The following is a 115,343-nucleotide window of genomic DNA, read 5'->3' on the forward strand; positions in this document are numbered from 1 at the left end:
TGAACCAGTTGTTGAGCCTGAACCAGTTGTTGAGCCTGAACCAGTTGTTGAGCCTGAACCAGTTGTTGAGCCTGAACCAGTTGTTGAGCCTGAACCAGTTGTTGAGCCTGAACCAGTTGTTGAGCCTAGCGCAAATGATTCTCAGTTAATAGCACACCCTGATGAAGATCCACGCACATTGCTGCGTTGTCCACCTCAAGAACTGACAGGCGAGTGGAATCCAGAAAAGTGGGACTACTGGTTGCAAACTGCTCGTGAAAGCGAGGTATTAGCTCAAGATGAGCTAGCACTAGCACGACAAGGCACAATGACTGGACAATGCAATGGTAAAGCCACGTTTTTGACCAGTGTTGATAGTAAGCATTTGCAGGTCACTTTTCAGCAATTGGCAGCTAAGCTACAACAGCAATTTACGCAAGCTGACATTGACTTGAAAATTGATAGTAGTATCATGCAGACCGAAGATAAAACCCCAGAGCGCCGACAGAAAAAACGTTTAGAGCAAGCGAAAACCGTTGCTGAAACCAAATTACTAAAAACACCAGTAATGCAGTATTTAACTGAACGCGGTGAGGGGAAAATGGGCAAAGTACAGCTGTATTGAGATTTTAGAGCAGTGTTTGCTCAAAATATCTAAAAGTATATTTATATATTGAACGTAGTTTTATATTAAATATCAAGGTGATAGCAATATATCACCTTGATATTTTTGTTTTTATTACGGGTCAAAATATATTTATCAAACAAGAGAGAACCATTTGATAACGATAAGATGAATGCAAAGTCGTTATAATGGTTAAGTTATATTAAAAACTGAAATGACGTTTAGGTGAGAATATGTTGGATAATTTACGCGGTATGGCTGTGTTCGCCAGTGTGGTCGGACATGGCTCTTTTAGTGGCTCAGCACGTGAGCTAGGTATTACAACCAGTGCAGTCAGTCAGCAAATTCGTTCGCTAGAGAACGAGCTTGGCGTGGTATTGCTACATCGCTCAACTCGTAAGCTAAGCTTAACAGAAGCTGGCGAGAGCTTTTATGAAGCGGCAAAAGATGTCGTCAGTGCAGCGGAGCAAGGGCGTATCAAAGTCAATCAATTGCGTGATGAGCTAGCAGGTAGCTTGCGTGTATCGACCACCCCTGAGCTTGGTGTTAATCACATACTGCCAGCACTCTCTACGTGGATGGCGGCACATGATGATTTAAGTGTCACTTATCTAGCTGACAATCATTATATTGATATGATTGACGAGCGTATAGATATTGCGATTCGCATGAGTCCATCGATTAATGATTCTAGTCTGAGCAGTCATCCATTGACTGATGTGCGCCAACTATTGGTTGCCTCACCTCAGTATTTGCGTCAGCACAGTAAGCTAAATACGCCTAAAGACTTGGCTGAGCATCAATTAATCTGTATTGAAATCATGAAAGATGCCAATCAGATCGATATGATTCAGACTGAAACTGGCAAAAAAACGCGTGTCAAAATGAACTCACGTATCTATACCAACAACGTATTCATGGCAACGACGTTGGCTAAAGAAGGTCACGGGTTGGTTAGAATGCTAGAGATGGACGTCAAAAAAGAGCTTGAGAGTGGAGAGTTGGTAGAAGTGTTGACTGGCTATCAGTTACCAAGCTTTGTGCTATATGCGGTCACTTTAAATCGCGACCAACAGCCAGCTAAAATCACTCGTTGTCTAGAAGTATTGAAAAAGTACTTCCATGCGAATTAAGTGTTGTTCTCACTACGCACGAAACGTTTTTAGTAAGCAGTAAGCAGTAAGCAGTAAGCCTATAGATAATGAATCATCTATAGGCTTTTTTGTTGTCTATTATTAACGTTGAAGCATGCTTTAAAATGATGGCTTTAGTAGATTGATTAAACGCTCAGCGACTTGTGTGCTTTCATCACGGCTCATGTTAAGCGGCGGTAGCAAACGTACAACATGACCACCCGTCACATTAATAATCAGCTTTTGCTCATCACGGGCACGATCTACCAGTTGGCTACAATCCATATCTTCAGGTAGCGCGATACCAATCATCATACCTGCACCGCGACTACTAACGCCATGTTGGCCAAATGTATCAACGATACTTTCTCTAATGAATAAACCCTCAGTCACTGCGTTTTCCATGATATTACTATTTGCTAGCACGTCGTATACGCTATGTACTACGCGGCTGGCCAATGGCGTACCACCATAAGTAGACCCATGGCTACCAGCACCAAACAGACCATTGGCACGGCCGCGTACCATGCACGCACCGACTGGGAAGCCATTACCTAGACCTTTGGCTGTCGTCAACACATCAGGACGAGCATTGCTGTGTTGATAAGCAAAGTATTTACCCGTACGGCCATTACCTGTTTGCACTTCATCTAGCATAAATAGCCAGTTATGAGCGTCACATTCCGCTTGCAGCTCTTCAAGATAATTGAATCCATTAGCTGCAGTATTCAGGCCACCTTCGCCTTGGATCGGCTCTACAAAGATAGCGCAGATATCATCATGTTCTTGGGCCGCTTGTTTGACAGCTTCGATATCGCCAAATGGCACACGAATAAAGTCTTCATCTAATGTATAAAACCCTTCACGTGCTTTTGGATTTGCAGTAGCTGACAAAGATAATAACGTACGACCATGGAACGATTGCTCCATTACGATAACTTTTGGACGTTTAAAACCTTGCTTGTAGGCATATAAACGTGCCAGCTTTAATGCAGCTTCATTGGCTTCGGCACCGCTATTGGCAAAAAACACACTGTCCATTTGGGCGGCGGTACATAGTATCTCTCCAGCACGCTCTTGCCAATCAATGCCGAACAAGTTGCTCGTATGGATTAACGTACCTGCTTGCTGCTGAATCGCGTCAGTGACTTGTGGATGACAGTGACCTAAGCCGCATACCGCGATACCAGTCAAGGCATCTAAGTAAGGCGTGTCATCTTTGGTATAGAGCCAACTGCCTGCACCGCGTGTAAAGCTGATTGGTTGACGATTATAAGTGGGCATCAGGTAAGTAGCAGACATGTAAAGCATCCTTGATATAATAATTGAATAAGAGTGTGGGTTATAGCTCGTCAGAAAAAGGCGTGGTTTCTGCAGGTAAGGTGTAGTCTTCGTTTGCCCAGGCACCTAAGTCGATCAGCTTGCAGCGACTGCTACAAAACGGCTTGTATTTATTGTCTTGCCAGGCCGTCTGAGTGCTGCAGCGTGGACAAGGGTAGGTCTTTGGGGGCGTATTTGCAGTAGAGTCAGTCATAAGAAAAGAGCAATGTCCTAAATGTTGTTATTATCGGTTGCATACGGCACAAGTATAAAACGCATCCGTCATTTAAATTACAACGAAACGAGGCGTACTTGCTGTCGCTGTATTACTATTCAATTGGATTGACTATATAATAGCATGGGGCCGAATAATGACAAAAGACAAATGCTTTAAGGATAGTAGATGACCGATAATATTGATCTCACGCATCAGCAAGAGCGTGCCTTTCAACCACAAAAACTGTCAGCACCGCGTGACTTTATTATTCCAAATATAATTAACGACAATAAAAGTGAAAAACCGTTGATGCTAGAGATTGGGGCAGGGAAGGGTAAGCATGCACTTAGCTTTGCCGCACAAAATTCTGATAAGCATCTAATAGCCATTGAACGCACGCGTAATAAATTTGAAGCATTCTCAAAATTGGCCACTCTACAAAATCTATCAAACCTAGACGCGATTCATGCGGATGCGATTGCATGGACAGTGCATGCAATCAAACCAAATAGCTTGGCTAAAATCTTCATTCTTTATCCTAATCCTGAACAGCACAATCCAAATCAGCAATGGCTGAATATGCCTTTTTTTGAGTTTTTATTATCACGCTTGCAGGTGGGCGGAGAAGTGATATTAGTCACTAATATCGAATCCTATATGGACAATGCAGAACACCAAGCAACTAAAGTGTGGTGTCTACCATCAACACGTTCTCGAGTACCATCGACCAGTCAGCGCACTCATTTCGAAGTGAAATATCTTGCCCGACAAGAAGTATGTTGGGAGCTAAGTATTCGTAAGCCGAAGTGGTATAAAACAAGATTTGACGATTGGCAGGTAAGTGCTATGAGCGAAAAATAATAGCCTAAGTAAGTATAGGACTTATATCAGGGATGTACAGTAAAGGTAATGATATTAAATATAAAATAGCCTAAGCGGTTAAAATTAAAATAATAAAAAGCCGTCACTAAAGAACGGCTAAAAATTTGCAAATTTTATAAATAAGGTTTTACAAGACTGTTAGAGTTGGTATGCGCATCTAAAACAGTCAAAAAGGTATATGCACCGATAAACTTACGGCTGATAAACATAAATTCTTTTGGTGGTAGATTAAATTCAAAAGATTGCATTGCACGTGTGGCCGTAGTGGATAGGCGTGAATGTAGCTTACTATTTGCCCAAATATAACGATTCTGTTCATCTAAACATTCGCTAGGGATATTGGTATTTTTCTCAGGATCACTAAAAGGCTCGGTAGCAAGCAAAAATAACGAGGCAATATCCGAACGTACTTTATTACTCATGCTATCGAAAAAGTCATATCCTTTCATAGCAATGCTCATTGCTTGCTGATCATGGCGATATCCCGCGCGTAGTAGACCACGAGCAATCGTTAATAAGTTACCATCAAACTGACGAATCGCTCCAAAATCTAGCAAAACCAATCTATCGATATCTTCTTCGTTTTCGCTCACACGCACTAAATAATTACCAAAGTTGGGATCTGTCTGCATTTCACCCCATACAAAAATCTCTTGCATCATGATTTCTATGGCCGCTTGACCAATGGCATTTCGGCGTTCATGAGGTAATAGTTGCAATGCTTCCGAGACCACAGTGATACCTGGCTCGTATGACATACATAGCAGGCGTTTTTTAGAATAAGTGCGATTAATCTTAGGCACGATATAGCGAGGATCATCGATTAAACGCTCGTAAAAACGTTCTGTCGTAGCCGCTTCCGCTTCATAATCGACTTCGTGATGGAGTAGGTCACGTATTTCCTCAAACCAAGCATCGAGTGCGCGTGTTTGGGGAACGATATTACTTACTTTTAACAATCGTTTGAACAAGGCAAGATCAGAGTTGATAGCGTCTGCCACACCCGGATACTGAATTTTTAACACAACTTGTTCGCCAGTGGCGAGTACGGTCGCACGGTGAACTTGAGCAAGAGAAGCAGTTCCGATGGGGACAGGATCAACGTCTAGCTCGTTTAGTTTGTTGCCCAGTAACTGGCGTAATGTTTGTTCAATCGTCGGCCAAGTCAATGTCGCTGTGTCATCATTGAGAGTTTGCAAAGCGCGCGTGATCTCTGGCGGCAGTATGTGCTCACCATAAATCGCTAGCATTTGACCAATCTTGACGACCGAACCTTTCAATTTGCCTAGCTCTGATGCCAGATAATTTGCCTGAGTTTCCATAAACGCTTGATTGCGTGCAGTACGAGCTTCTTTATTTAAGAACATACCAGACACGCTATTACCCGCCCAACGACGACCAATATTCAAAGAAGTTTTTGCAATCGACATACGACGATCAAACCCTGAGGTTTTTAGGCTGTCGATTGATTGCTTGTTGCTAAAAGGTTTAGACGTATCATTTGCCATAAGTATAATCATTCATCCAATTGGTATTGATTTGCGGGTTCGAAACCTACAATACAAGGGAGACGTGATGCACAGGTACAAAATTGTATCATATAAAGCGCGTTGGTTTTATGAGCCTGAGCTGGCCATTGATAGTTACTTTGTAAGCCAATATCTAGCGGTAACTATTAATAAATAGGTGCTTACTAATTTGAGTATGATTAATAAATGTTTAGAATTTTCTAGCAAGTCTACTGACTATTAAAATTTAGAAAAATCTATTTATAGCCAATAGATTAGTATTAAAAAGATACTAAAAAATAAGACCTAGCATGATGCTAGGTCAAATAATGATATGGAGCTATAAAATACAGAAGCACTATTAATCAAACATATTGAGCGAAACCTTCGCATTCTCTAAAATATTGCCCAAGACGTTACTCAATATGTCTTTTAGTATGCCTTAGCTGCTAAGCATTTTCGCGAGTGATGGCATGATGACCAATATCACGGCGGTACTGAGCACCATCAAAACTGATAGCAGCGGTGACTGCTAATGCTGCTTGCTGAGCATCAGAAATGCTATCTGCTAACGCAGTTACACATAATACACGCCCGCCGTTTGTAACGACTTCTTTATCATTATCGTTAGAAAGTGCCGTACCAGCATGGAAAACTTTAACAGCATTGTCGTTATTAGGATCTAGCTCTGGCAAGCCAGCAATCACATCACCCTTAGACGAAGTTTCAGGGTAGCCTTTTGATGCGACAACGATACCTAGAGCAGGGCGCGCATCCCATTTTGCTTCACTAGGTAATTGACCTGCCAAGCCTTGTGCGACCAAATCGACCATTGATGACTGTAAACGCATTAAGATAGGCTGCGTTTCTGGATCACCAAAGCGGCAGTTAAATTCGATGACATACGGATCGCCTGCCTTATCAATCATGAGACCAGCGTATAAGAATCCAGTATAAGGATGGCCTGCGTTTTTCATGGCATCGACTACTGGTTGTATCACTTGCTGCATGACTTTGGTATGAACATCGCTGGTAACAACTGGAGCAGGGGAGTAGGCACCCATGCCGCCAGTGTTTGGACCGGTATCGCCTTCAAAAGCACGTTTGTGATCTTGGCTGGTTGCCATTGGTAAGATGTTATCACCATCAATCATGCAGATAAAGCTGGCTTCTTCACCCTGTAAAAACTGCTCGATAACCACGCGGCTGCCAGCATCACCAAACTTATTGTCCGCTAACATATCGTCGATAGCTTCATGTGCTTGTTCGATCGTTTCAGCAACGATGACGCCTTTACCTGCAGCGAGGCCGTCTGCTTTGATAACGATAGGCGCGCCTTGCTCATCGACATAGGCTTTTGCAGCGACTGCGTCGGTAAAACCTTGATAAGCAGCGGTTGGGATATTGTTTTGCTCCATGAACTCTTTAGCAAAAGTTTTTGAGCCTTCTAACTGTGCACAGTATGCTGTTGGGCCCCATGCTTTGATACCTGCTTCTCGACAAGCATCAACAATACCCGTAACCAGAGGCGCTTCTGGACCAACAATTACCATGTCGATATCATTATTTTGACAAAACGCGATAACAGCACTATGCTCGCCTGCGTCAGCGTCGGTAGACTCTAGCGTAACGTTTTGGCATTTAGGCTCAAGGGCGGTGCCAGCATTACCAGGAGCGATGTAGACATTTTTTACATTGTCATCTTTTGCACATTGCCATGCCAATGCGTGTTCGCGACCACCTGAGCCAACCACCAAAATATTCATCATACCTTTTGCCCTTAGCATTAAAGTTAATAGTGAGCGAGTCGTACGCTCTTAAATATGTTGGCATATTCTAACAAAAAAACGCCTTCAATTACCATGAGTATCCGCCTGCCAGCACCGAATCATCCATATCGATGTCTAAAAATGCATTGTCTCATTAGTAAAGGTTATCGACACATCGCTGATTCATGAAATGATGTTGTACACTTTAGCTCGCGCCTTATGTGCGTTACACTTCACTATATTGGTAGTATTAAATTCTGATGGCTACATATTAATAAAAAATAAGAGCAAAAAAGGAGAAAATTTCTAACTGTTATAAAAATAAAATAAGTCGCGTGAATGGAAATACTGCACCGTTGCACCAATGATGAATATGCAGTAACAGTAGTCAATCTAAATCGATAAACTTAAATAAATAAATGTTAAACCAAATCTATAAAAAAAGGACGCAGGAAATGCCAAACTCCCTCAGTATCGCAAAAGAGCGCATTAGCCAGATAAGCGATATTGCTACCAGTTATGTACAAAAAGACAAATCGCTATTTGATCATTTTATTCATAGCTATTATCAGCCGCTGCATCAAGAAACTGCAGAGGCGATTAGTAATGCTGACTTGGCGGGCATGGCGCTACATCACTTTACACTACTCAAAGCTTACGACGGCAGCAAGCCGCAGCTGACAGTACTAAACCCAGCAGCAGAAGAGCAGCACTTTCACAGCTCGCACACTGTCATTCAAATCGCAGCTTATGATAGACCATTCTTAGTTGATACGATTTTAATGAGCCTAGAAGCTGAAGGTATCGATGTTCATCGTACTTACAACATCATTATCAGTGTTGAGCGTGATGACAATGGTGATATTACGCATATCGAAGGCGCACATGAAAGTGCCACCTCACATATGTCATTGATTCATTGTGAAATTGCTTACCAAGACAACGAAGGCTTGGAAGCGCTGCAACAGATGCTGATGTCAAAAATTGACACGCTTGATACAGTCGTTGGTGACTGGAAACAGATGCGTGCCCAGTTGAATGACATCAAAACTGAGCTTTCAACTAAGCCGCTACCAGAAGTATTCTACTCACAACAAGAAATCCAAGCATTTTTAGATTGGATCTTAGACGATCACTTTATATTCTTAGGATATCGTGAATACCGCTTAGAAGGTGGTCAGTCTATCGAAGTGACTTCTGAGCCGACCGATTTGGATTTATTCGCAATAGGTAACAGTGGCCTTGGTCTATTACGTGGTTCTGAAAAAGACAAGCTATCGGAAAGCTTTAGCCAATTGCCTAGAGGCTTAAAGCAATTATTGACTGAGCCGCGCGTGTTGATGCTGTCTAAATCAAGCCGTGTATCACCTGTGCATCGTTCAGTATATATGGACTTTTTGGGCATTCATAAGTTCGATGACAACGGTAATCTAATTGGTGAATACCGCTTTATCGGTTTGCTTACGTCACAAGCCTATCAGCTGACTGTACAGCAAATACCGCTATTGCGCGAAAAAGCCAATAAAATCATGGCGATGGCAGACTTGCCACGTGACGGTCACGCTCATCATAAGATGATGCATGTGATTAACACTTTACCACGTGATGATTTGTTCCAAGCCAGCGTCGAAGAGCTATACCCAATTGTTTCGGGCATTACTCAACTACAAGACAAGAAGAGCTTACGTCTATTTAGCCGTATTGACCATTATCAGCGTTTTGTTTCGTGCTTGGTCTATATCCCGCGTGATAAGTTCAACACCGAGCTACGTATCAAAGTACAAAACGTCTTAAAAGACGCCTATAACGGTATGTCTTCAGGGTTTACTACTGAATTCAATGAATCTGCGCATGCTCGTGTACACGTTCACGTACGTACCGTGCCTGGTCAAGTAAATGACGTCAATATCGCCACACTTGAAGCCAAATTATCAGCACTCATGCAATCATGGGATGATAATTATCAAAAGATGCTACTCGACAATGTGGGTGAGCAACAAGCCAACGCTTTAAATCGTCGCTTCTTAAACTATATCCCTGCTGCCTACCAAGAGCGTTTCGATGCTCGTACTGCAGTCGAAGATACGAAGCGTTTGGCGGGACTGACCGCAGAGCAACCAATGCTTTGGCATTTATACCAGTCGACAGGCGATGCACGTAACCAGCTCCATCTAAAACTGTACGGTCGCGAGCAGCCGGTTATCTTGTCAAAAGTACTACCAATACTTGAAAACTTTGGTGTATCAGTTATTTCAGCACAGACTTATGAGTTTGACTTGCCAGAGCAACCTATCTGGATGCAAGAGTATGAGTTGACCCTAGAGCATGTCGATACGGTCAATATGCAAGTCGTGCGTGGTCAGTTCGAAGACAGCCTCAAGCAAATCTGGGCAGGTCGCGTTGAAAGCGATTCATTCAATGAATTGGTACTAACGACCAAGCTCGATACTTATGATGTCGTCGTATTGCGTGCATTGTCTCGCTACATGCTGCAAGCACGTGCGCCATTCTCGAGTGCTTATATTCAGCAAACTGTGGTCAAAAACAGTGATATCAGTGTCGCGTTAGGTAGTTTGTTTGATGCACGTATGAATCCTAAGTATAGCGAAGAAGATCGCCAAGAGAAGGCTGCTACCATTCAAGAGCAAATCACAGCGGCGCTAGCAGATGTCGATAGTCTAGACGAAGATCGTATCTTGCGCTGGTACTTAGATTTGATCAATGCGATGGTGCGTACCAACTTCTATCAAGTCGATAGTGATGGTCAACGTAAAGATCGTCTGTCATTTAAGTTCTTGGCAGCAGACATTCCAAACTTGCCTAAACCAAAGCCAATGTTTGAGATATTTGTGTATTCACCACGCGTCGAAGCTGTACATTTACGTGGCGGCAAAGTCGCTCGTGGTGGTCTGCGCTGGTCAGATCGTATGGAAGATTTCCGTACTGAAGTACTTGGCCTTGTCAAAGCACAAATGGTCAAAAACGCAGTAATCGTCCCTGTGGGCTCTAAAGGCGGATTTATTGTAAAAACCAAGAGCATGGCTGATGGTCGTGAGGCATTCCAAGCAGAAGGTATCGCTTGTTATCAGACATTCTTACGTGGCATGCTTGATGTCACAGACAATATTGTAGATGGCAACATCGTCCCGCCAGCCAATACGGTACGCCATGATGAAGACGATCCGTACTTGGTTGTTGCGGCAGACAAAGGTACAGCTACCTTCTCTGATATAGCCAATGCGCTAGCAGCAGAGTACAACTTCTGGCTAGATGATGCCTTTGCATCAGGTGGCTCAGTAGGTTATGACCATAAAGCAATGGGTATCACAGCTCGCGGTGGTTGGGAGTCGGTCAAACGCCACTTCCGTATGCGCGGTATGGACATCCAAAATCGTGATGACTTTACGGTTGTTGGTATTGGTGACATGAGTGGGGATGTTTTCGGTAATGGCATGCTGCTATCAAAACATACTAAACTAGTTGCTGCCTTTAACCATTTGCATATCTTTATTGATCCTAATCCAGATACGGCGGCCTCATACGCTGAGCGTGCACACTTATTTGAGTTACCACGCTCATCATGGGCAGATTATGAAGCATCATTGATCAGTCAAGGTGGTGGTATATTCTCACGCCAAGACAAAACCATCGCTATCAGCCCTGAGATGAAATCGCTCTTCGATATCAGTGAAGACAGCCTTGCACCGAATGATTTGATCAGTGCGTTACTACGAGCACCTGTCGATCTTATCTGGAATGGTGGTATCGGTACTTATGTCAAAAGTGCAAACGAAACGCATGCTGATGTGGGCGACCGTGCGAATGATTCGCTGCGTATCGATGGTAATGAGCTACGCGCAGCTGTTGTTGGTGAAGGTGGTAACTTAGGTCTAACCCAGCAAGGTCGTATCGAGTACGCTCAAACGGGCGGCCGTATCTATACAGATGCAATCGACAACTCAGGCGGTGTTAACTGCTCGGATCATGAAGTCAATATCAAAATCCTACTTGGCAAAGTGGTCGAGCAAGGCGACATGACTCTCAAGCAACGTAATGAGCTGCTTGAGAGTATGACTGACACCGTAGCAGAACTGGTACTGCGTCAAAACTACTTGCAACCACAAGCGATTGAGCTGAGCCATATCCGCGCAGCAGCCAACTTGAGCGATCATCAACGCTTTATTCAGATGCTAGAGAGTGAAGGGCGTCTGGATCGTGCGATTGAGTATCTACCATCAGATGAAGAAATTGCGAAGCGCCAAAAAGCGGATACTGGTCTGACCAATCCTGAGCTGGCAGTGGTCTTAGCTTATGGCAAGATGTGGGTTTATGACAATCTATTATTGTCTGATTTACCAGATGATCCGTACTTTATCAATGAGCTACGTAAGTACTTCCCAGATGAACTTGCTTCACGCTTCTTTGATGAGATGACTGAGCACCGTTTGCATCGCGAGATTATCAGTACTTACTTGACCAACAGTGTGGTCAACCGTTTAGGTATTGAAGCGCTATTCCGTCTCTTTGAGGAAACCGATCAATCACTAGCCACTATCGTACGTGGTTATGCGATTAGCCGTGATGTATTCAACGTATCGCGCGCTTGGAAAGCACTTGAAGCCCTAGACAATCAAGTTGAGGCGACGTTACTGCTGAACCTTGAGCTACGTCTACGGGATTCACTTGAGCGCGGTGTGGTTTGGTTTATCAATGCCTTCGGTCAAAACTTGCAAGTCGCTGATATGATTAGCCGCTTCAGTGAAAGTGTAGAAAAACTAACCAAGCCAAGTGGTTTTATCGAGCAGCAATTTGCACAGTATCTGCAAGAAGATACCAAACGCTTGATGCAAAAAGAGCTGTCTGATAATGACGCTACGTTATTTGCGATGCTACCGTATCATGTCGATGCGCTTGATGCTGCATTGCTTGCTGAGCAATACGAGCGTCCTGTCGATGAGATTGCAACTTTATACTTTGAAGCTTATCAAGTATTGCAATTAGACTGGATGATGGAAAATATTGCGAACCTACCACAGCAAGATTATTGGGATCGCCGTGCACGTCATGCGTTAGTGAACGAGTTGTCACGCAGCTTGCGTCTATTGATGGATGCGGTACTCTCAAAACCAGATGCTAAGCAAGCATTTAGTGAATGGAGAGCAAGACACGTCGATCAGCTTGCAGCAGTCACCACAGAGATGAATAAGTTGGATGAGCTACACAGTAACGATGAAGAAGGTCAAATCGGTCTGTCAACGTTGTCAGTATTGATGAGTGAGCTTAGTGGTTTAGTTACTAAGTAATGAAGTAATATCAACCCGAAACTGTCGCACAAAAAAACCACCGTTCTTAATGTTCGGTGGTTTTTTATTGTCTAAACAAAATGGTTTAATCAAAAGTATTAAGTAGTAAAGTAATCAACCTAACTTATGATACTTTTTCACTGACGACTTTATGACACCCTTGACCACTAATTCGGCTAAATCCACCCGAGAGCTTTTCGACTTTAATCTGGGTTAAAATGCGATCTTTTAGCGCCTGAACATGGGATATCACCCCGATTAATTTACCTTCTTGCTGTAGATTGGTCAGCGTATCAAGCGCAATGTCTAAAGATTCCTCATCCAATGTACCAAACCCTTCATCCAAAAATAGCGAGTCCACACGTATGTTTTGACTGGCCATCTGTGAGAGCCCTAATGCTAATGCTAGGCTAATGATAAAACCTTCGCCGCCTGAGAGGTTTTTAGTACTGCGAATTTCACCACCTTGATAGTTATCAATCACATTTAGCTCAAGTGGACTGTTATCATCACGAGCCAGCAAATAGCGATCGCTCATTTTTTGCAGTTGCGTATTGGCTTGAGTGACCATAAGGTCAAAAGTAAGTCCTTGAGCAAAGGTGCGGTACTTCTTGCCATCGGACGAGCCAATCAATTTGTGCAGCTGTTGCCACACTTGAAGCTTATCCTTTTGAGTATTGATGGCATCAATCTGTTCCTGCTGGGTGTTTTTCTTATCTTCATTATCTTTTAGACGCTGACTGATGGCACCAATCGATTCAATTCGTTTATTAGACTCATCTTGGGCTTGCGACTGCTGTTGGGTAAGCGTTTCTTTATCATCTGTTGTCAGTGGATTGGCTTGTTTATCCGCCAGTGTTTTTTGTGTTGCATCCAATAAAGACTGCGCTTGCTTTAGCACGTAACCAATATGTTCTTGCTGCTGCTTGAGTGTATTGCGTTCATCGATGGGCAGGCGTGCCTTAGTAAAATCTATTTCATCAGCGAAATCAGAGGCGGCAAGCGCTGACTTAAAGGTATTTTCTTGGCTACTAAGCGTACTAGTCACCGTGTTTAATTGTTCACTCAAACGTCGCTGTGTGTCAAGCAATTGACTAAGTGTGTGCTCAGCATTGTCCAGCTGCCTTTGTGCAGAGGTCTGGCCAATTTGGGCTTGCTCCAGCTCATCACGTAATCGACGTTCCTCCGCTTCAGGCTCTTTGTTAGCAAAAACACGCTCTCTGTCTGTTCGTAATTTCTCAATCGCCTCAGTTCTTTTTGCCACGAGTTGAACCAGTTTACTAAGCTCACTTTCTTCTTTATCGAGCTGAGACTGCTTGGTCTCGATTTGTGTTTCTAGGCGACCCAGTGCGGTTATGAGCGTTTGCTGCTGCTCTTTATAGTTATTAAACTCGTTTTTTATGGTCGTAAGCGCAGCATGCTGCTGACGCAATGTATTGATATGAGTATGGTAATCCACCTCGTTTAGTATGACTTGGTTATCAATACTGGCTATCAGCGGTTGTAATGAGTACAGTGAAGATCGTATCGCCGTTTTTGCGTCTGACTGATGTTTGCCAGCAGAATATTTATTCAACAGCGTTAATATCTCGGCCTTAAGTACAGTCAATTCAGAAAAATTATCATGATATTTTTTGTCTAAGTTTTCTATCGTCCATGCTATTTTTTCACTATTGCTCTCAATCTCATTGATAGTGCTTGCCAGCTCACGCTGCTCTTTGTCTAACGCTTCGATGTCATTACGCATCGTAGAGAGTGATTCGCTAAGCCATTCGTAGTGAGATAACGCATTTTTAAGAGACTCTCTACGTTCACCTAGCGCATTTTTGATACTGCCTAATAATGACAACGCATCGTTATGTCTATCAATCTGCGCCAGCGGCTGTATGATCGCAGCGATAAATTGAGAATAGGTTTTGTTAAAGGCTGAACTGACCAACTGATCAATCTCAGTCTTTGACTTTTGTATTTGATGATTCAGCAGGCCTTGTTGTTCTTCTTGTTGCGCAAACTGCTGTTGTGTTTTTGCCTGAGTAATACGATGTTTAGAGAGAGTATCTTCTAAATCGGCTATAGTCGTATCCAGCTCTGCTATTTGCCGCTGAGTTTGCGTTGCTTCCGTTTCTTGCGCTAAGTGCGGATGATTTGCACTATAAGGATGCTCAAGCGATCCACACAGCGGGCAGGGGTGACCGTCTTTTAGATCAGCGATATGGTTTTCTAAGGTGGCGACTTTTTGTAGTAAATGCAGCTGGGTTTGTTTGTCTTGCCGCTTGTCTTTAGCAGCGTTGATGGCCGATTCACTATCAGTGATTAAGCCTGCCAGTTCCGTTATTTTATTATTTATTGCTGGTAAGACAGCATCTATTTTCTCTACTTGTGCGCTAAACTCATGCAGCTGTTTTGTCTTAACGCTCGCTTGGTCAAGCTGACGGTTGATATCGTCAATCTGCTCTTGCTCATCTCGCATATCAGCCAATGATTGCACTTGAATGAATGCTGCTTGCTCTTGTTGTAACGCGGACAATTTATGTTGCATCGTTGTTATAGCAGTATCTTTCACCTTTTGTTGTTGATTTAAGGCGTCAAAATTGGTGCGATACTGGTTGAGCTGTTGCTGTTGGCTGGTTTTATCTTTTATTAGGGCATTATTATCTAGAAATAGTGCTTTTAGTCGGCTGCAATGACTCTTGAAATTCGCTATATCGCTATCGATATTTTTTAATTCATGGGCGTCATTAAGGTAGCTTTCTACACGTGTTAGCTGAGTTTTATTGTGCGCAGCCTGTTGTGTATGGCCATCTATCTCTTTGCTTAAATGCTGGGTGCTGCTCGTTAGGGTTTGTTGCCTTTGCTCAGTTTCTTTTAAAGCATGTGTATGCTGCGCAATGTCTGTATCCAATTGGCGCGCCTGCGCAATATTAGGTAGAGCAGACTGCAATGATTCGTGGGCAGCTTGTTGACGAGTTTTTGCTGTCTCTAGATGTGTGGTCGCTTGCTCTAAGTCATCTTGTTTTTTCGGTAGGATGCTGCTGATCTGCTGCTGTTCTTCTTGCAAGCGTTTTAGATTATCGCGACTATGCACAAGTTGGCTGAACTGACTATCAATCTCCAATGCTTTATTAGCAGCGGTTAAGCGTTTGGCATTAGGGATGAAGTCTTGCTGAGCTTGCTGAGCCTGCGCTAGATCATTTTGATAAGTATTCAGTTTTTCTTTTAACTCTGTAACGCTATCTAGCCATTGAATCTTTTCGGCCAAATCTTGAATGGTCTGCTGCTGTGCGCTTTGAGCACTTTGATATGACTGTAAATCGGCTTTTAACTGATTTTCTTCATCAGCATCTAGAAGCATTAAGCCATCTAAACCGTATTGTAGCTTGCTGAGAATTTCTTCTTCGGTACGTTTCTTATCATGAACCTGTGTTGAGATAGTCGCGTAAATATCAGTGCCCGTAATTTTCTCTAAAATATCTGCGCGTTCATCAGCCTTTGCCTTTAGAAATGCTGAAAAGCTACCCTGAGCTAGCAATATAGAGCGAGTAAACTGCTGAAAATCCATCCGAGTCAGTTCAATGATCTTATTTTTGGTATGCTTTAAGGTGCTCTCTAGCAGCTCATCCTCTTTTGACGAGTCATCAACGTTTATCTTAGCGATTTCATGAGTCGCATCTTGCAGATTGCCATCTGCTTTATTGTAAGCACGGCGCTGTCCCCAGCGGCAGCGATACTGCTCACCATTCAAATCAATCACTACTTCAGCGAAACACGCTGCCGTCTGCCTCGTCATCACTTCATTGCTGCTCTTACTGATACTATTAATCCTTGGCGTCTCACCATATAGCGCTAAGCAAATCGCATCCAATATGGTGGTCTTGCCAGCACCTGTTTGCCCTGTAATAGCAAAGATACCTTCATTGGTAAAGGCAGTATCAGCAAAATCAATATGCCATTCACCTTTTAGGGAGTTGAGGTTTTTTAGTCTGAGTTCGATTAGGCGCATGGATAAGTCTTAGTATTAGTAATAGCCGCAACTGCGAAAAATTTAGGAAGTGTGGTCATGATATGTCGCTTTTGTTATTCTGCCTGTTTGTCTTCATGACGTAAGTTATAAAGTATCTGACCATAGGCATCGCGCAATGAGTCTTTTTGAGAATCAGCCACATCATTGAGCGTTAAGCAGCGCTCAAATACTTCCATCTCATTTAAGTCCTGCAAGTTCTCGGAAGTCTGCTGCTGATTGAGCACTTTATTATAAGTACGAGTGTTTTTTATCTTAAGCACTTCACAGGGTAACCCTTCTACCATTGCTTGCACTTGCTCACGCAAATCACTGACAATCTCATCCCCTGTATAGACAATCTCTAGCCAAATAGAGTCCGATTGCTTAAGCGCTCTAATGGTTTGTTCAATCGTGGTTAGGTCACCAGATATTTGCGCCAATTGTTGGAACTTTGGGATGGGCAGGGACACTACTTGCATCTGATTAGCGTCATCGCGATGCAGTATTTTATTGATAGTAGTGGCATCATTCGAGGTTGGTTGATTGTTTATATCTTGCTGAACAGGAATATTTTCTATGGCAGTAGACTGTGCTACCTCTTCATCATCTGAAGGCTCATCAAAGCCAAACAAGTCATCCATGAAAGGCAGTTCCTGACTAGACACTTTTTTAGCGGTTTTTTCTGCTAATTTATCTACTGATTTTTTCACTTGGGCGACTTCAATAGTAGCAGCTGTATTGATGGCATGAGGATTAATACTATCAGGTGCGACGTCTAACCCTAAAATGTCGTTATCAAAATGCTCTGCGGCACCAAACTGTACCAGCAATACTTGCTTTTGCTGTTTGGCCTCTCCGAAACCCATCGCGATGGGTGAACCTGAATAGCGAATACTCTCACGACCGCCAACACGCTGCGGCACATGTAAATGGCCGAGTGCCACATAATCAAAGCCATCATTGAACATATCGGCAGATATTTTACCTAGTGAGCCGACATATAGCTCGCGTACACCATCATCTTCGGTTGTTTTGCCGCCAGACGCGAATAGATGTCCTGTCGCGATGATAGGAATATATCGCTGATGCATTCTGATTAAGTCGGCTTGCTTAGTCTTCGCAATGTCTGCGACATTGTCATAATGCTCGCAAATACCAGCGATAACATTGGCGTCTTTGCTATCTGCGGACTCGCCAGCGCTACTGCTACGCACATCCCGATCGCGCAGATAGGGCACAGCGGCAATAATACAATGAGGGTTGTTGTCGTCATCACCCAAGACCAATACTTCGTCGTCCAAGTCATCACAAGCAGTACCAATCACATGTACGTTCAAAAACTTAAGTACATTGCTTGGCGCATCTAAAAATGTCGGTGAATCGTGATTCCCTGCGACAATTACCACATGCTGACAGCAGGAGCACGAGACCTTACCCAAAAATTCATAATATAGCGCTTGGGCTTTATTGCTTGGGGTCATGGTATCGAAGATATCACCCGCAACAATCAATATATCTACTTGCTGTGCGCTGATGGTGTCTTGTAGCCAATGCAGGAATGACTCAAATTCTTCGTAACGAAGACGCCCATACAGACGTCGCCCCAAGTGCCAGTCTGAGGTATGCAATATGGTCAAAGGTTTCATTTGCGTGGTTAAAGAAGAAGGCAAGCTAGCATCAGATATGGGCATAAGTAGACTATAAGTATGAGCAGTAGAAAGTCTTCATTCTAGCAAGAATCGTTGAGATTTGCGCTGTTGCCAAAAGAAAACCCTACCAATAATATACTGGTAGGGTTTTCTTCTTATACAAGACTCATCTTTTTGCAGATTAAAGGTAAGCGCTAGTCAATAATCAATTGCTCCAGACCATCTCCTTGCTGCGTTGCAAGATTTGCGACCATCGATAGGGCATGCGCTTGTTGGTCTATTGGTTGTTTTACTGCTTTACCTCTTGATCCTTCACGCAACCAATTTTTAGCTATGTCATCGCTGTTTTGACTGCGCTGCTGATTTTGCAAATTATACCAAGCCAAATCATGATGCAAGCTGACCACGTCGCCCATAATGAGGAGGGCAGGCGTTGGCAATTGTGCTTGCTCTTGTTTGGCAACAATCGTTGCAAGCGTACCGGTTAATACTTGTTGATTGGGCATACTCGCATTAGAGACGATAGCAATCGGTGTCTCGCTACTGCGTCCAGCATCAACCAAGCCTTCAGTCAAACGTGCCAGCGAGTGCAGACCCATATAAAATACGACCGTCTCATCAGTATTTAAGAAGCTCTTAAAGTTACTGTTGGGTGCGCCAGCCTTCAAAAATCCCGTCACAAAACGCACTGATTGTGAATGATCACGATGAGTTAGCGGAATGCCTGCATAGCTAGCAGCGGCGTTGGCAGCGGTGATGCCTGGTACGACTTGATAAGGTACATTATGTGCTCGTAGGCTCTCTATCTCTTCGCCGCCACGTCCAAATATAAACGGATCGCCACCTTTTAAACGCACGACACGGCGACCTTGTTTGGCATGATTGACGAGCAGCTCATTGATACCCAACTGTGCGACCGTATGATTGCTGCGTTTTTTACCGACGAACACTTTGTCAGCATCACGGCGGCATAAGTCTAAGACCTGCGGTGAGACTAACGCATCATAAAATACCACATCTGCTTGTTGCATCAGACGCAATGCTTTAAAGGTCAACAGCTCTGGATCACCCGGGCCTGCGCCTACGATATAGACTTCACCAACGGCTGGTAAGCTTTTTTCTGACTCTCTAACCGATTCTGTATCGTCGCTTTTCTTACTGATAGCAGCGGCAGTGCTATCCAAATCAGCTTGCAGTTGTGCAGTCGCTTTAGTTTCATTACCGGCAAACATCAGCTGACTGACTTGGCCTTCAAACGCGCGCTCCCAAAACTGACGACGACCAGTCAGCGTTGGTATCTTGGCTTTTACCTCACTGCGGAATTCACCTGCCAGCTTGGCTAATTTTCCATAGCCTTGCGGGATTAATGTCTCAAGGCGTGCCCGTAATAGACGTGCCAATACTGGCGCTTTACCATTTGATGAAATACCAATCACAATAGGATTTCTATCGATAATCGCTGGAAAGATAAAATCACATAAATGCGGGGTATCGACCACATTGACTGGAATATTTAGCTCAGTCGCGTCCGCATGAATCTGGTGATTAAGCGTTTCATCGTCAGTCGCGGCAATAATTACGCGTGCGCCTGACATATGGGTTTTATTATATTCCTCATAGATAAATTCATGCTTGCTGTCAGTGAGCAAGGCATTTAGCTCGTGACTGATATCGGGTGCAAGTATCGTGATACAGGCGCCTGCACGGCTGAGCAAATCAGCTTTACGCAGTGCCACTTCGCCGCCGCCCACGATGAGCACTTTACGGTCTTCTAATTTAAAAAATAGCGGGAAGGTGTTCATAATGTCACCATATATTTAATTGTTTATTATAAAAAGGTAGAAAAGATATAAGGAATGCCGCCATTATGAGGTATCACAAGCACACTCTCACCTAGTGAATTGGCATTAGCATATTCGTTTTTGTCATGTTAACGATGGTTTTTTGTGAGAAAGGGAATAGGTTTTATGAGACATGATATGCGTACTAGAGGTTTAGAAGGGCATAATTTTATATTTTTTAATTCAGAACAATTATGAAGGCATCATAATGAGTCAAAACAATACGTTTAATAGACTAAAAAAATTAAGTACTGTCTTTTTCGGACTGATTTTAGGGTTGCTAGTTAGTTCAGATGTACTAGCAGAATGCGCGTTGGCTGAAGGTTATAAGTTACCAAATGGGGTTGTATTTGATGAACACTGTGAGTTTGATGGTGAACTCGCGCCCGTAATAAAAGGTAGTAAGTATGGATTCATCGATAAGCAAGGTGTGATAAAAATACTAACACAGTATGACTTTCCAATTGCTTTTGTAGAAGGTCTAGGAAGTGTTCATAAGGACAACTTATCCGGATACATTAATATGCAGGGTGAAGTTATTATACCTCTCAAATACAGCCTTACTTATCCATTTGAAGATAGTTTAGCTGTGGTTGGGGTAGATAATAGAAGAGGAGTCATTGATAAACAGGGACAGATAATTATTCCGATAATGTACGATGATTTAATGGGTTTTAATGAGGGTTTATCTGCAGTTGAGAACGAAGGGAAGTATGGATACATTGATATTAATAATAAGTTAGTTATTCCTTATGAATATGATTCTACTATTTTCTTTACAGAAGGCCTAGCAGCGGTTGAAAAAAATGAAAAGTTCGGATTTATAGATAGGCTAAATAATATCGTGATACCCATTGAATATTATAGTGCGACTTGGTTTTCAGGTGGTTTAGCCGTCGTTAATAATGATGATAAGTTTATGATCATTAATAGGTCGAATCAAGTAGTCAAAGAGCTAGACTATGCAATGGTCTTCCCCTTCATTAACGGATTAGCACTTGTCTATGATAACGGTAAGCATGGATTTATTGACAAAAATGGTGATGTAGCAATTGAATTAGACTATGATGACATTCCATTTATTGATCCTTTTAAAGATGGTACCGCCTATGTCAAAAAAGATGGTGAATGGTTCTACATTAATAGACAAGGTAAACGTGTAGAAAACAAGTTTTAAGTCCAATGAAAAGCCGAAAAAAGCCCTTTCTTAAATCAAAGAAAGGGCTTCTCAAATTCATAAACAGCTAAAATTACAGCTGAGTATGCAAGCCACACTCACGGCTTTCTTCTACTTTCGTTGGATCAAAGTAGTCATGCTCATTTGGTAAGTTGTGCTCTTCTAAGTACACATCCAAATCAGCATCTGTTTTTTCAAACAATGGTGCTACTTTTAGCACGCCGTCTTTTGACAAGCTAAGCACATCAAGACCTTGACGGAACTCAGTTTGGTCTTTACGAATAGCATTGAACCACACATCTGGCTTTAGCTCATCTAACGCACGGCGGAATGGCTCAAGTTTAACTTGCTCTGTGAACTCGTCATGCTGTGGGTTATCGATACCTGGGATGCCATTCATCGTCGCGTCACGGTGTGCAGCCGTTTGCTTAGGAATATAAGTAACGACATTTAGGTTCAAGTCATGGATAAGCTTGTTGGCAAACTGATAAGTAGCATCAGTGTTGTAACCTGAGTCTACCCATAATACCGTGATATCAGGACGCTGTTTGGCAACCAAATGCAAAATCGCTGATTCATACGGACGGAAGTTGGTCGTGATGATTGGATTTTTTGCTTGAGTCAGTGCCCACTCAACGATTTGCTCAGGTGACTTACCTTGCAGGTCTTGGTTGGCTTGGTCAAGATCTAGATTTGGGTGTAATTGGCTCATGATACGTTCCTTAATTGTTGTTAATATAAAAGTGTTGATTAAAAATATTGGGTATTACTATAAAATTAATGGTCAGTGCGACAGCTATGCGACTGAAGGCTCTAACGGTTGTGCAAACATCGGTAAATCTGAAGCGCTTCGACCATCATAGCTACTAGCAAGGGCAGTAAAGGCTTGCTCAATGCCAAACTTAGAATCGGCTTCTAGGTCATGCTCGCTCAATACAAAGCTATCAACCCCAGTGCGTAGCATATAAGCAATTTGATCGCGGCCAAACGCGCCAGCCACTCGAATCTCGCCTGTATAACCGATTTGGCGCAGCGTACGTGCAAAGCTAAAGTGACGACCATCAGCGAACTTAGGCACATCAATCACGATAAGTGCGTGCGTTGATAAGAACTCACTAAGCCCCTCTAGTGCATCAGCGTCAGTATCGGCAGTAACCCACAATCCAAGTCGACTACTGTGCTGTACGATTAACTCATAGACTTCTTTGATCAGACCACCAGCTTGTGCGCCTGTCGTATCTAACAGATCAACAAGTGGCACGATGACGTCAGGATTTTCTTGTTTTTGTAGTAGCTCAAGCAACGTAATGTTAGTCGATACAATGCTCTCTGGCAGTGCATCAGTAGTAAGTACATGCCATGTATCTTGACTGCCGATATCTACGCCATGACTGTCCAAAACATGGTGATTAGCCATAGACCTTCTCCTTAAATGGATCAATACCAACGCGCTCAACCAATTGACCAAAGCTCTCTACATCGTTATCAGTGCTGGCACGTAAGTCCACATAGACATCAACGATCTGCTGTATGGTGTTGGCGACCTCAAGGGCAGGCACAGATTTGCCTAAGATTTTGCCAAGTTTGGCGTCGTCGCTAGAGTTGCCGCCAAGGCTAATCTGATACCAATGTTCGCCTTTTTTATCGACACCCAAGATACCAATATCGCCTGTATGATGGTGCGCACAAGCATTGATACAGCCAGACATGTTCAGGCGAATCTCACCCAAGTCATATAGATAGTCTAAGTCATCGAACTGTTTTTCGATTTGTTCAGCGATGTTGTGCGTCGTTGCATTGGCAAGCGAGCAGTAATCCCAACCTGGGCAGACAATCATATCCGTTAGGGTGTTGATGTTTGCGCGCGCTAAATGCAATTCTGATAGTTGCTGCCATAACTCATAAAGCTTATTGGTCTGCACATCAGCAAATACTAGATTCTGCTGATAAGTACCCCGTAGCTCACCAAAGCTGTATTTGTCAGACAGGTCAGCCAGCGCATCCATCTGTGATTCACTGACGTCACCGGATGGTACATATTTACCATCGACTAAACCTGCCTTAAGAGAAATAACCACGGCACGATAGCCAGCTATTTTGTGCGCTACGGTATTTTGGTTATACCAATTGGCAAAATCTTTATCAGCGCTCAGTTGCTGTTGTAGCTCAGACTGTACTTGTAGTGCGTCGAATGAGACATAGTCAGGCTCACTAAAGAAGCTGCTCGCTGTTGCAAAGTTCTCATCAGTCAAAGTAAGTGGGCCGTCTTTGGTGTGAGCTTTCCACTCGGCATTGACCAATTTGGCAAAGGCTGGACCGCCCATGCTTTCGACCAAAATTTTGATACGTGATCTGTATTTACTGCCTTTGTCACGGCGACCATGCAAGTTATAGACACGCAAGATGGCGTCTAAATAACTCAGCAGATGCTGACGTGGCAAGAATTTATTGATGACTTTACCAAGAACAGGGATACGTCCAAGACCGCCACCAACCAATACTTCAAAACCAATCTCACCTTCATCATTGGTCTTTACGTGTAGACCGACATCATGTACTTGGGTTGCTGCACGGTCATCATTGGTGCCGATGACAGCAATCTTAAATTTACGTGGCAAAAAAGCAAACTCAGGGTGGAAGGTTGACCACTGACGGATAATTTCACAATAAGGACGTGGGTCAGCGATTTCTTCTTTATGAATACCAGCATATGGATCGGTGGTGGTATTACGAATACAGTTCCCTGAGGTTTGGATGGCATGCATCTGTACTGAGGCTAATTCAGCCAAAATATCTGGCACATCTTCTAGTTTTGGCCAGTTCAGCTGAATATTGGTACGCGTCGTGAAGTGTCCATAGCCCTTATCATACTTGCGAGTAATTTCGGCCAATTTGCGCAACTGGTAGCTGGCAAGCAAACCGTAAGGAATCGCGATACGCAACATTGGCGCATAACGCTGGATGTATAGGCCGTTTTGCAACCGCAGTGGCAAAAACTGCTCTTCTGGCAGCTCACCTGCCAAAAACCGCTCGGTTTGGTCGCGAAATTGGGCAACTCGTTCCTCTACCAAAGTCTGGTCAGCGTAATTATATTGATACATGACGTAATCTCAGTTTTGTTTTTAATCTTAAAATCAGCGACGAAAATGATTTGCGTGTGTAATAGGTTTTATTGCCGTTCGCAATGTAAATAATTCAGCTATACATCATATAAGCTTGTACCCAGAAACATAAATTCCTTTCAGACATATCCATATCCAAACACAGCATAAATTTTCATAACGAAAGTTAGGTAGCCTATGCGTAACAAATTTAATGCCCAATCGTTAGTACGCTACTTATTATCTATCGACGGCTTTCTTCTCAGTTTTGTACATTTAATCGCTTTTGCATTTTTGCTCATCTCTTCCAACCATTCTTTTTATAAGAGGTTTTAATAACTATATGTCTCAAACTCAAAGCCCAACCCAATTCAAATCAAAGCTGGTTCCACCACATGGCAGTGCCGAGCTTAAGCCACTATTATTAAACGGTGCAGCACGCGATCAAGCATTAGAGCTTGCCAGCACATTGCCTACCATCACCCTAAGCTCACGTGAGCGCGGTGATTTAATCATGTTCGGTATTGGTGGTTTTACTCCGTTAAATGGTTTTATGAATCAAGCGGACTGGCAGGGTGTGGTAGACAACATGCGCTTGCAAAGCGGTGAAAACGCAGGTTTGTTTTGGCCAATTCCTATCACTTTGTCTGCGCCAAAAGAGACTGCAGATGATTTGAGTCAAGGCGACAAAGTAGCCTTGGTCGCTCAAGATGGCGAAGTCATGGGTATCTTGACGGTAGAAGAGACCTATACCATCGATAAAGAACATGAGTGTCAGCAAGTATTTACGACCACGGATTCAGAGCATCCAGGCGTACAGCAAGTATTGAACCAAGAAGCCGTCAATGTTGCCGGTAGCGTTGAAGTATTGAGTGAAGGCGAGTTCCCAACGTTATATCCAGAAATCTACAAAACGCCAGCAGAAACACGCGCAATCTTGGATGCTAAAGGCTGGAAAACAGTGGCTGCATTCCAAACGCGTAATCCAATGCACCGCTCACATGAGTATCTGGCTAAGATTGCGATTGAGATCTGTGATGGTGTGTTGATTCATTCATTATTGGGCGCATTGAAACCTGGCGACATCCCTGCAGAAGTTCGTCAAGAAGCCATCAAGACCTTGATCGATAACTACTTTAGACAAGATACCGTGATCCAAGCAGGCTATCCGTTGGATATGCGCTATGCTGGCCCACGTGAAGCGTTACTACATGCGCTATTCCGTCAAAACTATGGCTGTAGCCATCTGATTGTTGGTCGTGACCATGCGGGTGTCGGCGATTACTACGGTGCGTTTGATGCGCAAACGATTTTTGAACATGTTGGTAAAGATGACCTTATCACCCAACCGCTCAAAATTGGTTGGACGTTCTGGTGTAATGCTTGTAATGCGATGGCCTCTGATAAGACTTGCCCGCATGACGCGTCTGAGCACGTTAAAGTATCAGGTACTAAGCTGCGTAAAGCACTATCAGAAGACGAAGATGTACCAGATAACTTTAGCCGTCCAGAAGTACTACAGATTCTGCGTGACTACTATGCCGGTATCGCAAAAGAAGAGCGTGCTGAGGTTAAATTAACGGGTGCATCTGCCGTATAAAAACAGATCGTCAGTATAAATAACTCGTACTAAGCCAACCATAAAAAAGGTGTCAGACTTATTGTCTGGCACCTTTTTGTTTTTATCACTACTTTTGAAATGAAAACACGCCCTAACGCATGTTAGCGCTGTCTATTAAATCTCCAAACCTATTGCCAGCTTCTTATATTCTCCAGCAAGCGAGCCACCACCTGAGCAAAAATAGTTCAGTGCATACTTGTCTGGGCTGTCGATGATGAGCTTGTCGTCTTTAAATTGAAAAAAGGCAGTGCTGTCATTTACCTTTGCCTGAAAAATCGTACCGTGAGCGGCATCTTGGCCCATCAATGTCGCCTTACCATCGAAATAACAAGTAGGTTTTTTGATATCGCTGCGTGAGCGAACTTTAATGTCAATCTGTCGATCACCATCTGCTCGTACCATCACGCCAACCCAATCATAGCCTTGTGCTCGTTTGTCGTAGTCGGCAGTAGCGTAATCCGCTGAAACCTTGTCTGTTGAAACTTTATCTGTTGAAAATCTGTCTGCTGAGACATTGGTACCCAAGATATTACTTTCAATAGCTGGCAAAGCAGATGTTGTACTGGCAACTGATTTAACCGTGCTGTGGCTATCGCTGTTCACAGTGGGCGACATACTATTACAGCCTGTTAAAGTCGCTAGGGTGGAGGTCAACACTATTAGCCCTACAATAGAATGAAATTGACGGTATAAAAGAGTCATATAAGGGCCTTTGGTCAAGTAAGAGGGTAATATTTGAATAGTAGCGAGATGATAAAAGTATCATTGATACAGCAAACTTTATGACGTACGAATAATGGTACAGCCTACCCAAATTATAGTCTACTTAATAAACCTGCCAGCAGTTATGTACCTCCTTTTATGCTTGATGCTGCAAAACGATTGCTCCTATCACTTATGCCAACTTCACTAGTCGATAAGCTAATTCGTCACTAAGCGTTTGCTATTTATGCTGCTAGCATAGCTTGCATCATCCCGACAACCGAACTCAAAAGATTGTAGGCTCTGTGATGATGGTCAAGATTTTGACAAAACGCTTCTAATACTTTTATCGAGAGCATCATGCAAAAAAAATTCCAACAAATCAGCATTGCTAGCATTCAATCAACTAATAATAAGCCTGTAAAAGCGCATGTACTTGCCACCAGCGGCATGCTCGCAGCAGCGATGATAATGACAGGCTGCAGTCCAACCGAAGCGACGCAAGATGACGCGGCAAATAGTGCCAGTGGCGGGACGCAAGATGTCAATCTACTCAACGTCTCCTATGATGTGTCTCGAGACTTTTATAAAGACTACAACACCTTATTCAGTACCGACTATCAGAAGACACACCCAAATAGCAAAGTAAATATCAATCAGTCACATGGCGGCTCTAGTAAGCAGGCACTCTCTGTCGCTAATGGTTTGCAAGCGGATGTGGTGACCTTTAACCAAGAGAGCGACATGAATCTATTGGTGGAAAAAGGCTTAGTCGCTGCTGACTGGCAGCAAGCACTTCCAAATAATGCCGTGCCGTACACCAGCACCATGGTATTACTGGTTCGCGCTGGTAATCCAAAAAATATCAAAGACTGGTCAGATTTGGCCCGTAATGATATCGATGTGGTCATCCCGAACCCGAAAACCAGTGGTACAGCGCGTTATGCCTTCTTGGGTGTTTATGGCTACGGCTTGCACCAATTTAAAGAAAGCAGTAATGAAAATCCTGTAAAAACCAATGACTTTATCAAGAAGTTGCTGGCAAACGTGGTCACTTATGACAATGGCGCGCGCGCTGCAACGACCAGCTTTACCCAGCGTGGTCTAGGTGATGTGTTGATCACGACCGAAAACGAAGCACATTTGACTGCACAGCAATTTGCAAAGGGTAACGTTGATATCGTATATCCGAGCTATTCGATTACGATTGCCAACCCAGTAGCAGTCGTAACGGCAGTGACTGAAAAATCTGGTAAGACAGAAGCAGCTAATGCTTATCTCAAAGGCTTATGGGATAAGCCTGCCCAAGAGCTCATGGCAAAAATGTATATGCGTCCAAGTGATGAGCAAATCCTAGCTGCTCACAAAGATACTTTGCCTGATATTGAGACGTTTGAACCTGTGGCTGTGTTTGGCTCATGGGTAGAGATTATGGATGCTTTCTTTGTAGATGGCGGCCGTTTTGATCAGCTGGCAACCACGAAGTAGTCGTTAATTCTTGATTTATAAAACTATCTATCTTAGCTGCTTTCAGTAAAACGCGGACAAGATAGATAGGGCGCATGCCAGTATTAAAACCATCAATAAACAAACAGTCAGTTATACATATAGATTCTTTTAACAACTTATTGATATATCTGGCTTTGTTTACTGGTTATTCCCTTTTGGCAATAACATACGCATATTCATCATTAAACATAATAAGATGGCGCTGTTAGCATACTTGCATTACACAACAGACATCTTTGAGGTATTTATGACAGACGTAGCTCGTTATCAACAAAAAAGTAAAACTCTTAGTGCCTTGAGTATTGCTGGCGTTGCTTTGACATTGGGTCTAGCTGGCTGTAGCAACAGTGAGACTACTGAAGCCGCAGCTGATGGTTCAGCGACGACAGAAGGGAAAAATATCGAGCTACTTAATGTCTCATACGATGTGGCACGTGATTTCTATAAAGATTACAACCCATTGTTTGTTGAGCACTATAAAGCTGAAAATCCAGACAGCAATATCCTAATCAAGCAGTCACATGGCGGCTCAAGTAAGCAAGCACTGTCTGTTGCCAACGGTCTACAAGCAGATGTTGCCACCATGAACCAAGGCTCTGATATTGAGCTGCTTGAGAAAAAAGGCTTGGTTGAGTCAGATTGGGAAAGTAAATTCCCAGACAACGCAGTGCCGTTTACCAGTACGATCGTATTTTTGGTACGTAAAGACAATCCAAAAAATATCAAAGACTGGGAAGACTTGACCAAAGACGGTGTTGAAATTGTCATGGCCAATCCAAAGGTGACGGGTAACGGTCGTTATGCATTCTTGGGTGCATACGGTTATGGTCTACATGCTTTTAATCAAGATGAAACAAAAGCTAAAGGCTACGTAAAAGACATGCTAAAAAATGTCAAAGTCTATGAAAACGGCGGACGTGCCGCGACAACGACTTTCGTACAGCGCGGTATTGGTGATGTATTGGTCACGTTTGAAAACGAAGCCAACCTTGCAGCGACTGATTTTGGCGCAGGTCAAGTAGACATTGTTTATCCAAAATACTCGATTAAGTCAGAAAGCCCTGTGGCAGTTGTGAAGACGGTAACAGATAAAAAAGGCACTACAGACGCTGCCAAAGCATATCTTGATTACTTATGGAGTGAGTCTGCTCAGCAGCTAGCGGCCAATCTATATCTACGTCCTAGCGTTAAGAGCGTGCTTGACAAAAACGGTGACAAATTACCGCCTGTTGAGACTTTCCGCCCGAACGATGCCTTTGGCACGTGGGATGAGATCATGAGCACTTACTTCAGTGATGGTGGTGTATTTGACCAATTGGCAATTAACGCGCCTCAGTAATCACTTGCTGAGTAGTTAGAGCAGCTACTGCGCTAACCACTGAAACGAATTAACTCAGTTAATCGTACAGTCAGTCATGAAGCACCCCATAAAGGACATGGTCGTACGCACTATGTCCTTTATATCATAAGCCGACCAATAATAATTTTGATAACAATGGTAATAATGGTCTTACAGTGAGCACCCTCGCTAAGTACCATCAGTTAGGCAATAGGACATCACTATGAGTGCAACATCTTCTTCTGCCAGTAAGCCCGGCAATAAAAAAGGTTGGCTGACCCGTTTGCGTCAGCGCAATGTGCTACCCGGGTTCGGTCTGAGCATGGGTATTACTGTCTTTAGCTTGTCGTTATTGGTGGTGCTACCGTTTGCCATGATGGCCTATACCACGACGCAGATGGGTTGGACTGGCTTTTGGGAAACCATTACTCAGCCACAAGTCACTGCCGCTATCAAGCTGAGCTTATGGATGTCGTTTTTGGCGATGCTGACCAATATGGTATTTGGCACATTGGTCGCATGGGTACTTGTCCGCTATGAGTTTTGGGGTAAGTCACTGATTAATGCTTTGGTTGATTTACCATTTGCACTACCAACGGCCGTTACAGGTATCTCGCTTGCCACTTTATATGCGCCTAATGGCTTGATCGGTCAATGGTTTGCCAAGTTCGATATTCAAGTTGCCTTTACGCCAATAGGTATTTGGCTAGCACTGGTTGTGGTGAGCTTCCCCTTTATTGTCCGCGCGGTGCAGCCCGTACTTGCTGAACTATCAGTTGAATTTGAAGAAGCTGCTGCAGTATTGGGCGCCAATCGTTTGACAACTTTTCGTAAAGTGATTTTGCCGGAGTTATTGCCAGCCTTGCTGATGGGTGCAGGTATGATGTTTGCTCGTGCCACTGGTGAGTATGGCTCAGTTATCTTTATCGCGGGCAATATTCCGATGCAGTCTGAGATTTTGCCGCTGATTATTATCAGTAAGCTTGAGCAATTTGATATTCAAGGTGCTTCTGCGGTTGCACTATTTATGCTACTCATATCATTTGTCATTTTGTTGACCATTAATATCATGCAGTGGAAACTGTCGCGCCGTGTAGGAGCTCGCTAATATGCAAATATCTAATAGCTACGACTACCAAAGCAACGCCGCGACCAAAGATACCCCATGGATACGTCGTACCTTTATTGCCATTGCAGTGTTATTCATGATTGTTATGTTGGTCATTCCATTACTAGCTGTGTTTTATGAAGCCTTTAAAAATGGTTGGCAGTTGTATATTGCTTCATTAGTAGACCCTGAAGCTTTGCAAGCCATCAAGCTGACGCTCATTACAGCAGGCATTGTCTTACCGATTAATATGGTAATGGGCATCGCAATTGCATGGCTGGTCACGCGTTACCAGTTTAAAGGTAAGCAGCTGGTCACCACGTTGCTAGATTTGCCATTTTCGGTATCACCAGTGGTTGCAGGTTTGATGTTTGTACTGCTGTTTGGACTGAACTCTACTATCGGCGGCTGGCTTGAGAGTATGGGTTTTCAGGTCATATATGCAGTGCCTGGTATCATTTTGGCAACGTTATTTGTGACCTTTCCTTTTGTTGCACGTGAGCTGATCCCATTGATGCAGACTCAAGGCGACTCTGAAGAGCAGGCAGCGCTAACATTAGGCGCGACTGGTTGGCAGACTTTTTGGCATGTGACACTGCCTAACATCAAATGGGCGCTGCTATATGGTTTGATTTTGACCAATGCCCGTGCGATGGGTGAGTTTGGTGCGGTCAGCGTGGTATCTGGCCACATTCGCGGCGAGACCAACACCATGCCGCTATTGGTTGAGATTGCCTATAACGATTATAACTTTACCGCTGCATTTGCTTTATCGAGCATATTGGCTGCATTGGCCTTAGTGACGCTACTGATTCAGCAAGTCATGACCAAGATACAAGAGCGTAAATTTGCCAAGTCTGAGCGGCTCGCTAGTGCACCTGAACTGCCAGTGAGTGCTAACGCAACTGCCGTCACTAAATCGACGAGTGCGGACAGTACTGGCAAGGTATAGCTGCCATTATCTGATAAATGATGTTAATACTATTGATGCAGTCGCTACTCAGCTACTTGCCACGATACGACAAAAGATATAATAAGAGATACGATTATGAGCATTGAGATTCGCAACGTTAATAAAAAATTCGGCAATTTTACCGCTTTAGATAATATCAATATCACGGTGCCGACTGGCAAATTGACGACGTTACTAGGTCCATCAGGCTGCGGTAAGACTACCTTGCTACGTATTATCGCGGGTCTGGAATATGCTGACTCTGGACAGGTATTGTTCGATGAGCTGGATGTGACCAATACTCCAGTCCAAAAACGCCATATTGGCTTTATGTTTCAGCATTATGCACTGTTTCGTCATAAGAACATCGCGGATAATGTGGCGTTTGGATTGACCTTGTTACCAAAAAACGAGCGTCCGAGCAAAGCTGATATCAATAAGCGCGTGGCAGAGCTCTTAGACCTCGTACAGCTACCACAAGTTGCCAATGCTTATCCACATCAGCTATCAGGTGGTCAGCGCCAGCGCATAGCGCTAGCACGTGCACTAGCTGTCAAACCAAAACTACTGCTGCTAGATGAGCCGTTTGGTGCACTAGATGCCAAAGTCCGTAAAGAGCTGCGCACATGGCTAAAAAACATCCACCACGAGCTAGGTATCACCAGTATCATGGTGACGCACGATCAAGAAGAAGCACGTGCGGTATCAGATGAGATCGTCGTGATGAATCAGGGCCGAGTAGAGCAGGTGGGCACGTCAGAGGAGCTGATACACCAGCCAGCCAACGCCTTTATCAGCGATTTCTTAGATCTTGTATAATTATTTGACCTAGCGCAATTTAGGTCGAATTATCAATAGTTGAGCAAAAAAAGACCTACGAAAGTAGGTCTTTTTTGGTCTGGAGCATTGCCGCAGATTCATTGTCTCAAGCGCTTTTTACAAAGCGCAGTCAAATAGCTAAAAATCTAAGCGGACAACAGTATCTAAGCAAGATCCGATACATCTCTACTAGTTCCTCTAGGAGTTATTTGCTCGTAGGTGATGTCTAAGATATCTTGACACCAATCTGGTAAATCATCAGCGACCTCATACCACATCCAAGTACCATCACGCACACAGCTCAAAATACCCAATTTTTTCAAATGGTTTAGGTGGCGTGATATCGTTGGTTGCGGCTGGTCAAGCATATCTACCAAATCACCCACGCAACGTGCTTCTTTTTTAAAAAGAATTTGAAATATTTTTAGACGTGTCGGATCAGATAGGACTTTGAATAAATCGATAGGTCGTATCGTAAAGTTATTATCAGACATAGGAGAATTCCAATGGGCTTCGTTAATAGGGATTCAATATAACAGCAGTTACCTACAAAATCGATTAAAAAATAAGCAAATTTACAGTTCATCGTCAATTCACTACCTTTGACAATATTCGGTTACACGCACACTTATATCCACTTACATAAATGAACTGCCTGTAATACAAGGATACTGTCTCGACGAATAAATATATCGAATGTGATTGAAAATGATAATAATTATCGTTATTATACTGCAAGCGATAAACGTGATTTCAACGACTAATTTTTAATTGCTAGAAAACAGTAAATTATCCGTTTATCAATGACACTTATCACAAAAGTTTTTTATACAAGTGTCGTATGCCGTCATTATCGAATAGTGGTATTCCGAGGAGCCAATCCATGTACGTATGTATCTGCAACAACGTAAAAGAAAAGCAAATCAAAGCAGCTATTGCTGCAGGTGTTGATACGCTCGATGGTCTAAAAGATACGCTCGATGTAGCAACGTGCTGTGGCTGCTGTGAGCCGATGGTCAATGACTATCTAGACGAACACCATGCAAAACTTGATGATTTAGCGTACGCCGTTTAAATATTATCAACCATATAACTTATAATATAATACGATAAAATATATTCAATATTCTGCATCTAACTTTATTTATTATACATAAGGGATAGGGTGCAAGCGTCCATATAACCTCACTCAAACGCCGGCATGTTACATAACACATATCAATACTAGTTGTAGCTAATTATGATTCTCAATTAGCATCTTATTCTTAGTTCATAACGTTACACCCTATACTGCGCCTGTATGCTACTATATTTACCTAAGATTAGAAGCCATTTTATTGATTTTGATTTTTACTGATCAGTTTGCCAATTATGCTATCCTTATATAATAAATTGTGGATGTATGGTGATCGGTAAAAATAAATAGGGGAGTACGCGTTATGATAGGTAGCCAGAAAGTCATTGATTATTTGAATTTCTTACTAGGTGGTGAGCTTGCCGCTCGTGACCAATATTTTATTCATTCAGAGATGTACGCTGAGTGGCACTATGGCAAGTTATACGACCGTATCCATCATGAAATGGAAGACGAAACGCTACACGCGCAAAATATCATTCGCCGTATCTTGATGTTGAGTGGCACGCCAAAGATGTCGGTCGACGCTATCCATATCGGTGCGACTGTCCCTGAGATGTTGCAGTTTGACCTAGATTTAGAGTACCAAGTACAAAAGCATCTAAAAGAAGGCATCGCACTTTGCGAAGCAGAGCATGACTATGTCACGCGTGAGATGTTGGTCGAGCAGTTGAAAGATACCGAAGAAGATCATGCGCATTGGCTTGAGCAGCAGCTCCGTCTCATCGACATGATTGGTCTACCGAATTACCTACAAAGCCAAATGGCTGAAGTCACTCCTAATATTGTCTGATATCATCCTACATATAAGTAGCATTCACAGTATTTAGCATAAATAACAGAGATTAAGGGAGAAAGGTAATGACAGGGGATAAAGAAGTTATTCGCGCGTTAAACAAAGTACTTGGGCAGTCATTGATTGCCATCAACCAGTATTTTTTGCATGCACGTATTGCACGTCATTGGGGTCTAGAGGCGCTTAATGACTCATTATATAAGCAATCTATTGCTGAGATGAAATGGTCAGACGACCTAATCGCTCGTATTTTATTGCTAGGCGGTTTGCCAAACTTGCAGGAACTGGGCAAGGTATTGGTCGGTGAAGATGTACCAGAAATCATTGAGTGCAACCTACGCCTTGAGAGACAAAAGTTCGATATTATTACCGATGCCGTTACCTTATGTGAGACAAAGTCTGACTATGTCTCTCGCCAGCTATTAGTTAAGCTAAAAGATGGCAATGAAGAGTATGAAGACTGGTTAGAGACGCAGCAGGACTTGATAGAAAGTATTGGTGTAGAGCGCTACATCCAATCGCAAATGAGTGATGATGACGCATAATATTTGTTGATGTAAGTCGTTATAAAAAAAGCCAGTATGAGATTGATAATTCAATCGCATACTGGCTTTTTTCTGTCTATAGATAAGCTGTTTTTAACATTTCGACTATACAGAATAGAGATGTGTCGTACGTTAAATCTCACTTAATAGAAAGCTTGTCTTGATTGAAGACACGCCCTAGTATAAACCGCGGCCATCCTCAGGTTTTAGACGTAAAAAATACAGCCCCGAGAGAATGGTCAAAATACCCAGTATCCAATAAGTTGTTTGGAATGCTATTAGTGTATCCATCTGTAGACGCTCACGTAATAGATTCAATACAGCAGCACCGAACGCAATCCCAAAGCTAATCGCTAATTGTTGATTGACCGCCATTAAGCTGTTACCGCTACTAGTCTGTATGCCCTGTAAATCGCCAATCGTAATCGTATTCATCGCGCTAAACTGCATAGAGTTGCAGGCACCCATGATGGTCAGGATGGGTATAAACCATAGCCACTGCGACGCATCATTAAACTGCGCTAGCACAATGATAAGCGAACCCATAAACAAGGTATTGTAGACCAGTACTTTGCGATAGCTAAACCGTTGAATAATTTTGCTAACCCAGGGTTTGATACCTATAGCACCCACTGCAATCGGGGCGAGTAGCCAACCTGCCTGCGAAGGTGAGTATTCAAACACCACTTGTAGTAATAAAGGCAATAAAAAGGGCACGGCACTGATACCAAGCCGCGTAAACAAATTGCCTGTAATACCAATTCGAAAGGTGCGAATATCAAACAAGCTCAGTGGAAACAGGGGAGCTGCTCGCCGTTTGGCATGCCAGACGTACGCACCGATCAATAGACTTGCGCCTAACCCAAGCAACAACCCATAAACCCCGCGACCTGTCTGCGAACCAAACTCAACAGCCAGTGTGAATCCGCAGGCAGCGGCGGCAAACAATACAAACCCTGTCCAGTCAAGACGCTTAGTATCTTCATATAGCGCTGGCACCAGTTTTTTGCCCATGATAAAACCTGCCACACCCATCGGTATATTGATCAAAAATATCCAATGCCAGCTGGCATATTGCACAATATAGCCACCCAATACTGGACCGACTAGTGGTGCAATCAAAGCAGGTATTACAGCGAAATTCATCACAGTGAGCAGCTTATTGCGCGGATAAGACTTAACCAATATCAAACGAGCGACAGGCGTCATCATGGCACCGCCGATACCCTGTACCACACGTGAGGCAACCAAAAAATCTAGCGTTTGTGACGCCGCGCACAGTAATGAGCCAATACAAAAAATGATGACCGCTGATAAAAATACGCGGCGTGTGCCATATTTATCCGCTAAAAAACCACTGATAGGGATAAAAATCGCTAGGGTCAATGCGTAGCTGATGACGGCCCACTGCATCTTTAGTGGTGACTCACCGAGTGCCTGCGCCATTTGTGGCAACGAGGTATTCAAAATAGTAGCGTCTAAAATTTGCATAAATAGCGCTACCGCTAGTACGTAAGGTAGGTATTTCTCTTGAGTTGGGGTGAGCGTTACCATGTGAGTCCCATTGAACGTCTCGTTATGGAATAAGAAAATAGCGGATTTGCGAGCAGATCACTATGCAAGCTGAGTAGTATAAGAAAGCCTAGCTCATAATAAAAGTGACTCAAAGTAACTGATATAAGATAACTTATATAAGATAACTTATATAAGATAACTTATATAAGAGCAACGATGCGAAAGGTAGCTAATAAAAAGGCAAAGAGGCGAAATATGACAAAAAATTCGATGCGTGCTAATAGCTCTTCTGTATTTACTCTGGCAGTAGAAACACAACATTGATTACAAGAGAGGACTTTAATATCGTTATGAGTTCTCGTTATAGTAAACCTTCGCGGCAGTCATAAATACAAACCGAGGATAAATTATGAGTCAAGATAATAATAAATACGTACCACCAAAAGTTTGGACGCAAGATAAAGATAACGGTGGCAAGTTTGCTAGTATTAACAGTCCAACGTCTGGAGCTCGCTATGATAAAGAGCTGCCTGTTGGTGATGCTCCGTTACAGCTGTATTCATTAAATACGCCAAATGGTGTCAAGGTAAACATACTATTAGAAGAGCTGGCCGAACTTGGCATTGACGGGGCAGCATATGATGCTTATAAAATTGATATTTCTAAAGGTGAGCAGTTTGGCTCAGGGTTTGTAGAGATAAACCCCAATTCAAAGATTCCAGCCTTGGTCGATCATTCTACTGATACAGCAGAGGGGCCGATAGCGCTGTTCGAGTCGGGCGCAATCTTAATGTATCTAGCAGAAAAGTTTGATAAGTTCCTGCCACTGGCTACTGGCAAAGCGCGAGCAGATTGTCTGTCTTGGATTATGTGGCAAATGGGTAGCGCACCTTTCTTAGGTGGCGGCTTTGGACACTTTTATGCGTATGCGCCTGAACCTCTAGAGTATCCAATCAACCGCTATACGATGGAAACCAAGCGTCAGCTCGATGTATTAGACACGCATCTAAAAGATCATGAGTACCTATGCGGCAATAATGAGTCTGATTACAACATTGCGGATATGATTGTCTGGTCTTGGTATGGCCAGTTGGCACTAGGTAAGCTCTATGACGCAGCAGAATTTTTACAAGTAGAAGACTACAAACACTTGCAACGTTGGGCTAAGAAAATTGCTGAACGTCCTGCGGTCAAACGTGCAGTAGCGCTAGAGCTAAAACCAATCGACTAAACCAAGTACTCAATACAGTTTAGATCTAGTAGTACAGTTTAAGCATAAACAAACCTTAAACACAGCAGCAAGGCTGATAAGCAAATAGCTTATCAGCCTTTTTATTTATATTCATAAAAATGAATATAAACTATGTTAGGTCTTCCTTTTGTCTTTACACAATGATACATTAGTACAACAGATAGAAACACTAGTGCGTTAAGATAGCCGAGCACCATTACAATAGACAGGTGTTTATACTTCTTCTACTGAAAGGTGATGATTATGAAAGACAATAATTATATAAACGATATGTCGCTATCAAAAGGCGCTGATTTAACTGGTGTTAGTAGGTCAGGCATTACCTATGACGATAATAAGTATGATGACAATAGCTGTAAAGATAGTGCCCAGTCTAATAAAAATCCCAAAAACATCACTGTAGAGTACTATTCAGAAAACATACCTAAAAAAATAAAAGAACAATCCACCTATATGATAAAAAATAAAATATTACTGCCTGTACTTGCAGCGCTTAGCACAGCTTTATTTAGTACCACCAGTATGGCCAGTACATCGACTGAGTTTACTAGCCAAGACTGGCAAGTCGCTTGTGATAATACGCGTACGTGCCGGCTAGCAGGTTATCAAGCAGAGAATAACAGTGAGTTCCCGGTTTCTATATTGCTCGTACGCCGCGCAGGTGCGAATGCTGGCGTGGATGGTAAAGTAAAGCTTGGCGGGGCAAAGGACAGCTCGTCTAAAGCCTTAATGCAGCTCGGTAACCGTCATCGTATCTCGCTATTTATTAATGACAAAGATTATGGCGAGACTAAACCGTATTCAGCTGCTGCAGGTAATGCTGAGCTTACTCAAGCGCAGGTAACCGCATTGTTAGAGGCTTTAACCAAATCTAGCAAGATTACATTGGCCTTGCGCAACTCACGTTGGCAGCTATCTGACAAAGGTGCCAGTGCTGTCATGCTAAAAGCCGATGAGTTCCAAGGTCGCGTTGGTACATCCAGTGCTTTTATTAAAAATGACGATGCTGTTAAATCTAGTGGCGGTATATTGCCTCCTAAAGCAGCGCCAGTACTACGTTTTGTCGTACCAAGTGCCAAAGCGGACGATGGTAATGACAAAAAGTTTGTGATGAGGTCCTCTCAGTTGGCATCGTTGGTAAAAGGCACAATGAAAGATGCGGACAGCGTTTGTCCCAATCTTTCAGACAAATCACCTTGGCGTATCAGTCGTTTAAATGGCTCGCAGCTGTTGGCACAGCATGAGTGTTGGACAGGCGCTTATAACGCTGGAGCAGGGGTTTGGGTGATCAACGACAGTAAACCTTATAAGCCAACGTTGGTGACGACCAATGCTACTGGCTACGATAAAGGCAAGCTTACCTCTGTACAAAAAGGTCGCGGCATCGGTGATTGCATGAGCAAAACCGATTGGCTATGGACGGGCCGTGCATTTGAAAAAAGCCATGAAAGCACCACAGGACTTTGCCGTTTAATCGAGGCGGGCGGGGCATGGCAGCTACCTACCTATGTCACAGAAGTCAAAGTAGTACGATAGATAAATAGCGAGTAGTTCATTTAAGTTATTAAATAAACTACCTAAATTTGTTTATTATCAACACTATTAGTGCTTATTTACTCAGTAATTGAAGAAATAGGTACATATAATTTTTTATTGTGCTATACTGCGTCGCCACGTTAGCTTAGGCTTTCGTGAATTATGAGATTGATAACATCGCCTGCGATTTTGGGTCTAGGATGACCATAAGTAATTGTTGCCGATGATTTTGTGTACTTAAATAACCTTTAAAAATATCCGTTATTTTTGACTCATATCTTATCTACTGGCCTATAACTAGGGTCTAGATTGGTTGCTGTTTGCCTTTATCTGCTTTGGACAAAGCATTGATAATGAGCGTATATCAAGCAAGGATAAGACACTCGGCACTACCACCAAAATACGTCAGACAGCACGAACGCATTTATTATAAAGACGCTAAGCTCTATTGGCTTGGTTTCTAATTATCGACAATTTTATATTGCTCGGTAATGCTAATAAGAGCAGCGTGGTGAACGGTTATCAGTGGTATGCATCAAGTTTGCTGAATTTACAGCAACTTATACTTACCAAGGATTCTTATGACTGACATCTTATCTGCAATCGCCGCTGAAAACGGCATCATCGAAAGCACTGACACTCCAAATACTGATAACAGTACTCAAGCGGCTGCTACTGACGCCACTGAAGAAAACAAAATCACTTTTACTGATCTTGGCATTGCTAAGCCAATTCTTACTGCGCTTGATCGCAGTGGCTATACCAACCCAACCCCTATTCAAGAACAAGCCATTCCTTTTGCTCTAGCCGGTCGTGACCTTTTATTGTCAGCGCAAACGGGTAGTGGTAAAACAGCGGCTTTTGTTATCCCTGTACTTGACCGTTTGAGCCGTGCCACTAGCTTTGACAAACTAACCAAAGCACTTATCCTAACGCCAACGCGTGAACTTGCTCAGCAAGTACATGACAGCGTTCGCACTTATTCTAAAGACATGCGTGGTCTATTTTGTGTACCACTAGTTGGCGGCGCACCATACAACGGTCAGATCACTGCTTTGAAAAAGGGCGTTCAAGTAATCGTTGCAACTCCTGGTCGTCTACTTGACCATATCAATGCGGGTCGCGTTGATTTGTCAAACCTAGAAGTATTGGTACTTGATGAAGCTGACCGTATGCTAGACATGGGTTTTGCTGATGATATTAGTGACATCCTTCGTGCAGCGCCAATCGATCGTCAAACGATCATGTGTTCAGCAACTTGGGATGGCCCAGTAGGTAAAATCGCTGCCAGCTTCACTAAAAATCCTGAGCGCGTATCAATCAAAGTAGAATCTGCACACATCGAAGAAAAAGTGTACTACTGTGATGATTTTGATCACAAAAACCGTTTACTTGACAAAATCGTTTGCCAGCAAGATATGGAACAAATCATTATCTTTGCTGCTACCAAACGTAGCACTGAGAAATTGGCTAAGCAGCTACAAGAAGCGGGCCATAAAGCAAGCTTCCTACATGGTGACTTGCCACAGAGCAAGCGTAACCGTATCGTTCAAGACTTGCGTAATGGTAAAGTAAAAATTCTAGTAGCGACTGACGTTGCTGCACGTGGTCTAGACATCCCAGCTATCTCGCACGTTATCAACTATGACTTGCCACGTCAGACTGAAGATTACGTCCATCGTATCGGTCGTTGTGGTCGTGCTGGTCGTACTGGTGTTGCTATCAGCCTATGTAGCATGGATGATCGTCCACAGCTTAACGCTATCAACCGTTATCTAGATCGCAAAATGGAAGTATGTATCATCGAAGGTATGGAGCCTAAGAAAACTTACGTACCTAGCGAAAACAAAGGTAATGGTCGTGGCCGTGGTCGCGGTCGTTCTAATGGCGGTGGCGGTCAAGGCCGTGGTCGTTCAGGCGGTGGCTATGCTGGTAAATCTAGCGGTGGTGGTCAAGGTCGTGGTCGTTCAAGCGACAGCGCTCCAACTGGTCAACGCGCTAGCAACGACAGCGGTTATCAAGGTAAGCCACGTGACACGTCAGGCAAACCAAATGAGCGTTCAGGTGGCAAGCCGTATCAAGGCAAGCGCACTGGTGGCCCAAGCCGCGGTGATAGCAATGGCGTTCCACGTGGTGAGCGTGCTGCAACTGGTCGTGGTCGTCCAAGCGGCAGCCAAGGTCGTCCAGCTGGTCGTTCTGACAGCCGTGGCCAAGGTCGTCCAAACGGCGGCAACCGTGGTAACAACTCGTAATACAGCTATATTTGACGATTTAAATCATTGATTTATTAATCGTCTAAAGATAGCACTAAAAAAGCCAGATACTTGTTATCTGGCTTTTTTGCGTTTACCTGCTTTATATTGCTCAATAACGGGCGTATGACGTTACGTGTCTAGCCGTTCCCTTGCTATTCATTCCGTCAAATACTACTTAGCAAATCCTAGCTAATAGTCGATGGCTGCTTGCAGGAGTTTTTTGCCTTGTCTATACTGATTTACTTTTGCCCGTTGTAAATCTTGGAGCGCCTTGATGCAAGCCACCTCAAACTTAGCAATCGATAATTTGCCATTAGCCTTTGGCATTATCATGGCCATTATTGGTCTGGTTTTTTATACCCAAGGCTTGCCGGGTAAGTTTTGGCGTCGGTTTTATGCCATATTGCCTGGTATTGTGCTTTGCTGCTTTATACCAGCAACTCTAAATAGTTTAGGCGTGTTTGCCGATGGCGTTGGTTCGCAGATTTATGGCTTTACTGCGACTTATTTGCTGCCAGCAAGTTTGCTGTTGATGACCTTATCCATGGATGTACCTAAAATATTGGGCTTAGGCTGGAAAGCGATTGCGATGTTTTTTGCTGCCAGTATTGCTATCGTCATCAGTGGTCCGATCAGTTTGGGAGTCGCTAAGTGGATATCGCCTGCGATGTTTACCGATGATACGTTATGGCGTGGGTTCTCGGCCGTAGCGGGCAGCTGGATAGGCGGCGCGGCTAACCAAGCAGCGATGAAGGAGCTATTTGGAGTCAGTGATGATTTGTTTGGTATGATGATTTTGGTCGATACCACCAATGCATCACTGTGGCTGCTAGCTATCTTGGTCATGGCAAAACACAGCGACAAGATAGACCGCTTTTTGCGCGCTGATACCAGTAGTATTGATAAAGTAGTCAAAGCAGTCGAGAGTTATGAGCGTGATCATGCCCGCCCAGCAACCATCAATGATTTGATGGTGATGTTTGGCTTATGCTTTGCCATGGTCGGGGTCGCACACTTTATCGGTGGCCAGATTGCAGAGTTCTTTGCGCCTTATAGCTGGGCCGTTCAGTATAGCTTTGCCAGTTCGTTCTTTTGGATGGTGGTAATTATTACCCTAATAGGCGTTATATTTTCATTCACTAAGATTCGCAGGTTAGATCATGTTGGCGCCTCAAAAATCGGCACAGTATTTATCTTTGTATTAATCGCCGCAATCGGTATGCAAATCAATCTGGCTGGTATCGTCTCACAGTGGCGACTATTGCTTATCGGTTTACTATGGATGAGCATCCATGTCGTTATCATATTTGCTGTCGCTAGAATCATTCGTGCGCCATTTTTCTTTTTGGCAGTTGGCTCTAATGCCAATACAGGCGGTGCATCGTCAGCCCCGATTGTCGCTACTGCCTTTCATCCATCACTGGCGCCTGTCGGAGTGTTTTTGGGTATTTTAGGTTACGCAGTAGGGACATTTGGTGGTTATATCAGCACCCAACTGATGCGCTTGGTTGTGTCTTAATGTCTAAGTTACCACTCTTTTAATAGCATTTCTTGCTAAACAAAACCCGCGTTGATGCGGGTTTTTTATTATTAATGATTGGGTGACTTGAGTTATCATTTTGTCTATCTATGCTATTGATACGTAAGCCCAGCCATGGCCACGCATGAGTACGTGTTAACCTTTCTATTAATTAAATAAAGAAAACTAATTAAGTAAAGAAAAATAGGCCCGTTAGGAATAAACAACGATTCGATAGGAACAATAACGTTATGGCGAACTCAAAAAAATTAGAAGAAAAAACAAGTAAAACAAACACAGTGAGAAATGCCCTTTATAACCCTGATCAAGACAATATTCAGGTCAGAGGCGCACGTGTACATAACTTAAAGAACGTTGATGTTGATTTACCTCGCAATGCATTAGTGGTCTTCACCGGTATCTCCGGCTCAGGGAAGTCGTCATTAGCATTTGGTACGTTGTTTGCCGAGTCACAACGCCGCTATCTTGATTCGGTATCCCCTTATGCGAGACGGCTGATCGATCAGGTTGATGAGCCAGATGTTGATTCTATAGAAGGGTTACCACCAGCAGTCGCCTTGCAGCAGAAGCGAGGTACGCCTTCAGTGCGCTCGTCCGTGGGTAGCGTGACGACGATATCTAATGGTCTGCGCATGCTGTACTCACGCGCAGGGGAGTATCCTGCCGATCTAGAGATTCTATACGCAGATGCATTTTCTCCCAATACGCCAGACGGTGCTTGTCCGACTTGCTCAGGTATCGGCCGTGTCTTTGAGGTCACTGAAGAGCTGCTGGTGCCAGACAATACCAAGACCATCCGTGAGCGGGCAATTGCAGCTTGGCCACCAGCATGGCAAGGTCAAAACCTCAGCCGTATATTGACTACATTAGGCTATGATATCGATAAACCATGGCACACACTGCCGAAAAAGACGCGTGATTGGATTTTGTTTACAGATGATACGCCAACAGTACCTGTCTATCCTGAATACAACATTGAGCAAACGCGTGATGCGATAGAAAAAGGCGAAAAGCCAAACTATATGGGTACTTTTACCAGTGCCAAAAACTTCATCTTGCACTCTTTTGCCACCACTCAGAGCCCGCGTACCAAAAAACGTGTCTCGCAGTTTATGCAGATATCTGAGTGTCCTGAATGTCACGGTAAAAAACTAAAGAAAGAATCGCTATCGGTTAAGTTTGCAGGACTCGATATCGGTGAGCTATCACAGTTAACACTGACTGAAATGGCACAAAAACTGGAAACAACCGCTCGTACCAAGGTAGCCGATAACACACCAAACCGCGAAAAAGCCATCGTTGCCCAGCGTATCGCCAGTGATATTCTCTCTCGTGTTGAAGCGCTGACAAGGTTAGGGTTAGGATATCTCTCACTTGAGCGTACCACACCGACACTCTCTCCTGGTGAATTACAGCGATTACGATTGGCCACTCAAATTCGCTCGCAGCTATTTGGCGTGGTGTATGTCCTTGATGAGCCATCGTCTGGTCTGCATCCTGCTGATACTCAAGCATTGCTAGGGGCATTGGATGAGCTAATCGCAGCTGGGAATTCAGTGTTTGTTGTTGAGCATGATGTTAGTGTCATCAGACATGCTGATTGGATAGTCGATGTCGGGCCAAAGGCAGGCACGCATGGTGGCGAGATTGTCTATAGTGGCCCTGTAGATGGACTTCGTAAAGTTACGCAGTCGCATACTGGTCAATATCTATTTGCCAATGCTACGTCTAACGCACAGTCAAAATCTAGTACAAGGCAGCCGACAAATTGGCTCAAGCTTGCCAACATTGAGCGAAATAACATCACAGGATTAGACGTTGATTTTCCGCTTGGGGTGATGACCAGCGTCACAGGGGTCTCGGGCTCAGGAAAATCAAGCCTTGTCAGTCAAGCATTGGTAGAGCTTATCAATGAAGCATTGGGTCAAAAGACAGTCACAGAAGCGCCTATTGGTGAAGCGGATTTGTTAGAGCAAGAGCTTGAGTCAGTAACTGGCGGTGAAATTGTCGCTGGCATGGAGCATGTCCGCCGTCTTATTAATATCAATCAAAAAGCAATTGGGCGTACACCGCGCTCCAACTTGGCAACCTATACGGGTCTGTTTGATGATGTGCGGAAGATTTTTGCGGCGACTAAGCAAGCAAAATCTCATGGCTATGATGCTGGCAGATTCTCCTTTAACACGACCAAAGGCCGCTGCCCAAATTGCGAAGGCTTAGGGTTTGTCAGCGTTGAGCTGTTGTTTCTACCAAGCGTTTATGCACCTTGTCAGGTATGTCATGGCCAACGCTATGACGAGGAAACGCTAGCAATCACTTATCGAGACAAAAACATCGCTGAAGTATTAAACTTAACGGTTGAAGCGGCTCATGAGTTTTTTGTTGATGAAGCACCTATTTTGCGTGCATTAGAGGCATTGCTACAAGTTGGACTTGGTTACTTACGTCTGGGTCAGCCTGCCACCGAATTGTCGGGTGGCGAAGCACAGCGTATTAAACTTGCCACCGAGCTGCAGCGTGTGCAACGAGGCGACACGCTATACATCTTAGATGAACCAACCACAGGCCTACACCCTGCTGATGTGTCTATGCTTATGACGCAGTTAAATGGTCTCGTCGCTGCGGGCAATACCGTTATTATGGTTGAACATGATATGCAGGTGGCGAGCAATAGTGACTGGATCATTGATATCGGACCAGGGGCAGGGGATGCGGGCGGGGTAATCGTCGCTCAAGGTACGCCATATGACGTTGCCCAATCAAAAGACAGTCGTACTGCAGCGTTTTTATTGGTGTAATGGCGCTATATTTACATCAGTACATGTTACTGATGTAAAAATGAGTATTAGGGCGTGTCCTCAATTCAATCGATAGTTATCTAAATGGGTTAAAAATGGCTAAATCTTGCCAAACGGCGTCAAATAGCTGACTAATATCTCGATATTATCTGCGCTATTTTCCTTGTTTGACTGCCATTTATCTCATTTTTATCACCATTTTTAAAATGAGGACACGCCCTAGAAATAGAATTTTTCTAATACTCGTTTTTTTATAAATATAAATAAATATCTATGCAGGTGTCTCTTGCTGCACTTGTAAACGTTCAATTCTAGCTAGATAACTGTGTCCTAGCTCTGGCTCTGCCGAGGCTATCCAAGCGGCATATCCTGACAACGTATTTAAAGTCTCATCAGCGCGTAATGTGCCGCCTGACTCTAAGTTATGAACGGCTGCTCGTAACATTTTTTTGATTTGACGAGATACCCTAGGTACGCCTTGTCCATTGACCACCATGCCTGTCACTTGTTGCTGGTTGCCTTTACGAATCACGCGCGTTTTATCATTATTTAATGCAAAACCTTCTTCACGTAATATTTTATGGACTGAGCCGAGCAGTTGCCCGATCAGCTTGTTGTGCTGCGTATCGGCTTGTTTTTTTGCGGTGCTGGTCGTGGCTTTAATCGTTGTTTTAGCCTTCGATTTGGGTTTGGTGTCTTCAATAGCGGGCACACTAAAGGTCAAGTCATCGGCATAACGGCTATAACGTAGGCCCAACTTTTCTGCCAATCCTGTCAAGCGTCGATCCAGATTTAGGCAAACGATGTTCGTTAATGCCGGGCTGGTCGGCGCGCCTTGTGGCAAGGCTCTATCGCCTAATGCCACATAGTAGGTAACGCCATCTTGCTGCACCACCTGTCTGGGCGACTCTGTACAGAGTAATGCCAGTAATGTCGCAATTTGTTCTGGGTAGCCAGCATGACGAAAGACCCCTTTGACACGGCGCCAGCTCACGCTAGGAAAGAAATCTTTGACATCTAGCTTAATAAGCAGCTCACTATTGCTATGTACTGCCGCGTTGGTCACGATGGATTTTCCGCGTACAAAGCCATGGGCGGCACCATGCGTCGTTAAGTTATTCAAAATATTATGCAAAATCCAGCGTTGTACAAACTTCAAACGTGGTCTCGGCGACCATATTTGACGTGCTGTCCCATTTCGTTTGGCAATAGTAAAATGCGAATAAGACAGATTGGTAGCGACCTCTCTTTGATAGCACAACCCTTTTAATTGCGGGATGCTAAGGTTCACCGCTTCTGCTAGTTCACTGTGTTTACTTAACAGCGGTAGTTTGTTTTCAATCAGTCGATTGGCCGCGTCTTTTACGTCCCACTTATCGGTACTGGTATCGTCCGTCCAATATACATGACGACCAAGATAAACCATGTGATGCGCTTTGTATGCTTGCCAAGCAGCTTTTTTGAGACTTTTTTCTTCAGCTGCTTCCTTTTTTAAGGCTTTCTTATAGCGCTCACGTTCTTTTGGGCTCATGTTATCGACAGGCTGACGATCGACCATAAAGCCTTGGCTGACCAGCTGCTGCTGTACGTATTGGTAACGGCCGCCTGCCAGCTCAATCTCTTGCCATAATTGTTGCCACTGACGCTCAAAAGGAGTGGGTGCTGGCTCAGGACTGATGTAATCGTTATGGTTGGCTGTGTGTGTGGTCATACATTACATCCCTTGGTTTTCGATAAAGCCTTTGGCTTCAAATCTGGCAATATGTTGTAAATAAGCGGCTTTGGCTTGAGCAGGTTGGTTAAACACCAGTTGCTGGCGTGTATCCTCATTACCTGTAGTTTGTTCAATGGTGATTTTTTTATGGGCAATGGTGATGTAGACATACGCAATAGAGGTTTCTTGCGCTGCTAAAGTCTGTGGTTTGTTGTTTGCAGTCTCATGTGAGTGGGTCACTGGTTGAGTTAAGGCTGTCAAATCAAGCGTCATTTCAGAAGGTAATGCCTTCAACGAGTTGTTGGCTGCTTTTGTTGGCACGCTTTCTTGATTACTCATCGTCTTATTAACGCGTTTACTCAAGACACGAGTGTCATGCCAGCTGTCATTACTGGCGTTATTCGGGTCATATTGATTGTACCTAAGACGCAGCGCGATAAGATGCGCACACACACCATGAGTGAGACGATGTTGTAGATACTGCGGGCAGCTACATTCTGCTTTGGTCACCAGTCCTTCGTCGCCCAATTGCAGCTGACTGTGGTAAGTACGTCTGTCTTCTTCGACATGGATATCTGCACGGATGGTAATGCCTTTGACAGCAACAGTCTCAACCGAAAAATTCTGTACACCATCGGCACGACTTAATAAATCAAAGGCCTGTTTTTCTGCCTCATTGTGATAAGCAAACTGCGCCATCTCAAGCGGTGCTTGGGTCAATGGTCTGTAATGATACAGCTGCGTCGCCACATCATAGCGAATCAAGCCCTGCTGAGTACCTGATAACAACCATTGCTGCACTTGCTGATTAGACACTGATGCAGGATCTAATGACGTATCTGCTGATAGCAACTTTACCAAGTCTTCTAGATTGCTGGGGGTATTTGCCAGCGTGGTCATCAATACAGACAGGCCGTTATTGTCATCGCTATTATCATCATTGCGAGCATTTAAGGTTGCTTTACCACTGCCTGATAACCCTTCACTAGCAGCTAATGTATTATGCAATGGGCGCTTGGGCAATAATAAGTCAAAGTTTAATGACTGTGACCAGTTGGCTTGGCTAAAGCCTGTCATGGCAAAGGTGAAGTGAAATCCTTTGCCCGTCACGGTCCAATAGCTTGGCATGCCTTGACCCAATAAAGAGACGGAAACACTATCAGCATGCGGCAACAGTCGTTTTAATAGGCTGAGACGACGACGACCCCATAAGCGAATCAGTTTGGCCTGTTGGCCTTGATAAGGTGTCTGCTGTTGGCTGACTTGGCTGGTGACAGTGATATCAAATGGCTCAAGTACAATAATCGGTAATTGCTGTGGTCTGAGTTCAATCAGCAGTCCGCGGCGCTTGCCTTTGATATCAGCATGCATGCGCAGCTCAAACAGCACGTTATAGAGCGCAATAGGATCAAGGTGAATGGTGTCTTGCGGCAATTGATGTGCAGACTGTACTTGTAGCAGTGCTCTGATCCAGCTTTTGGGTACATTGATGCGCTTTTCTATGATCTGTTTTTTTACGGTGGGTGCGGTGAATGCACTATCAGTACCTGTACTGTTTGCCTCGTCATTATCAGCCTCTGGCATGGTTTCGAGTAACTGTAAGCCGACCGCTTCATGACCAATGTCTAATACCGTCTGTTGATGGTCTCGAATTTGCTGAATACCGTCAAACAAAGCCGTACTATAATCAATGCTCGTGGTACCAAGGGTAGCTTCGGCACTTTGCTCAAAAAGCGCATTGGTCAATGTCAGTTGAGCATAGCAGCCTTCATCACGGCTAAATACCTCAAAGCTGACACCCTGCTCATGCACCTGAATAATCGGGTCCAAAATACAAAAAGCCAGTGGGTCATTGTCGAACAACCACGTGAAATAATCACGCTGCGCAGTAAATAGGTTCTTATTGCTGCTGGCACGGCGCATCTGCATAAATACCGTGTACGCTGAGCGGTCTTTTGGCACATAACGGTAGTCACTACTGACCACATCAAACAGCGCTAGCAAACTGTCACGAAAGACAAGGGGAGACTTGACCTTACCGTGGAAGTTAACCTCCGACCGATTCAGCTGAGCAAATAGTGCCACATGCTGAGTGTGTTCGGTCGTTTGCGCCTCCAACAATGAGTCTGACGATTCGTTAACTTGACTGATTTGGCTAGGGGCGGCGTAGTCCAACTGCATCATCAGGCCATCAGTGTTGGCTACTACTTCTGACTCTATTTCTGATGCTTGGTCTAATTGATTGTCTATAGTCATTGACTGTCTCCTTCACCCTGATTGCTTTTTTGATTGCTTTTTTGACTATATGCCAACGGACGCTTTTGCTGTGCTCGTATCATGGCACGTTGCCAGCGGCGTAGTACTTTATAAGCAAGCTTCTGAATGTCTGAGTTTTCATGTGCCATAAGCGTCGTCAGCCACTGTTCAATATTTGGATCATGTAGCTGCCCAAGCGCTTCGATAGCACGGATACGAACCGTCAGCTCCATGTTGTCATTATTTGCACAATGATAGAGTGCATCAGCGTCTTTTGCTCTGATCCACTGTAGCAGCTGTTGATTGATTGGTATCTCGGTAGACGAGCCCTTATGTTTGAGCGCATTCTTTACTACCGTTATTATGGATTTTTGGGTAGATGTATCGCTTTGTTCAATACGAGTTAGTAGCGTTGATAGTAAGGTTCGGTTGTCATAAGTGAGCGGTGATGGAACCGTAGTTGATATGCTGCTCAACGTTGGCACGATGCTTGATAGCATCTTATCTTCAGCGACAGGTCTGGCCAGTAGTGCCAATAGCGCTTGCTGCCACCAATCACTAACAGTAGTAGAGAGTAACGGAACGGAAGTGATGGTCAATGGTTGACGAGAATCATTGAGCCAATCAAGCATTGCCGCGATTTGCTTAGTAGCCGCTTTATCGACAGTTCCTTTGGCAGTTGTAATGGACACATGACGCATGATTAGCCAAACCAGTTGTCTGATGGTACCACCCACTTGCTCAACCATGCTAATCCACTGACTATTGCTGATAGTAGTTGGACTGCGGCTGATGGTGTCGATAAGCGTATGCCATTGCTCGCTTGCAGTGTCAAAACGCTGCTGCAACGTCGCAACCATCTCTTTATCAATATAGTTGGTCGGATATTGGGTCAGATAGCACAGTCCAATATGCTGTGTCAGTGTGTTACTACTGCTAATCAATGCGGTAAGCTGCGATTTTGGCATGTCTTGCTTGGCCATAATGGCATTTTGCAGTGCCATCAAGTTGTCAGCTGGCAAGTGCGCGCCATGCTGGGTGATAAATGCTGCCAGCTCATTGATGCTGCTATTATCAATGATACGCTTTAGACTCAAACGCTCAGTCTCTTCTATAAAGTTATCATTATGGCTTTGAATGGCTGCCCAATCATAAGGATAAACCTGCGATGCGAGGCTGCCCCAGGTTTTCTGTGCCGCCGTATAAGCCACCATGAGCACATCACGATCTAGGTTGTTTTGCTTTAAAATATCTAATATTAATGCTTTATTGGCATCGTTATTATTCATCTGCAGTAGCCATACCGCATGCCTTTGTGGACGGAAGAATATGGCTTTATCGATATGAGTGCGGATATAGCTGCGGATTTGTTCCCAAGCAGGCGTTGTGTTGAGCCAGCGTAGTCCATTTAACCAATGGACAATGGCGGGATTGGTGAAATGGACTGCGGGGTCTGACAAGTGCGATTTTAATAGCTCAAAAATATGCGGACTATGCTCAAAGTCACCACCTTGTGCAAGGCGACCTAAGGCTTCACTGGCCACGTCTTGTAAGTAGTGCTCGTCGTCCTCGGCCAGTTTGATTAACTTATCATAGGCTTTGTATAAGGTATGAACCTGTAAGTTTTTATCAGCGTTGTCCGCAGGCGAGCTAGCATTAGGCGAGTCAGCATTTTGATTGTTATTGCTGCCTAGTAGTTCGCCAATGGCTAACACACTGCAGCTGCGGAACTCAGCATCAGGGTTGTAATCGATCGTGGCCATCAAGATATTGACCCCATCAGCATGACCGCATTTAGCGAGTCCTTCAGCCGCGGCAAATTGCACATCGGCGTCTTTATTACGCAGGGCATTTTGTAATGAGGCAATGCTGCCGTGTCGTCTTTTGGCACGATATGCCAGTGCCTCAACCAACTTAAAGGTATGGTTGGCTGGCATTTGCTCGTAAGCAAGTGCTAAAGCAGTATCAATGCGCGAGGATAAATCGCTGTCGCCCGATTGTACCCATGCCAGTGACGGTAATAGCTGTGCGGCAAGCGCATAATCACTATGATTCATAAGCGTAGTAAACAGCGATAACAAGACTTGCGAGTCTCTAGGGTGCTGACGTTGTAACCAGCGCGTGTCTTCACGCTCCTCCAAATAGTCCTCGATATTTTGATCGTAACCGCTGATTTTTACTAAGGTATCAAATAAATATTTACGCTCTTCTTTATTTTTTTGCGGCGTGTGCTCAAACAGACTTTCTAAACGCTGTAGTAATGGCGCCACGAGATTCGTGTTACGTAGGTCAGCGATATCCCAATAAATAAACTGCTTAGGTTTGTTGATATGTGGATCATCAAGTAAGGCTAATAATCGTAAGTGCGCTTCATTGGCGACCTGTTCAGCAGTCGCAGTATCAAAGCTGCTCTTTAAATGCCCCTCTAAAGTGTTCTTATTGATGAATTGGTACGACGTGAGTGCGTCGACAAGCAGCTGCCAGCTACGATATCTCTCATTACTGGACTGAGCGTCTTCAGCAAAATCAAACAAGTCATCAAATAGCGTGCTGTCCGCAAAGAGTACGTCATGAAACTCGACCAGTTGACTCAGTGCTTGATATTTTGCATTCCAATCATCACTCTTCACAGCATGCAGCAAAAACGTCAGTTTGTCTTGGCGCTGCACTGACGGTGATTGACTGTTTGCAAAGGGCGTGACAATGACTTGTTTCCATTCAGCAACGATCTGAGGCAGTAGCGACTGACAATAGGTCTGTAGCCCAAGTAAGCTAGCAGGCAGATGGCCTAGTCGGTCTTTTAGCAGCTGATAGGTCTCTTCTGCTAAGGTGTGATTATTGGTTTTTAACAAATCAATGAGTTGTTGATCAGCGCTACTACTGACAGTAGCTGTATCCGATGCTTTGCTTTGCTGCTGTACGGCATTGTTATTTACGGTATCTAGCAATAGATCCAAGCCGCGTTTGACCATATCACGGTAGGGCGTGCTCATGGCATAGTCAGCCAGTTTTTTGGCAGGCATGTTTAGCTTATACAAGCATGCCCAAGCCAGCTCACGAGTGTCAAAACTACTGTGGTTGAGTAATGGTAACAACACGCGACTGGTACTGTCTCGCCAGTCCTCATCGTTATTAGTATCAAACGCCGATGATTGAGTAGCAAGCCACATTAGACCTCGAATGGCTTGGTCTGTGGTGCTGCTATTAGCATAATAATCATCGCCTGCGCGTATGACGCCAATCCAAGCGCCAAAAGCAAGGGACTGGTATGGATAATGCACCTCAGAACTGTCTTGTTTGTCAGTAGGAGAGCTATCGCCTGCCATATTAACGGTGGCCGTAACTGGGTGAGCACTTAACAATGCCTGCAAACTGCGTTGCCATTTTTGTAATGTCTCAAAAACATCGTCCTCATCATCATAGTAGTCATGGGCGAGTAATTCAGATAAGTGGCAAATGACACTAATGGTTTGCGCGCGTACCAATGGCTGCTGATGTCGACTGAGGTTGGTGAGCTGTTGTAAATTTTCGGTACTGACGGTTGTCAGAATACTTGCTCGGATAGAGGCCTTATTATTCGACTGTCCTTTAACACCACCTTTATCTGCCGTGTTTGGCATGGCATCCATCATCATCGTGATGACTTCAGAGTGAGAAGATAAAACACTGCTTAATTGACGTGACAAGTAATCACTTAGGTACTGCCACGCTGACGATAGTGCTTGCTGGTTATTAGGGTGTTGTACGTCATTCGGGTAACGAGCGAGTATATTGGCATAGACTACTGCCGTGTCATTATCGGCAAAGCTTAGGGCTTCTATCAGTCGGTTGGGTCGATCAATGTTAGAGGCGTCTGTTTTAGCAGCTTGCCAGCCATTCTGTAAGTCATTAAATATCAATAACAGTCTGGCTGCTACTGTATAGGACTCTGACTCAAACAAAGGCTGTAATTGCCGTGCATGTGTAATACCTAAACCGTGCTGCGCTTGTAGCCAATGCGTAGGTGTCATCGGTGCAACAAGCGTACTAAGATTGTCTGTATTGTCTCTCATGTTATGAGTAAGGAAGTATTGCCCGCGAGCATCACCCAAAATAGCCAAACACAAACTGGCTGATTGATTGATAATGTCGCGCTCATCTTTTTGCCATTTCACCAGTAGATCAATGTCCTCAAGAGAAACTATCTGCGTCATCTTTGGTGCAAGAGGTTTAAAATCAGCATCAGGGTGGTGTAGATATTTAGCATACCAACCTAGTGCATCATGCTTTGATGGGTATGCCAATTTAGACAAGCCAGATAGCGCTTGGCTTACATGACTGTGCCACTGGGTATAGCTGTCACTTTTCTTGCCTTGAGAGGGCATAGGCAGTTCTAGATAATGTTTAAAGACTTGGTACGCTTGTTCATCACTCCGCTGTGCCTGTTCTTCGTCAGCATATAAGCGAGATTGGCTGGCAAGTAGTTGAGCGACTGTTAGCTGTATATCAGGGTAAGGGCTGTTGAGGGCAGCGGTAATCAATGCTTCGTGTTGATTCGGTTGATCATCGGTGCCGTTTTTATTCGCTAAAATAGTAAGCTGTAAGTCTGTCAGCGCCAAAGCAACCGTTAAGGCTTGCTTGCGCAGCTCAATACTGTCATCAGCGAACATAGCCACTAGAGCTGGCATCAGTTGTGTCAGCTGAGTCGTATTGGCTTTGGCTTGCACTGTCGTAAGGGCCAGTTGCTTGGTATCAGCATAAGGGCTGGCAAGCGCGTTCAGCATGACATCAGCAAACCCTAAATGTTTACTTTGCTTAAGTGCAATGTCAAAGGCTTGCTTACGGATAGCTGTAAACGTATCTGCGAAAAACAGGGTCAAGACGGCTTGATTGGTCTTTTGGTGGCTGGTTTCTTCAGTGTTATTGGTTTTATTTGTTTTATGTTTCGAGTTCATCGCTAGCAACAGTCGTTGCCATTCTTCTATCGCCACTTGATGCACATCTTCAAACAGGCTTTGCTGCAATAGCTTGATAATATCAACGATAGTACTATCAGAAATATCGTCAGAAACGTTTTTAGAAATATTGTCAGATGACTGCTTAAATTGGCGGTTTAATAGAACTTTAACCACCTCTAGCCGAATACTGGTAAAAGGGTTGTTCAATGCCTGTAGCAGTATGTCTGTCATCTCTGACGACATCTGAGCGCTTTTGTCACTGCTATTACCACTATTTGAGCTATCTGCTGCAACATGCTTTAAAAACAGTGCTAAAGACTGCTCATGAATATCTTGATGTTTAGAAGCAAAACCCGTCGCTGCCCAAGACAATGCATTGTCTGCCAACTTACCATAGGCTTGCATAGCCACTTGGCGCACGCCAGCGTCCTTATCGTCTAGTAATGTCGGTAGGACTGCTTTGGCGTCTTCTATATTTAAATGACCAAGCGCGGTGGCCACACCAGCACGGATGATGGCGCTGTCTTCATGGCTCATCAGACTAATCAGGGTGCCAAACGCCCGTTTGTCTTGTAGGCAAGCCAGTGCATAAGCTGCTCGGAAACTGATATCTTCATGACTATTGCTTAAGCTTTGTAATAAGGGCTCTAACGTGTCATTGCTTAGATTTATAGATTCAGCAGCAGGCTTCTTGGATTTTGCCTTTTTAGCCTTACTCTTAGATGCTTGGGTACTATCTGCTTGCGAGATAAAATCTTGCGTGGATAAGGTTAAACGGATCGCCTCATCGGATTGTTTAACATTATTATTCGCCGCTGTACTACTAGCGTTATCTAGTAGCGTGCCGCGCAGTAAGCGAAAGTCATCAAAATCAGACAGGGTACGCAATGTTTGCGTGTCGCCTTGCTGTTTTAACGCCTCTATTAACTTGGGTTGAGACAGTAATGAGACATAAAACGCCGTTTGCCTAATCTCTGTATTACGATGATTCTGTAGCAGCATCAATTGACGTGAGACTTCAAGGTGATTTAGCATGCCGCGCTGATACAGACGAATCAGTCCTGACTGGACAATGTCTGACTGATTGCAGTCTAATGCCATCAAATCTGCTTGAGGACTGTTTTCTGGCAATAGTGTCTCAAGGGACGCCAATGCTTGCTTGCGAATATTCGCAAAACTGTGTGACAACGCGTCTCTTAAAATAGGTAAGATACGGCGCTGGTTGGTAGCATCCCTCATCGCAACCTTTAGGTAACCTTGTAACGCAGAAGCCACCACTTCTTCGTAGTAACGGTTTTTAAAGGCTTCTTCTAAATAATGCAGCGGGCGCTTCGCCGTACTTGCGCGATCGGCCAAGGCATGAAAAGCAGCAAGACGTACTTTTGCACTGTGCGCCGAGCATAGTTGCTGTTCTAAAACCTGTGCAGTTTTATCAAGGTTAGTAGTAGCAACCCACTGTACCAATTGCAATGCTTGGTTGGCCGTGAGCGTGTCGCTATCAGTAAGTAATTTTTTAACCAGCTCTAACGTTTGGTTATCTGCTTGTGCCTGTAGCAGCGCCAAGCCTTCTTTAAACGACACATCGTTATTGTTTGACGTATCTGTCAGTAATTGGCCGATTCTTTGATAGCCATCTTTGATGATATAAGTGACTGGCAGCAGCTTGCTATTTTTTGCCGTACTATTTTGTGAGGTGCTATTCTGTGACGTACTTTGAGTATGGTCAATAGGTATGAAACGTAAGCTCTGATCGGCACTGACTACGATGAGCGCTGGTTGTTCAGCGTAAGAAGATAAGACAATCTGTCGAGCTTTGGTCAGATCCTCTTTACAGCTGTTTGGTTGACCTTTATCAAATGCCCATGATTTGACGCTCTTGTCATCTGCTGCGGTAAACAACCGAGTGTCTGAGACACAAAGCGCCGTGATCATTTCACTGTGTTGGCTAGACTTGGCTCTATCAACAGGATGCAGATCGCCTTGGACATGAGTACGGTATAAGCCCTTATCTGCGCCTGCTGAGAAGAAGTACTGACCGACTGGCTCAAAACAAATCGCGTTTACTTTACCTTGGTGGAGCTGTTTGCGGCTACTTAGAGTGAGCTGAGCTTTATCTGATACCCATTGATAGCTACTAACATCTCCCGTTTTATCTGCCACGACTAACCACGAGCCATCGTTTGAGGTTGCTAGCGCTGTTAATGCAGACTCCTTACTTGATGCTGCTATAGAAGACGAATAAGGCTCAATAATGATAGGACTGCTGGCTTGGCTGTCTTGATAAGGCCATACCACGATATGTTTTGGATATAAAATAGCCAGTGCATCTTGTAGTGGTGCCATTGCTACGGCACAGCCTATATCATTGTTATTATTTTTAGGTGCATCGAGTAAGGATTGCGCACTGGTCTTCTTAACTTTCTTGGCTTGCCAATCCGTTTGATAAAGATGACCATCGTCACCAATCATTATCACCGTACTGTCATCTATTTTGGTGATGGCTTGCATCGCACAAGGCAGCGCTGTTGTCGATAAGCTAAATTGCTCACCTTGTTGGTCAAGGACGTATAAGACCGTAGTGGATGCTTGCTGCTGGCGAGTAATAAAAAGACTGCGCCCATCTTGCTTGGTTGTCTTTTGAGTTGCCACTTGGGTGCTGTTGGACTTACTGACTAGGCCAATAATTTGACCCCAATAGGGGAGTGTTATTGTTTTCATGGTGTTATCTCAGTTGAGGTGACGTCATATTTTTTTAAGTAGCTATTTATCTATATCTGTTTGCCAAAGCCGTTAAGCCGATGCCACTAAGCCGATGCCACTGGCTGCAGATTTTTAGATAGCTCAGGATAGCGATGCAATAACCGTGTGACGGCAACCAAACACGCATGACGCTCCATCTTGCCTGCCGAGTGCGTAAAGGTGAACAGTGTGGGCATAATGAGCGCCGCAAAGGTACTGTCAGCTAATGCCACATCACGAAAGGTCTCAATCAACGCCAATTTAGCACGACTCGCAGATATAGGTTTTAGCGTGATATTGCTATTTGACTCAGTTTGCTCCGATAAGGTTTTATCTGAGTAGCGTTGTTGCTTATGCTTACTGCTGTCACTAGTACTGGACTCTTGCGAACCGACTAGACGGCCAGGTGGTAGCTCAAAGAGACCACGGCGTAGCAACATCAATAATTGGTCGACTTCTGCAGGCAAGCTTGCCAAACGTTTATCTGACTTCTCTGCTATGACTGGTTGAGCGCAGCTGTCTTTATCTTTACTATCGCTACTGGCTGGTTGCCAGTTTGGAGACACGTGATGCGCCTTGTAGTGTTTCCATAGCATGGTCACGGCGGCATAACGTACTTCACGGTCTGTGCTTTGGGTCAATCGATATAGAGACTGCACATCTTGGAAATTGGCATGACGCTGTAGCAAGGTGATACCGATTTGGCGAGCGACTCGCGCTTTGCTTTCAATCAAAGCATTCAACATGCTAGCATTCAATTGTGCTGACTGAACGTGGTAACGTCGATTGGCAACAGATGGCTTGTCCAATAGCGCACGCTTTAACAGTTGAGTGATATCCGTATAGGGGGATTCTGCCATCATCAGCCATAGGGCTGGCGTTGGTTGCCACGTCGCCATCTCATACTCACTCAGTAATAAGCCAAATTCTCGCAGCTGGCTGTTACGGTGTTGCAGTAAAGGAATGACGCGCTCCGCATCAAAGAATGAAGAAGGGATAATCGCATCGGGATCGACTGGTCTGTCTGTCAGTGCCATACAGATCTGTTCATGATGATGACTGAGGTAGCTGATCGCAAGCTCGCTGATAGGTGCAGTAGCGTCATCTGTTGCCATATGCCACAGTGCATTGGCACCTGCAAAAGTATCGTCTTCAGACACCTCTCTCGATTGACCACTCAGCATCTGCAAAAAGGCAGTTTCGGAAATAATCTTTAGGGCAGCACCATCGGCGATTAAGCTCTCGGCTTTAACTTGCTTGCTACCTTTACGGCCATTACCGTATAACGGTGAACCATCATCACCGATGACTAAGTAATCTAACTTGCCATTAACAGCACCACTGATGGCACCATTAGCCGCTTTCACAACTTTTTCGGCCTCGCCACGAGTCATGCTTTGCATCTTGCCCGTGAATAAATAGCGTTGGCCAGTTAAATCTACTTCAGTAGTAGCATCGCTATTCGAGTCTTTATCGTCAGTGCCATTACTGGAAGCGTTGTCAGTAGAGTCGCCTTCATTACTGTCAAGATATGCGATAAAGTCAGCAGGCAAAAACCCTTTGTTAATGCGATCAATCGCAAATTCACGATAGAGTGCTTGTTCGCTATGCGCAAGATTCATAAGCCAGTCGAAACCTAAATCTATCGGTGCAAACCGACGCACATCAGATAGCCAACTCCTCACGTTTTCTGCTAAGTACTCATCAAAGGCCAAGTGCTTTTGCCAGTTTTTAATAGGAGTGTCAGCAGATTTTAGTTGTTCAACATATTCACTCACTTGCCAATCAGGCTCATAGGCAAGTGCATGCCAATAGCTCATATCAAGCGTTGCTGCTGACAGTACATCTTCATCAAACCAATCGGTAATAGTGGATTGCGACAGTGGATGTAATAGCAGCATTTGCCACACGGCAGCATTTACTTGGCTCAAATCCAAACGTCTGAGCTGGTCCAACGCAAAGTCCATGCAGTCGCTGTCGTTATTAGCAGCGAAGTCCTGTTGCTCTGGTATATCTAACTGCTGGGCAACGCGAATAAAGTATTCAGTCCCTAGCTCTTTGGCACTATAAAGCTCAGGCAGTTTTTTTATCGCAAATTTTACGCTGTGTGTTCTTCCGCTAGTCAATCGTTCAAAAAACCACTCAGGGGTTAAATCGCGCCTTGTAAAGTGTTTGCTAAGTTGCTTGCTCGCGGTTTGATAGTGATGCTCTGTGTCTAATAGCTGCCCCCAACCGTTGACACCGATATCAGAAACAGGATCACGACTCAAGATATTGTTGATGGCAAATGCTCTAACAGGCTCATAATCTGACATGGCCAGTAGCATTAGCTCAGTGAGTGATAAGTCCTGAGCGTAGCTTTTGGCATAGCCAATCGCATACTGATAGGCGGCAGGATAGTGTGAATGGAGTAGTTGTAGCACCACTTGATGCAAGCCCAATGTTTGAAATTTAGACTTTTCAAAATGCGGTGAATTTTCTAATAGCCAAACAATCATCTCATCACGTGCTTTGCTATGCGCTTGTCCGGCAGATAAATATTGTAGCGTCGCACCACTCACATCACGTAATTGGGTCTTAAAGTCGTGTTTTAGGCTATCGGTTGCGAACTGTCTGACAGCCTCATTTTTGGCGATAGCCAATAGCTGGATAAGTGGTTCAGGGTCTCGTTGCCACGCCTCAGCGAAAGCGCGACCTTTGGCATCAAAGAGCTTTCGAGGTGAGCGACTGCTGAATCGATTGACGCCATAATCAAGACTGTTATGGAAACAGATATGATTGAGCACCCAGCTGTTCGTTTGTTCAAGGCTGCCTGCCGTCATGGTTTCGTCATAGCTGGCGAGTACAGAAACGGCGGCATCAATGTAGCCAATTGGCATTTGCTGTCCTAGCTGGCGCAAATAACGCCATGCTCTAAGGCTCATATAGGTTTTAGTAGCTAGGCTGACCGCAGCGTTGGCGGTTTGATTGAAACGCTGTAAATCAATCTGGGCAGCTATTTGTCCAAAAACCTCATAATCTTGAGAAAATTCAGCTTGCTTATAAATACGCTTTAAACCCTTCCACACACCGTAGCTGACTGGCAAAGCTGTAATGGCTTGTTTTAAAATAGTTCTAGAATACGCGCTGCCATCTTCCCACAGTGCGGTCAGTATTATGTGAATTTTGTAGCGATCTGGGAGAGGGTAAACGCCTTCGTCTGCTTCCAGTTTGGCAATCATTGCCACGCGCTCTGCAAACTGTACTTCGGGGTGTTGCTCCCGAAATTGATGACTAAATATCTTATCTAAAAACCGATCAAAAGTAAGCTCATGCTCAGGTATGGGCGTCTCGGGAAACGCATCAGCTTGAGTTGCCAATGTACATAATTTATCGACCAAACTTGGATCTTGGGCTTGCCAAGCTTGCTGAATTTGTGAAAATGACAGACTCATAGCAATTTGCCTTAATTTTTATTTTTTCAGTGCGCGTAATTTTGTAGCACCATAAAAGCGCGTTTCACAGAAAATATCAAGGACTTTTGTAAGGAAATATATGGGCTGCGACATATAGCGTCGCGCATAATTTTATTTGCAATTATATATTGACAATAACAACTATTATGAGGCAAACTTAACGAGTTGTGAGATTTAGCGTTTCACCGTTTACGGTGAGGGGCGACGTTGCGTCGTCCACGAGTCAAGCCATTACATTTTACCCAAGGAAGACTGTTTCAGTCCTGCTAATACCTAGATAAAGGCCCTAGTGTCATTAGCTCGCTGGCGCAATCACGCAATCGTGATTGAGCTAATGCACTAGGGCCTTTATCTAGGTGCAGTCCAGTGAGTCTTCCATGTACCAGGTCATGAGGTAGATTACACAACAATTGAGTGTGACATCATTATGATGGCATTCAAGGCCTTTAAAGCAAAACCGGATTAGGGCTGTTTATTCAGCGCTATTCCGGTTTTTTATTGCCTGATTATTAGTTGATAATAAAAAAGCCCTTTGTCTATCACAAAGGGCTTTTTAGTACAAAAATATGATTTTATACGGAACTATTTATCCCCAATAACCATCAGGACATTTAGGCAATTCAACCAAAGTGCGACGTAACGCATCTGACCATTGATGACGAATCGTATTAAAGTACTCGTCACGCTCATCAATACGTCGGCCGTTTGGCAGAGCTAGGCTGTCATTGTCATAAAGTACAAAATCTATCGGCATACCGACTGATAGATTTGAGTGAATCGTGGAATCAAATGACAGCATCAGCGCACGTGCCGCGTGTCTTACATCTGTGTTATAGCTGACAGAACGATCCAAAATAGGTTTTCCGTATTTGCTTTCGCCCAACTGAAAGAAGGGCGTATCTTCAGTGGCTTTGATGCAATTGCCTTCAGGATAAATCAGGTATAGCTCAGGTGGCTGTCCTTTGATTTGACCACCAAGCATAAACGAGCTAGTAAATGCACCATCGCGACTAGAGTTAGCGACTGCTTTTGCATGATTCATCTTTTCACGCATACATTCGCCAACCATTTGCGCCGCATCAAACAATGTCGCTACTGTATTGAGATTACTCTCAGCACGCTGGTCAATGTCGCTTTGTAGTTTATTGAACACTGCCTGCGATGTCGCTAAGCTGCCAGCTGTCTGTAGCACCATAAAGCGCTCGCCCTCAACGCCGTATTGATACAACTTTCTGAATGTCGATATGTGATCAACACCGGCATTGGTGCGCGTGTCACTGGCAAAGACCATACCGTCTTTTAGACGAATGGCAGCACAATAAGTCATAAAATACCCTTGATGAATAAACGTAATAAAAAATAGCAAACGCTATGATAGCTTTTTGACTAATACCAAACTGTAAAGATTTTCGTAACCGCCGCCCATACGCACGCCGCGAACAGGCGCTGTATCTAGATAGTCTCGCCCAATAGCCACATACACATGTGAGCTTGGGGTAAATGCTTGATTTGAGATATCAAAAGTATACCAGTAACCATCCAGCCAAACCTCAGCCCATGCGTGACTGGCCATGTGATTTTCGGTATCGTCATACAGATAACCGGATACATAACGCGCTGGAATCTGTTGATCGCGCAAGATACCTAAAAATACATGCGTATGGTCTTGGCACACACCGGCACTTGTCGCAAACGCCTCAGCAGCGGTCGTACCCACATGCGTGACGTCTTTAACAAAAGGCATCTTCATAATAAGGGCATTCGCCATTGCCTTTAAGCTGTCATGAGTAGGGGTTTTCAGATATGGCGCTGCAAATTCTCGCATTTCTTGTGAGCATTTGGTTAACGGGGTTTGTACGGTAAATAGCAGGTAGGGGACATGATCCATATCCTCTAGTCGTTCGGTTTCGGTGTTGATCTCAACGATACCCGACGCCTGCATTTGTAAGTTGTTATGTGCCTCGTTACGACTGAGTGTGAGCCATGCATTACCAAAGCCGTCCTTTTGATTAGTCGCCACTTTAGGGAGCATCACATCCCATTTATGAATGGTTTGGTGTGGCATTTGCATAGGGGTCATGCGTATATACTGTACACTGCGCTGCGCCAGCTCATCGTAATAATAGTTGGTTTGGTGACTGATTTGAAGTTTCATGGCATTTTCCTTATAGCATCTTTCTATTTTCTGTTTATTCCATATGTCTCATGAGCCATTGTTATTGGTTTTTGGCTAGACACCTTCTAGACACCTTGACGCAATATGAGATTGAACTCCTTGCTAATCAGCGCAAAATCACTAAATTTCTTTGACCTGATCATCTGGTTGGTCAAGCGGATAAGCTCACGCCAGCGCGTATTCTCCGGCAACTCATTAATCCAGTGTCTGAATTCAAAACTGATCTCTGTTGAATCTTCTCCTAACAAGACGGCACGCTCAAGCTGCTCAAAGTGACGCCCTAATTGCCAGAAGCAAGTCACTGTCGGATTTTCTTGTTTCATCGCCGCGTTACACGCGTGTAGCTGCAAGGTGGCCGCTCGATACGTGCCAGCACTCGATAAACGCTTGATCAAGTTATATAACTCAGCGGTATCTTTACCAATGACACCTTTGGCCTCTTGGACATTGTCCTCAATCGATTGCACGATATTGGGTATGATGTTTTGTTCCAAATCAGACATCATTTGTGCTTTCATGGTGGTCAGTGACACTTCACCATCAACGGCAAACCCTAAATGGCTAATTAAATGTCTGATCTGTGATTTTTTGAGATCGCCTTTGATGAGTTGTTTCATAACATCGTCGTAGTAATACAGACGCTCACTATATCGGCCTAGCCATATTAAGTGACTGGCGGTAGAGAGTAGCAGTATCATGGGCGCATCATCTAAACTCTCGTAACCTGTTTCTAAGGGCTGGACGCGATCATAGTAGTTCGCATGTCCTGAAGCATTGACCCCTACCGATGATAAAGGCGAGCACTTGTCAGTTTGCTGGCTGTCTAAATCACTGTCATCAATAATCCAAGTGTCTTTGATACCACCACCTTGTGATGAATTGACGACCAAAGAGCCTTCAACCATGGCCACTCGTGTCAGACCACCGGGTACAATATCTACTGTGCCATCACCATGACTGAGGATAAAGGGACGCAAGTCAATATGACGCGGTGCGATACCGTCGCTTACGGCAGTAGGATTGGTAGATAGTGAGATGGTCGGTTGGGCAATAAAGCCGGCTGGGTTTTCAAGCAGACGCAGGCGATATTCTTCGATTTCTTTTTTGGTCGACGTTGGACCAATAAGCATCCCGTAGCCGCCTGAGCCCTGTGTTTCTTTTACCACCAGCTTGTCTAGATTGTCGAGTACATATTTGAGATCGTCGGGCTTACGGCACTGGTATGTCTCAATATTAGGTAGGATAGGCTCTTCATTTAGGTAGAATTTAATCATATCCGGTACAAAAGGATATAAACTCTTATCATCGGCCACGCCCGTACCTGGGGCGTTAACAATCACCACGTTACCAGCACGATAAGCACTCATTAGCCCTGATACACCCAATATGGAGTCAGATTTAAAGGCTAACGGGTCAATATAGGGATCATCAATGCGGCGATAGATCACATCGACTTGTACCTTGCCACGAATGCCTTGCATATAGACTTTGCTGTCTTCAACGACCAAATCATAACCATGGACGAGTGGTACATTCATCTCATGCGCTAAGAAGGCATGCTCATAATAGGCACTATTAAAGCGGCCTGGAGTTAAAATGACGACTTGTGGATCATATTTGGATGTAGAACTGGCTAGACAGGCTTTGAGACGGCTAGGGTAATCACTGATACCCATAATAGGCGTGTCAGAAAATATATCAGCTAATAATGTCTCTGATATATTGCGGCTTTCAAGCATATATGAGACGCCTGATGGGGTACGCAGGTTATCCTCTAACACACAAAATCTACCTGTCTCGTCTCGAATCAAATCAATACCGCTGATGTGCGAATAGATAGGTTTGTCCAGCTCAATGCCCATCATCCATGGCTCATAGCAGCCACTGGCATAGACGTAGCTGGCAGGGACAATATCCGCCTTCATGATGGCTTGGTCATGGTAGATATCATGTAAGAATGCATTGAGAGCCGTGATACGCTGTTTACAGCCTGCTTCTATTTGTTTCCATTCGCTCGCGGCAATAATGCGTGGAATGATATCAAACGGAATCATACGCTCAATGTTTTTGGCGTCGCTATAGACCGTAAAGGTAACCCCTTTACGGTAAAAGATATTTTCTGCTTGTTCGTTTAGATAATTGAGGGCATCCATATTGATGTTATCAAGCCAATGGCCAACAGCTTGTGCCACTGGGCGATACTTACCCTTACTTATCTGTAATTCATCGAAACTTTGTGGTTTTTTCTCAGGTTTTTCTGAAGTGTCTTTTGTTAAGGTATCTTCGGTCGGTGTTGACGCGGGACTTTTAGTATTGTCATTGGGCACTTTTATGGATTGACTCTGACTCTGACTCTGACTTTGATTTGCAGACTTTTCTTTGTCTGGGTTTCCATCCTTAGACTGACTTTGAGATGCTGTTTTATTCATAAATACCTCACGTATCCTTGGTAAAGTTATACTTTATGATGAATACACTGTCTATGCTAAGTAGAGTAGCACTTGTACTGCGCCCAACAGGTAGTCTATCTCCTGTATGGACTATACAACGGTTACTGAGCAATATACAACAAGAGTTAAATAATAGATTTTTAAAAACTTGAACCTAATTCCAATAAGTTTAACTCAATAGAAACAGAAGGAGAGAAGAGATGAAGCTACGTAGTAGGTTTTTAATGCTGGCAGGTATAGGGTTGTCAGCGACTATCAGTGTGACTGGCTGTGGTAGCGAACCGACACAGACGGCCTTGCCTGCTGGTAGCACAGTGGTCGCACTTGGCGACTCTCTAACCTATGGTTATGGCGCAAATCCTAAAACAGCGTATCCTACGGTGCTAGCAGAGCTAAGCAAATGGAACGTCGTTAATGCAGGTGTCAATGGTGATACTTCTGCAGATGTGCTTACTCGAGTGAATAAGATCACTGAGCAAAACCCTGATTTGGTCTTACTGGGTGTGGGTGGTAATGATGTATTGCAGCGCATCGCACCTGATACGACTCGGGCTAATATCGTCGCGACTATAGATACCTTACAATCCAATAATATTGATGTTGTCCTAATCGCTGAGCCGCATCTCAGTACCAGTGCTTTGTTTGGTAAGGCCAGTGATAATCCACTGTATGAAGATATTGCGGAAGCTGAAGGCATACCTCTGTATTCTGATGGCTGGTCAACTGTACTGTCAGATGAGGCTCTAAAGTCTGATAAAATTCATGCCAATGCGGCAGGCTATAGACAGTTCGCTGAAGGGTTGCATGATTATCTAAAAGACGAAGGGTGGGTACGTTAAACCGCAATGTAAACCACAGTTTTTAAGTTTAAAAATTATAAGTAAGGTGGATGTCTGTAGTCAGTATATAATGCACAAAAAAAGCAGAGAGTTTATTGGCAAGACTCTCTACTTTTTTATTTTCATTTTGCTAATGACAAATAGTCGATAAATTTTATAGCCAGTTTTATAGTCTAGTCTTTTTCATTGTCACCCATGACGACTACCAAACCTTCATCAGCGGCTATCTTACCTTCGCAGATATCTTTATAAACCTCCAGTAAGCCTTTAACTCCATCAAGCTCTTGAATCTTTAACCACGCACTAGTTTTTGCAGTGCTATGCATGATATAGCGCATAGAGCGTTTATTAAATTCTTCAGGGCCCCATTCTTTCATGCATTGCTGTACGTGACTGGGTGCAAAAAACTGTTGGCTACGTTCTTGAATGATACCGTCTACATGGCGCGGTTCATCCCAATGCGTGATACCGACATTGCTGGTGTAGCGCATGTTGTCGCCTAAGTGCTGATGCAGCCTACTAAGCACGTCAGTATTGGCCGACATATCTACAATAACCGTTGGCTTACTTGCATCAATCTGCTCTAGGGTGTCATAGCTAAGCACACTGTTATAAGCGTCAATTGACTTAACAAAATCTATATTACGGTTTGAGGTGAGACCGATAACGTGCGGTGCGTCTTTATCATCAGCTAGGCCATATGCTAAGCCAGTACTGGTCTTACTCGATGCACTGATAATCACTACTTGCTCTGCACCAAACCAGTCATTACTCTTCAACAGATCATGTAAGCAAAATGAGGTTAGGTGCAAGACAAACAACAGCATGCGCTGATCGTCATGGGCGCGATCATAGCCTCGTTCATGATTAACACGCTGGTATAGGTTATAACCAGGTGGTAGCTCGGCACGATGGACACTACCATCTAGCAAGCTGGTTTGGGTGACTCGCTTGGGTGCTATGATTAACTCATTGGCGGGCGGGAAGTAACCGAATAAACGCTCACCGACAGGTAGTGCATCACTATTGGACTCTACAACATCGCCAAATCCCCATACTGGAATAATACCCCATTTCTCAGGCTCGTCACCATTTGGCGGAAAAAACTGCCAATAGCGTAATTGGTCACCCATGACTGCATAAGTAATATTATTCGCAGTAAAAGCAAAGCGATCAACTTTGACACGTACTTCGCCATCACCTAGGGTATGTACAGGCGTCTCTTGCAGGCGAGCTTGGGTTAGATTTGCTTTATTGGTTTGAAATTCTTGCATGGTTATTTCCTTTTTTATTTTATAGTTATCGGATTAAGCATTAGCAGTTTTGGCTTGACGCGCTGCCGTAATTTGCATGATTTCACCCATGAGCTTGGGCATGTTTGCAGCGGCTTTTGGTCCTGCTTCTTTTAAACGCTTAAGAATAGCTAACTCTTCAGGTGGCGTGTCTTCGCTGGCACGTACCAATTTGGTGAAGCCATCTAAGCGATTGTTGATCATCCATTCACGTAGCGCTGGCTCTTTTGACCAACGCATCTGATTCTGCATTTGTTTAACAAGCCCAACCAAAAAATCCGTATCATGATTTGGGATTGGCACCACTTGGCATAACTCATTTTTGATGGTTTCATCATCATAACTGGCCTCGATGTGGGCGATAAATGCGGCACTAAATACAGGCTGATAGGTACGTACGGTTTGTACCACCACAGTATCACCTTTGAACACATCGTACGTCTCTGTCACTGGTACTGCCCGTGCAGAGCAGTCGATATGCATGGTGTTAGGGGTGGTAGAAATGCTGTCCTCACCAAAATAAATCTTGTCAGTATCTAAGCGAGTTACGCGACCTTTACGCACAATATTTTTAACACGGCGTAATTGCTTAAGCTCTTCACTACTAATGGTGGCACCATGGAACATTTGCGGGCGTACATTTGGATCAATGCGCATTAATACCCCGCCTTTTTCTAAACGATTAAACAGGTCTTCGATGTTTTCTGCCTCAGCAATCGCTTCTGCTTGAGTAGCCTGCGCTCCAATAGTATGGGTGAAAAAATCACGAGAGGGTTGGGTATTTTTACGATCGATCAGCCAAGCATCTCTTGGCATAATCCACGTGATATTGTCTGGATCAATATGGTTCTCTAGTAGCCATAAAACCGCATCAATACCTGTCTTTCCGCCGCCGATAATAACGTAACCATCACGGGGTTTGGTTAGACTTGGCAAGTCATTTAACGGGCCAAACTTAACACCTTTAGCAATCTCGAAGTTTGGGGTATGGGTCGCTGGTACTGAGGTTTTAAAATAAGTGCCATCAATGATTTTTTTATTGACCTTAACCTCATAGCTGGTATCAGACAGCAATGATGAAAACTTGCCGTCGCCTTTGTACTCACACATCGGGAAGTACTTTACGCGGCCACTTGGTAAAAACGTGTGCTTCATGACCTTATCAAAGTACGCCATGACTTCTGCCCCTGACGCCAGCTCAGACAAGCCTTTATTTAAACCAATCTTATCAATCATGCCGCCGCAAAGCTCACGCGAACTAACACCATAAAAAGACGATGGCTGATGCAGTGTGACAAACGAATAAGCATCGTTCCAATGACCACCTGGCTTATGATGTTTATCGACGATAATAATATTAGCATCGGTCTCTGTAAGCAGCACATCAGCAAAAGCCATGCCCACCGCGCCACTACCAATGATTAGATAATCCGTTTCTAGCTGTTGAATACTCATAGCGTCCTTACTCTAAGTTGAATTTTTATCAATACAATCAATTCATAATTGTTTGTACATAACAGTGTTATATACTAGAATAACACTGTTATAATTGTCAAGACATAGTGAGAATCTAATGGATGCCAGAACCAAAATACTAAACGCCGCATCTGAGCTTTTCTTAGAAGGGGGTGGGGACGCCTTGAGTGTACGCGCTATATCCAAGCGGGCAGGACTGTCCACCATCGGTATATACAGTCACTTCCAAGGTAAGCAAGGCATACTAGATGCGCTGTACATAGAAGGGTTTAATCTCGTTCGTGAAGCCATGGATGTCATTCCAGAGGGTAGAGCAAACAAAGAGCAAGTGCTAGAGGCGTGCTTAGGGTATCTCAATGTAGGCGAGAAATATGAAGCGCATTATCGGCTGATTTTTGGGGAATCTGATGCAGGATATCAGCCCTCAATCGAGGCCATTGCAGCAAGAGATAGCGCATTTTCAAAGTTGGTTCGGGTGGCGGGTTCTTATTTATCAGAAGAGGCTAGCATGACGGAACGTCGGCAAATAGCGTTGGATATTTGGGCCATCGTACATGGGTACGTCAGTATTAGTCACCATGTGGTGTTCGACGATGGATTGGAATTGGATTGGAAGACCATGGCACTTCGTGTAGTTGGAGTACAGTTGGATGCCATAAAGTCTTCTTAATAACGATATTGCTGTATTTGTGGCAAGTGAGTGCATGCTAGGCTGAGTTATTTCAATATCTTAAGGTTTAAGGATAGCAAATTATGTTTGGCATCATAAAAGATTGGCGTGAACAGCGTATATTAGATAATAGTGAATTTACCCATGCCGATTGGATGCAAGCGGCTGAGCGTATCGTGATACTCGACAGATTGAGTGTTGACGAGATGACGCATTTATTTGAGCTCGCGACATTGTTTTTGGCTGATAAGTCCATCACAGGCGCACAAGGTTTTGAGATTACCGATGCTGTCAGACAGTCTATTGCACTGCAAGCGTGTTTGCCGATCTTGAACTTAGGTCTTGATTGGTATGCTGGTTGGTCATCCATCATCATTTATCCTGGCTCGTACAAGAGTAACAGTACCACGGTAGATGAGTTTGGTATCGTCCACGAAGGCACTCAGCACCGTAGCGGAGAAGCATGGCTGCGAGGGCCTGTTATTCTTTCATGGAAGGACGCTAAGCACTCAGGCGAACGTGATGGACACAACGTTGTCATTCATGAGTTTGTACATAAACTCGATATGATGAATGGGCGTGCCAATGGCTTTCCGCCGATGCAACCTGATATGGATCCTGCAAACTGGACACAGATTATGAGCCGCGATTTTGAAGATTTTCAAACACATCGCAAGTCAGGGCTTGATCGTTATGGCGCAACCAATCCTGCAGAATTTTTTGCCGTTCTCAGTGAAGTGTTTTTTGAAACGCCGCAAAAGCTGGTTGATGCTTATCCAGATATTTATGAGATTATGGTGAAATTCTTTCGTCAGACGCCGTTATAAGTGATATTTATAGAGATAGTAATAGTAAGCTGTATTTAAGACAGCATAAGCATATTGGAATTGGGAAAGCTTAGGTGATCAACACTATAAGTGAGATGTGGCGAAAGTAGAAATCTATGAAAGTGCTGATGGAAAGGCGCAAGTAGATGTACGTTTTGAGCAAGAGACTGTCTGGCTGTCACAAGCACAAATGACTGTGTTGTTTGGTCATGATCAATCAGTAATTTCTCGTCATATCGCCAATGCCATAAAAGATGAAGAAATCGATGAATTTGCAATATGCAAAAAATGCATATTGCAAATTCAGACCGTCCGGTGACTTTTTACGACTTAGACGTGGTTATATCAGTCGGTTATCGCATCAAATCTCCTCAAGGTGTGCAATTTAGGCGTTGGTCAACGCAGCGACTACGTGAATACTTAGTACAAGGCCATACGCTCAATCAACAGCGCTTCGATAAGAACTCTATTAAATTGCAACAAGCGCTAAACTTAATCAAAAAAACCGCACAAAGTCCCGAGCTTAAAACTGACGAAGCTTGCCATTAAAAATTATACCAAAAACCATGTAGCACAAGCTGCTATATATATTTACTTGAATATATACAGCATTTATAACCAGATAGAGTAGGCTGCCAATTTAAACAAGTCTTATAGAAGTTGTCGGGCAATCTTTCTCTACGTCTTAAATCGTCCATTGATCATTAATGATAGCCACCAGATATCGCTTACCTTGATACTCATCAAATACCAAGCGCAATACACGCCAGTCCATACCATCATACTCATCCGTGCCTTTATAATAAAACTCTACAACGTCTGAAGCTTGGTATATCTGTTTTAAGTTATTGATAGAGTTGCCATTATTTTTGAATTCATTGATGCTGATATTGGCATTATTGAACTTTTTGCTATCTACCCAAGTATCCAAATAAGTAGGCAACGGCGTGACTAACAGATCGCCAGTACCATCTTTTTCGCCCCAAGTAAATTGGATGTTGGACTGCTGTAAATACTGTGCAAATTGCCCGCGGCTAAAGACTTTATCTGACTCAGGCCGTACATAAGCGTACATCGAAAAACGAACGCCACGTGTTGGATGGATATCATTAGTGATTCTAGAAAAGTCCTTACTTGCCAGTGCACGCTGTATACGTAACGCTTGCTGTCTAAGGGTTTGCTGACTGATATCAGCATTAATAAGTGTTGATGAGCTACTGGTTGGCTGAGAGACAATGGCTTCACTGGACTCAGAAGCAGACTGACAACCCGTAGCAGCTAGCGTAAATAACAGAAGGCTGCTAGAGGCTAATGTCGCAGATTTTTCCTTAAAAAAAGCAGGTAATGTCATCATAAAATCATCCTTAGCACAGTTATTAGCGAAAGAAAAATTACTATAAATTGTCACGGGAACTGGTAAAAAATACCATAAAAGCGCTATGTAATAGATATTTTGGTAAGTAAACCTGAATGATACGATAATACAGCAGAGTCCGAATATAGGTATGATGTAATAGTCGGTAACACTGATAGGACAAAAGCTCGCAGAGAACACCATGCCAACATACAAATCGCTGACATTACTATTGACCATAGGACTGATGCCTGTCGGTCACGCTATAGCGGATGTATCAAAAGTAGATCAGAAACAAAATGCCATGGCTAATATAAAGATTGCGACCATCACGAAAATGTACCAACAAGATATTGATGACCAAGGTATGATTAATCCTGTCGTGCTGCAGCAATATGCAGATGCTGACTTGCAAGCAGCCATGCAACTTGAGCAAGCGTATTTTAATAAAACTCAGACGTCCTGCAATATAGATTACGATGTACTTTGGAGCTCGCAAGATCCTGACTATACGCAAGACAAAAAGTTTTCAATAACTGATCAAGGATTGGTTCAGGTTAGCTTGGCACAAGGTAGCGATATTTATTATGAGCTGTCATGTGACAACAATGATAAAACTTGCCAAGTTGCAGATGTGGTTTTAGATCAGAATGACAAAACTTTGCGTCAGCATTTGCTTGAAACTTGTCGTTAGTAAAAGTCTATAACTCAAACTCATATTAAATCTGATCTAAGGTATAAGAATGGCATGGTACAAATGGTTTTGCGCTTAACTATTAAAACCGTTGGTTTGTTTTCGCATAATGTATATTATGTTAAACTAAGGCTACCGTACAATAAGTTCATGGGATTATGTCTACATCATAAATAACAGTCAGTTTAGTTAATAGCCGTTCAAATATAATGTACATGTCATGGCTAAGTAATCATTGCAATCGTCACTATGGCAAACCTTAACTGAATCTGTTTTATCAACTATATGTGGAATCCTTTTGACATCTAGTATGCTTGTACTCAAACTTGGCACATATTCATAATATAGCTAACAACCTCTTTCAAATCGTAGGATAAGTTACTTTTATAGCTCATCAAAGAAAGCTTCAAAGCTAAACTATTTGATGAGTTTGTTCTACGTGTCACCATCATACTGGCTACATCTGTCAGAATATCCAATCAGCACTTTATCCAGTCCCTCATTCTTAATCGTCACCTAAAAGCCAAATCTACTATCATTCGGTTGTTATTAACTTAATCAACTGGATCTTTGGTGCCAATGCTCTTGCAACGTATTGAATGTAGTCAACTGTCACGTGTCTATATATAGGATACTGTTACTCATAGATTGACAGCTGATATTAAATACTAAAACCCTATTTGATGCTTCTTATCCTATATCACTGCTAAGAGCGCATGTAGACTCTAATACTGATAGTCCTATTTAGTTTGACTATGAGTCTGGTTTCTATACATTTTATACTTAGGAGTGTCATAACTAACCAAGTCATAATATCTTCTTCCCTGATTGGCCCACAGAGCCTTTCAAATCAATAAAGCATTCATTAGTGTCTTCTGATATCTATCACTCCTCGCAAGATGTTTTTATCTGAAGCACTAAGTTGCCATCTCCAAATTTGCACAGAACAGTACTATGACCCTGATTTTTATATTCTGTGCGAGTACAGGAGCATGTTTTTTGTAGAGAATATGCTCAACTCCTTGCCGAATCAATCATGGATACCATAATCGCATTTAACTATGTATCGAAATAACTGGTAGAAATGCCGTGTAACCCATTCAGCGTATGGCCTACTCACTATTTGGCCACTATGCTATAATCATCCCCAAGCTTTCCTTGAGGATAATTATTATCTAAGTGTCTGTTTTTGAAATGGTTTATATAATAATCCCTTTATTCGGTGTCCAAACGGTGTCCAAAAAAGGGATAATACGAGGTGTTTTGATGGTCTCAATCTTATTTCAGATAGTAGCAGACGAAGTCTTGGATTATTGGACAAGCCATCAAAATCAGTGATAGATACTCATATTTTGTCATTTGTGTCTCCTTTTTTTAGTTGAGGTGATTAAGGTATTTACTTCTCTCTTATACGTACGGCTTTAAGCAAAGAATGGATTTACTTCTCTCTTATACGTACCACTTTAAGATTTCAGCACCTCGTTCTTCTGATGTGTGTGGGCATAAAAAAAGACCCTTAGTTATGACTAAAGGTCTCGTTTGACTCCTATACTAGAACACAAACTGTCGGCTATACGCCCAGTGTTTACGGAATTTCTTGATTATCATTTTTGACAATACCAACAATCGCTTTTACGGGAGCTGTTCTTAGGGTTCTAGTATAGTCACTTTTTGATTAAATTATGACTTAGGAGTTAGTTTTGAGAAGCGTATTTACTAGGTTGCTGAAAGTCCTTTGGATTTTAAATCTTATATTTGCTAGTGGCATTATTCTTATTTGTATTCTCATGATGTTACTGGATGGTATAGACACCTATCTAGAAGGCCTTCCTATTAAATTGTTTATTTCTATTTGTTTGGGGCTAATGCTTATGGTTGTGCAATATATATTGCTTGGTAGTTTTAACCCTAGGCGTTTAATTAACAGAGAAAGCCGTTACTAAAAATCAGTGTTCTAGCTGTGTCCAAACATAAATTTATCTCGATTAATCGTGTTTGGTGCGCTGTAGAGGCATCGAACTGTCGGCTGTGTCCCAAGCGTTTTAGGGGTGTTCAGGTTTTATTGATTTTCTTTTAACATCATTTTTAACATCGTTTGCGTGTCGCTACTGCTCAAAACATAGGGGTGACTTGTCGCGAAACTACTCACACGCGCGTACTGTTCCATAAAGTCATCAATCAAGCATTTTTAACCCCATTGGGTCATCTCTTTTGTCTTGTCTGCGTTCTAGTGCGAACCCACCGCCTAGCAACTTTGATTTGCTCATAGTACATGACAAGGCGGTCTTGTAGTCATCATCATTCAATGCCATTTGTCGTACCTGCTCGATTTCATCAAGTACGCTGTCTAGTGTGATTGTGTCGCGTGTTCTGTCACTCATAGCTTATGCTACCTCTTATCTTGTCTAACATTTCCATACTTACTCCGCATATCTGCCTCACTAGCTTGTCATACTCATTCAATAGCCTGTAGTACGTGCTGTGGTGCATTCCTTTGGGTCGTTCACCGTAACCATGTGCTATCCCTGCCACCCAACCTAGACGCGCTCTGATTGCCCCTGCACGACTGAATAGGCGGTCTATTGGTTGCTGTAGCTGTGAGCCGTAAGAGGCGTTCAGACAATGCCTACAGACGTAAGCACCTGCACAATACAACACTGATACTCGCTTGCTGCACGAAGGACATAACCACCAATGGCGGAAGTTGCCATAGTTGCATGGTGTTCTTGTTAGCTGCACAGAATATCTGTAGGACTTGCCGCGATATGAGTAATTCAGCTCAATGCTGCTTGCCTTGCCTGATTGCCTCAACTGGTCACGATAGCGTGAAATATTCAGCTTTGGATAATTGCTCAGGCTTGAAGTAGTAGCAAGTTTGGGCATAGTTTGCGCTCAGGGTTATCTAAATCATTAGGCAAATAACGGTAACTGTCGTTCGTCATCGGTCATCATGTGAACTGGTTTATCTGTGGCTGTGGTCTTTGGTGTGACCTGCTTCGCACGATTTGCTTTGGCTGCTATCGCTTTCTTGTAGTCATCGCCTGATGTGAATATATCGCCATGTTCGTTCAATCGTGGCTTGATACGGCTTGTCTGATAATTATTGGCTCTGTCCGACCTGTGCTTATTGTCTTTGGTGCGAGTCTTAGCAAGGTATGATGCCCACTCAAACGCCCTTTCATAATCACCCTGAACGTCTCTATCTATCATCATGTGCATGGGGTTGTCACCAAAATGGGGAACACTTCTATAGCCTCTGTGAGCATGATGTGCTGCTATTTGTTGAGCCTTTTCGAGAACATAGTAATGACTTTTCACCACGTCACCATTGAGAAGTAGTACCAAGTGATAATGCAGCCCTTTGTCACTGCTCAATTCCCTAGCCCATACGAACCCAAGACGCTTATTCTTTTTGTACTTGCCACAAGCCCACCGCCTCATTCTGTCGATGAAGTCGGTCATGATGTCATTGTCTGCCAATCGGTCATGGACATGAACATCAAGACGAACCATCAGTACCTTGTCATGATGAGATAACATAGCCGTCATTTGCTCATCTATCGACTTGAGCATTTCAACATAACAACCTTTTGAGCCGTTCCAAGTATTAATTGGCAATGTTCGACCACCTAATTTTATGAAATTCTCTTTTGTCTGTTGTCGCATTTTTTGACCTTATCAAACCATAATTGAGTCCCCTCGGGAGTACCACTGCTTAATCTCTCTTTTGACTAAAGAATAATGATGAATAACACAAGGATAATAATATTTACCGACCTAAATTTATTTTCTTTGTAGCCCATCAGCAGTAACCTTGACCTATATTATATGATTTTATTCTATGTAGGAACTGTGACATTATAACTCATTAATCTATTCTAAACAGTGTTTTTATCTCTGTTTATCAACGAGTGGCTTATGGTGATGTTTTTGCTGTTTGTAGTACCTAAGTATCGAATTCAACCTAGAACACTACCTGAGCCAATCTGAGGGCTTATTTGCTGTGAAAGGATATTCGTTTGTTCTGATTGCCCAGATTGAGCGAGGAGAAGTTTCAGGCAACACTCACCCTAAAGCACCCACAATCAGATTGTGAACACTTTAGCTGTTGCCTTGAATTAGATTACCCGTCAATCGCTCGGTATCGTCATCAGGGGATTGTCACTGTATCAAGCCAATCCTGTCATGATTACGGTTGATAGCACCGCCTGAACACGCTCATGACCTTTACAAGCTCTCTATGCTAGCGAGGGCATACACCCAACATACCGCACCGAGAAACAATATAAACACTCATTGCGCTGTCTGCTCTGTTCAGTAACCCCAGTTGCAGACTTAACCCATCACCAAACGCTGTCGTCACATGAGTCCTGCCACCCGTTTGGAGGGTACAGTTATCAGTGAGTGAGGATTTTGAGTAACGATTAATAAACGATTGAACTTGAATAGTTTCGGTGATTTGAATTAGAATAGACCCATAACGGGCTTATGCTGATTTTATAATGCACTGCGAATGCTTATATTATCGTTACAGTATGTTCCCCAACACGCTGTAACCGTTGACCTGATTAAACGACAAACCCCATCCATCCGTCAAGTGGTGAATGGGGTTTTTTGTTCTCTGTTGAAAATTCTACTTTATCCCAGTGGCTCAAATTTGCGTTCTGAGCGACTTTGACTGGTTATCAGGTATCAATCTTTATCTTTGCACCTAAAATCGCACTGTGGGCTTATCTGTGACAATTTGGCACTGTTTTAGCTCATATCATCAGTGATTGTTTTGGCTGTGATAATCCGCTCAGGTGCTTTGAGAAATGGACACTAGAATTATCCCCACGCTTTCCTTGAGGATAATTATTATCTAAGTGTCTGTTTTTGAAATGGTTTATATAATAATCCCTTTATTCGGTGTCCAAACGGTGTCCAAAAAAGGGATAATACGAGGTGTTTTGATGGTCTCAATCTTATTTCAGATAGTAGCAGACGAAGTCTTGGATTATTGGACAAGCCATCAAAATCAGTGATAGATACTCATATTTTGTCATTTGTGTCTCCTTTTTTTAGTTGAGGTGATTAAGGTATTTACTTCTCTCTTATACGTACGGCTTTAAGCAAAGAATGGATTTACTTCTCTCTTATACGTACCACTTTAAGATTTCAGCACCTCGTTCTTCTGATGTGTGTGGGCATAAAAAAAGACCCTTAGTTATGACTAAAGGTCTCGTTTGACTCCTATACTAGAACACAAACTGTCGGCTATACGCCCAGTGTTTACGGAATTTCTTGATTATCATTTTTGACAATACCAACAATCGCTTTTACGGGAGCTGTTCTTATAGGGTTCTGGTATAGTCACTTTTTGATTAAATTATGACTTAGGAGTTAGTTTTGAGAAGCGTATTTACTAGGTTGCTGAAAGTCCTTTGGATTTTAAATCTTATATTTGCTAGTGGCATTATTCTTATTTGTATTCTCATGATGTTACTGGATGGTATAGACACCTATCTAGAAGGCCTTCCTATTAAATTGTTTATTTCTATTTGTTTGGGGCTAATGCTTATGGTTGTGCAATATATATTGCTTGGTAGTTTTAACCCTAGGCGTTTAATTAACAGAGAAAGCCGTTACTAAAAATCAGTGTTCTAGCTGTGTCCAAACATAAATTTATCTCGATTAATCGTGTTTGGTGCGCTGTAGAGGCATCGAACTGTCGGCTGTGTCCCAAGCGTTTTAGGGGTGTTCAGGTTTTATTGATTTTCTTTTAACATCATTTTTAACATCGTTTGCGTGTCGCTACTGCTCAAAACATAGGGGTGACTTGTCGCGAAACTACTCACACGCGCGTACTGTTCCATAAAGTCATCAATCAAGCATTTTTAACCCCATTGGGTCATCTCTTTTGTCTTGTCTGCGTTCTAGTGCGAACCCACCGCCTAGCAACTTTGATTTGCTCATAGTACATGACAAGGCGGTCTTGTAGTCATCATCATTCAATGCCATTTGTCGTACCTGCTCGATTTCATCAAGTACGCTGTCTAGTGTGATTGTGTCGCGTGTTCTGTCACTCATAGCTTATGCTACCTCTTATCTTGTCTAACATTTCCATACTTACTCCGCATATCTGCCTCACTAGCTTGTCATACTCATTCAATAGCCTGTAGTACGTGCTGTGGTGCATTCCTTTGGGTCGTTCACCGTAACCATGTGCTATCCCTGCCACCCAACCTAGACGCGCTCTGATTGCCCCTGCACGACTGAATAGGCGGTCTATTGGTTGCTGTAGCTGTGAGCCGTAAGAGGCGTTCAGACAATGCCTACAGACGTAAGCACCTGCACAATACAACACTGATACTCGCTTGCTGCACGAAGGACATAACCACCAATGGCGGAAGTTGCCATAGTTGCATGGTGTTCTTGTTAGCTGCACAGAATATCTGTAGGACTTGCCGCGATATGAGTAATTCAGCTCAATGCTGCTTGCCTTGCCTGATTGCCTCAACTGGTCACGATAGCGTGAAATATTCAGCTTTGGATAATTGCTCAGGCTTGAAGTAGTAGCAAGTTTGGGCATAGTTTGCGCTCAGGGTTATCTAAATCATTAGGCAAATAACGGTAACTGTCGTTCGTCATCGGTCATCATGTGAACTGGTTTATCTGTGGCTGTGGTCTTTGGTGTGACCTGCTTCGCACGATTTGCTTTGGCTGCTATCGCTTTCTTGTAGTCATCGCCTGATGTGAATATATCGCCATGTTCGTTCAATCGTGGCTTGATACGGCTTGTCTGATAATTATTGGCTCTGTCCGACCTGTGCTTATTGTCTTTGGTGCGAGTCTTAGCAAGGTATGATGCCCACTCAAACGCCCTTTCATAATCACCCTGAACGTCTCTATCTATCATCATGTGCATGGGGTTGTCACCAAAATGGGGAACACTTCTATAGCCTCTGTGAGCATGATGTGCTGCTATTTGTTGAGCCTTTTCGAGAACATAGTAATGACTTTTCACCACGTCACCATTGAGAAGTAGTACCAAGTGATAATGCAGCCCTTTGTCACTGCTCAATTCCCTAGCCCATACGAACCCAAGACGCTTATTCTTTTTGTACTTGCCACAAGCCCACCGCCTCATTCTGTCGATGAAGTCGGTCATGATGTCATTGTCTGCCAATCGGTCATGGACATGAACATCAAGACGAACCATCAGTACCTTGTCATGATGAGATAACATAGCCGTCATTTGCTCATCTATCGACTTGAGCATTTCAACATAACAACCTTTTGAGCCGTTCCAAGTATTAATTGGCAATGTTCGACCACCTAATTTTATGAAATTCTCTTTTGTCTGTTGTCGCATTTTTTGACCTTATCAAACCATAATTGAGTCCCCTCGGGAGTACCACTGCTTAATCTCTCTTTTGACTAAAGAATAATGATGAATAACACAAGGATAATAATATTTACCGACCTAAATTTATTTTCTTTGTAGCCCATCAGCAGTAACCTTGACCTATATTATATGATTTTATTCTATGTAGGAACTGTGACATTATAACTCATTAATCTATTCTAAACAGTGTTTTTATCTCTGTTTATCAACGAGTGGCTTATGGTGATGTTTTTGCTGTTTGTAGTACCTAAGTATCGAATTCAACCTAGAACACTACCTGAGCCAATCTGAGGGCTTATTTGCTGTGAAAGGATATTCGTTTGTTCTGATTGCCCAGATTGAGCGAGGAGAAGTTTCAGGCAACACTCACCCTAAAGCACCCACAATCAGATTGTGAACACTTTAGCTGTTGCCTTGAATTAGATTACCCGTCAATCGCTCGGTATCGTCATCAGGGGATTGTCACTGTATCAAGCCAATCCTGTCATGATTACGGTTGATAGCACCGCCTGAACACGCTCATGACCTTTACAAGCTCTCTATGCTAGCGAGGGCATACACCCAACATACCGCACCGAGAAACAATATAAACACTCATTGCGCTGTCTGCTCTGTTCAGTAACCCCAGTTGCAGACTTAACCCATCACCAAACGCTGTCGTCACATGAGTCCTGCCACCCGTTTGGAGGGTACAGTTATCAGTGAGAGAGGATTTTGAGTAACGATTAATAAACGATTGAACTTGAATAGTTTCGGTGATTTGAATTAGAATAGACCCATAACGGGCTTATGCTGATTTTATAATGCACTGCGAATGCTTATATTATCGTTACAGTATGTTCCCCAACACGCTGTAACCGTTGACCTGATTAAACGACAAACCCCATCCATCCGTCAAGTGGTGAATGGGGTTTTTTGTTCTCTGTTGAAAATTCTACTTTATCCCAGTGGCTCAAATTTGCGTTCTGAGCGACTTTGACTGGTTATCAGGTATCAATCTTTATCTTTGCACCTAAAATCGCACTGTGGGCTTATCTGTGACAATTTGGCACTGTTTTAGCTCATATCATCAGTGATTGTTTTGGCTGTGATAATCCGCTCAGGTGCTTTGAGAAATGGACACTAGAATTATCCCCACGTGAACCTTGGGGATAATTTAGTGTTAAAAGTATTATTATATAAGGTTTTACTAAAAATACTAACGAATACCAGTGTCCATGACAGTGTCCAATACTTCTGTATTTTTCTACAGAAGAGACTTTTTATAAGTCATCAATCATAAACCTATCATTAACCTTAATTATCATATGGCTGATATACATTATGGCTATCGACACAGCAAACGATATCAACAAGCTAGAATGCCGCGACAAAGATTATTCTGTCAGTGTCTCAGGTGTAGCTGGCTTAAGTCTGCGTATTTATCCAAATGGCAAAAAGGAATACTACTTACGTTATTCCCATCCGCATATCGAGGGCAAACGTCCTAGGATGATGTTGGGTAAGATTGAGGATGTCAGTCTCCATGAGGTTAAATATAAAGCAGACACCATTCTTGATATGGTCGCAAAAGGCTCTGACCCTAAAGCTATCCAGCAAAAAGAGCAAACCAATAAATATACTCACCTAAAAAACGCACCATTTTCTGAGATTTCCAAAGCATGGCGAGAACACAAAACAGCAGGTCGCACTCAAAGTAAATCTAAAAAACCGTCATACAGTGAGTCAACCCTCAAGTTCTGGGATTTATGTCTAGGATATATGTGCCAAGAAATTGGTGATTTAAGAATGGACGATATCACCAGTGAGATGATACTGAGTGTGTGTGAGTCTATCCAAAACAATGAAAATCAAGCAACTTTCGTTGGTGCAAGCACGCGTCTATATACTGAAAAAGTCTTTTCATTCGCTGTTGCTCGAGGATTATGTGATAGAAATGTGGCAGTCGATACCCGTGGTGAGCTTGCACCTGCCAATTCAGGCAATCACTTGCCAGCCATCACCAAACCAGATCAATTTGCGACTCTCTTAAAGGATATGTCTGATTTTAGAGGTGCAAGTAAGATCACATTAGAGGCGATGAACTTATTACCTTACGTGTTTGTACGTAGCATCGATCTGCGCTCAATGCGTTGGAATGACATCGATTGGGACAATAATACATGGGCATTCTCCCCGACTAAGGGCGAAGGTCGTGACGATATGGTCTCGCACTTAGTTGTTCCTTTAGCCACGCAAGTAATTTCGCGATTACGAAACATCCAGTCAATTACAGGATATAAAGAGCATGTATTTGCCTCGATGCGCGGTTCAAGCAATGCTTATATTAGTAAAGCGACGTTGGTACAGATATTCCACCGACTTGGATATAAAGACGTGCAATGTGCGCATGGATTTCGAGCATCGGCTAAAACTTTGCTCATGGAACAGCCTGAGCTACGCTATTCTGATATCGTCACAGAATTACAGCTAGGTCACAGGATAAAAGACACACACGGCGGGGCTTACAACAGACTCGATGAAATCGATACTAGGGTACAGATGATGCAAGATTGGGCAGATTATATAGACGAGCTTCGGAGTCGTTAGTTGGAGTCGTTAGAGAGTTATTTTAGAGTCAAGAACCATATTTTTTGCTTTTATTTATGGTTCTTTGAAATGTATTTTACGAAAGTTCACAGGGGACATGCCAGTAAACTGCTTAAACTGTCGACTAAAGGCACTATGATCACCATATCCACAATTTAAGGAGACTTGAGTCACTGTTAGCTTATGATTCGCTAATAGTCGAATGGCATGCTCTAAGCGCATTTTTTGTACAAACTGAATGGGTGACATATTGAGTACTGCTTTGAAGGTACGCTCCAATTGCGATTGACTAAGATTTGCCAATTTCGCCAATTGACCAATATTAATCTTTTGATCAAGATTGTCTCGTACGTATTGATCTACGCTTGCCAATCGAGCGTGTTTGCGTAATATCCGCTCGTTATCTTCATCAATATCTACTGATATACCTACCATTGCTACAATATGATTTTTTACATCATAGACGGGGATTTTTTGCGTGATACACCATCCCAGCTGTCCTGATGCATAGCTATGAAGTTCTAGTTTATCAATAATCTCCCTGCCTTCCCTTAACACTCTAAGATCCTGATTGAGATAATCCTTGCCTTGAGACTTCAAAAATACTTGCTCTGTAGTCAGTCCTATTAGTGCTTTTTTGTTTTTAAGCCCGCTACGTCTAATGAGCGTTTTACTGACTAATCGATAGCATGCTTGGTCATCTTTAACAAAAAATACCACATTTTTCATAGTATCAAATAGAGGCATCAATAACGATATATTGCCAACAAACTCATCAAAATTGGCTGGTTGATACGTCTGTAGGTGTTTTGACAGTTCTTTTGTAGGTACTTCTAATACTAACGGCCGCATCGGTATATTCCCATATAGCATCTCAAGCTTGTCGTTGAGCTTTTCAATTATTTTAGGGTGCTACACAATATTTATACTCCTAAATATCTTTATAACCTGTGCAGAAATGCGCATTTATTCATATAAAAACATCAAGACTGCTTTTCTGAAAAACGTCATTCTATATTTGCGCCTTGTTCATTTATGAATAACGCTAACAGTATATTAACTCACGGATGAATCAGGTAGGCAGTCATGTTTGATACGCTTTTCACTCTTAAGATTATTGATTCGCATACTGGCGGTGAACCTACTCGTATGGTGTATGCAGGATTTCCTGAGCTTAGTGGGCAATCTATTCAAGAAAAACTTCAGGACTTCAAACAGAATTTCGATCATTTACGTCAAAGTATTATCCTAGAACCTCGTGGTAATGATGTGCTTGTCGGAGCGCTTTTGTGCCCGCCTTCCGATCCTCGTGCCACGGCTGGCGTGATCTTCTTTAATAATCATGGCTATTTAGGTATGTGTGGCCATGGCACTATCGGCGTTATTGCATCTCTAGCTTATCAACAAAAAATAACCGCTGGTGATCATTATCTAGAAACAAGCGTAGGCCTAGTTAAAGCAACCTTACATGATGATGGTAGTTGTAGCGTCCAGAATGTCCCCTCTTATCGCTACCAAAAACAAGTAGAAGTTCAAGTACCTGATATCGGTCCTATCTATGGAGATATCGCTTGGGGTGGTAATTGGTTTTTCTTAGTCAACGATCATAAGCAGGCTATTGAAGCCAATAATGTTAAGGCGCTTACTCAATTTAGCATACAGATTAAAAAAGCACTTCATAAGTCTGGAATCACGGGTGCTGACAATGGCGAAATTGATCATATAGAACTTTTTGGCAAGAGCGATCTCGCCGGCACTAACAGCAAAAACTTCGTATTATGCCCTGGATCTGCCTACGATCGCTCTCCTTGTGGTACTGGAACCAGTGCCAAATTGGCTTGCTTAGCCGCAGACAATGTACTCGCACCTGGTGAGACTTGGTATCAGCAAAGCATCATTGGCAGTGTCTTTAGTGCCAGCTATCAGCCTATTGATGTGCTTAGTAAGCATAGTCCTCTTCATAACAACCCTATCAATACTATTATCCCCACGATCCGAGGGTACGCCTACGTATGTGCAGAGACCTCACTCATCGTTCAAGACAGCGATCCGTTCAAATGGGGTATTTCTTTATAGATACCAGTTTATATAGCTTTTAGGAAGTAACCAATCACTGCTCAGTAAGGTAAGAAAAGCGAGACTCTCATGGACACACAAGTGTTTGATATACATATTATCGGTGGTGGCATTATCGGGCTATGTGCTGCGGTTACCCTACAGTCTCGCGGGGTAAAAGTTGCAATCTTGGAAGCCGATAAAATTGCTCGCGGTGCAACTTATGGCAACGCAGGTCACATTGCCACTGAACAGGTTTTCCCTATCGCTGATGCCAGTATCTTACGACATGTTCCTGCCATGCTACTCAACCCTGAAGGGCCTCTGCGTATAGATTGGCGCTACCTTCCACGCTTAGCACCATGGGCATTCAAGTTATTACTTAATATGCGTACCGAACCATTTGCACGCAGTCACCAAGCGCTTTTGGCATTAAATGCACAGAGCCTTCAAGCTTGGCAAGATTTTGCCAAAGAGTGGCAGTTACATTCTTGGGTACAAATACAAGGATCTGTTTTAACCGCAGAGACACCTAACAGTCTAAAAATGCTGACTGAACACGGCCAACGCTTAAATAGTTTAGGTGTCTCTAACAGCCTACTCTCACAGTCAGCATTGACAGATCTTGAGCCTGCGTTAAAAGACAATCAACTGGGTGCTTTGTTTTTTCCAGAGACAGGTCATATCACCAATATAGAAGCCATTACCCATAAATTAAGCACTATTTTTAGATCGCTTGGCGGTCAAATTTATGAGAATTGCCGTGTTCTGAGCGCGGAAGTAATAACTGATGGTATTCGTCTGACGACGACACAAAAGCAGCTTCACGCCAACAAGGTTATGCTCGCCGCAGGGGCGCATTCCAAAGCCTTAGCCAAACAGCTAACAGGTGTCTCAGTACCAATGGATACAGAGCGAGGCTATCACCTGATGCTTCCTAACGAAAGCCAGCGTCTCAACATTCCTGTTTCTAGCATGGATCGCCGCTTTATTATGACGCCGATGGAAAAAGGGCTGCGCTTGGCTGGCACTGTTGAGTATGCAGGACTTGAGGCGCCAGCAAACATGAACCGTGCGAATATGCTGTTGAAACAAGCTCAAGCAATGCTAAAGACCCCACTAGATAGTGATAGCAATACGCAATGGATGGGGTTTAGACCTTCTACAGCAGACTCACTACCCATCATAGATAGACGTAATTCAGTCTTTTTAAACTTTGGTCATCAGCATCTAGGTCTGACCCAAGCTGTCGTAAGCGCACAGATGATCGCGGCTTTGTATTTTGGCGATACTGCCATGGTAGATCCTACTGCCTATCGTCTAAACCGCTTCAAACGTAAATCTTTTAAATAATAATCGAACATTTTATCTCTATGACAACTCATAGAACCAACAACGTCGCTAATAGCTCATGGCTTACTAACGGCTTTTACTTCCAAATAAGGATATTTATATGAACATTCATGGCGTTTTAGTCCCTATCGTTACTCCTTTCGATGTTAATGGAGATATCGATACTCAAAAGTTAACCGAACTGGTCAATGTATTCGTAGAAAAAGGCGTTACCGGAATCGTAGCTTGCGGTACAACGGGTGAATACTACACGTTCTCGCCTGCAGAGCGTGAACTGGTTTTGACCACTATCGCTGACGCTGCCAAAGGCAAAGTCACTCTGATTGCAGGTATCAACAGTTTATCGACCAATCATTCTATCGAACTTGCTCACCAAGCCAACAATTTGGGCTACGACGGTTTAATGTTATCAGCCAATCCGTATAGCCTACCAGACCAAGACGGTATTATTGCGCATTTTGAAACCGTCGCTGATGCCACTGACCTACCTATCATTATGTACAATTTTCCAGCACGCGTCGGTGTAAGCATTGAGTTTGAAACCGTCGCGCATTTATCCAAACATCCCAATATTGTAGGTGTCAAAGAAAGCAGCGGCGATTTTAGCCATGCATTACGTATGCTACAGGCTGATTTTGAAAACTTTGAAGTGGTTTGTGGTTGTGATGACCAACCAGTAGATTTCTTCTTTTGGGGTGCTAAGAGCTGGATCGCTGGTGCGGCTAACGTATTTCCAGCAGAACAAGTCGCATTGTTTGAAGCCACACAAAAAGGCGATTGGAACCATGCTAAGGAGCTGATGACAGCCATGTATCCTGCTATCCACTCTATGGAGTCTGGAAACTATAACCAAAAAGCCAAAGCAGGCTGCATTAACGGGAGCATTAATGTTGGGTCAGTACGACTACCTTTGACTGATATGTCAAAAGAAGAGGCTCAGGCATTTTTAGCACTTCTGTCTTGATACATCGCACCATTCTTATCGTTCCTACCATTGTATAGAAAAGGATAATCTAATGAGTATGACCACAGCGCAAGTCTTCGAACTCGCCAGCAACCAAAAGCTTTGGGCAGGCCATTTAATAGATACCACAGCACCAGTATCCGAGACAACACTTCCTAACTACAGCCCTATTGATAATACCTGCATAGGTAGCATTGCTAATGGGAGTCGGCAAGATGTTAATACGGCGGTCGCGGCAGCCCGAGACGCTTTTGAACATGGTGAGTGGCGACGGATGTCTCCTGCAGAGCGCAAAGCTATCATGCAGCGCTGGTGTCAGTTAATGCATGAGCATATGGATGAGTTAGCTGCCTTAGATTGCGTCGATGCAGGCAAGCCTATTACGGAATGTCTCAACACTGACCTGCCCGCTACGATTGAAACCTTTGAATGGTACGCCGAAACGGCTGATAAAGTTTTTGGCAAGGTTGCTCCTACTGGTGCTGATGCACTAGGCCTTGTGGTACAAGAGCCTATCGGTGTAGTGGGTGCGGTACTACCATGGAATTTCCCAGCACAAATGTATGCATGGAAAGTTGCACCCGCATTAATAACCGGCAACTCAGTCATTGTTAAACCTGCTGAATTGACCTCGCTCTCAGCATATCGATTAACACAATTGGCGTACGAGGCTGGCGTGCCAAAAGCGGCGTTGCAGTTAGTCTGTGGGCTTGGTGAAGAAGTAGGTGCGGCACTCGGTCAGCATATGGATGTTGATATGGTTTCTTTTACAGGATCAACCGAAGTCGGTCGACTGTTTCTACAGTACTCTGCACAAAGCAATCTCAAGGAAGTGGTCTTAGAGTGTGGTGGCAAAAGCCCTCAAATCGTTTTTGCGGATGCCATTATCAATGAACAAACCATCGAGCATATTTTATCCGCTGCTTTTTGGAATATGAGCGAAAACTGTAGCTGTGGTTCGCGTCTACTTGTCCATTCTAGCCAAAAAGAAGCATTGTTAACGCTATTAAAAAAAGGTCTTCAGTCTTGGAAGGTTGGTCATCCTTACGATCCCGAGGTCGCTATTGGCCCAATGATCGAAAAGGCGCATTTTGAAAAGGTAATATCGCATCTCAATACTGCAAAAACGGAGGGTGCTCGTTTGATCGCAGGTGGACGTATCCACGATGAACTCGGTAGTGGCTGGTATATCGAGCCTACCATCTTTGATAATGTCAGCCCGGATATGACGCTGTTTAAAGTAGAAGTTTTTGGCCCACTTTTAGCTGTCACAAGTTTTGAAACCGAAGAGGAAGCTATTCAGCTCGCCAATCAGAGTAATTATGGGCTTGCTGCATCCTTCTATACACAAAACATCCATCGCGCATTCCGCGTGGCATCTGCTATTAAAGCTGGTACCGTCTCGATTAATGGTTTCTCTGAAGGCGACATTACGACACCTTTTGGTGGTTATAAACAATCTGGCTTCGGTGGTCGTGACAATGGCTTAGAGGCGTTGTCCCAGTATACCCAAACCAAAACTATCTGGTTGGTGAACTAAAAACTGACATTGTCCGCTATCCACGCCCAAGTCAGCATAACCGAAAACACTACAAGGAAGTAAAGTTATGGAAAATATCATCAATACTATCGTCGGGTATATTTGGAGTGACGCCCTAGTTTATCTTGCGTTAGGTGTCGGCATATATTTTACGATTATGACTCGTGCCGTACAAATCCGTTATTTCAAAGAAATGATTAGGCTGTTGTTCGACAAACAAAGCTCATCAGCTGGGATTAGCTCCTTCCAAGCTTTCTGTATGGCGCTATCAGGACGTATTGGTGTGGGTAATATCGCTGGGGTTGCAACAGCCATTGCAGCAGGTGGCCCTGGCGCGGTATTTTGGATGATTTTCATGGGTGTGTTAGGTGGTGCTAGTGCTTTTATTGAGTCTACTTTAGCGCAGGTATACAAACATAAGGTCGGTGATCAATATCGTGGCGGCTCCCCGTTCTATATTGAAAGAGGATTGAAGCTAAAACCTTTTGCTATCATCGTCGCTATCGTGACCTGTCTATCTTACGGTGTGTTAGTGCCTGGTGTTCAGGCCAATACCATTGCGGACTCTTTTAATACAGCATTTAATATACCGCCCGTTGTAACAGGAATTATCCTTGTCGTACTATTAGGTATCATTATATTTGGCGGTGTGAAGCGTATTGCTAATTTTGCAGGAAAAGTCGTACCTGTCATGGCAATCGGTTATATTCTCATGATGGTGATTGTATTGGCATTTAACGCTCAAAATATCCCTGCAATGTTTGCACTTATATTTAAGAGTGCTTTTGGCATGGATGCAGTGTTTGGTGGTATGGTTGGAACTGCTATCTCTTGGGGCGTACGCCGTGCTGTTTTCTCAAACGTTGCGGGTGCTGGTGAGGCGACCTTTAGCTCAGCGGCAGCCGAAGTATCACATCCTGCCAAACAAGGCTTAGTGCAAAGCTTCTCTATCTACATCGATACGGTGCTTGTCTGTACTGCAACAGCGTTGATGATTCTATCAACTGGCATGTATAACGTGGTGACCCCTGAAGGTGTAACCCTAGTTGATAATATGCCTGGTATTGAAGCTGGTACGGCATTTACCCAAGCCGCCGTATCTACTGTCTTTAACCAGTATGGAAGTGGCTTTGTTGCGATTGCTATCTTTTTATTCGCTTTCACCTGCTTGGTTGCTTATTACTATATCGCCGAAACTACGTTGGTCTATTTGGACAATAAACTGCGCTACCCCATTCTCAAGCATGTACTCAAACTGGTATTTTTAATCGTTTGTTTCACTGGTAGTGTTCAGTCAATCGGTATGATGTGGGCGTTAGGTGACATAGGGTTTGGCAGTATGTGCTACCTGAATTTCATTGCCATTTTACTGCTAAGTAAAGTTGCTCTAAAAGTTCTAAAAGACTACGACGAGCAGATGAAATTAGGTATAAACCCTGTCTTTGACCCTAGAAAGGCTGGAGTGGATAATGCGGACTTTTGGATAGAATATAGCAATGAGCATGGTCATAAAAAATCGCTTTAATAATAGTGCATTAGAGGTCTGCTAATATCTACTAGTAAAAAAGTTGCTATCAACATCAAGCAGGCCTCACCTATTTATGTTAAATTGCAAAAAACCATAAGGATATTACGTATAAGATAACCATAGTATTGTATCCACTCATTTGATAGGAAGGTTGAAGATGACACTAGATAACAACGTACTACGTAGACGCACCAGCTTGTTGGGTTCATTATTAGGTGATGCTATTTCTCGCCAATCTGGTGAGCAGACGTTAGATACGATTGAGACGCTGCGCAAAGGCTTTATTCAACAGCGTCGTGAGCCGAATGAGGCACATAAACAGCAGCTTATCGATTTTATTGCTTCTTTGGACAATCAAACCTTAAAAAACGTCATACGCGGCTTTTCTATCTATTTTTTCCTAGCCAATCTAAGCGAAGAGAATTACTTGCGTGAGCAGCGTCATGAGCTGCGTATGCAGTCTGAGCAAAGCTGGGAAGGATCATTTCGTCGTACCTTACTTGAATGCCGCGAGCGCAATATTGAACCTGCCCAAATGCAAGAGCTGATTGATCAGCTAAAGTTTACACCTGTATTTACGGCGCATCCTACCGAAGCGCGTCGCCGTACTACGATGAATATCTTACAAAGTCTATTCACACATAGTGATGCTTTAAATAACGTGTCTGAAAACAGCTTCGCCTACGAGCAAGCTAAAGAACAAACTGCGCAAACGATTGATCTATTATGGTCGTCTGACGAAGTGCGCACCCGTAAGCCGTTGGTATATGATGAGATTAACAATGGCCTGCATTACTTTAATGCCAGTTTGTTCAATGCCATTCCTAAAGTGTATCGTAATATCAAAAAAGCCATTGTCGACATCTATCCAGAGCTCACAGACTATCCACTGCCTGCGTTTATGAGCTTTGGGTCATGGATTGGTGGTGATAGAGATGGCAATCCTTTTGTGACTTTTGAGACCACAGAACTTGCCGTATTGATGCATGCTGATACCGTGCTGCGTCACTATCAAGTGCTACTCAAAAAACTGCGCCGCCAGCTGATTCATAGTGACACTATTGTCACCGTTTCACCTGACGTATATGCCAAAATCAAAAGTTATGATGAGCTCGATCAGCGTGTGTTTGACTATAACCTCGATGACTATGGCAATGAGCCATATCGTCGCCTGCTCTCTATCATTCTGACTAAAGTCAAAGCCACCAATCGCCGCATCCAGAGCAAAGGCACGGATATCGAAGCTGAAAAAGATGCCTATGCTAATCCAGAAGAATTACTAGAAGACCTGCGCATTATCCGTCAAAGTGTCAATACACACGATACGGCACACGCAGAAGGATTACTACTAGATGTCATTCGTTTGGTCAAAACTTGCGGCTTTCATTTGGCAGCGCTCGATATCCGTCAAGAGTCGTCATACCATGGTGAAGTGATCGCAGATATCTTTGCTAGTGCCTCCAACCTGCCTGATTATCAGACGCTAAGCGAAACCGAACGTCAAGAGTGGTTGACGCGCTTGCTAGAAAAACCAGGCACGCCGCTTATCTATACTGATAACCTGACAAACAAAACGCGTGAGCAATTGTCACTGATGAATTCGGTCGCTACTCTACGCAAACTGGTGGGACAGGCTACTTTTGGTAGCTATGTGATCTCGATGACCAATAATGCTAGCCAGCTACTAGAAGTATTGCTGCTCATGCGGTTTGCAGGCTTATGCAGAATCGATGACGAAGGCCAGTTGTCTGCTGATTTGCCAGTTGCGCCGTTGTTTGAGACCATCGAAGATCTCAAAAATATTGATCAGATTTTACCTGCCGTGTTAGACAATCCACTGTATCGTGGACTGCTACAAAACACGGACAACACGCAAGAGATTATGCTGGGTTATTCAGACTCATCAAAAGACGGCGGTATTATCACGTCAGCATGGCAGCTTTATAGCGCACAGCAAACCATTAATAACATTGCTGAGCAATATGGCATAAAAACGCGCTTGTTCCATGGTCGTGGTGGCTCAGTGAGCCGTGGTGGTGGATCAACGCACAAAGCCATTGCTGCACAGCCGGCAGGCACGCTACATGGTCAGATTAAAGTGACTGAGCAAGGCGAAGTGCTCTATGCCAAGTATGCCAATACGGATACAGCCGTGTTTGAGCTGACCATGGCTATTACAGGTACACTCAAAGCCTGCTCAACAAGGTTTGTGGTACAACCGACTGAGTTGCCAGAGTATGAAGCGCTGTTTGCACGCTTAGCAGACGCAGGTGAACAACGCTATCGCGAGCTGACCGATCATACCGAAGGGTTTTATAAATTCTATTCCGAGGTGACCCCAGTACAAGAAATCTCGTTATTAAACATTGGCTCACGTCCTGCCCATCGCAAAAAAGGCCTACCAAGTAAAACCACCTTGCGAGCGATTCCTTGGGTATTTGGCTGGTCATTGGCACGCTTTACCCTACCTGCTTGGTATGGCGTCGGTAGTGCACTGGATAGCGTCAAAAAAGACGAAGCATTGATGAAAGAGATGAATCAGCATTGGCCTTTCTTTAGCGTATTTATCAGCAATATCGAAATGGCTTTTACCAAAGCCAATATGAATATTGCCGAGGCCTATAGCCAACTGTGTGATGATGAGCCGTTACGCGAAAAAATCATGACAGCGGTCACTGATGAACACACGCTGACCAATTCGGGTCTCAACTCTCTGCTTGAGCAAGATTCTTTATTGTCCAATCAGCAGAATCTTGCTTCATCCTTGCAGTGGCGAGACGCTTATCTAGATCCTATTAACTATATCCAGATTGAGCTGTTAAAGCGTGCCAGACAACAGGACACCCCGAACGATTCGGCACATGGCAACCTGAATGTAGAAGATCCATTAATCCGTAGTATCAATGCGCTAGCTGCAGGGTTACGAAATACTGGTTAAGGTAGCTTTTCGATAAGTAGCTTTTGGATAAATAAAAAGCTTATACCAATTGTCGCAGATATTAAGGCTTCGTTCGCGAAGCCTTAATATTATTCAAAACCCTTCAAAAATATCTCACCAGATATCAATCGCAGTTTAGTACTACGTTGATTGATATTGCCTATTAGGTGATTCGTAATTCATTGTTTGAATAACCGATCCGAACAAGATACCGTAAAATATATTTTTACTTCATGTATATGTAGGGTCTGCTCCAATGGAAACGCCTCAATCAGCATCATCTCTAGACATCGCCGTAGCAACTGACTATCAAATAGAATCCGTTGCGCTCATTGATCACGCCATTCAAATACGCTGGAATGATGGTATCGACAGTACGTATCACTATATCTGGCTGCGTGATAACTGCCCATCGGCTTTTCATCCGCACACTGGCGAGCGTAGCTTTTATTTGCTGAGTGTCTCAAAAGATATCCATCCGCTATCCGTCTCTTTTGATGAGACAGCGCTAACGATTGAATGGTCAGAACAAGCACATATTAGCCATTTTGAACAAAGCTGGTTACGTGAGTTTGGGTATTCTAGTGCATTGGCCAAGGACCATAGCAGTCCTTATGAAAGCTGGGATGGCACGTTTATTGACCACATTCCGATGTATGACCAACAGAGCATCATGACCAGTGACAGCGCTTTATATGAGTGGATGAGTGCGCTGGATAAATATGGGCTTACCATTATTGATAATATGCCAGATGACGCTGATGCAGGTGTGCAGACAGCCATGCGAGTCGATTACCTGCGGCAGACCAATTTTGGCATGACCTTCGATGTGATATCAGAAAAGTCGCCGATTAATTTAGCTTATACCTCGCTATCATTACCGTTGCATACCGACTTGCCAAATCAGGAACTGCCTCCAGGCTATCAATTTTTGCATTTTTTGAGTAATGAAAGCATAGGTGGCGAATCTACTTTTGTAGACGGGCTAAAGGTGTTAGAAGCGTTACGAGAAGAGCAGCCTGAGTATTTTCGCTTGCTTGCAGAATATGCCATCCCCTTTCGTTTTCATGACACTGCCCATGATATCCGTGAGCACCATCCCGTCATCAATTTAGACAACTTTGGCAATATTGTGGAAATCAAATACAACGCGCATCTTGCAGATGTTTTTGATTTGCCAAGTGACGTTATGTACGACTACTACCTTGCTTATCGAGAGCTGATGGCTCGACTAAAAGACGCTCGCTATAAGATTGAGTTAAAACTAGCAGCGGGTCAAATGGTAGTTTTTGATAACCGCCGAGTCCTGCATGGGCGTAACGCATTTGATGAAAACGTCGGTGAGCGTCGTCTCAAAGGCTGTTATGTTGACCGCTCAGAATTTAAGAGCCGTTTAAGAACGCTTAAAAAGCAACTGGCTTAACACGACCTGAAAGCTAACTGATGCTGTGATTGTGATTGTAATATAAAGAGCAAGAGCATAAGTGCTTGGCCTCGGTGTCTGTTGATGACTCTAATCTGCTTCCTTCATGTTCCCTCATGGAAAGTATAAACGTTCTATCAAGCAGCTTTACGACCTTTCACAAATAAAACCATGCTAAAGCATGGAGCACTGAGCCCACAAAAAAGCCCCATTCCTCTTCTCTCATGTTTAGAGAAGAGTAATGGAGCTTAAGGTTATTCACTTACTGACTTATAGTTATCATTATAATCTTATAGCGCTAATAGCAGCTCTAATAACTGGATTCACGATATAAGGTTTTATGTGCTTCTATCTTAAAGTCTGCAGCGCTGACAGCAGGCGTCATACTATGTGTACTGTACTTAGCTTGTATGATCTTTTCTTCCTCACGAAATAGCACATTTTGCGCTTCTTGCTTGAAGTCATGATAGCTAATGGCGGTGTCATCTTCATGACCGTCAATAACTATAGGTCTGCTAGGTTGATTTTGGCTATCCGAATGCTGTTGTACAGTCTGATTAGCATTAGCTTCTTTAGTAATATTGCTGACTGTTAAACCCTTATTAGTCGTCGACGCTTGAGATAGCGTGGAAGAGATACGGTTAGACATATAGAAGGCAGATATCAGAACAATACAGATGACACTGATAATAGCAAGAACAAGACTACGGGGTCTGATGCTTTTTGGCTCGATATCATTATTCACGTTTTCTGAGTCGTTCATAGTTACGTACCATATAATTCATATCATCAATGGCACAGAACCATGCCTTTTACATAATGATACGAATTTTATATTGTGTTGCAACAGTTTCTGGTACGAGCGCTCGAATAAATTGATAGACGGTTATCTAACCGTCTGAAATGGTATAAAACGTAAATCCTTTAATCATTGGTTTCGCGGTATAAGGTAGTCTGTGACTCTTGTCTAAAGTCCTCATAAGTTATGGCAGCTTCCTCAGTAGCTATAACAGTGGCATCAATTTCTGGTGTAGGATCTTCAGAAGTTGACTCTGATTCATTAGCAGCTGGCAGGTCCTGTCTATTGTTGTCCAAAGTATCTTGCTGAGTAGTGGCTGGTTGCGTACTTACAGGGTCAACGTCATCTGTAGCTGTTTGACTATCAGTAGACAGTTCTGGCTTAGCACTAACAGTTGGTGTACTGTCTGTCTCTACATTACTATCAGTGCTGTTGTCTATACTATCAACCGCAGAAGTAGATAAGACTCCTGAAAATACAAGCATTAATGCAATAGCAACCAATACTACTGAACCAATTACCATAGCCATCATGAGAGATTTCTTGCTTTTGATCACTTTATTGTCTATGACTGGCTCTTCGATAACTGATTCAGACACATTCTCGATGTTTAAAGAATCATCCGATACCTGATTTATGATAGATTCACTATGGTCAATCGTAGAGGGTGACTCTGCTTGATTGCTACTATCTATATTGTTGCGTTCTATATACTCTGAGGCTTCTGTATCTGAACTGACATCATTGACATCGATACTAATACTGTCGCTATCATTAGCGATATTCAGCACATGATTTTCAGATACATTTTCAAATAATGTACTTGTATTTGAGGCTTTAGAGGGAATGTTTTCTGCTGTAGCATCTTCTGTTTCTAGCAATAATTCTTGTTCACTGCTTTGATCTTCAAACAGCTGCAACTCTTCTGTGCTCAAGGGTTCGAAAGCGGCAAGGTTCTTTGCACTTTCTAGTGTTTCAAACGCAGCCTGATCGTTCTCTTCAGAACCATGGACTCGATTAATAAAGCGTTCATAGATATCATTGTTATTACGCTTACGCGACTTTTGGTCAATAATTCTAGCCAATTTTCCATCAAAATCGGTGCCAGCGTCTTCTTTTTCGTCGCTCATAGAATAATACCAAACCAGTTTTCTCTACTGGTGTTAAATGATTGCTAGAATGAATTTTCTTACTATAGTGTAACAGTGTTATTAGCCAACAATATAGTTGCTCGACCTATTATCTTCAAGCACAATTTATGGGATAGCGCTAATATTGATAAGAACTATTCTAAATAATATGATAAACCAACCTTAAGAACTGATCTATGTAGAGATAGCATAGACTATGACAGGCTCAATAGTATGGATTTAAAACAGCTTAATGCGTTTATCGCGGTTGCCGACTTACGTAGCTTTAGCGCTGCCGCCACCAAGACAGGACTGTCACAGCCGAGTCTGAGTCGCTTGCTAAAACAGTTAGAGACTGACATGGGCGTGGTGCTTATTGATCGCTACCACAGACCACTACATCTGACTGAAGCGGGCAGTTTTTTCTACGATAAAATAAGCACGATACTGACCGAGATTGATACTGTGACTAGTATGACTCAGCGTCTATCAGCACCCAGCAGCGTTTTAAATATAGGTTTTGTGCCCTCAGTACTATATGGCCTGTTGCCTGAAATCATTGCCACGCTTAAACAGTTCAGCCCTGATATCGACGTTAATTTAAAAGACATTAGCTCATATCAACAAATGGATGCCCTCAAGTCTGGTGAGATTGATATTGGCTTTGGCCGATTTGCCCATCAAGATCCATGGATTCAGCAGATTCTGCTACGTCATGAACGCTATGTGGTGGCATTGCCAAAATCACACCCGCTTGCCAATGTACGTAAGCAGCGCTTGATAGATCTAGCGAACAATCGCTTAATTTTATACCATCAAACACATTTGCCAGTATCGTCCACGGTGACGACAGAGACAGGAACCCAATCGAGCGACAAGTTATCTACAGATAGAGTCAACCGTGCTGCTACTCATGAAGCATCATCTAGCGCTAGCGAGCCTATTACTGAGCCTTTACTACATCTTTTTGCCCAGTATGGCATCTCACCTTTTATGACCACGACAGTCAGCGATTTGCAGGTAGCATTGGGGCTGGTCGCGGCAGGCGAAGGCATTACATTGGTGCCTGCCAGCTTGCAAACCGTACGTACGGAACAGATCAGCTACCAACGTTTGGTTCATGAAAATGTCACCTCCCCTATTTATTTACACACCCTCAAAGACTTTGTACACCCAAAAATACCTGACTTGCTCACAGCCATTTATCACGTCTACGAACAGCGCGGCATCACTTATCGGCAGCAAAATTTTGTGTCACAGGCCTAAATGGGCAGATATCCGATGAATATTGTGTTATAAAGAACCGCCAAAAATAATTCATTTTAAATATTGATATTATTTTATAAGTATGCTAACTAACAAGAATAGCAATGCAAACAAATAGTAATAATAACTAGAATAATCATTCTCCTAGACAGTGTTGGTGTGATAAAGTCGATACGATGTAAATCGTTTTATATTTAGACGATTTATAGGACGTTCTTTCATGATCATTGGCAAGCTGACACAGGTAAGTGATAATTTGCTGTTTTAACCATTTCGAGGTATTCATGTCCACACAACAACTCAACAACCCAAGTGCCCCTGACGATAGCATTGCCTCGCAACAAGAGGGCTTTAGCTGGCGCATCTTTGGCCCAGGCATTTTGATGGCAACTGCTGCCATTGGTGGTTCGCATTTGATTTCGTCAACACAGGCCGGTGCTATCTATGGCTGGCAACTGGCCATTATGATTGTATTGGCCAACGTGTTTAAGTATCCGTTTTTTCGCTTCGCAACTGACTACGTCTACGATACTGGCGAGAGTTTGATTGCAGGCTATGCCAAACGCTCAAAGGTATATCTTTGGGTATATTTTATTCTTTCTATCTTGTCAGCGGTTATTAGTACGGGTGCGGTTTCACTTATTGCTGCCGTAATTTTGGGCTTTATGTTGCCAGCCTCACTTGGTCTGTCGACAATGGCGTTATCTCTCATTATCGTCGCAGTCTCTTGGTTCTTTTTGATTGCAGGGCATTACAAGTTGCTCGATGGTGTGACTAAGTGGATTATGATTGCGCTTACCACGGCAACCGTTGCTGCAGTTATCATTGCTGCTGGCAAGCCAACCGTTATGGCAGTAGATTTTGTGGCGGCCTCTCCTTGGAATTTAGCCACGTTGGGCTTCATCGTAGCACTCATGGGCTGGATGCCAGCACCGCTAGAGTTTGCAGCGATTACCTCTATGTGGACCTCTGCCAAAGTCAAAGCAGATCACACCACGCATAGCCAAGGCTTGTTAGATTTTAACGTTGGCTATGCAGTTTCAGCGATATTGGCGTTGTTCTTCTTATCGTTAGGTGTGTTTGTCCAGTACGGATCAGGACAAGAGATTGAATTGGTCGGCGGTGCTTATATCAACCAGTTAATCAATATGTATACCGCAACCATTGGTGAATGGTCGAGATTGCTGGTCGCTTTCGTCGCCTTTATGTGTATGTTTGGCACGACCATCACCTGTGCTGATGGCTATGGACGTGCTAATGCTGAATGCTGGCGCCTGCTAAAAGGTGAAAGCGAAATCAATAAAAAGCAAATCGCTTTTTGGACGACCTATGCCATCGGTGGTGGTCTAGTAATTATCACTTTCTTCACAGGTCAACTAGGCGCTATGCTTAAATTTGCCATGATATCAGCGTTCGTCTCTGCGCCTATTTTTGGTTGGTTAAACTACTCATTGGTTAAAAAGCATAAGAAACTGTCAGCAGGTATGAACGCCCTGTCTATCGCAGGCTTGATATTCTTAGCAGGTTTCGCGTTATTGTTCTTGGCCAATATGGCAGGTTTATTTGCTTAAGCTTTTGCTTAATTTAAAACTCAGCACTTAACACTCTTATTTAAGTGAAACATAAGCCCTAATAGCCTAGCTGTTGGGGCTTTTTGATGATTGTCGTTAAATTAATAAAACAGTAATCATGAAGTAGCAAACTTAGTAATTGTAACTAAATGTAAAAAATAGACGATTCTAAAAGCTGTAATTTTAAGCAATATGAATACTTATCATAGGAAATTACCAATAAATGCATAATGCTATTTAAATTATGAATACTATTAAAAATACTACATACAATTATTATTTAAATTAAATATTAATTGAGAACTCAAACTTTTCAGACATGAATAATTGAGTATAATCAGCTACAACAATTAGAATATTTTCCCTCCATGTAAGGACAATCATATGACTTCATCTTCAGCAGGCGCGCGCTTTCGCAGTGCCCTCACTCAAAAAAATGATAACAACCAGCCATTACAGATTGCAGGCGCTATCAATGCCTATACAGCGATGATGGCGACCCAAGTTGGTCACCAAGCGTTGTATCTCTCGGGTGCTGGCGTGGCCAATGCGTCATTTGGCTTGCCTGATCTAGGTATGACCAGCCTTGATAACGTACTAGAAGATGCTCGCCGTATCACCGATGCCGTTGATACACCATTATTGGTTGATATCGATACTGGCTTTGGTGGCGCGTTCAACATCGCTCAAACCATCAGAAAGATGGAAAAAGCAGGTGTTGCGGCAGTACATATCGAAGACCAAGTGGCACAAAAACGTTGTGGTCATCGCCCTAACAAAGAAATCGTTAGTATCTCAGAGATGGTTGATCGTCTAAAAGCAGCACTAGATGCCAAGACTGACCCTGACTTTGTGGTGATGGCTCGTACAGACGCCCTATCAGTAGAAGGTTTGGACGCTGCTGTTGAACGTGCCGTTGCCTTCCAAGAAGCTGGCGCAGACATGATCTTTGCAGAAGCGCTAACTGATATCGAGATGTATCGTAAGTTCACTGATGTGTTGGATATTCCGGTACTAGCAAACATGACAGAGTTTGGTCAGACAGATCTATATACCACCGATCAGTTGTATAGTGTGGGTGTCGAGATGGTGCTATATCCACTATCCGCTTTCCGCGCTATGAACAAAGCGGCATTGAACGTTTATCAGCACTTATTAGATGATGGCACACAAGACAAAGTCGTCGATACCATGCAGACTCGCATGGAGCTCTATGATTTCTTGAACTATCATGAGTTTGAGCAGACACTAGACAAGCTATTTGCTGATAATAAGTAGCTAATAACTAATAATTGCCAAGTAGCAACGCCGAAACGATAAACCATCTCTGTGTGCTTTATCGTTTCAAAATCCGTCTTTATTTATCTTTAGGTTATTTATGCCATTTTTTACTGCTCATACGGTTGTCAAATCCTCACTACTTAGTAGCACGCTAGCGGCGCTGTTATTCATGACGGGCTGTGATAAAACACCAGAAACCGTTGACGATACTGCCAGTGATACGAGCGAAACTGTGGTTAGCGAAAGCGAAGCTGCACCTTCAGAGACTAATGCTCAAAACGACTTGATTATGACGACGATTACGCTAGATACCGTCAACGGCCTATTGTTTGCACCAATTATCAATAGTGGTGCGCTCAGTGAAGAGCAAGTCAGCTGCCTTGAATCACGTGACAAAGACTTGGGTAAAGCGGAAGTCGATCGTTTTTATAAGAGTCAGTTTACCGATGCGGAGTTAAAAGAATTAGATGACTTTTATATGTCGGATGTAGGTAAAAAACTGCTTGCTTTTGGCAATGAGCAATTGCGCGTCATGAATGGCGAAGAAGTAGCAACGCCAATGGCTGACCCTACCCCAGAAGAAATGACTGAGATTCAGACATTTATGGAGTCACCACTGGGTGCCAAATATATGAAGATCAACAATGCAGAAGGCGAAGGCAGCGCAATGGAAGTCTTAAATGGCCCTATTGAAGCTGAATTTGAGCGCTGTAAGGTCGATTTAGACGGTCCACAGCCTGAACAGCCTGCATAACGCTAAACTGGCGCTATAGTCATTAACCAAGAAATTTATTATCAGAAACATCGTTTTCACTCAAACAAGCTACCAACAAAAGGAATGTAAACATGGCAGCACAAAAAGAACTTTCAGGCGCAGGTCTACGTGGACAAGTCGCTGGTAAAACCTCTCTATCTACCGTTGGCAAATCAGGCTCTGGTCTGACCTATCGCGGTTATGATGTATCAGAGCTGGCAGATAAATGTATTTTTGAAGAAGTGGCTTATTTGCTGTTATACGGCAATTTGCCTACTCAAAGCGAGCTTGATGCTTATCAAACTAAGCTCAAAAGCTTGCGTAGCCTACCACAAGCGTTAAAAGACGTGCTTGAACGTATCCCAAGCGATGCGCATCCAATGGATGTGCTACGTACGGGCTGCTCTATGCTCGGTAACCTTGAGACCGAAACTGATTTTGCTCAGCAAAACGATCAAACTGACCGTATGCTGGCTGCCTTCCCATCGATTATCAACTACTGGTACCGCTTTACCCACGACAATGTGCGTATCGAGACCGATACAGATGACGCCACCATCGGCGGCCACTTTTTGCATCTGCTAAAAGGTGAGAAACCAAACGAGCTACATACAAAAGTGATGAACGTGTCTCTTATCTTGTACGCAGAGCATGAGTTTAACGCTTCAACCTTTACCGCTCGCGTTTGTGCTTCTACTTTATCTGACATTCATTCTTGTATCACAGGCGCGATTGGCTCATTACGTGGTCACTTGCATGGCGGTGCTAATGAGGCCGCGATGGATATGATTGAAGGCTTTGGTTCAGCGGATGAAGCCGAGACAGAAATGATGGCTATGCTGGCACGCAAAGACAAAATCATGGGCTTTGGTCATGCAATCTATAGCGAGTCAGATCCACGCAATGTCGTGATTAAAGGTTGGGCTGAAAAGCTGGCAGCGGATGTTGGTGACGAAGTGCTGTATCCAGTATCAGTACGCTGTGAAGAGGTCATGTGGCGCGAGAAGAAACTGTTCTGTAATGCTGACTTTTTCCATGCATCAGCCTATCACTTCATGGGTATTCCAACCAAGCTATTCACCCCTATCTTTGTCTGTTCACGATTGACTGGTTGGGCCGCTCACGTGTTTGAGCAACGTGCTAACAACCGTATCATTCGTCCAAGTGCGGAATATACTGGTGAAGAGCTGCGTCCTGTACCAGATATGAGTGCTCGTTAAACGGCTGTTATTTAGCAATTATTAAGATGATTTGTGCTAAATAATCTTATCAGCTAGCGGCAGTGTTAGCTGATACAGGTATGATGATTGAGCCTTGCTATGATCTCTGCAGGTTTAATCGTCATACGCTATCTTTTTTATAGACCACGCCCTTTTAATTTTCGATATCGCTTCTTTAGCAAAGCCTATGATAACGAACGATGATTTTGCTAAAGGAATGAATTTTTACCCAGTATCAACGCTTAACTACTTATTATAATTAGCCAACAGCCAAAGGTGACTTATGGACAACGCCCTAGTACAACCAATGAACGAACAATTCAAAAAGCCACTTCCCGGTACTGACCTTTATTACTTTGACACCCGCGAGGCCGTCGAGAGTATCGAAGCTGGCGCGTACGACAAGCTACCATTTTGCTCAAAAGTATTGTGTGAAAACCTAGTACGCCGTTGCCCACCAGAAGAGTTAACCGATGCGCTAAAGCAGCATATCGAAGGCAAGCAAGACCTAGACTTTCCTTGGTACCCTGCCCGCGTGGTATGTCATGACATCTTAGGTCAGACCGCGTTTGTTGATTTGGCAGGTTTGCGTGATGCCATCGCTGAACAAGGCGGCGATCCGTCTAAGGTAAACCCTATCGTGCCAACTCAGCTTATCGTTGACCATTCATTGGCCGTTGAGCACGCAGGCTTCGAAGATGACGCATTTGAGAAAAACCGTGCGATTGAAGAGCGCCGCAACGATGACCGCTTTCACTTTATTAACTGGTGCCAATATGCCTTTGACAATGTGAATGTCGTACCGCCTGGTAATGGCATTATGCACCAGATTAACCTAGAAAAAATGTCACCTGTCGTACAGGTCGTGCATAATAAAGCGGGTGAAGAAGTCGCTTTTGCCGACACCTTAGTTGGTACTGATAGCCACACGCCGATGGTCGATGCACTAGGTGTAATCTCGATCGGTGTTGGCGGTCTAGAAGCCGAAAGCGTCATGCTGGGTAACCCATCCTATATGCGCCTGCCTGATTATGTGGGTGTCAAATTAACGGGAAAATTACAAAAAGGCATCACTGGTACGGATCTCGTACTGGCGATGACTGAGTTCTTACGCGACGCAGGCGTGGTCTCTACCTATATTGAATTCTTTGGTGACGGTGCACGCCAGCTAAGTGTCGGTGATCGTGCTTCTATCTCCAATATGACGCCTGAATATGGCGCCACTGCCGCGATGTTCTATATCGATGAGCAAACCACTGATTATCTGCGTTTGACTGGTCGTTCTGAGGAACAGATTAAATTGGTTGAGCAATACGCCAAGCAAACGGGCCTATGGGCTGATGGTATGGAAAAAGCCGAATACGCACGTGTTCTTGAGTTTGATTTGTCATCAGTCGTACGTAATATGGCAGGTCCGTCGCGTCCACATGCCCGTGTATCAACTACTGACTTGGTTGCCAAAGGTATCGCTCATGGCGCTGACGAAAAATTGCCTGAACCAAAAGACGGTTTGATGCCAGATGGCGCGGTTATTATCGCTGCTATTACCAGCTGTACTAATACTTCAAACCCACGCAACATGGTAGCCGCAGGCCTTGTCGCTCGTAATGCGAACGCCAAAGGCTTATTACGAAAACCTTGGGTAAAGTCGTCACTCGCACCTGGCTCAAAAACGGTCAAGATGTACCTAGAAGAAGCAGGGCTGATGCCAGAGTTGCAAGAAATTGGCTTTGATGTGGTCGGCTTCGCTTGTACCACGTGTAATGGCATGAGCGGTGCGCTCGACCCTGATATCGAAAAAGAAATCATCGATAATGATTTATTTACCACAGCAGTTCTATCTGGTAACCGTAACTTCGACGGCCGTATCCATCCGTATGCCAAGCAAGCATTTTTGGCATCGCCGCCATTGGTTATCGCCTATGCCATCGCTGGTAACATCCGCTTTGATATCGAAAAAGACTCATTGGGTAAAGACCAAGACGGCAATGACGTCTATCTAAAAGACATCTGGTTTGATGATGAAGAAGTGGATGCCATTGTTGCGGCGGCTGTTAAGCCTGAGCAATTCAATGCGGTATATATCCCAATGTTTGATGAAGCCAAAAAAGACACAGGTAAGGCACTAAGCCCATTGTATGACTGGCGTGAAATGACGACCTATATTCGCCGTCCGCCGTATTGGGAAGGAAAAATGGCCAAGAAAAATAAACTGACAGGCTTACGTCCGCTTGCAGTCCTTGGTGATAACATCACAACCGACCATATGTCACCATCAAACGCCATTCTTGGCTCATCAGCAGCTGGCGAGTATCTCGATACTATGGGCTTGCCTGCTGAGGACTATAACTCATACGCAACCCATCGCGGCGACCATTTAACCGCGCAACGCGCCACCTTTGCCAACCCTAAACTATTGAACGAAATGGTACGCGATGAAGATGGCGAAGTTGTCCAAGGCTCACTGGCGCGCCTCGAACCAGAAGGTCAAGTCATGCGCATGTGGGAAGCGATTGAAACCTACATGAACCGTGAGCAGCCGCTTATCATCATCGCAGGTGATGGCTATGGTCAAGGCTCAAGCCGAGATTGGGCTGCCAAAGGTGTGCGTCTCGCTGGCGTAGAAGCCGTCGTCGCCGAGGACTTTGAGCGTATTCATCGTCAAAACTTAGTTGGTATGGGCGCGCTGCCTTTACAGTTTGAAGAAGGCACGACTCGCCATACGCTAAATATCGATGGTACGGAAACCTTTGATGTCACAGGCGAAGTCTCGGCTGGCGGGTTGATGACTTTAGTGATCCATCGTGCCGATGGTAGTACCACTGAGACGCCGATTATCTGCCGCTTAGATACGGCTGATGAGGTTAAAATGTACAATGCTGGCGGTATGCTACAACGCTTTGCTAAAGAGTTTATCGAAGGTACGCTTGATATCGTCTAAGGCTATCCTGTAAGTTTTAGCGTGATAAGCAGTAAAGTATAAAGATCGCCGATGTTGTATAACTTTATATGACATCGGCTTTTATTTGCTTTTGCGTTCTATACACTGAGTTTTGTTACTTACTCCTAAGTACTAGATAGTAGGTAAATATTGAGTTTACTTAACCAATGACGTAATATGTACTATATATTGTACAAGTTATGCAAAATATCATGAAAGGAGTAAGCCATGAGAGTCGTTAGTTTTTCAGAAGCCAGAAAGCACTTAAAGTCCGTCCTAGACACGGTAAATGATGATGCCAACGCCACTATCGTAACCCGCCGTGACGCTGATGATGCCGTTGTGATGTCGCTTGATTATTACAACAGCCTGATGGAAACCGTCTATCTGCTAAAATCTCCTGCCAATGCAGCGCACTTAGCGGACTCTATTGCCCAATATAAAGCTGGCAAGACTGTTACGCGTGAGCTAATTGATACGGTAGAAAATAGTGATAAAGGTGATGGTAGCAGCAATAATAATGAGCATACGGATGGCGATATTGAAAGTGCTTGAACTCAAAGGCTTTAATCAATGCAAAGGGTCTAACAATGAGTGAACAACTAGCATGGACAGACGCTGCATGGAAAGACTACCTGTACTGGCAAACGCAAGACAAAAAAACACTCAAACGTATTAACAAACTCATCACCGAATGTAAGCGTAATCCGTTTGAAGGCATTGGCAAACCTGAACCCCTAAAAGAAAACCTATCCGGATTTTGGTCAAGACGCATCGATGACGCCAATCGGTTGGTATATGCCGTCGATGATAACTATCTGACGATTATCTCTTGTCGCTATCATTATTAACGAGCGTTCTTAGGCGTTTATGCTTACTGATGGCACCATACCTACTCTTATAACAATATAAAAAGGACTTAATACAGTGGCCCAAACCAATTCTAAATCAAAACCTTCTTTCACCCCGCAAATATCCGTTCCTGCTACCTATATGCGCGGTGGTACCTCAAAAGGTACGTTCTTTAAATTATCTGACTTACCTGAGCGTTGCCAAGTCGCTGGTGAATCACGTGATAAATTTTTGTTACGTGTCATCGGCAGCCCAGATCCTTATGGCAAGCAAATCGATGGCTTAGGTAATGGTAGCTCTAGTACGTCAAAAACGGTTATTCTATCGGCCTCTGATAAATCAGATCACGATGTAAATTATCTTTTTGGACAAGTCAATATCGCTAAGCCTATGATTGATTGGGCGGGTAACTGTGGCAACTTAACCGCAGCGGTTGGTGCTTGCGCCATTAATATGGGCCTGGTCGATGCTGACAAAATTGCTAATAGTATCGACGAAAATGCTGAAAGCAGTATTTGTGAAGTACGCATTTGGCAAGAAAATATCGGTAAAACGATTATTGCTCATGTTCCCATCTATAAAGACGCAAATAACAAAGTACAGGTTCAAGAGACGGGCGATTTTGAATTAGACGGTGTCACCTTCCCAGCCGCTGAAGTCAAAATTGAGTTTATTGACCCTGTAGATGCTACTAGCGACATGTTCCCTACTGGTAACTTAGTCGATGAATTCGATGTGTCAGGCTGCGGTCTAAACGCTGATAGCATCAAAGCGACCTTCATTACTGCGGGTATCCCAACCATCTTTATGAAAGCTGAAGATTTAGGCTTTACGGGTACTGAATTACAAGGCGACATTAATAGTGACAGCGAGCTACTTACCAAGCTTGAGAAAATCCGTGCTACAGGCGGCGTTGCGATGGGACTATTTAAAGACGTAAGCGAGGCACAGACCAGTCAACACATTCCTAAAATTGCTTGGGTTGGCGCAGCACAGAGCTATATCGCCTCTAGTGGTAAGTCGGTTAATGCAAGTGAGATTGATTTAGTGGTACGTGCCATGAGTATGGGTCAATTGCATCACGCTATGATGGGTACAGCAGCAGTCGCTATTGCCGCCGCAGCAACCACACAAGGCACGCTCGTCAATCAAGCAGCAGGCGCTGGTGAGCTGACAGAGGTGCGTTTTGGCCATCCATCAGGTACATTGCTCGTTGGCGGAAAAACCGAACTGGTCGATGGGCGCTGGCAAGCCAAAAAAGTGTCGATGAGTCGCTCAGCAAGGCGTATCATGGTTGGTGAAATTTTTGTGCCAGCGGATGCATTTTAAGCGTAGCCATGGCTTATCTTAATTTGCGATAGAGTTTTATGCCAACATCTCCCCAGCCACGCCGCGTACAGTTGGACAAAAAGCCTCCCGTCGAAAAAAAAGAACGGCGGGCACTGCTGTGGGATATTCTAAAAAAACTGGCGGTATTTGCTAAACCTTATCGCTTGCTTATTATCGCTACCTTGGCGCTGACCGTATTAGGCTCCTTTACGGCTCAGGTCAATGCGTTTGTACTGCGTTATACCGTCGATACCTTGACCGAAATTGCTACGCTTGCCGAGCCATGGCAGGCAGGTTTGCGTATGTTAGGTATTATTAGCGCGGTCTTGCTAACTAAAGAGATACTGTCGATATTCATCTCTTTTGGTCAGCGTTTTTTTGGTGAAAAGATTCGTATCAACTTGTCACGTGACTTGTCCCAAAAAATCATTGAGCGCATCCTTACCTATCGGATGGCGTTTTATACCAGTAGTGAAAACGACAGTGGTAAATTGCAAACCCGTATTGATTATGGGGTCAGCAGTTTAACCAGCCTCGTGCAAAATTTCTTTATCGACATGCTACCGCTATTTGCCAATGCAATTGTGGCACTTATCATTATGTTTTCGACCAATTTTTGGGTTGGCATGGTCGGTCTTATTATCATACCCATTTACTTCTTTATCAGCCAAAAGCAAGCACGGCGTTTGCAAGGGTTTCGTCGGCAGATGCGTGGGTTTCGAGAAGCCAAAAGCGGTTTGGTGATCTCTTTAATTAATTCGATCAGTGTGGTGAAATCCTTTGTCCGTGAGTCAATTGAGGCTGAGAAGCACTTAGCCATTCAAAAAGAAATGACCGACAATCAACTACGCATTCGTAGTATTGGCTTTATTTATGATGCCATCAAAACCTTTATCGAGCAGATTGGTGTGGTGGTTATCATCCTTCTCACCGCTTATTTTGTGCTAAAAGGCGAGATGACCATTGGCATGATTTTGTTTCATGTCATGCTATTTCAGAACGTCGCCGCCCCTATCCGTCAATTACACCGCATCTACGACCAGATAAATAATGCATTGACCTATGCCGAAGGTTTTTTTGATATTTTAGAAGATGACAAACAAGTCGAAAACATCGATGGCATCAGTAGCGAAAACCTCAAAGGTCATATCGAGCTTAAAAACGTTGATTTTACCTATCCTAATGGCACGCAAGCGCTAAAAAACGTCAGCTTTACTATCAAGCCCAATCGTATCACCGCGTTGGTTGGCCTTTCTGGCGCAGGAAAGAGCACGATTATCAATCTATTGGTCAAGTTCTATGCCCCAGACGCTGGTACGATATGCCTAGACGGGCATGATTTGGCCGACTGTGATACCCATGAGTTGCGTCAGCGTATCGGCCTAGTCCTACAGAGCAATCATATTTTTTCGGGTACGATTAGTGAAAACATCCGCTATGGTGATATGAATGCCAGCGAAGATGACATCATCGTGGCTGCAAAAAAAGCCTCTATCCACGAGCAGATTATAGGGTTAGCTGATGGCTATGAGAGTACTGCCAAATCCCTATCAGGTGGTCAACAGCAGCGTATCGCGCTGGCAAGGATGTTTTTAAAAGACCCACCTATTGTGTTTTTGGACGAGCCGACAGCCAGTCTAGATGCTATCGCCAGTCAGCAGGTCAAAAAAAGCCTAGATCTGATCAAAAAAGACCGTACCGTCATTATGGTCTCGCACAATATCGCTCAAATTATCGATGCCGACGATCTCGTGGTGATAGAAAATGGCGAAGTGGTTGAGACAGGTACACATGAGGTACTTTATGCCCAACGCGGCAAATACTTTGAAATCTTTAGCGCTATGTCTGATAGCCTAAACTTAGACAAAATCAGCCAGACCCTAAACGGTTAGGAATGGTTAATGCTTGCCTAAATCGTTATAATGCCAATCTTTTACTGCCTATTGCCAGAAGCTAGCCCACTATGACTTGTGAATTTTCTTTAAAAACCTTTGACGAGCTGACCTCAGTTGATCTGTACCATATCCTAAAGGCGCGCTCGCAAGTGTTTGTCGTCGAACAAAACTGTGCCTATCAAGATATGGATGAAGTGGATTTTGATTGCTTGCACCTAATCGCTCATCAAAACGCAGCATTGGTTGGCTATTGTCGTATCATTCCACCTGAGTTTAACAAGTTAAAATCCAATCTATCAGTAGCTGATCCTGCGATTAAGACCAACCACACCGCGATGCCAGCCATCGGTAGAGTGCTTGTACTATCAGAGCATAGAGGTGATGGTCTAGCACGGCAAATGATGAATCAGGCTATTGCACAGTGCCGCAAAAAGTATGGTAAAAAGCGTCCGATTATCATCTCGGCACAGGTTTACTTACTGAGTTTTTATGAGTCGTTAGGTTTTGTACCTGAAGGCGAGCATTATCTCGAGGACAATATCGAGCATGTAAAAATGGTGCTATACGTTGCTAAGAAAAACAAAATCAAAAAAGAGAGTACGGACAATGCGTCAACCACGACCAAAGTTTTAAGTTTCCTGCTGTTTATCATGGCCGCTTTGTTTGTTTTAGGTCTGTTGTACTTAATGATTTAGACCGTTGCTAACGTCTTAATTCTTAACATAATTCAAATTGGTTGTTCCATATTGAGTGTGCTACTTTTAAATGATGACTCCTTTAAAAGGATGGCTGAGCCAATCAGCTCAGTCTCAGTCAAGGAAGTAGCACACTCAGGATGAGGAACTAACCATGTCAAATAATCACTTAGATAACCGTTCAAATACAGCCAATGTAGATATAGCCAATTCAAATACAAACGATGCGACGGTAGAGAGTAATGTCCGTCCAGAATATGACAATGAAATTCAAAAAATCGCCGATTACGTTCTCAACTATTCAATAGACGAGCAATCCCCAAACCCTACTGATGCGTGGAATACCGCGCGCCACTGTCTAATGGACACGCTTGGCTGCGGTCTATTGGCGCTGCGCTTCCCTGAGTGCACCAAGCACTTGGGGCCTGATTGCCCCGATCAAATAACGCCGCATGGCGCTCGCGTCCCTGGCACCTCCTATAGACTAGACCCCATTAAGGCCGCTTTTGATATTGGCTGCATGGTGCGCTGGCTTGACTATAACGATACGTGGCTTGCTGCTGAATGGGGCCATCCTTCTGATAATCTGGGTGGTATCTTGGCAGTCGCCGACTATATTAGTCAAAAAAATATCAGCCAAGGACAAGCACCATTAACCATGAGAGCAGTGCTTGAAGCCATGATCATGGCGCATGAAATTCAAGGCGTACTGGCACTCGAAAACTCATTTAACCGTGTGGGGCTCGATCATGTATTTTTGGTCAAGTTGGCATCAACAGCCGTCGTCGCCAAGCTATATCAGCTGTCCCGTGAGCGCATCATGGCAGCGATTTCACAAGCCATCGTCGATGGTCAAGCACTGCGCACCTATCGGCATGCACCCAATGCTGGCAGCCGAAAATCATGGGCAGCAGGTGATGCAACCAGTCGTGCGGTACGTCTGGTAGATATAACGGCACGTGGTGAAATGGGTATTCCTGGCGCATTAACCGCACCGCAGTGGGGATTCTATGATGTGCTATTTAGCCATACCAATAAGGATCTAGCGACAAAGCCTGAAGACGATCGTCGCTTTAAATTCCAGCGGGATTTTGGTAGTTACGTGATGGAAAATATCTTATTTAAAATAAGCTTTCCGGCTGAGTTTCATGCGCAAACTGCTTGTGAAGCGGCCGTTATTTTGCACCCACATATCAAAGGCAGAATTGACGATATCGAGAGAATTGTCCTAACCACACATGACTCAGCGATTCGAATCATTTCAAAAGAAGGCGCCCTTGCGAATCCAGCAGATCGAGATCACTGCTTGCAGTATATGGTGGCTGTGCCGCTGCTGACAGGCGATCTAATGGCAGAGAGCTATGAAGACGACTATCACGAGCAGCATTTGTCAATCGATGAGCTACGTAGCAAGATGGTTGTAGAAGAAAACGCGCAGTATTCAAAAGACTATCATGACCCAAGCAAGCGCTCTATTGCCAACGCCATTCAAGTATTTTTTAACGATGGCAGCAGTACAGAAAAAGTGGCTGTTGAATATCCTATCGGGCATAAACGCCGGCGAGCTGAGGGCATCCCTGTACTGGAAGCAAAGTTCCGCGCCAGTCTGGCCACTCGATTTATCGAGAGTCGTTGTCAGCATATCGTTGAGTTATGCGACGAGCAAGAAAGACTGGAGCAGACGCCTGTTAATGAGTTTATGGCGCTGTTTGAAGCGTATTAAATTTATGGCTTAACAGTACGCTAACGTCAGCTTAACGGCTACCAAGGTATCGACTCTCCAGCCCAATCGACAAAACTGCCTGACTGGGTAGCAGTCATACCTGAGAGCACTTCCAATAAGCACTCCGCGCTATACGCTGGCGAGAATAAATGCCCTTCAGCGACATTGCCTTGAAATGGTGCAGACAACTGAGTATTTACGGTGCCTGGTTGCATAACGACCACACACACATTTTTAAGTGATCTGCCCCATTCGATACTCAGGTTTTTCATGCCCATATTGAGCGCCGCCTTGCTCATTCTATAGCTATACCAACCGCCTAGCTTATTGTCAGTGATACTACCGACGCGGGCTGATACGGTAGCAAAAACGGCAGGATGATTGACGCTTCGATTAGCCTTGGCAAGCAACGGTTTGATGTGTTTGGCTATCAGCAAACTTGCTAGGGCATTGATTTGCATGTTTTGCAAAAAGAACTCCGTCTCTATCTGTCGCAAGGCCTTTTCTGGCTGCGCTGTCTCTGTATGTAGTAACCCCACGCAGTTGATTACCCAATCCACATGACCGACCGTCTGTTTGATGGTATCGGCAGCTTTTTTAATGCTGTCCTCATCACTGACATTCATTGGCAGCCAGTGCAGGTTTTCTGCTTCAATATTCGGCTCATTGCGATGATAAGTAGCAAATACTTGTGTGCGATGGCTTTGATGAGATTGACTGTCCGTTTGACTCACAGTCGTTGTGTGTATTAGCTGCTGCACCATGGCCTGACCAATACCGCCTGTTCCGCCGATGATAAGATAGGTTTTATTATTCATTTCGTTATTCATATGCCACCTTCCTTTTTTTGATAGGTTTCTTTAATACGCTTTTTGACACGATTGGGTTTCATTTATTCATTTTGGCTGACTTTATAAGCGTTTACTATGATAAAAATAATACAAGTCATCCTTATTCTATATAAGCTACAATAATCTATAACGATTAAAACGCGCATTTTTTGCTTCTCATTTCTTATATCGACGCCTTCATACGGATATTATCGCATTATGCTATCACCCCAAGACCAACTGACCGAGCTGGTACGTGCTTTAGAGACCGATCAGCACGTCTTTGCCACTGACCCGTTATTAATCACGGAAAAGCTACAGGGCGAGGACGGTATGCCTATCCAAAAGCTGTATCGACGGGCGTCACGTATAGACAGCAACGGGGCGCTTGCACGTGTACTGGGTAAGATTGACGGCCGTATAAAGGGCATCATGATCGTTATGAGCGTGGTGTGGTGTATCTCAGGGTTTTTGGGGTTATTCACGCTATTGCAGTCTAATGTTGTGAACTTCTTTTATGTGTTGGTCTGTCTACTTGGTTTTCATACCATTATGCTTGGTGGCTGGCTTGTCATGACCCTTGTCAATCGAGATCAGCAATCACCCAGTTGGTTTGCGAGCTTTGTCAGTCCAAGTTATCTCATACGTGGTAAGGATGATGTGACCAAAGCGGCCGTCGATCTGTATGAGCGGCAGTTGCAGCACAGTGGTATGCGTTGGTATTTGGGGCGGTTTAGCCATCAGTTGTGGCTTGCGACATTGACCGGTATGCTACTTGCGATTATATTTTTGCTGGTTGTACGTCAGTATAGCTTTAGCTGGGAGTCAACCTTACTCTCTGATCAAGCGCTTGTGAGCTTGACTCAAGTATTAGGCTGGCTACCTAGTATGGTGGGATTTGGTGTGCCAGACAGTACAGCGATCGCACAGAGCAGGCTTGTCACCGAAGCCATGCCGCTGTCTGTTGCACGGCAATGGGCGGGGTTACTAGTTGGTAGCTTGCTAATGTACGGCATTGTACCGCGAGCGATAGCATGGGCGTTCTGTGCATTGATGTTCCGCCGCAAAAAAATGCGTTTGGATATCAAACAACCCTATTATCAAAAAATCCTAAATTTTTGGCAGCGGCATGTGGTTGATGCTGATGATTTTACTGAGGCGCCAGCACCTATCGCACCAAAGGCGACGGTCAGTGCGGGCAAGAAATTAGTTGCTCTGCTTGAATACCCTGCAGATCAGGACAAATGGTGGCAGTCAGGGCTTGATGGCAGCAGCCATAGTCTTGAACAATCAAGCGAGGTTGAGAATTTTGGTATCGTTGATGACCGTGATGATATGGCACGGCTCAAAAATTACTTAGATGGGCATCCTGTGCAAGTCTTGCTTGGCATTCATAGTAACGCATTACCCGACCGCGGTACGCTACGCAAACTCGATCAAATCGCTGCTCACGCCAAAGATGGGCTTATCGTACAACTGCTTAGTGATAACAGCGTTTCTACAGGGTTGACTGATGCTCGTACCGATGATGAGCCATTAGACAAACAAGTGGTTCGTTATCAGCAGTGGCAAACGGCGCTCTCTGCACGAAAAATTGGCTTGGTTGATATAGATACTTAACACATTCTAATTTTTGATCTGTTACTCATATCTTAAATTATCATTATGACTAGCATGATATACAATAAATAAATATTATAGGTCTATCACCTTAAACAGGTCTAAAGACTTATTGATATAACAGTTGTTAAGATACGTTTTGATAGCTGTGACATCATATCAAGATGACAAGGATGTTTTATAGTGGCTAGGAGCCCAAGATGGCAGCAGACAACTCACTTATGACCTTAGGTCAGTATGGTCAACTATTGGATGGTTACCAAGAGGTATTAAACCAAAGTATCTTAACGGCTGCGCCAGAGTCATGGCAGCCAATGCTGGCGAGCATTCTACCTGCGTATTGGCAAGAGTGGCTGCTACCGCTGGCTGGTGGCCCATTTTTCTTATTATTTTTAGCAGAATGGTTCTATCAGTCCAAGCGCGGCAATGGTAAAAGCTTTAGTTGGCGTCGTGCGATGACCAATTTTAGCTTGGGCGGCTCTTATCTAGGGTTTGAATTGATTGTCCAAGCGCTTATCGTCATACCTATCTGCTTATGGTTATATCAATATCGCTTATTTACTATTGAGGTGACATGGCTTACCGCTATCCCTATATTCGTTGCGGTTGAGTTTAGCTATTACTGGTTCCATCGCGCGTCACACCGTATGAATTGGTTTTGGTCAGCGCATGTCGTGCATCATTCAGATGACCATATGAATCTATCCACTGCTATGCGTCAAAGCCTGTTGTACTCAGTGACGGGATGGTGGCTATTCTTTGTCCCGCTGATGATGTTGGGCGTACATCCTGTCTGGGTATTCTTCTTTTATGCGTTAGATTTGATTTATCAATTCTTTATCCATACCGAAACAG

General features: G+C 43.7%; 75 protein-coding genes and 3 pseudogenes (1 of these 78 running past the window's edge). 47 read left to right on the forward strand and 31 right to left on the reverse strand.

The window, feature by feature from the left end:
• Together JMX96_RS10215 and JMX96_RS10220 are read left to right on the forward strand one after the other, a co-directional pair.
• A pseudogene (locus JMX96_RS10215) lies at window positions 1-604 on the forward strand (DNA polymerase III subunit gamma/tau); the annotation flags it as partial.
• Window positions 605-837: 233 nt separating this feature from the next.
• The gene (locus JMX96_RS10220) at window positions 838-1,737 is read left to right on the forward strand and encodes a LysR family transcriptional regulator (RefSeq protein ID WP_057760292.1); all 900 of its coding nucleotides are present in this window, start codon (window positions 838-840) and stop codon (window positions 1,735-1,737) included.
• Between the two features lie 120 nt (window positions 1,738-1,857).
• On the opposite strand, the gene JMX96_RS10225 is transcribed toward JMX96_RS10220, so the two are convergent.
• Both JMX96_RS10225 and JMX96_RS10230 read right to left on the reverse strand, forming a co-directional pair.
• The gene (locus tag JMX96_RS10225; protein ID WP_201568921.1) at window positions 1,858-3,039 is read right to left on the reverse strand and encodes an aspartate aminotransferase family protein; all 1,182 of its coding nucleotides are present in this window, start codon (window positions 3,037-3,039) and stop codon (window positions 1,858-1,860) included.
• Between the two features lie 40 nt (window positions 3,040-3,079).
• The gene (locus JMX96_RS10230; RefSeq protein ID WP_101205915.1) at window positions 3,080-3,271 is read right to left on the reverse strand and encodes a DNA gyrase inhibitor YacG; all 192 of its coding nucleotides are present in this window, start codon (window positions 3,269-3,271) and stop codon (window positions 3,080-3,082) included.
• Window positions 3,272-3,460: 189 nt separating this feature from the next.
• On the opposite strand from JMX96_RS10230, the gene JMX96_RS10235 reads away from it, so the two are divergent.
• Window positions 3,461-4,135 carry a DUF938 domain-containing protein gene (locus JMX96_RS10235; protein ID WP_201568922.1) on the forward strand — a complete coding sequence of 225 codons (675 nt, stop codon included), beginning with the start codon at window positions 3,461-3,463 and terminating at the stop codon, window positions 4,133-4,135.
• A gap of 134 nt (window positions 4,136-4,269) precedes the next feature.
• On the opposite strand, the gene JMX96_RS10240 is transcribed toward JMX96_RS10235, so the two are convergent.
• On the reverse strand, window positions 4,270-5,664 hold the full coding sequence (locus tag JMX96_RS10240) for an ABC1 kinase family protein (protein ID WP_201568923.1): 1,395 nt from the start codon (window positions 5,662-5,664) through the stop codon (window positions 4,270-4,272).
• Between the two features lie 449 nt (window positions 5,665-6,113).
• Window positions 6,114-7,430 (reverse strand): phosphoribosylamine--glycine ligase, encoded by a 1,317-nt coding sequence (purD, locus tag JMX96_RS10245; RefSeq protein WP_201569097.1) that lies wholly within the window; start codon window positions 7,428-7,430, stop codon window positions 6,114-6,116.
• 458 nt (window positions 7,431-7,888) lie between these two features.
• Between purD and JMX96_RS10250 the strand changes: the two genes are divergently transcribed.
• Complete coding sequence (locus JMX96_RS10250; RefSeq protein WP_201568924.1) at window positions 7,889-12,736, forward strand: NAD-glutamate dehydrogenase; 4,848 nt, start codon at window positions 7,889-7,891, stop codon at window positions 12,734-12,736.
• Between the two features lie 124 nt (window positions 12,737-12,860).
• On the opposite strand, the gene JMX96_RS10255 is transcribed toward JMX96_RS10250, so the two are convergent.
• From JMX96_RS10255 to cysG, 3 genes are all read right to left on the reverse strand, one after another.
• A complete protein-coding gene (locus tag JMX96_RS10255) occupies window positions 12,861-16,736 on the reverse strand; it encodes an SbcC/MukB-like Walker B domain-containing protein (RefSeq protein ID WP_201568925.1) in 3,876 nt (1,291 codons plus the stop codon).
• 74 nt (window positions 16,737-16,810) lie between these two features.
• Entirely contained in the window at window positions 16,811-18,427 is a 1,617-nt protein-coding gene (locus JMX96_RS10260) for an exonuclease SbcCD subunit D C-terminal domain-containing protein (RefSeq protein WP_227677020.1), read from the reverse strand.
• A 152-nt stretch (window positions 18,428-18,579) separates the two neighbouring features.
• Entirely contained in the window at window positions 18,580-20,187 is a 1,608-nt protein-coding gene (cysG, locus tag JMX96_RS10265) for a siroheme synthase CysG (protein WP_201568926.1), read from the reverse strand.
• A 247-nt stretch (window positions 20,188-20,434) separates the two neighbouring features.
• On the opposite strand from cysG, the gene JMX96_RS10270 reads away from it, so the two are divergent.
• Window positions 20,435-21,403 carry a WG repeat-containing protein gene (locus JMX96_RS10270; protein ID WP_201568927.1) on the forward strand — a complete coding sequence of 323 codons (969 nt, stop codon included), beginning with the start codon at window positions 20,435-20,437 and terminating at the stop codon, window positions 21,401-21,403.
• Between the two features lie 73 nt (window positions 21,404-21,476).
• On the opposite strand, the gene JMX96_RS10275 is transcribed toward JMX96_RS10270, so the two are convergent.
• The 3 genes from JMX96_RS10275 to JMX96_RS10285 form a co-directional block, all read right to left on the reverse strand.
• Entirely contained in the window at window positions 21,477-22,115 is a 639-nt protein-coding gene (locus JMX96_RS10275) for a phosphoadenosine phosphosulfate reductase family protein (protein ID WP_114700031.1), read from the reverse strand.
• 84 nt (window positions 22,116-22,199) lie between these two features.
• Entirely contained in the window at window positions 22,200-22,820 is a 621-nt protein-coding gene (locus JMX96_RS10280) for a DUF934 domain-containing protein (RefSeq protein WP_201568928.1), read from the reverse strand.
• Window positions 22,813-24,504 carry a nitrite/sulfite reductase gene (locus JMX96_RS10285; RefSeq protein ID WP_201568929.1) on the reverse strand — a complete coding sequence of 564 codons (1,692 nt, stop codon included), beginning with the start codon at window positions 24,502-24,504 and terminating at the stop codon, window positions 22,813-22,815. The genes JMX96_RS10280 and JMX96_RS10285 overlap by 8 nt, the downstream gene beginning before the upstream one ends.
• Window positions 24,505-24,847: 343 nt before the next feature.
• On the opposite strand from JMX96_RS10285, the gene sat reads away from it, so the two are divergent.
• Window positions 24,848-26,104 (forward strand): sulfate adenylyltransferase, encoded by a 1,257-nt coding sequence (gene sat / locus JMX96_RS10290; protein WP_201568930.1) that lies wholly within the window; start codon window positions 24,848-24,850, stop codon window positions 26,102-26,104.
• A gap of 135 nt (window positions 26,105-26,239) precedes the next feature.
• On the opposite strand, the gene JMX96_RS13635 is transcribed toward sat, so the two are convergent.
• The gene (locus tag JMX96_RS13635; RefSeq protein WP_227677021.1) at window positions 26,240-26,827 is read right to left on the reverse strand and encodes a hypothetical protein; all 588 of its coding nucleotides are present in this window, start codon (window positions 26,825-26,827) and stop codon (window positions 26,240-26,242) included.
• A gap of 360 nt (window positions 26,828-27,187) precedes the next feature.
• Here JMX96_RS13635 and JMX96_RS10300 point away from each other — a divergent pair, with 360 nt between their 5' ends.
• From JMX96_RS10300 to JMX96_RS10320, 5 genes are all read left to right on the forward strand, one after another.
• On the forward strand, window positions 27,188-28,315 hold the full coding sequence (locus tag JMX96_RS10300; protein WP_201568931.1) for a sulfate ABC transporter substrate-binding protein: 1,128 nt from the start codon (window positions 27,188-27,190) through the stop codon (window positions 28,313-28,315).
• A gap of 268 nt (window positions 28,316-28,583) precedes the next feature.
• Entirely contained in the window at window positions 28,584-29,675 is a 1,092-nt protein-coding gene (locus tag JMX96_RS10305) for a sulfate ABC transporter substrate-binding protein (protein WP_201568932.1), read from the forward strand.
• Between the two features lie 223 nt (window positions 29,676-29,898).
• Window positions 29,899-30,783 (forward strand): sulfate ABC transporter permease subunit CysT, encoded by an 885-nt coding sequence (cysT, locus tag JMX96_RS10310; RefSeq protein WP_057760265.1) that lies wholly within the window; start codon window positions 29,899-29,901, stop codon window positions 30,781-30,783.
• Window position 30,784: 1 nt separating this feature from the next.
• The gene (gene cysW / locus JMX96_RS10315; protein WP_201568933.1) at window positions 30,785-31,735 is read left to right on the forward strand and encodes a sulfate ABC transporter permease subunit CysW; all 951 of its coding nucleotides are present in this window, start codon (window positions 30,785-30,787) and stop codon (window positions 31,733-31,735) included.
• A 96-nt stretch (window positions 31,736-31,831) separates the two neighbouring features.
• Window positions 31,832-32,554 (forward strand): sulfate/molybdate ABC transporter ATP-binding protein, encoded by a 723-nt coding sequence (locus tag JMX96_RS10320; protein ID WP_082624600.1) that lies wholly within the window; start codon window positions 31,832-31,834, stop codon window positions 32,552-32,554.
• A gap of 164 nt (window positions 32,555-32,718) precedes the next feature.
• Here JMX96_RS10320 and JMX96_RS10325 read toward each other — a convergent pair whose 3' ends face one another.
• Entirely contained in the window at window positions 32,719-33,048 is a 330-nt protein-coding gene (locus JMX96_RS10325; RefSeq protein WP_057760261.1) for an ArsR/SmtB family transcription factor, read from the reverse strand.
• A gap of 389 nt (window positions 33,049-33,437) precedes the next feature.
• Here JMX96_RS10325 and JMX96_RS10330 point away from each other — a divergent pair, with 389 nt between their 5' ends.
• The 3 genes from JMX96_RS10330 to bfr (JMX96_RS10340) all read left to right on the forward strand — a co-directional run bounded on the left by JMX96_RS10330 (window position 33,438) and on the right by bfr (JMX96_RS10340) (window position 35,030).
• Complete coding sequence (locus JMX96_RS10330) at window positions 33,438-33,629, forward strand: bacterioferritin-associated ferredoxin (RefSeq protein ID WP_165598065.1); 192 nt, start codon at window positions 33,438-33,440, stop codon at window positions 33,627-33,629.
• 364 nt (window positions 33,630-33,993) lie between these two features.
• The gene (gene bfr / locus JMX96_RS10335) at window positions 33,994-34,482 is read left to right on the forward strand and encodes a bacterioferritin (protein ID WP_057760257.1); all 489 of its coding nucleotides are present in this window, start codon (window positions 33,994-33,996) and stop codon (window positions 34,480-34,482) included.
• A 68-nt stretch (window positions 34,483-34,550) separates the two neighbouring features.
• On the forward strand, window positions 34,551-35,030 hold the full coding sequence (gene bfr, locus JMX96_RS10340) for a bacterioferritin (protein WP_201568934.1): 480 nt from the start codon (window positions 34,551-34,553) through the stop codon (window positions 35,028-35,030).
• 177 nt (window positions 35,031-35,207) lie between these two features.
• On the opposite strand, the gene JMX96_RS10345 is transcribed toward bfr (JMX96_RS10340), so the two are convergent.
• Window positions 35,208-36,584, reverse strand: coding sequence for a DHA2 family efflux MFS transporter permease subunit (locus JMX96_RS10345; RefSeq protein ID WP_201568935.1), 1,377 nt, complete (start codon window positions 36,582-36,584; stop codon window positions 35,208-35,210).
• 370 nt (window positions 36,585-36,954) lie between these two features.
• On the opposite strand from JMX96_RS10345, the gene yghU reads away from it, so the two are divergent.
• The 5 genes from yghU (at window position 36,955) to uvrA (ending at window position 45,926) form a co-directional block, all read left to right on the forward strand.
• Window positions 36,955-37,776, forward strand: coding sequence for a glutathione-dependent disulfide-bond oxidoreductase (gene yghU / locus JMX96_RS10350; protein ID WP_201568936.1), 822 nt, complete (start codon window positions 36,955-36,957; stop codon window positions 37,774-37,776).
• A gap of 264 nt (window positions 37,777-38,040) precedes the next feature.
• Window positions 38,041-39,333 carry a DUF1176 domain-containing protein gene (locus tag JMX96_RS10355; protein ID WP_227677022.1) on the forward strand — a complete coding sequence of 431 codons (1,293 nt, stop codon included), beginning with the start codon at window positions 38,041-38,043 and terminating at the stop codon, window positions 39,331-39,333.
• A gap of 581 nt (window positions 39,334-39,914) precedes the next feature.
• Window positions 39,915-41,585: a DEAD/DEAH box helicase gene (locus JMX96_RS10360; RefSeq protein ID WP_201568937.1), complete on the forward strand. Its 1,671-nt coding sequence runs from the start codon at window positions 39,915-39,917 to the stop codon at window positions 41,583-41,585.
• A gap of 277 nt (window positions 41,586-41,862) precedes the next feature.
• Window positions 41,863-43,107: a DUF819 domain-containing protein gene (locus JMX96_RS10365; RefSeq protein WP_201568938.1), complete on the forward strand. Its 1,245-nt coding sequence runs from the start codon at window positions 41,863-41,865 to the stop codon at window positions 43,105-43,107.
• Window positions 43,108-43,358: 251 nt separating this feature from the next.
• On the forward strand, window positions 43,359-45,926 hold the full coding sequence (uvrA, locus tag JMX96_RS10370) for an excinuclease ABC subunit UvrA (protein WP_201568939.1): 2,568 nt from the start codon (window positions 43,359-43,361) through the stop codon (window positions 45,924-45,926).
• Between the two features lie 271 nt (window positions 45,927-46,197).
• Here uvrA and JMX96_RS10375 read toward each other — a convergent pair whose 3' ends face one another.
• From JMX96_RS10375 to JMX96_RS13715, 7 genes and pseudogenes are all read right to left on the reverse strand, one after another.
• A complete protein-coding gene (locus JMX96_RS10375; protein WP_201568940.1) occupies window positions 46,198-47,637 on the reverse strand; it encodes a reverse transcriptase family protein in 1,440 nt (479 codons plus the stop codon).
• Window positions 47,638-47,640: 3 nt separating this feature from the next.
• On the reverse strand, window positions 47,641-49,896 hold the full coding sequence (locus JMX96_RS10380) for a hypothetical protein (protein ID WP_201568941.1): 2,256 nt from the start codon (window positions 49,894-49,896) through the stop codon (window positions 47,641-47,643).
• The gene (locus tag JMX96_RS10385) at window positions 49,893-57,551 is read right to left on the reverse strand and encodes a HEAT repeat domain-containing protein (RefSeq protein ID WP_201568942.1); all 7,659 of its coding nucleotides are present in this window, start codon (window positions 57,549-57,551) and stop codon (window positions 49,893-49,895) included. Before JMX96_RS10385 ends, JMX96_RS10380 begins: the two co-directional genes overlap by 4 nt.
• Before the next feature lie 86 nt (window positions 57,552-57,637).
• Window positions 57,638-61,006 carry a BRCT domain-containing protein gene (locus JMX96_RS10390; RefSeq protein WP_201568943.1) on the reverse strand — a complete coding sequence of 1,123 codons (3,369 nt, stop codon included), beginning with the start codon at window positions 61,004-61,006 and terminating at the stop codon, window positions 57,638-57,640.
• Window positions 61,007-61,613: 607 nt separating this feature from the next.
• Window positions 61,614-62,354: a peptidase gene (locus tag JMX96_RS10395; RefSeq protein ID WP_057760236.1), complete on the reverse strand. Its 741-nt coding sequence runs from the start codon at window positions 62,352-62,354 to the stop codon at window positions 61,614-61,616.
• A gap of 42 nt (window positions 62,355-62,396) precedes the next feature.
• A complete protein-coding gene (locus tag JMX96_RS10400; protein WP_201568944.1) occupies window positions 62,397-63,182 on the reverse strand; it encodes a transglutaminase family protein in 786 nt (261 codons plus the stop codon).
• Between the two features lie 854 nt (window positions 63,183-64,036).
• Window positions 64,037-65,632: pseudogene (locus JMX96_RS13715) on the reverse strand (circularly permuted type 2 ATP-grasp protein); the annotation flags it as partial.
• A 221-nt stretch (window positions 65,633-65,853) separates the two neighbouring features.
• Between JMX96_RS13715 and JMX96_RS10410 the strand changes: the two are divergent.
• A complete protein-coding gene (locus tag JMX96_RS10410) occupies window positions 65,854-66,492 on the forward strand; it encodes a GDSL-type esterase/lipase family protein (RefSeq protein ID WP_201568946.1) in 639 nt (212 codons plus the stop codon).
• A 173-nt stretch (window positions 66,493-66,665) separates the two neighbouring features.
• On the opposite strand, the gene JMX96_RS10415 is transcribed toward JMX96_RS10410, so the two are convergent.
• On the reverse strand, window positions 66,666-67,766 hold the full coding sequence (locus JMX96_RS10415; RefSeq protein ID WP_201568947.1) for a DUF2855 family protein: 1,101 nt from the start codon (window positions 67,764-67,766) through the stop codon (window positions 66,666-66,668).
• A 33-nt stretch (window positions 67,767-67,799) separates the two neighbouring features.
• Window positions 67,800-69,239, reverse strand: coding sequence for an NAD(P)-binding protein (locus tag JMX96_RS10420; protein ID WP_201568948.1), 1,440 nt, complete (start codon window positions 69,237-69,239; stop codon window positions 67,800-67,802).
• Window positions 69,240-69,357: 118 nt separating this feature from the next.
• On the opposite strand from JMX96_RS10420, the gene JMX96_RS10425 reads away from it, so the two are divergent.
• The 4 genes from JMX96_RS10425 to JMX96_RS13700 all read left to right on the forward strand — a co-directional run bounded on the left by JMX96_RS10425 (window position 69,358) and on the right by JMX96_RS13700 (window position 71,306).
• The gene (locus tag JMX96_RS10425; protein WP_201568949.1) at window positions 69,358-69,930 is read left to right on the forward strand and encodes a TetR/AcrR family transcriptional regulator; all 573 of its coding nucleotides are present in this window, start codon (window positions 69,358-69,360) and stop codon (window positions 69,928-69,930) included.
• Between the two features lie 83 nt (window positions 69,931-70,013).
• Window positions 70,014-70,757 (forward strand): zinc-dependent peptidase, encoded by a 744-nt coding sequence (locus JMX96_RS10430; protein WP_201568950.1) that lies wholly within the window; start codon window positions 70,014-70,016, stop codon window positions 70,755-70,757.
• A 97-nt stretch (window positions 70,758-70,854) separates the two neighbouring features.
• Complete coding sequence (locus tag JMX96_RS13695) at window positions 70,855-71,076, forward strand: hypothetical protein (RefSeq protein ID WP_265088986.1); 222 nt, start codon at window positions 70,855-70,857, stop codon at window positions 71,074-71,076.
• Entirely contained in the window at window positions 71,037-71,306 is a 270-nt protein-coding gene (locus tag JMX96_RS13700) for a virulence RhuM family protein (protein WP_265088987.1), read from the forward strand. Before JMX96_RS13695 ends, JMX96_RS13700 begins: the two co-directional genes overlap by 40 nt.
• 136 nt (window positions 71,307-71,442) lie before the next feature.
• Here the strand turns inward: JMX96_RS13700 and JMX96_RS10440 are convergent, their stop codons facing one another.
• Complete coding sequence (locus JMX96_RS10440; protein ID WP_201568951.1) at window positions 71,443-72,111, reverse strand: hypothetical protein; 669 nt, start codon at window positions 72,109-72,111, stop codon at window positions 71,443-71,445.
• A 202-nt stretch (window positions 72,112-72,313) separates the two neighbouring features.
• Here JMX96_RS10440 and JMX96_RS10445 point away from each other — a divergent pair, with 202 nt between their 5' ends.
• On the forward strand, window positions 72,314-72,805 hold the full coding sequence (locus JMX96_RS10445; RefSeq protein WP_227677023.1) for a hypothetical protein: 492 nt from the start codon (window positions 72,314-72,316) through the stop codon (window positions 72,803-72,805).
• A gap of 2,174 nt (window positions 72,806-74,979) precedes the next feature.
• Here the strand turns inward: JMX96_RS10445 and JMX96_RS10450 are convergent.
• The 4 genes from JMX96_RS10450 to JMX96_RS10465 form a co-directional block, all read right to left on the reverse strand.
• Window positions 74,980-75,186 carry a hypothetical protein gene (locus JMX96_RS10450; protein ID WP_201568952.1) on the reverse strand — a complete coding sequence of 69 codons (207 nt, stop codon included), beginning with the start codon at window positions 75,184-75,186 and terminating at the stop codon, window positions 74,980-74,982.
• Window positions 75,187-75,715: 529 nt separating this feature from the next.
• The gene (locus JMX96_RS10455; RefSeq protein WP_201568953.1) at window positions 75,716-76,471 is read right to left on the reverse strand and encodes an inovirus-type Gp2 protein; all 756 of its coding nucleotides are present in this window, start codon (window positions 76,469-76,471) and stop codon (window positions 75,716-75,718) included.
• A 2,196-nt stretch (window positions 76,472-78,667) separates the two neighbouring features.
• The gene (locus tag JMX96_RS10460) at window positions 78,668-78,874 is read right to left on the reverse strand and encodes a hypothetical protein (protein ID WP_201568952.1); all 207 of its coding nucleotides are present in this window, start codon (window positions 78,872-78,874) and stop codon (window positions 78,668-78,670) included.
• A 529-nt stretch (window positions 78,875-79,403) separates the two neighbouring features.
• Entirely contained in the window at window positions 79,404-80,159 is a 756-nt protein-coding gene (locus JMX96_RS10465; protein ID WP_201568953.1) for an inovirus-type Gp2 protein, read from the reverse strand.
• A 1,356-nt stretch (window positions 80,160-81,515) separates the two neighbouring features.
• On the opposite strand from JMX96_RS10465, the gene JMX96_RS10470 reads away from it, so the two are divergent.
• Window positions 81,516-82,781, forward strand: a complete 1,266-nt coding sequence (locus tag JMX96_RS10470; protein WP_201568954.1) for a tyrosine-type recombinase/integrase — start codon at window positions 81,516-81,518, stop codon at window positions 82,779-82,781.
• A gap of 54 nt (window positions 82,782-82,835) precedes the next feature.
• Here the strand turns inward: JMX96_RS10470 and JMX96_RS10475 are convergent, their stop codons facing one another.
• On the reverse strand, window positions 82,836-83,633 hold the full coding sequence (locus JMX96_RS10475) for a helix-turn-helix domain-containing protein (protein ID WP_201568955.1): 798 nt from the start codon (window positions 83,631-83,633) through the stop codon (window positions 82,836-82,838).
• Between the two features lie 234 nt (window positions 83,634-83,867).
• On the opposite strand from JMX96_RS10475, the gene JMX96_RS10480 reads away from it, so the two are divergent.
• From JMX96_RS10480 to JMX96_RS10510, 7 genes are all read left to right on the forward strand, one after another.
• Entirely contained in the window at window positions 83,868-84,857 is a 990-nt protein-coding gene (locus JMX96_RS10480; protein WP_201568956.1) for a proline racemase family protein, read from the forward strand.
• A gap of 69 nt (window positions 84,858-84,926) precedes the next feature.
• Complete coding sequence (locus JMX96_RS10485) at window positions 84,927-86,189, forward strand: NAD(P)/FAD-dependent oxidoreductase (RefSeq protein ID WP_201568957.1); 1,263 nt, start codon at window positions 84,927-84,929, stop codon at window positions 86,187-86,189.
• Between the two features lie 100 nt (window positions 86,190-86,289).
• A complete protein-coding gene (gene dapA, locus JMX96_RS10490; protein ID WP_201568958.1) occupies window positions 86,290-87,153 on the forward strand; it encodes a 4-hydroxy-tetrahydrodipicolinate synthase in 864 nt (287 codons plus the stop codon).
• Window positions 87,154-87,205: 52 nt separating this feature from the next.
• A complete protein-coding gene (locus tag JMX96_RS10495) occupies window positions 87,206-88,693 on the forward strand; it encodes an aldehyde dehydrogenase (RefSeq protein WP_201568959.1) in 1,488 nt (495 codons plus the stop codon).
• Window positions 88,694-88,760: 67 nt separating this feature from the next.
• Window positions 88,761-90,218, forward strand: coding sequence for an alanine/glycine:cation symporter family protein (locus tag JMX96_RS10500; protein ID WP_201568960.1), 1,458 nt, complete (start codon window positions 88,761-88,763; stop codon window positions 90,216-90,218).
• Between the two features lie 160 nt (window positions 90,219-90,378).
• A complete protein-coding gene (gene ppc / locus JMX96_RS10505) occupies window positions 90,379-93,159 on the forward strand; it encodes a phosphoenolpyruvate carboxylase (RefSeq protein ID WP_201568961.1) in 2,781 nt (926 codons plus the stop codon).
• 256 nt (window positions 93,160-93,415) lie between these two features.
• Complete coding sequence (locus tag JMX96_RS10510; protein WP_201568962.1) at window positions 93,416-94,582, forward strand: TauD/TfdA family dioxygenase; 1,167 nt, start codon at window positions 93,416-93,418, stop codon at window positions 94,580-94,582.
• A gap of 310 nt (window positions 94,583-94,892) precedes the next feature.
• Here the strand turns inward: JMX96_RS10510 and JMX96_RS10515 are convergent, their stop codons facing one another.
• Window positions 94,893-95,345, reverse strand: a complete 453-nt coding sequence (locus tag JMX96_RS10515) for a hypothetical protein (RefSeq protein WP_201568963.1) — start codon at window positions 95,343-95,345, stop codon at window positions 94,893-94,895.
• A gap of 161 nt (window positions 95,346-95,506) precedes the next feature.
• Window positions 95,507-96,511: a hypothetical protein gene (locus tag JMX96_RS10520; protein WP_201568964.1), complete on the reverse strand. Its 1,005-nt coding sequence runs from the start codon at window positions 96,509-96,511 to the stop codon at window positions 95,507-95,509.
• A gap of 234 nt (window positions 96,512-96,745) precedes the next feature.
• On the opposite strand from JMX96_RS10520, the gene JMX96_RS10525 reads away from it, so the two are divergent.
• From JMX96_RS10525 to JMX96_RS10580, 12 genes and pseudogenes are all read left to right on the forward strand, one after another.
• The gene (locus JMX96_RS10525) at window positions 96,746-97,777 is read left to right on the forward strand and encodes a LysR family transcriptional regulator (protein WP_201568965.1); all 1,032 of its coding nucleotides are present in this window, start codon (window positions 96,746-96,748) and stop codon (window positions 97,775-97,777) included.
• A 284-nt stretch (window positions 97,778-98,061) separates the two neighbouring features.
• Entirely contained in the window at window positions 98,062-99,348 is a 1,287-nt protein-coding gene (locus tag JMX96_RS10530; RefSeq protein WP_413786743.1) for an NRAMP family divalent metal transporter, read from the forward strand.
• A 384-nt stretch (window positions 99,349-99,732) separates the two neighbouring features.
• On the forward strand, window positions 99,733-100,626 hold the full coding sequence (prpB, locus tag JMX96_RS10535; protein ID WP_114700000.1) for a methylisocitrate lyase: 894 nt from the start codon (window positions 99,733-99,735) through the stop codon (window positions 100,624-100,626).
• Window positions 100,627-100,726: 100 nt separating this feature from the next.
• On the forward strand, window positions 100,727-101,383 hold the full coding sequence (locus JMX96_RS10540; RefSeq protein ID WP_201568966.1) for a DUF2059 domain-containing protein: 657 nt from the start codon (window positions 100,727-100,729) through the stop codon (window positions 101,381-101,383).
• 92 nt (window positions 101,384-101,475) lie between these two features.
• Window positions 101,476-102,603, forward strand: a complete 1,128-nt coding sequence (gene prpC, locus JMX96_RS10545; RefSeq protein WP_201568967.1) for a 2-methylcitrate synthase — start codon at window positions 101,476-101,478, stop codon at window positions 102,601-102,603.
• A gap of 307 nt (window positions 102,604-102,910) precedes the next feature.
• A complete protein-coding gene (gene acnD / locus JMX96_RS10550) occupies window positions 102,911-105,544 on the forward strand; it encodes a Fe/S-dependent 2-methylisocitrate dehydratase AcnD (protein ID WP_201569107.1) in 2,634 nt (877 codons plus the stop codon).
• 228 nt (window positions 105,545-105,772) lie between these two features.
• A pseudogene (locus JMX96_RS10555) lies at window positions 105,773-106,021 on the forward strand (type II toxin-antitoxin system Phd/YefM family antitoxin); the annotation flags it as partial.
• A gap of 113 nt (window positions 106,022-106,134) precedes the next feature.
• Window positions 106,135-106,395, forward strand: coding sequence for a Txe/YoeB family addiction module toxin (locus JMX96_RS10560; RefSeq protein ID WP_037025847.1), 261 nt, complete (start codon window positions 106,135-106,137; stop codon window positions 106,393-106,395).
• A 76-nt stretch (window positions 106,396-106,471) separates the two neighbouring features.
• The gene (gene prpF / locus JMX96_RS10565; RefSeq protein WP_201568969.1) at window positions 106,472-107,725 is read left to right on the forward strand and encodes a 2-methylaconitate cis-trans isomerase PrpF; all 1,254 of its coding nucleotides are present in this window, start codon (window positions 106,472-106,474) and stop codon (window positions 107,723-107,725) included.
• Between the two features lie 38 nt (window positions 107,726-107,763).
• A complete protein-coding gene (locus tag JMX96_RS10570) occupies window positions 107,764-109,617 on the forward strand; it encodes an ABC transporter ATP-binding protein (RefSeq protein ID WP_227677025.1) in 1,854 nt (617 codons plus the stop codon).
• A gap of 71 nt (window positions 109,618-109,688) precedes the next feature.
• Window positions 109,689-110,315 (forward strand): GNAT family N-acetyltransferase, encoded by a 627-nt coding sequence (locus tag JMX96_RS10575; protein WP_201568970.1) that lies wholly within the window; start codon window positions 109,689-109,691, stop codon window positions 110,313-110,315.
• 154 nt (window positions 110,316-110,469) lie between these two features.
• Window positions 110,470-112,038 carry a bifunctional 2-methylcitrate dehydratase/aconitate hydratase gene (locus tag JMX96_RS10580; RefSeq protein WP_201568971.1) on the forward strand — a complete coding sequence of 523 codons (1,569 nt, stop codon included), beginning with the start codon at window positions 110,470-110,472 and terminating at the stop codon, window positions 112,036-112,038.
• 38 nt (window positions 112,039-112,076) lie between these two features.
• Here JMX96_RS10580 and JMX96_RS10585 read toward each other — a convergent pair whose 3' ends face one another.
• Entirely contained in the window at window positions 112,077-112,868 is a 792-nt protein-coding gene (locus JMX96_RS10585; protein ID WP_265088988.1) for an SDR family oxidoreductase, read from the reverse strand.
• 219 nt (window positions 112,869-113,087) lie between these two features.
• Between JMX96_RS10585 and JMX96_RS10590 the strand changes: the two genes are divergently transcribed.
• Together JMX96_RS10590 and JMX96_RS10595 are read left to right on the forward strand one after the other, a co-directional pair.
• Window positions 113,088-114,488 carry a DUF2868 domain-containing protein gene (locus JMX96_RS10590; protein WP_201568972.1) on the forward strand — a complete coding sequence of 467 codons (1,401 nt, stop codon included), beginning with the start codon at window positions 113,088-113,090 and terminating at the stop codon, window positions 114,486-114,488.
• A 200-nt stretch (window positions 114,489-114,688) separates the two neighbouring features.
• On the forward strand, window positions 114,689-115,343 hold the 5' portion of the coding sequence (locus JMX96_RS10595) for a sterol desaturase family protein (RefSeq protein WP_201568973.1). It continues 317 nt past the right edge of the window; the window shows 655 of its 972 coding nt (coding positions 1-655); its start codon is at window positions 114,689-114,691; its stop codon lies beyond the right edge, outside the window.

Origin of the sequence: Psychrobacter sp. JCM 18900 (assembly GCF_904846625.1) — a bacterium.
GTDB lineage: Bacteria > Pseudomonadota > Gammaproteobacteria > Pseudomonadales > Moraxellaceae > Psychrobacter.

Coding starts and splice junctions, on each gene's coding strand:
- JMX96_RS10395 (WP_057760236.1), bottom strand. CDS start 62,354: ATGACTTATTGTGCTGCCATTCGTCTAAAAGACGGTATGGTCTTTGCC.
- yghU (WP_201568936.1), top strand. CDS start 36,955: ATGAGTCAAGATAATAATAAATACGTACCACCAAAAGTTTGGACGCAA.
- JMX96_RS10220 (WP_057760292.1), top strand. CDS start 838: ATGTTGGATAATTTACGCGGTATGGCTGTGTTCGCCAGTGTGGTCGGA.
- JMX96_RS10560 (WP_037025847.1), top strand. CDS start 106,135: ATGAGTGAACAACTAGCATGGACAGACGCTGCATGGAAAGACTACCTG.
- JMX96_RS10235 (WP_201568922.1), top strand. CDS start 3,461: ATGACCGATAATATTGATCTCACGCATCAGCAAGAGCGTGCCTTTCAA.
- JMX96_RS10460 (WP_201568952.1), bottom strand. CDS start 78,874: ATGAGTGACAGAACACGCGACACAATCACACTAGACAGCGTACTTGAT.
- JMX96_RS10510 (WP_201568962.1), top strand. CDS start 93,416: ATGGAAACGCCTCAATCAGCATCATCTCTAGACATCGCCGTAGCAACT.
- JMX96_RS10440 (WP_201568951.1), bottom strand. CDS start 72,111: ATGATGACATTACCTGCTTTTTTTAAGGAAAAATCTGCGACATTAGCC.
- JMX96_RS10225 (WP_201568921.1), bottom strand. CDS start 3,039: ATGTCTGCTACTTACCTGATGCCCACTTATAATCGTCAACCAATCAGC.
- JMX96_RS10500 (WP_201568960.1), top strand. CDS start 88,761: ATGGAAAATATCATCAATACTATCGTCGGGTATATTTGGAGTGACGCC.
- prpC (WP_201568967.1), top strand. CDS start 101,476: ATGGCAGCACAAAAAGAACTTTCAGGCGCAGGTCTACGTGGACAAGTC.
- JMX96_RS10380 (WP_201568941.1), bottom strand. CDS start 49,896: ATGACTATAGACAATCAATTAGACCAAGCATCAGAAATAGAGTCAGAA.
- JMX96_RS10250 (WP_201568924.1), top strand. CDS start 7,889: ATGCCAAACTCCCTCAGTATCGCAAAAGAGCGCATTAGCCAGATAAGC.
- JMX96_RS10280 (WP_201568928.1), bottom strand. CDS start 22,820: ATGGCTAATCACCATGTTTTGGACAGTCATGGCGTAGATATCGGCAGT.
- cysG (WP_201568926.1), bottom strand. CDS start 20,187: ATGAACACCTTCCCGCTATTTTTTAAATTAGAAGACCGTAAAGTGCTC.
- JMX96_RS10415 (WP_201568947.1), bottom strand. CDS start 67,766: ATGCAAGAATTTCAAACCAATAAAGCAAATCTAACCCAAGCTCGCCTG.
- JMX96_RS10330 (WP_165598065.1), top strand. CDS start 33,438: ATGTACGTATGTATCTGCAACAACGTAAAAGAAAAGCAAATCAAAGCA.
- JMX96_RS10580 (WP_201568971.1), top strand. CDS start 110,470: ATGTCAAATAATCACTTAGATAACCGTTCAAATACAGCCAATGTAGAT.
- JMX96_RS10360 (WP_201568937.1), top strand. CDS start 39,915: ATGACTGACATCTTATCTGCAATCGCCGCTGAAAACGGCATCATCGAA.
- JMX96_RS10445 (WP_227677023.1), top strand. CDS start 72,314: ATGCCAACATACAAATCGCTGACATTACTATTGACCATAGGACTGATG.
- uvrA (WP_201568939.1), top strand. CDS start 43,359: ATGGCGAACTCAAAAAAATTAGAAGAAAAAACAAGTAAAACAAACACA.
- JMX96_RS10425 (WP_201568949.1), top strand. CDS start 69,358: ATGGATGCCAGAACCAAAATACTAAACGCCGCATCTGAGCTTTTCTTA.
- JMX96_RS10430 (WP_201568950.1), top strand. CDS start 70,014: ATGTTTGGCATCATAAAAGATTGGCGTGAACAGCGTATATTAGATAAT.
- JMX96_RS10375 (WP_201568940.1), bottom strand. CDS start 47,637: ATGACCACACACACAGCCAACCATAACGATTACATCAGTCCTGAGCCA.
- purD (WP_201569097.1), bottom strand. CDS start 7,430: ATGAATATTTTGGTGGTTGGCTCAGGTGGTCGCGAACACGCATTGGCA.
- JMX96_RS10355 (WP_227677022.1), top strand. CDS start 38,041: ATGAAAGACAATAATTATATAAACGATATGTCGCTATCAAAAGGCGCT.
- JMX96_RS10480 (WP_201568956.1), top strand. CDS start 83,868: ATGTTTGATACGCTTTTCACTCTTAAGATTATTGATTCGCATACTGGC.
- acnD (WP_201569107.1), top strand. CDS start 102,911: ATGAACGAACAATTCAAAAAGCCACTTCCCGGTACTGACCTTTATTAC.
- JMX96_RS10325 (WP_057760261.1), bottom strand. CDS start 33,048: ATGTCTGATAATAACTTTACGATACGACCTATCGATTTATTCAAAGTC.
- JMX96_RS10575 (WP_201568970.1), top strand. CDS start 109,689: ATGACTTGTGAATTTTCTTTAAAAACCTTTGACGAGCTGACCTCAGTT.
- cysT (WP_057760265.1), top strand. CDS start 29,899: ATGAGTGCAACATCTTCTTCTGCCAGTAAGCCCGGCAATAAAAAAGGT.
- JMX96_RS10485 (WP_201568957.1), top strand. CDS start 84,927: ATGGACACACAAGTGTTTGATATACATATTATCGGTGGTGGCATTATC.
- JMX96_RS10570 (WP_227677025.1), top strand. CDS start 107,764: ATGCCAACATCTCCCCAGCCACGCCGCGTACAGTTGGACAAAAAGCCT.
- JMX96_RS10470 (WP_201568954.1), top strand. CDS start 81,516: ATGGCTATCGACACAGCAAACGATATCAACAAGCTAGAATGCCGCGAC.
- JMX96_RS13700 (WP_265088987.1), top strand. CDS start 71,037: ATGCAAAAAATGCATATTGCAAATTCAGACCGTCCGGTGACTTTTTAC.
- JMX96_RS10590 (WP_201568972.1), top strand. CDS start 113,088: ATGCTATCACCCCAAGACCAACTGACCGAGCTGGTACGTGCTTTAGAG.
- bfr (WP_057760257.1), top strand. CDS start 33,994: ATGATAGGTAGCCAGAAAGTCATTGATTATTTGAATTTCTTACTAGGT.
- dapA (WP_201568958.1), top strand. CDS start 86,290: ATGAACATTCATGGCGTTTTAGTCCCTATCGTTACTCCTTTCGATGTT.
- JMX96_RS10585 (WP_265088988.1), bottom strand. CDS start 112,868: ATGAATAACGAAATGAATAATAAAACCTATCTTATCATCGGCGGAACA.
- JMX96_RS10275 (WP_114700031.1), bottom strand. CDS start 22,115: ATGAGCCAATTACACCCAAATCTAGATCTTGACCAAGCCAACCAAGAC.
- ppc (WP_201568961.1), top strand. CDS start 90,379: ATGACACTAGATAACAACGTACTACGTAGACGCACCAGCTTGTTGGGT.
- JMX96_RS10520 (WP_201568964.1), bottom strand. CDS start 96,511: ATGAGCGACGAAAAAGAAGACGCTGGCACCGATTTTGATGGAAAATTG.
- JMX96_RS10410 (WP_201568946.1), top strand. CDS start 65,854: ATGAAGCTACGTAGTAGGTTTTTAATGCTGGCAGGTATAGGGTTGTCA.
- JMX96_RS10525 (WP_201568965.1), top strand. CDS start 96,746: ATGGATTTAAAACAGCTTAATGCGTTTATCGCGGTTGCCGACTTACGT.
- JMX96_RS10400 (WP_201568944.1), bottom strand. CDS start 63,182: ATGAAACTTCAAATCAGTCACCAAACCAACTATTATTACGATGAGCTG.
- bfr (WP_201568934.1), top strand. CDS start 34,551: ATGACAGGGGATAAAGAAGTTATTCGCGCGTTAAACAAAGTACTTGGG.
- JMX96_RS10285 (WP_201568929.1), bottom strand. CDS start 24,504: ATGTATCAATATAATTACGCTGACCAGACTTTGGTAGAGGAACGAGTT.
- JMX96_RS10540 (WP_201568966.1), top strand. CDS start 100,727: ATGCCATTTTTTACTGCTCATACGGTTGTCAAATCCTCACTACTTAGT.
- JMX96_RS10495 (WP_201568959.1), top strand. CDS start 87,206: ATGAGTATGACCACAGCGCAAGTCTTCGAACTCGCCAGCAACCAAAAG.
- JMX96_RS10365 (WP_201568938.1), top strand. CDS start 41,863: ATGCAAGCCACCTCAAACTTAGCAATCGATAATTTGCCATTAGCCTTT.
- JMX96_RS10320 (WP_082624600.1), top strand. CDS start 31,832: ATGAGCATTGAGATTCGCAACGTTAATAAAAAATTCGGCAATTTTACC.
- JMX96_RS10420 (WP_201568948.1), bottom strand. CDS start 69,239: ATGAGTATTCAACAGCTAGAAACGGATTATCTAATCATTGGTAGTGGC.
- JMX96_RS13635 (WP_227677021.1), bottom strand. CDS start 26,827: ATGACTCTTTTATACCGTCAATTTCATTCTATTGTAGGGCTAATAGTG.
- JMX96_RS10270 (WP_201568927.1), top strand. CDS start 20,435: ATGAGTCAAAACAATACGTTTAATAGACTAAAAAAATTAAGTACTGTC.
- JMX96_RS10390 (WP_201568943.1), bottom strand. CDS start 61,006: ATGAGTCTGTCATTTTCACAAATTCAGCAAGCTTGGCAAGCCCAAGAT.
- sat (WP_201568930.1), top strand. CDS start 24,848: ATGTCTCAAACTCAAAGCCCAACCCAATTCAAATCAAAGCTGGTTCCA.
- JMX96_RS10240 (WP_201568923.1), bottom strand. CDS start 5,664: ATGGCAAATGATACGTCTAAACCTTTTAGCAACAAGCAATCAATCGAC.
- JMX96_RS10450 (WP_201568952.1), bottom strand. CDS start 75,186: ATGAGTGACAGAACACGCGACACAATCACACTAGACAGCGTACTTGAT.
- JMX96_RS10385 (WP_201568942.1), bottom strand. CDS start 57,551: ATGAAAACAATAACACTCCCCTATTGGGGTCAAATTATTGGCCTAGTC.
- JMX96_RS10300 (WP_201568931.1), top strand. CDS start 27,188: ATGCAAAAAAAATTCCAACAAATCAGCATTGCTAGCATTCAATCAACT.
- JMX96_RS10475 (WP_201568955.1), bottom strand. CDS start 83,633: ATGCGGCCGTTAGTATTAGAAGTACCTACAAAAGAACTGTCAAAACAC.
- JMX96_RS10260 (WP_227677020.1), bottom strand. CDS start 18,427: ATGCCCATATCTGATGCTAGCTTGCCTTCTTCTTTAACCACGCAAATG.
- JMX96_RS10455 (WP_201568953.1), bottom strand. CDS start 76,471: ATGCGACAACAGACAAAAGAGAATTTCATAAAATTAGGTGGTCGAACA.
- JMX96_RS10230 (WP_101205915.1), bottom strand. CDS start 3,271: ATGACTGACTCTACTGCAAATACGCCCCCAAAGACCTACCCTTGTCCA.
- JMX96_RS10465 (WP_201568953.1), bottom strand. CDS start 80,159: ATGCGACAACAGACAAAAGAGAATTTCATAAAATTAGGTGGTCGAACA.
- JMX96_RS10515 (WP_201568963.1), bottom strand. CDS start 95,345: ATGAACGACTCAGAAAACGTGAATAATGATATCGAGCCAAAAAGCATC.
- JMX96_RS10345 (WP_201568935.1), bottom strand. CDS start 36,584: ATGGTAACGCTCACCCCAACTCAAGAGAAATACCTACCTTACGTACTA.
- JMX96_RS10255 (WP_201568925.1), bottom strand. CDS start 16,736: ATGCGCCTAATCGAACTCAGACTAAAAAACCTCAACTCCCTAAAAGGT.
- JMX96_RS10305 (WP_201568932.1), top strand. CDS start 28,584: ATGACAGACGTAGCTCGTTATCAACAAAAAAGTAAAACTCTTAGTGCC.
- JMX96_RS10530 (WP_413786743.1), top strand. CDS start 98,062: ATGTCCACACAACAACTCAACAACCCAAGTGCCCCTGACGATAGCATT.
- prpB (WP_114700000.1), top strand. CDS start 99,733: ATGACTTCATCTTCAGCAGGCGCGCGCTTTCGCAGTGCCCTCACTCAA.
- cysW (WP_201568933.1), top strand. CDS start 30,785: ATGCAAATATCTAATAGCTACGACTACCAAAGCAACGCCGCGACCAAA.